We start from the raw sequence: 91,347 nt of genomic DNA, 5'->3' as shown, positions 1-91,347 counted from the left end.
TACCCTGTGCTTACAAACGAGGACGGTAAAATAATCCTTGGAGGAAGAAGATGGAGCTTCGCTATTTATTGCGCCTGGCTAAGAGAACTCCTAGTCCTTTCTTGCTAATTTCATCCCTTAGCCCCTTTAGACCCTTTTCGCCTAGAAGAGTTAGGATACCCTCCCAGTCTAGTAGTGAAATAATCAGCATTACAGCGATGAATAGAACAATAGAGACTAGAAGCTCGTACCAGAACATCCCACCAGTCATGTGCGCCACTATGCGTCCGCTGTAAGCAGTCACTATACTTATGAGTATTTTCCCAGCGGTTATTCCGATGAAGAACTTAAGTGGACTGTAGCCCATCAGTCCTAGCGGGATCACTATTGCATCGTCGGGACTCGGAGTAGCGGCAAATAAGAAGACTGCCAGCATACCCCAGTTCCCAAGCATCTTAGAAAGTTTGTTGTATCTCTCACGGGTATCTTCTGAAAGCACTACGCGTGAAGCCCCCCTGCTCACTAGATAGACTATCAGCTTTCCAACGCCCCCGCCCACACCACTGATAATCCCGACTAGTAGGGGATTCGAGCCGGGTATCAGGGCTGCATAGAGGTACACAGCAACTAAATACGGTATGGGTATGAATGGGATGAAATTCCCAAGTATCGAAACTACAAATATTCCAAGATAGCCTCCGACCCCGCTAGCTATATTTAACAGCCAGTCAATTACAGGGTGCACAGAGAAGAAATCACTACGCACTTATAGGTTTTACCACAGCTTGCTCGATTAAGCTTCTTCTCTATACCATGGAAAAGTTAAACAGGGTGTTGACTCAAAGCTTTTTAGCGGTTAACCCCTCAAGTATTACGCTATTGGGCGTAGGAGAAATATGCTGGATACCGGTGAACTATTAAAGAGGCTAGGACTTGAGTTTTACGCATATGTTGAGGGAGGAATAGAGCCGGAGAAGGCAGAGGTAACGTTTCGAGAAATCCTCAAGGCTTCTCCCAGTAGCCCTCGCCTCGACTATCTCCTCGATAAGAGACTGTACAAGCATCAGTACATGGCGTACCAGGAGCTCGTAGGAGGGAAAAACATCGTGTTGAAGTCAGGAACCGGGAGCGGTAAGACAGAGGCCTGGTGGCTTTACGCTGCCACGCATCACAAGAAGGTTTTGGCAGTTTATCCGACCCTTGCTCTATCATATGACCAGCTGTCAAGGCTGTCAGAGTACTGCCGGGCTCTCGGGCTTAAGATATCCCAAGTTGACTCCACTTCACGGTCTAAGAGGGAGGGGAAGAGTTACCCCCAGGTTAAGAGCGAGATACGGGCCTCAGATATAGTTGTAACTAACCCTGCTTTCCTTCTTATGGATATAAAGAGGGTGGCGTCGAAGCCTTCAAGCTCACTCCTATTAGGCTTTCTGAATGAGTTAAATCTCCTTGTTCTCGATGAGGTTGATTTCTATAGCCCGCGTGAACTCTCACTCTTACTGGCATTAGTCAGGATAATCGCTTCGCTACGAGAGGGGATACAGGTAGCTGTGTTGACCGCGACTCTCTCAAACCCTGAGGATATGTGCTCCGTTCTCAGGGAGTATACAGGTCGCGAATGCAGCATTGTGGATGGAACGGCCTTTAGGCGTGAAGACAGATATTATATCGTTCTCGGAAGGAACTTAAAGGATTACTGGAACAACCTACGAGACTACAAGAGCTTGTTGATACAGTCGGGTAACAAAGAAATCATTGAAGCAATGGAAGACTATGAGAAGTTCAGAAGGAACATCTATAAGGTTTTGGACGCACTCCAGACCTACGGCGTTGAAACACACCCTCCGCGCGTCGACCCAGTGGATATCATTAAGCATTATATAGATGACGAGTACGTGACCTTAGTCTTTACACGCAGCATCAACCGTGCCGAGGAGTTATATCGCAAGCTGAGAGAGCTCCTCCCTGACGAGAAAAAAGAGCTGGTTGCTTCCCACCACCATCTCGTAAGCAAGGAGAAGAGACAGAATATTGAAGACCTCACTAGACAAGGGAAAATCAAAGTAATCATTTCACCTAGAACTCTCACGCAGGGTATAGACATAGGTTTGATCGCGAGGGTTGTCCATGTAGGTCTCCCAGATGACGTAAGAGAGTTTCGCCAGAGGAATGGGAGGAAGGGCAGACGAGAAACAATACCTTATACTGAGACAGTTATTTTCCCTGGCTCAAGATGGGATAGAGAGCTATTGAGTCGAGGCGTAGATGTCTTGAGAGAGTGGATTGACAGCCCACCGGAGATCACCCTTGTAAACCCTGATAATAGGTATGGCTTCCTATTCTACTCGCTTTTCAAGGTAAAAAGTGGTCAAAGGCTGAACCAAAGTGAGGCTGAATTTCTAGAAAAACTTGGACTCTACCTTAAAGGGCAGTTAACAAAGAAGGGTGAACGCACATGGTACAACATCAATTTTTACGAGTTTGCTCCTCCCTACGGTATTAAACGTGTATACGTCGACGAAGAGAGCGAGAAATTCCTGGAGGATATATCTTTCTCAGACCTAGTCGAGAAGTTCCAAGTTGGTTGTATAGACTACTCTTCCGACGGCGTGGTAACGTCTATTCAAAAGGGTGGAGAAGCCGGAAGAGCTGTCCGAAAAGTCGTCGTGCAGCCACTTAGCGAGAATATCCTCTACAGATTCGAACCCTTCACCTATGCAATAGAAGAGTATAAGAAAATAAAGGCTAAGTGGGGTGAAAGGGCTAGCCTCTTCTACGATTATTTGAGAGGGAGGCTCCTCAGCGAAGCTATAAGCAACGTGATACCGCCCACAAGCGGTTTTGGAATGTACCACAAGTATCCGTGGAAAACGGTGTGGATAGTAGAGCGGGAGCACGGGAGGCCCGTCGAGACAGAGGCTGGGACGATAATAGTGAAAGATAGGAGGGTTGTCGAGATACCAGCCCTTACAGCCGGTAAGTATCAGGACTACACTTATGGCCGGTTAATCGAGCTAGACCATGGTGAGGATCTTCGGCGGATAAGGCTGGGGCTAGCATTCCTTATGGTTTTCCTTCGAGAGAAGTACAGGCTTCCCCTTTTTACTTTCTCCTATTCGCTTTCAAGCCTAGGAGGCAGGAAAACACTCGTCTTGTGGGAGGAGGAGTGTGCAGGACTAGTCGAGAAAATGGATTGGGGCGAGATATATCGCGAGCTAGAGCTATTCACTCCTAGCCAGCTAAGCGAGGTTCTCTTGCTAGCTAGGGACGAGGAGGCACATATAGAATGGATTGGACTTGGTGGTCGGTGGAACGTAGCGAAGGAGCTTGCAAAAAAGGTTGTCGGGTACATATTGCTCTCTGACAAGATCGCTATATCTCTGAAGGGCAAGGAGTTATACGTGCCGAAGCCTGGAAAGCACCTTAAGCTAGCATCCTTGGATTTGCTCCTTGTCCCACTCGACGAGAAGGGTGACATCGTATACGGCTATCTAGCCTTCTTCAACGGTGAAGAGGTTATAGTTGAGAAGATAACGAAAGAGTTTTACACGGTGCAAGGTGAGGGAGAGGTGGTGCGAAGACTGCAGGATTCATTGAACAACGGCTTCAAAATACTGGTGTTCGATATTGAGAGGCTCAGGGAGGAAATGCACATGCTCGGATTGACATACCACGCTGCGCTTCTAAGCGGTCTAATACAGATGAAACTGGTCAAGGATACAAGGAAAACTGCAGAGCAGTACCTGGGTGTAGAGGTTACGGGTCTCGAGCATGTGATAAGCAACCTTCCAGAAAACGTCAAGGCGAAGCTTGGCATAAACAGCTCGGTTAGTCTAGCTGACGTTGAGAGAGAACTAGCTAACAGTAGAAACTGGCTGGGTAAGAGGCTTTACAGGGATCACTCTAGAGGCACCCGCTTCCTAGATGATGCTTCCAAAGCCTTAGCCGATTCCTATGTGAGAACTATCTACCTCCTTGGACTTATCTTGGAGGAGGAAAAGAGGAGCACAGAGAACATGGAGCAGAATAACTAAGTATTAAAACGAGACTCTTATCTTGTCTTTGTGCATGTATGACTGGTCGTAAAACCAAAATCATTGCAACCATCGGTCCGTCATCCTGGTCAGAGGATATCCTAAAAAGGCTATTTCTAGAGGGAGTTGAGGGGTTCCGTTTCAATTTTTCGCATGCGGATTACGAGGTATTTCGGGGTATAGCGGCGAAACTTAGAAGTCTTGAGACCCCGCAGAGACCCGTAACGCTGATAGCGGATCTTCAGGGACCCGTCGTTCGACTTGGAGGCTTCGACCCGATCCAGGTTCATCCGGGAGACAAGGTCACTTTTGTACAGGGAGAGAGATCCTCAGAAGGAATCCCTATCCCTCTCAGGACACTATTCGAATTAGCCTCACAAGGGGATGTCCTATACGTTGAAGGTGGCAGGCTTGCTTTCCAGGTGCTTTTTAATGACGGTGAAAAGATTCAGGCAGAATCTCTACTTGAGGGTGAGTTGAAGCCCAAGAAGACCATTACCATTAAAGGCAAGGAGTATCCACTCCCATCATTAACGGAGAAAGACGTCGGTGACGTCAAGTTTGCTGTGGAAAACGGGTTCGACGCCATAGCCTTAAGCTTCGTACGTCACGAGGGAGACATAAGGAGGTTACGAGAATTATTATACGATCTAAAAGCGGAGGACGTGAAAATAATCGCGAAGATAGAAACTAGGAGTTCAGTTGAAAACCTAGAGCCCATTCTCGAGCATAGCGATATGGTCTTAGTCGCGCGGGGCGACCTTGCAAACTTCTACAACTTAGAAGAAATATATCGGGTACAGGAAGATATCCTGCGGAAAGCCCGACTTAAGGGAAAACCAAGCATTGTGGCAACCCAGTTACTCGAGTCTATGATAAACAACCCTGTTCCCACACGCTCGGAGGTGGTGGACGTGATAACAGCGGTGAAGATGGATGCAGATGCCTTGATGCTCGCCGGGGAAACGGCAGCGGGCAAGTACCCTGTCGTGGCAGTGTCCTGGCTTAAGAGGATTATCGTGGAGGCGGAAAAACTCGAAAAAGGACAGTTAGCAGACTATGAGCCTCAAGACCACTTTGAAGCTATAGCTAAGGGAGTGGCTCTGCTCTCCAATATCATTGGAGGCAAAATCCTCGCTTTTTCAGAGAGAGGTAACACGGCTAGAAGACTGGCAAAGTTCAGGCCCTCCGCTGAGATGATAGTCTACACAAACTGGCCTCCCACTGCAAGATATATCAACTTATTAAAGGGTGTGAGAGCTGTATACGAGCCCTCCCTAAACAAGCACTCGCCATCTCTTTTCTCAGAGTTACTCGACAAAGCCGTGAAGATGGGGTTCGTATCCGTAGGCGATATAGTAGTCTTCACGGCTGGGCGTAGAAGAGGGTCAACGGACCTAATCAGCGTGGAACGCGTGCAAGTCTAGAGAACGATTAGTCACAGATAGATGGGTGTTTGCCCTCCCTAAGAGCCCTCGCCTCGTCTTCTTCAAGTTCGTGTAGGATGTAGTGAATCTCTTCCTGGGATATAACCACCTTGCCGTTTTCAACGGGATAGGCGTATGGCAGGTAAACTTCGAAGTGTCTTTTCTTGAGAGTTAAGCCCACCTGTACCGGAATTGAATTTAAGGGTCTCCCAAGCGATACCATTCTAGCCATATATATCGCTCCGTCTATTGTAAACTGACCGCTACCTATGTTCCTGAACAGTACCCCACCACCCGCTCTTTCCGAAATCTCCTTTCTTGTACGTCCCCGTGGGGGATGATCCCCCATAATGCCTCCTACGACTATGATGGTATTCGAAGAGAAGTCAGTGGGTCTAAGCTCTTCTGTTCCTGAAGGATCAAGTATGATAATATTAAAGTCCCTCTTTAGCTCTTCAAGCTTGTCTAAGAAACTCTGGCTCTCAACACGTGAGGCAATGGAGAAAAGCTTCTCCCTCTCACACTCCTTCTTTACGTTAAAGACCCATAGGCTCTCGCGCCCAACTATCTTGGACGCGTGTGAAAGCTCTATGAACATCCACTTGCTTATGAATGGCTCTACAACCTCAACCGTAAAGATGGGGGGACGCATACACCATCAGCGGGGTTCGACTCTTCACTAGTCCGCCCTTACAAGGCTCGTCATCTGGAGCATTCATATTATTTCAAGCTCTGTTATAAAGTATTTTTTATTCAGTGAGGGAAGCTTTACTGAGAGCCAGGCCTTGACCTCGGCCCCAAGATGCTTCTCCATAACGACTAGAGCTCTTTTCCCGCCAAGGGAGTCCTCGCTGATCGTTACCGTGACTGGGAGCCTCGAGATTTCTTTCTCAATACCCTTCTTATAGAGAGAATACGGGAAGTTAAAGTAGACGTTTTTCTCGTCCTCGACAATAAGTATTTCCTCCTCCATCAGGGGCCAGTTAGGTAGATTCTCCATATTCCCCAGGGTATACCTATTCCAACTGACCATATTTAAAAAACGTTTAAGAAAAACGGCCAATACCCTATTATTTGTGGGCACTCAAACAGTTGAGGCAGATGTAGCAGAGGCTCGTCTTAGGGCAGTAGAAGAGGCGTTAAAACTCGTCAAGGACGGGATGCTGATAGGGCTTGGCAGCGGCACAACGCTCAGGCTTTTTATCGAGAAGCTTGCCGAGAAGGTTAGAAGAGAAAGGCTCGAGATATACTTCGTTGCAACCTCTTACGACACGAGTTTAACGGCGTCGAAGCTGGGATTAACAGAGAGGCCTTTGCTAGACGAGTCACCCGAGATAGCATTCGACGGGGCGGACTACGTGTTCCCTGATAAATGGGTGGTGAAGGGTCTTGGAGGCGCTCTTTTCCGGGAAAAGATAGTGGACTACTTCTCCAGGGAGTACATAATCATAGCAGACTGGAAAAAGCTAAGAGAAAGGCCTACAGGTGTCTCAATACCCGTTGAAGCCCACCCCTTCGCCGCCCAAAAAGTGGTATCGGCTCTAAAGTCCATGCCAGGCGTCATCCAGGCCTCCATCAGGATCTCAGGTAGTGGGAAGCTGGGACCAATAATCACTGACAACGGCAACTTCATAATCGACGCGGTGTTCCGGGAGGTTGAAAACCCGGAAACATTGGAAAAAGAGCTGATGACGATTCCCGGAGTAGTTTCAAACGGGGTATTCGCGCTCAAGAGACCCTCAAAGGTGTTAATAGGATATCCCGAAAAAGTTTCCGTAATCGTATAATTGTATACATGTCTGGAATTTGGGGAAAGAAATCTTTCACGTTTTCTCCTGTAGTTTGATTGGAATTTTTTGTTCAGGCCACTTCCACTCCTTCTTGTCCCGATCGAGCATTTCCCAGAGTCTAGGAACATCGGTGTATAGATCTAGCTTCATGTAGGATATGCCATATGGTGCCTCAACGTTATATGTCTGCGGTATCTCTAAGAACAGGGGATGATAACCGCAGAGGGGCTGCCCCATGTATAAAGCTTGCTTTTCACCAATAAGTGACATTCCGAGAAGTGGTAGTAGGGCAAGTGCTCTTGCTACTCTTTCAGCATCTGATCCTTTTAGATAATACATTATAAAGGGTATGTCATCGGAGCTGGCAAATTTGAAGAATGTAGTATAACGCCACCCTGGCTGGAAGTGTGCCCTGTAGTGATAGCTGAGCACCTGTTTTGATGGCGATTCGACTCCTCTTATTTTAGAGAAAATATCTGAGGGTCTAGTAAAGGGACCATATAAGAGTTTCCCCCATAATAGTATAAGGTCGTATTCATCGGGCAAGCTTAGGGGCTTCGCTCTTGTCCTGGGTGGCACGTATTCAGCTGATCTATCTACGAGTTTCTCAAAATCTTTAGGCGTAACAGCTTCAAGTTCAGGATTAGGAAGCCATGCAATATACTCTTTACTAGTGAACCATTCAGAAACATCAACTTCTTCCCTTAAGGTTTCCATGTATTTGTCGACAAGTCGCTTTGGAATATAACTCATTATAAGCGTGCCAGATCCTTGCTCTGAAATTAGGGTTCTTAGACCTGTGGTTCCGGGAGGGACGTGTCTAGGTACCCTCCCTTCTTGATCTAGTACTATAACTCGTGTAAGACCCCAAAAACTATCATCAGTTATAACTCTAAATCGTCCTTGTGTGGATAATTCTTTTAGTAAGCGTCTTACAGCGGTGTGCGATACTCCAGCGTTCCTGGCTAATTCGCGGAGGGTTCTAGAGTGTGGTAGAGCATAGAGTATTTTTTTAACGTCAATTCTACTCCTCATAGAACGTTCAAAAATCAAAAGAAAAACAATAATTTAAACTTTAGCCAGATACATTTGGAGTCGGATAAGGATCCCTTTTCGGATCCGCAAGCCCGATTGCCGCATTCACCAAGAGTATGAGCAGTGGTATGAGTATGGCTGGATTCTTTAGCTGTTCTAGGACCAGTCTAATTTTGGTGTTCATGTTGGTCGTGATATATTGGCGTAGGGTGTACTATAATTGTTTTTATTTTGGAATTTTATAAAAGGATTTTGTATTCCAATATCAAAAATTTATCTAGATGTAGTTTTATCGTTTACGCATGGGAGATGGTCTTAAAATTGATATTTAAATACAATTTTTTTGATACGATTTATGATATTTTCTCATATGGTAGGAGATCATTCTATTTTTACTTTGGAACTTGGATATTTATATAATTGGTGGAGTGTCAATAAGGGAAATTGTTTCCATGTGCTATGTGAAATACGTTGGGTTCCTGGTTTCCTTGGAGGGGTTGTGGGGTAAGGAGGGTGTAGATAGACTTAAAAATTGGGAGGTTATTTGGCTTCGGATTGTATATGCCAGTTGAATACGATGAGGAGCTTGTCGGAGAGCTCACAAAGATGTTTGCGCAGTTGAGGAATCCTGTGACGATAAGGTACTTTAGGGATCCTGAAGCAGAGTGTATGTATTGTGAGGATACGGAGCAGATCCTGGAGCTTATCACTAAGACGTCAGGCGGGAAAGTTAGAATTGTTAAGCATACGAGCATGGATCCTGAGGCTAAGAAGTATAACATCCCGATGTTCCCGGCTATCCTGATTCATGGCGTTGACGAGTGGAATGTTCGGTATTTTGGGATTCCAGCAGGCTATGAGTTTGGCGCCTTTGTAGAGGATATTATTGATGCTTCCACTGGGCAACCCGAGGTTGACCCGAAGCTAGCAGAGCTTCTCAACAAATATGTTACGCAGCCTACGCGTATTATGATCTTTGTAACTCCAACCTGCCCCTATTGTCCGTTGGCCGTGAGGGCTTCTCATAGGTTTGCCATGATAAACAAGAATATCTACGGCGATATGATTGAGGCGCTGGAGTTCAGCGAGCTTGCAGACCAGTACGGTGTCTACGCGGTGCCAAAAAATGTAATACAAGTAAACGGCGTGGACAGGGTTGAATTCGAGGGAGCTGCCCCGGATCACTACTTTGTCGCAAAGATACTTGAGGCTTACCAGGTGGAGCTGCCTGCAGAGCTACGTGAGGCTATAGTTGGGATCACGACAGAAGAATCTGTTGTGGATGTAGAAGAACACGAGCACCACCATCACCACCACCATCATGAGCATCATCATGAGCACTACTAGATTTATCGAGAGCATAAAACCTTGAGACATTCTTCTCCTTCTTTTATTCTAAGAATTCACGGTTCAGTATTGGAATCGATGAGGAGGAAATAGATATGCTAAGATAAACTTTCTCTGGAGAGACGGGTCTAAAGAGGAGGTAAGGTTTTTATTCTCTTCCCAGTTGAAGATACGATTTTATGAGTAGTGGACTCCCTAAAGTCTACGACTTCAAGGCTGTCGAGAGTAAATGGCAGAGGTATTGGGAGGAGAAAGGGATCTATAAGTTCAACCGTGAGGATAGAACTAGGCCCACATATAGCATCGATACGCCTCCCCCCTACCCAAGCGGGGAGCTTCACGTTGGTAACGCGTTGAACTTCTCTTACATCGATTTTGTGGCCAGATACAAGAGGAAACAAGGGTACAACGTCTTCTTTCCGCAAGGGTGGGATTGTCATGGTCTGCCCACGGAGGTTCGTGTCGAGAGGATCACAGGTAAGAGGAAGAGCGAGTTTGAGCCTCAGGAGTTCATAGCTTTGTGCAAGAAGTATACCCTGGAATGGATCGACTCGATGCGTCGAGCCCTGAAGGGCCTGGGAATGAGTATCGATTGGTCGACGGAGTATATGACCATGGATCCCGACTATTGGAGGAGGACGCAGCTGAGCTTTGTGGAGATGTATAAGAAGGGATTGATCTATAGGGGAGAACACCCTGTTATATGGTGTCCCCGCTGTGAGACCGCGATAGCTGAAGCGGAGGTAGAGTATGTTGAGACTAATAGGCCTCTCTATTATTTCAAGTTCAAGGTCAAGGAGAGCGGGGAGGATCTAGTAATCGCCTCCACGCGTCCAGAGCTCCTGGCCTCCTGCGTTGCGGTTGCTGTAAATCCAAAGGATCAACGCTATGAGAAGATTGTAGGACTTCACGCTATCGTACCCATATATGAACGTGAGGTTCCCATAATAGCAGATGACGCTGTTGATCCCAGCTTTGGGACAGGTGCAGTCATGGTGTGTACCTATGGAGACAAGACAGATGTCAAGTGGCAGGTCAAGTATTCGCTTCCAGTAATTATCTCTATTACCGATAACGGGAGGATGAATGAGAATGCCGGTCCTCTAAAGGGGCTCACAATTGAGGAGGCACGTAAAAAAATCGTTGAACTATTGAAAGAGAAGAATCTCCTCGTAAAGGTCGAAAACACCCGCTCAACGGTCGGGACGTGCTGGCGTTGCCATACTCCCGTGGAGATTATTCCGAAGAAACAATGGTTTGTAAAGTCCACCGCGTTAAACAGCGCAGTACTCGAGGAGGCAAAAAGAATCCAGTGGGTGCCCCCCTACATGTATAAAAGGCTTGAATCATGGGTCTTAAGCCTTGACTGGGACTGGGTGATTTCACGTCAAAGGTTGTTTGCAACCCCGATACCAGTTTACTACTGCAAGGATTGTGGTTATGAGATGGTGGTCGAGCCGGAACACCTACCGATAGACCCCAGGTTTGACAAGCCCCCCGTGGAAAAGTGTCCGAGATGCGGTTCTAGAAATATTGTTGGGGAAAAGGACGTCATGGACACGTGGATGGACTCCAGCATAACTGCAGCTGTTCACGCTGGTTGGCCTGATAAATTCGATCTTCGCTTATTTCCTTCGGATCTTCAGCCAAACGGTTACGATATCATAAGAACATGGGACTATTATCTCCTATTGAGGGGAATTGCATTATTCGGGAAACCTCAGTTCAAGACTGCCCTCATTAACGGTATGGTTAGAGGAACGGACGGTAGAATGATGCATAAGAGTTACGGTAACTACGTTGCGGTCAGTGATGTTCTCGAAAAGTACGGCGCCGACAGCTTTAGGCTTTGGGTTGCTATGGCCGCTTCAACTGGGCAGGATGTAAGATTCTCCTGGGAAGGAGTAGACTATGCGCATCGCTTTCTCGTCAAGCTGTGGAACGCTTCAAGGTTGCTCTACAATTACCTAACGAATTATATGCTTCAAGCCGAAGACATGGCGTTTACGAGAAGCGTTGACCACTGGATGCTCGGGGAAGCAGCTAAAATGGTAGAAACTGCCAGGGAGGCTCTTGAAAACTTTGATTTCCAAAAGGCTTCCCAAGTTGTTGTCGAGACGATGTGGCATGAGTTCTGCGATCATTACCTCGAAGCGATTAAATACAGGTTATCAAGGGGTGATAGGGGAGCTTTGTATACCTCCTACATTGTCCTCCTTTCGGCATTAAACATACTCTCTGTTTTCGCACCTCACATAAGCGAGGAGATATTTGACGTCCTATTTAGATCCAAGGAGGGTCATGCTAGTATAACTACCGCTCCATGGCCCGAGAAGCCGATCTTCGACGAGAAAAAATCCCAGATAGGTGCCATGATTATAGCCACTATCGCGGAAGCTAGGAGGGCAAAACACGATGCTCGTATATCCCTGGGAGCCCCGATGAAATCCATTCACGTCCACTCTGAAAAACACTTTGAAATCCTTGGCGAATTTATAGAGGATTTGAAGGGTACCCTTAAGGCCGAGAATGTCATATTACACCGTGACAACTCGGGGAGCCGCAAGGTCCCTGAGTTCCCAGATATTTCAATAGACATAGAGCCCTGACTTAGCGAGGAATAAATTAATCTGTCCCAGCCTTCTCTTAACACATATGCTGGATACACCCAGGTATCTGGGCAAACTACCTCATCTCTCGGTAGGTGTACGACTTCCCGAAGTGTTTCTCGAGGGAATAATGAGTGGGTTCAAGACCGGCAACAGCGCAGGAGGGGTAATGCTTTCTTACCATCGGGAAACAGCGCCCGAATATGTTATAAATGCTCCTCCAGGGGACTTCGAGCTGACAAGGGGTCATACAGGTACAAGTATAAGGCACTACATAGAAGCCTCCGTAGCGAAAGCTAAGGAAAAAGGCGTTGTCGTGGAAGTAGAGGCAGACCATGTGTCGGTTTCTGTCTCGAGCGAGGCGGTGAAGAGGATCTCAGGTGGTGGCACGCACAGAGTGCTTAGCGAGGAAGAGGTGAGGAGTGCTCTAAAATACATTGAGGACGAGATCAGGGAGGCTGTGTCGACGAGAAACATTTACTTTTATACTATAGACACTTGTGACCTCATCGATTACTCGTCAGAGAAGATCGCTGTGGATGAGCTACGAACAGTGTTCAAGGACCTCTATCCAGCCAGCCTAATAGAGCGTTACAAGGACATAAACGTGGTGGTCAATGGAGCTAGGATAAGGTTTGACGAGGAAAAAGTGATGCGTTTATCGCTAAAACTTATGAGGAGCATCGATGTTTCAGAGAGGATTTACAGGATAATAAAGGAAATGACTCCCTGGCCCTTTGGTATCGAAATAGCTTTTGACGAGACCCCGGTTACGACTGACCCCCATGAGTTATTTTTCGTGCTAAACGAGTTGAGGACGAGAGGCATACCTGTAGACTTTATAGCCCCTAACGTCGGGTTTCAAAAAAGAGAGGACTTTACAGGAGACCTTGAGACATTACACTCGCGTGTCAAGACACTTCACGAGGTAGCTTCCTTTTTTGGATCCCTACTCTCTTTCCATAGCGGTAGCGGGAGCTCACCCTACTCTATGAAGGGAAAAGGAGTTCACGACATAATAAGGAGGGCTGCAGGAGGGCTATTCAAGTACAAGATATCAGGCGTATACTTCGAGCTTCTAATGCAGTTGATGTCAAGGAGCGATATTCCAAGCGTTAGACGCCTTTACGAAGAGATATATGACGCGGTAATAGAGCTTCTGGAGGATCAGGTTAAGAGGAAGGGCGAGCTGTACGACGAGGTTCTGGTGAAAAGGCTGGAGGAACATCGTAAAAAGAGCTTGAACGGATATGTAAGAGATTCTGAAAGCCCCGTGTTCCGTTACTACTCGTTTTTAGCTTTAAACATTAGGAGGAATGGAGAGAGATATCTTAGGAATGCCATCGTAGAATTATATTTAGAGGATAAGGGGTTCAGAGAACAGGTAGACAGAGAAATCTCAGCTCTCACGGTAGCCTTTCTTGACAGCTTGGGTTTTCGCGGCAATGTGAGATTACTCCGTTGAATATATAAAATACCCACTAAAGAATTGATACTTATGAGGGGGAAAAGCAGGGATTGCTCTTCATTATGTGAGGAACTAGTAGAGGAGTGTCAACGTAAATGTGACAAAGAGGTATCTGAGTGTATGGAGGATTGCGCAGGCCTGGAGGATGAGAGCTGTTTAGAGGTGTGTGAAGAAACTTGTGAAAGAATGAGTAAGGCTTGCATTGATTTTTGCAAGAATGTTGAGAATAAGTGTCAGGAGCTTTGTGAAGAAGTAGAGGAGTAAATTCTGAAAAAGCTCAGTAGCGACGGCCCCAGTCACGATATAACTCCAATCGGGTTCAAGTCATCATAGCGTCTTGAATACTCGCGTAAACCTATTAAACTTGCCGTGGGATTATGTTAGGCTAAGCCTCTTATCTTAGCAAAATATACCTGTCCAGCTGATATACCGCCATCCCCGGGTGGGAGCTTTCGGGGGAGAAAAACCCTGTCGGATCCGAAGACGTGTTTAACCCCTTTGAGGATCACTGAGTTTACAGCTGCTCCACCTGAGACGTATATCTCCCTAGCACCATTCTCGTGAGCGATCTCAGCAAGGGACCTGCCTATCTCGAATTGGATTGTGTAAGCTATATCTCTTGTAGCAGCATTGTTGAAGCGCCCGTTCAGCATGTAGTCGTAGAAGAAGGACTTCGTGTAGACTTCTCCGCCACCATGCTCAAGGCGATAGTCTAGCTTGCTGCCGCCCCAGCTGAACTCCTCAAGTGTTATGGCAGGCTCACCTTCATAGGTTCTCTCCCATGAGACTCCTAGTAGAGCAGAGACAGCATCCAGGAAACGACCGGCGCTTGAACACTTTATACTTGCTCCAGCCTGGTTAAAGGCTATTTTTAGCTCTTGTATGCCCCCGGGTACCCTTTTGTCTAGGTGGTTATAAGATGCAAGTCTCAAAAACTCTTGGAGATCTACATGTTCTGCTAAGACTCCAGCTATTATCCTGGCAGGATATAGTGTTGATCTATCTCCACCGGGTAAGGGGATGTATTCTAGTCTCCCCAGTCGCTCGTAGCTCCCGTCCTCCGAGATATAGATCACCTCGCCACCCCATATCATTCCATCGTCTCCGTAGCCTACTCCATCGATAGCTATTCCAAAGCCTTCTCGAGTACCTCTTTCCAGCAGCGCGGCGGCTATGTGTGCTACATGGTGCTGAACCTCATATAACTCTGCGCCTGCCTCTGCAACCAGTTGATCCGCGAGTTTCCTATTGAGGAAATAGGGATGCTTGTCCACTACAACTAGGGATTCTGGCAAGCGAATCGAGTACGTCTCTACTAGAAATTTAAGGGATTCATGCAAGAAGTTTAGTGTTTCCATATTCTCAAGATCACCTATGTGCTGTGTGGGGATAATGTATCGCTCTAATCCCAACGCGCCTGTATTGTTGAGCATCGCTCCCAAGCCTATTACGGGTCTCCTGTATTCATTCGGTGCTCTTATCCACCTGGGCGCAAACCCTCTAGATCTTCTTAGAAACAAAGGCTCTCCGTCGCTTAGTCTTATAACGCTGTCGTCAACCCTGTTTACAATCTCACGGTTATGTAGAAGGAAGTAGTCTGCAACGTTTTTTAACTTGAGTAATGCCTCCTCATTATCCTTTATTATGGGCTCCCCGCTCTCATTGCCACTCGTCATAACTGCAAACTTGTCCACGGTGGCTTCGAGAAGTAGATAGTGGAGAGGAGTATAAGCAAGCATGACACCGACTGTCTTCAACCCTGGAGAGACTTGGTCAGAGACTTCGCGTGTCTTCGGAAGAATCACTATTGGACGCGCGGGGCTCAGCAGTAATTTTTCAGCAGCTTCGTCTACTACAGCTATTCTCCTGGCAACGCTTGTGTCCCTTGCCATTACAGCGAAAGGTTTCCTACCCCTTTTCTTGCGACTCCTTAGCTTCAAGAGTACTTCGTCATCCGTGGCTTTGACTGCCAGATGAAAGCCTCCGATCCCCTTGACGGCTACGATATAGCCTTCATCAACAAGCTTCGCTGCCTCAACCAAGGGGTCGCTGACCCGTAAGGGTGCTCCCTCACGATCCACGAGATAGATTTGCGGGCCACATGTAGGGCACGAGATTCCCTGGATGTGGAAGCGCCTAGTGTTTCCAGGGTCTGTATATTCCTCGCGACACTTATAGCATAGTGGAAAAGAGCTCATAGAGGTGTTTTCACGATCATAGGGAATCCTCTTTATAATTGTGAAACGAGGACCGCACCAGGCACAGCTGTGGAACGGGTACCGGTACCAGCGTGAAGAAGGGTCGAGTATCTCACGTCTGCAATCATCGCACATCCCGAGATCAGGGGGAATCATGGATATCTTTGTAAGCACCTTGCCGCTCTTCCTGATCTCAAAGCTAGGATATCCTCTAGGTACAACCTCCTCTACTTGTATCTCTTCTATTTCAGCCGAGGGGGGTGTCTCACGGCGTAATACTTCGGGGAATTTCTCTACTAGGACGGGGTCACCTTCAACCCATATCTCTACCTCGGACCCGCCCAGGTTCACTACATAGCCCCTTAAGCCTAACTTTGTTGCTATCCTGTACACGTGGGGGCGGAAGCCAACCCCTTGGACTATTCCCGAGACATGGAGTCTAATGGCCTTGAGGCTCATTTCTTCAGTAAAGCATTTACATTGGAATAAAAATAATATTGTCAATGTTCGAACACGAGTACGCCTATAAAGTTGCGGTAATGCTGTCCAGCAAGCCACGCTTCACTGGAACTCCAGGAGAGGAGGAAGCTAGACGGCTCATCGTCTCAGAGCTTGAGAAGAGTGGTTATTCCCCTAAGATGGAGGAGTTCTCGACAAAGGTATACGAGGTGAATAATGTCGACTTGAGGGTTAGAGAACCTTTCAACGAGGAGATCCCTGCTAGTCCTCTTGGTTTTAGCGGGGAAACGAGCGGTGTGGAGGCAGATTTACACTATATAGAGAACTCTGATAGAGTGCTCATCCCGGGAAGCGGTAACTGGATTGGGCTTGCCGTTGGAAGACCCCCAGCAGAACAGTGGAAGTTCCTGGCTAAAAGAGCCTCAGGACTAATAATAGCGGAGGGGACGCCCTACAGAAGCCTTAGCCACGTAGCTGTCCCGTGGGAGTGGAGGGAAAAATTCGGAAGCCTCCCCGCTGTGTACGTGAGTTATTGGAATGCAGTACGCCTGCTCAAGGCTAAGAAAGTCCACCTTGTGCTGGAGCAAGAATATAGAGACGTTAACAGCTATAATATTATAGCCGAGAAAAGCGGTTCAAAGTACCCAGAAGACGTTATACTCGTCACGGCACACTATGATAGTGTTAAAAACGTCCCCGGAGCGACAGACAACGCCGGTGGCACCGCGCTAGTGGTCGCACTCGCCTCCGCCCTCAGCAAGCTTGACCTCAAAAGAACTATTAGATTTGTTCTGTTCTCTGGTGAAGAACTCGGCCTCAGAGGATCCCTAGCTTACGTAGAGAAACACAAGGACGAGTTAAAAAACATCTCCCTTGTAGTTAACTTGGATGTCCATGGAGGCGTTCTAGGCTCCTCTGCTTCAATTGTGAGTGGCTCGAAATCGCTTCGAAACTATGTGGAGGCTAAGGCAAAGGAGATCGGGGTAAACTTGTCAGTCTCAGAGGATGTTATGAGTAGCGACAGTACATCTTTCGTATGGAAGGGAGTGCCCGCAGTGAACTTCTTTAGATCGAGCGGTAGCGGAGCTGACATACATACCGAGAAGGATTCATTAGAACATCTACATCCAATAGCGTTTCAGCTGATCGGCCATCTCGTCTTCAAATTTATCGTGGACATCGCAAACTCCGAGGATCTACCCTACGAGAAAGAGGTGCCTGAAGAAATAAAGAAGAAGGCAGACGAGTATTTCAAGAAGAGGCTTGCTCTTGTGGATTAGAAGCTGACCTTTTTACGCCTGCACGCCAATAGCGCCTCAGACCACCTCTAAGGCTGTATGCATCTACTCCCATTTTTCTTAAGAGAAAAGCAGCTTCCCGGCTTAACCCTCCTTCATCACAAACAACAACGTATTTCTTCTCTTTACCTAGGCTGGTTACGTAGTCTTCGAGAGACCATATGTCTACGTTGATGCTTCCCGGGATTCTTCCAGACCTATACTTCTCTGGAGGTCTAACGTCGAGAACAACAGCATTACTAGGTATTTCGTCCACCTCTAACTCTTGGAAGTTAGTGCCGCAGCCCGCGTCAATAGGAGACGAGCTATGTAGGTCTATTATCTCGACATTATCCAATGACTTTTCAAGAACACTTACGTCGATCTTTGCCTCTTCTTCAAGGACTTCGTCTAGCCTAGCATGTGTTGTGGGATGGAAAGAGTAAACACCGCATATCTCTTTGACTTGGCTAGAGGCCTCATATGTCCCTATCTTGCGAGCCAACTCAACTATCTCGTCTTTGTCGTATGCTATTACGGGTCGTAGGACGATAAGGTCGGATGACTTATCTATCACGTTGAGATTAGCCAGAGTCTGAGAAGAAACCTGTCCAAGATTCTCGCCAGTTACTATCCCCTCAGCACCAGTCTTCAGGGCGATTCTGTTGGCGACTCTATACATAAGCCTCTTCAGGACAACCCCTATTAGCTCGGGCTTCACCTTTTGTTTAAGTTCGTGGACCACAGTTGTAAAGTCGACAATGTATAGTTTCGGATCATATCCATAGCACCAATTGTCAGCCAGCGTCTTAACAACCCGCAATACATAACATTTCGAGACCGGTCCCCCTAGGTTAAGATAGAGAAAATCCACTTCAGCACCCCTCTTAAGCATCAACCAGGATGCTACAATCGAGTCAAAGCCTCCGGATACCAGGGATATTACCCTGCCCTCGCTTCCTACAGGTAATCCACCCCAAGCCTCGATAATTTCAGTGAAGAAATAGGCTTTGTTACCTCGAACCTCGACGTATGCTGTGACCTCAGGGTTCTCAAGGTCTACTTTTGAAGCATATTTGAGTAACCTCTCGCCGAGAAGCCTGTTGACATCTATCGAGCTAAACGTATGGGACCCTACGCGTCTTGTCCTTACGGCGAATCTCTTTCCTAGTACTTTCTCCTTGAAGTACTCCTCAGCAGTCGCAATTAAGTCTTCTAGGTCCTTGAACTCATACTCCACAGCTGGGGAAAGGGACTTTATTCCGAATACTCTCCTCAAAACGTCTATAGATTCATAGGGCCCATAGATATAAAAACGCCCGAACTTCTTCCTTAACTCCGCCTCAATACCCGCACGTCTCAGAGCATCCATTATGTTGCGCTTCAATAAGTTTTCAAAGTGTTTTCGCGTAGCAAGCCCTTTTATGGTCAGCTCACCCAGACGTATCAGGACAACTTTCTTGAGAGACATAGAAATATACCCCCTCTAGGAGTAACAATTTGTGCCCGAAATAGTTTTAGGTCTATGGGACTTCATAGGGTTGGTCATCGGAACCATTGCTTTGATTGTCGCGATAGTAATAATCGCCATAGAATACCATCACTGGCGGTTGAGACGTGAATTAAGAAAAGTGATAGTCAAGGCTTCCAAGTTACAGTGAAATGAGAATTAGGGCTATAAGAACGAGGAGCGCCGCAATCCCCTTTTTCAACGTGATCTCTTCGCCGAGAATTAACGCCGCTAATATGACGATAAAGAGAATACTGGACCTGTCCACAACTGCGACATTGACGGCTTTACCGTATTGTAACGCTACAAAGTAGAGCAACCATGAGAGAGCTCCTGCTACACCACTCAAAATTATAAATAATATCTCTCTCGACGTAAGGCTTGATATAAGCGCCTTATCCCTAATGACAAGCATAAGGGAAACGGTAAATATCATCATCACGATGGATCTGAGGCCTGTAGCGACGACAGGATCTACTCTGGACAACCCCATCTTGGCTAAAATCGTTGCTAGGGCAGCGAAAAATGCGTCGAGAAGTGCATAAATAAACCATGTGAGGTCGCTCATAGCTTAAAATGGAGATAATTCCGATATTTATTTGTTCCTAAAAAATAGGTTATTCAGATATTAGGATTCCTGAACCAGTTAGGAAAGTTAAAGATAAAATCATGTGAATCCTGGATAGTCTTGTGTCCATGCAGGACTACAAGTATGAAATTCCAGTGAAAAAGCTAGAAACGGCTATGAGTGTTGACAAGGAACTCGTAGAGCAGTTAAGCAAGGCTTTGTCAAAGAAGATGATAAGTCAAATGAAAAAGGAGGCCGTAGACTGCCCTGTATTGAATAAAACAGTGGCTTTTCTACAATGCTATGGATGTAAAAACTTTGTCAGAAGAGTTCGAGGCATAGTCTATTGTAGGGGTAACCCTTTATAAGCGTGCACGGGTTACACGCGTGAGCACAAGCAAATCTTTTGAGGATTTTTTAAAAGAGCTTCGCCCCCTAGGAAGAGACTCCTTAATTGAACTTCTGGACGATGTCACCACTATACTGAAGAGTGAAGAACAGTTGATCAAGATAGAAGCTCCAAGAATTCTGTTTGTGGGAGACACTCATGGAGACGTAGAGTCGAGTATTAAAGCCCTTAAAAGCGATGCAAGCGTGAAGGTATTCCTAGGCGACTATGTTGATAGAGGTAAATTCCAAATCGAAAACATAGAACTATTACTCTTGGCAAAGAGAGAGTATCCCGACAAAGTGTTCCTACTGAGAGGAAATCACGAGTCAAGAGAGATGAACGAGGTTTACGGCTTCCTAAGAGAAATGCTAAACTATTACGATTACGAGGTGTACGAACTCATGCTTAAAGTCTTCTCGAACATGAGCGTTGCAGCCACCGTAAACAACGAGATCTTCGCTGTTCACGGCGGTATTGCAAAGGGGCTGTATAGTGCTAATCAGATCGAGAATCTACCCAAGAGTGAGCATAATATCGACGACGAGATCATTTTTCAGATGCTCTGGAATGACCCAAGCGAAGAAGTTGAGGACTTTGCACCGAGTCCCAGGGGGTGGGGGATATACCTTTATGGAAGAAAGCCTGTTGAGAGCTTCCTAGAGGAAAGTGGTCTAAAGTTCATAGTGAGAGCACATGAACCCTTCCCAGAAGGATACAAGATTTTCTTTGATGGTAAATTGATCAGTATATTTAGTTGTCGTTTCTATCCTATAGAAAATCCTAGGGCACTGCTTGTTGAGAACAAGAAGAGGGAAATCCAAGACCTAGTATGAGTGATGATTGAAAATAGCTTGGAGTCAATAAGTGACTCTTAGCTTAAACTCGGCCTTCTTGCCAGGGTTCCAGTTGCTAACGGGTCTGTAGTAGCCTACTATCCTACTCCAGTGTTCTAATTCGGCGCTTCCGCAGTAAGGACAGCTGTCAACGTATCCTGTAACGCTTCTGCCACACTTCTTGCAAACTGTGATTGTTGGTGTTATACTGAAGTAGACTACTTTGGTGTTAGTTACTATTCGATAGATGAGGTTCTTTAAGGCCTTGGGATCTGGCTGCTCGTGGAGGAATAAATGCATCATGACTCCGCCGGTAAACTCTTTTTGAACCTCTCCCTCCCATATCGCTCTTTGGTATATTGGAACGTCAGCATAGTAGGGTACTATACTGTTGCTGTAGAAGGGACTTATACCGTCTGACGGTATTAGGAGCTCGCCTTTCTCATAGTCATCCTTGAACATCTCAATGTCAGCTTTAGCAAGTTTATAGCCTGTACTCTCTCCTGGAACCTCCTCGACATTGTAGAGATAACCATCACTTTCCTCGAATTCTTCTGCGAGCTTCCTTATCATTGAGACCATTTTCTTCTCTATCATAATGGCTTCCTCCATCTCCCTTGTAGAGCTTTCAAACCAGAGCTTCGGATTCCTCATGAAGTTAGCAGCGGCCTCGGGAAGACCTATAACTCCTATTGTGTTGAAGTGATGTCTCAAGTGTCCAAGGTATAACTTTGTCAGCGGCATAAGGCCCGCCTTCATAGTATCCTCATATCTTTTGCGCCACGCTAGCAGGACTTTTCGTGCACTTTCGCTGAGAGAAATTAATAATTCCTCGAATACGGTCCACTCTCCCTTGCTAAGGTGGGCAAGTCTAGGCAGGTTAAGGGTTACGACGCCTATACTTCCCGTTGCGTCTGGTAAGGCCCATATTCCGTAAGTTCTAGAGCTTTCCCTTGACTTAAGGAATTTTTCCAATGCTTCCTCCTGGCTCGCCTTGTCTAGCCTTAAGGTAAGGGAGCCGTTACCCTTTGAGACAACATGGTTCACGTCAATTGTTAGACGACAGCACATCGCGTAGAGGGCTTCAACGTTGCTTGAGTAGCCGTTAAGCAGGTATGCCGATCCCTTCTTTGCAAGAGTCTCAAATATTAAATCAGTGAGCCCGTCCCACCTTCGGTTATTCCAGTCAAAATTCTTTGTAAGCATCAACGTCGGTATCGGGAAAGTAAATGGCTGTCCAATCGCGTCCCCTTCAGCGTACAACTGGAAGAGCGCCTTGTCGACCTTTATTGCTTCGTCTATATAATCTCCTAGGCTTCCACTCTTAATTCCCCCGATTATAGCCTCGCCCTCAAGCATATCCTTGCTTGTGTCCAAAACTAGTGTAATGTTTGTGAAAGGTGACTGGTAACCTGCACGTGCAGGATAGTTAAGTTCAAAAAGCATCCCCTGCAATATTTGTTTGATCCGTGTAAACTCAAGCGAATCCGCCTCAACAAAGGGTGCTACGTACAAGTCGAATGCACTTACAGCTTGGGCTCCGGTCCACTCCTGAGCCCCCATGAAGAAGAAATTAGTGAGGTGTGCCACGGCGGTGTCGAAATGTTTGGCGGGAGCCGAGACGATGGTGGGCGTCTTTAAACCAAGCTGTAATATTTTCTTAAAGCTCCAGCCAGCACAGTAGGGAATCCACAAGCTGTCAGGAAGCTTGTGAATGTGTAAATCTCCCCTATAATGCTGCTCGACGGCGACAGGAGGAATATATTTTTTAAGTACTTCTGGGGTCTCTACGAGCTTCTCGAAGAGATAGTTGCGAAAGTTACTATAGCTTACGTTGTGATTAGCATTCTCATGCTTCTCCCAATCCAGGTCTGAAAGATACTTTCTCTCAAGTCTAATTATTTCATCTTCATGTCTTAAAACGACTGGAGTAACCATGTGAGTCTAGAAGACCATGTCTCTTTGGATAATAATAAACGATAAGGGGTATAGATTGAAAGTTAATGTTTTTGGTTTTATCGCATCTTCTATTTTTAAATTAAATATAATACAAAAATATAAAGATAAAAGGAATTCACGCATATAGATTCATCTCAGTTTTACTATTTTTGAAGTAAATTCCATTGTCATGTGTAAGTTTTTCGTATAGGTTATTTATTTCTAGTGTGACACTGAGGTGACAGAGATAAAAGGTATGACTGACAGATAAAGTTTATAACTTCCCTATGTTTCGGTAAGAGATAATTTAAACAAGAAAAATCAAAGCTAATACTGGAGCTTATATTTTTCCTAGAATGAGTATAGCCAGTAGAAGTCCGTACACAGCAATACCTTCAGCTAGACCTCCCATGATGAGCATCCATGTCGTCAACTCGGGTTTTTCAGCCGCTGCTGCAAAGCCAGCAGTTGCAACAGCCCTTAACGCTATACTAGATGCCACGGTGGATCCGACAACAGCGATTGCTCCAGCTAGCAGGGCTATGGCATCAGCCATTTGTAACGTCTTTGCGGGGGCTTCTTGAGCTGGTTCTATGCTCTTTGAGACCTTAGTAACTGTTGAAGCAAAGACGCTAAGAGATACTGCGAGTATAACAATGTTAATCGCTAATAGTATTAACATCGCCTTTCTTACGTTCATAACAGGATTCCTCATACTAGACCATCTATAAAAATATTATTCGCTTACAGCCTGTGACAAATAACCAATTGGTTTAAACTCAATGCCCTCACCTTTAAAGAACTTTGTCGAGAACTCATAATACGTTAGCCTTAAGGCCTGGATACCCACAGCTAAAGCCTCGATGCCTAAAACCAGGAAGTTTGCTACCAAGTAGCTTGCCAGGCCACCAACCATTAAAGCCATGTTTTCGGCCAATATGCTGAAAGCCTCATGGGCCATCGCAAAAGCCGCTAGTCGTATAAATGACAGAGAGTTCGCTGGAAATGCTATTATCATCTCGATAACTTCCGAAAGAGCGTGCATGAGTTTCTCTTTATGGTGTGAAGTTATAGTCTCGTATATTCCGAATGAGAGAACAACTATTAATGATAAGACTACTAGACTTAGGAGTAACGTTACATCCGGGGAAGCGAGTGCGGAGAAGTTAAAGTTGTTCAATGCGAGCTTGTACGCTATGGCTACACCCGAAGAATAGAACAAGATGCCCATGCCACCCATTCCACTGAAAATCGCGCCTAGCGTGTCTCCGAAGCGCAGTAGATTCAAGACGTTGAGCACCATCGCCAGCAGTAATTGTAAAACGCCGAACCATAGCGCTACCGCTATTATCTCATATACACCGTGAATCGGGCTTAGAATAGGCGTTGCAAGAGGCTTCAAGAAAAACATGAATCCATACATGGCTCCAAATATCATGCTTGAGATACCTGCGAGGGTTGCTAATGCCCCGAGAGTGCCTGCCCCTTCACGGCTTATACCTAGTAGCGGATATTTGGTTTTCAGCATGAATAATCCGAAAATCATTAGGAGTAGTCCTTGTCCAACATCTCCGAACATCATGCCGTACATTATCGTGAAGAGTCCTGTGAAGATGATGGTTGGGTCGATTTCCCAATAACTGGGAGTCCCGCGCATCGAGGTAAGCCTGTAGAGGTATTTCTTTAGCCCTTTGTTCTCGATGTACGAAGGGGCTTTTTCACTTCTCTTGACTTCGTCGAACTTTAGATACAAGAGCCTTGGAACCCTACTTGAAAGTTCTCGTCTAAGAGACTCTTGATATCTTACTGGTATGTATCCTTCAACATATGTTATCCTTCTTGTCCTAAATACTCTTATCTCGCTGAGAAGTGGCTGTGCCCTGTGCATAGCTTCAAGGACCGTCTCATAGGAGAGATACTCACCTATCTTCTGCAGTATGTCTCTTAAGAGCATTTTTTGAGTAGCGAGCTTTGATAGTATTACCTCAGAGGGAAGCTCGAGAATGTTGTTTATTTCTTCTTGTGCATGTTTAATATCCTCCACAACACTATCTATACTTGTGAGTAAGTTTCTCAAAAAAGTGAAACGATCTTCTGTGGGCAGAGGTTTGGGCTGGACATGCTCGAATGCTTTCTCGTGAAGCTCTACGAGATTTAGGAATTCATCATCACCCAGCACCTCAGCTACCTTTCGCAAATCAACTTTAAAATAAATTAAAGTTGTCTTAAGAATCCTTGCTATAAGAGAATTCTTTACCGCCTGCTTCTTCTTACTAAGCTCCTGGAGAAGTGATTCAAGATCTGTTTTATCACATCTCGTTACAAATACGAGTGCATTATATTTTGATCTAAGAACTTCTGGAAAAGTCTCCTCTAGGGTCTCAGGAATTGATAAAATACAGCCATAGCCCCATCCAACACTACCCTTCTGGACCTCAGCAGCACCATAAAGTCTAAGCGTTTCAGTTTCACAGAGCTCTTTAAGACTTTCATCCCCATAAGAAACAACGATTTTATTATTAATGCAGAAATCGCTAGTACCTTTTGTCAAAGCTTCTTTAAGGATGCTCAGGCTACCTACGTATTTGTTGAGAAGTACTATGCTGTTCGAAATTGATTGATAATCTCTACTGAATGGAGGTAGTCGTGCCAGCTTCTCAATTCTCTCTTTAGTAAAGACTTTTTCTTCTAGAACAGATTGTACAAGTTCACAGTACTCTTTCGCTACTTTCAAGCGAGGTAAAACTTTTCCGTTTTCCTTGCACTCCTTGTAGGCTAGTTGAAGAGAGGCATAAGTATACAGGATGTCAGCTAAAGCTTCCTTATTCTTTCTAAGCTCTTTTAAAGCCCTATAAGCATTACCTATTACTTCTAGCCTAGAAGCTTTTTCAAACTCGAAGGCATCACGAAGAACATTTGCAACCTCCACTAGTAGATGATGCAACTCCTCACGGAGCTCATACTCCTCCTCGTTAATCCTCTTTAAGACAATTTCAGGTTTGTCGTAAAACCACGAGGGCAGCTCTAAAGGTCTAGAGTATGTTTTCTTTAACTCCTCTACTTTTTCTTTAAGGTCTCTCTTGTATATGAGAAGAAGGGCGTGCTCATATTCGGATATCCTTCCTCGGCGAACGATTGCTCCTATAGAGAGAAATGAGGATATCGCGTCGTGTAAATTCTCGTCAGTAACAATAATTAAATCAGTAACTAACCCTAGTTTCTCCTTGCCCATATCTTCAGGGGAGACGCCTACTTCATACAGCCTGTCAACAATTTTCCTTAGTTTCAAAAGCTGTTTATAATACTCGACCTTCTCCTCGATTTGCTTAAGGAGAATATCGTCTGGTCTCAAAACTTTTCTAGCGACGTCTAGCGCCTCATTCACATCGAGTGTCTGGGGAGATATTTTTCCTTCTAAAACGTCGACGAGCATAGGGGGGAGTACGCTTCTAGCCTCCATCGTGCTTTCAAGGTGGACAACACCTACAGATGTAAGAGCGTCTAGGAGGTTTACCTCGTATTCTGATGGAACAGCTACCCTGAATTTGTTGAGAGGTTCAGGCGTAATCAAATTGATCCCGGTGATTAGAATCTAGGTTGCAAATATAAATAATTGTGTGTATTTCTAACTCCCAAAAACCTTTTTATATAATTCTTTATATAATTCAATTTTTATATTTTCCGCCAAGAAAGCTCTCGATATATCTTTCTAAAGAGTTTTTGCTTTTCAGAAATTCGCCGTATTTATACAAGGCCCATAATGCCTTAACCGCCCTTTCGGGTGTAGGATATGCTGGAATCCCGTTCTTGTCGAACTCTTTGCGCTCGAGGATCGCCGCCTCGCTCCAACCGGTATCTACGGCTACAACGGGTTTAGAATACTCTTTTGTTAGCCTTGAGAGTTCTTTGGCAAGTTCTACTGGGTCAGGTATTCCAGGAACTTGGTGTAAAGCTAGAATAGCTACCATGTCGACCTCTGAGCTCTCCAGTAATATCCTAGTGGCTTCTACGAACATTTCGCTAGAAGCCGAGCCTGTTAGGTCAACAGGATTAGATATTTGGGCAAACTCCGGTATTATACCATTCTTTTTCAATTCCTCGAGCTTTAAACGCGCCTCTAGCTTGAGCTCCGGAACCTGTAATCCAAGCATCTCTGCCATGTCTGTTGCCATAACGCCGGCTCCGCCGCCGTCAGTTACTATACCTACTCTTGGACCCCTGGGAGGGGGTTGGCTTGCAAATACCTTGGCGAAGTCAAAAAGCTCTTCTATGTCCTGGGCGCGTATAACGCCACTGCGCCTGAAGGCGGCCTCATAAATCTCATCTGATCCTGCAAGTGATGCTGTATGAGACGCGGCTGCCCTCTTACCGGCCTGGGTTCTCCCCGCCTTCATAGCGACTATTGGTTTCTTTAGTGAAACTTTTTCAGCTGTATCTACGAATTCTCTCCCCCTTTTGATGCTTTCAACATAGAGTAGAATAACCCTGGTCTTATCATCTTCGCCTAACTCTCTAATTAACTCAACCTCGTCTATGTCTGCCTTGTTTCCTATGCTGAAAAAGTATGACAAACCTATTCCTTCGCCGTGCATATAGTCTAATGCTGCCGTGCCGACTGCACCACTCTGCGAGATTAGGGCTACGTGGCCACGCGTGGGTCTAGGCGCGCTAAGTATCTCTCTACCATCCTTTAGTTTCTTAGTGTATGGGAGGAAAATCGTGTCTAGGCCGCTCCACGGGGAATATATGCCAACACAGTTTGGCCCTAGAATTCTGACTCCCTTGCTCCTGGCCTCCCTGACGAGTTCTTCTTCTAAATCCACACGGCCTATCTCACTGAAACCAGAGGAAATAATTACGGCCGCTTTCACTCCTTGTTCGCCTAGCTCTCGAACAACAGCCGGAACTATCTTCGCTGGAACAACTATGATTGCAAGATCTGCCCCGCTGGGAACATCCTTTATGCTTTTATACACCTTATGTCCGAGGATTGAGTCAGCATTGGGATTAACCGGATAAATGGGTACGCGTAGAACCCCTTTTTCATAGTTTTCTAGAAGAATTTTGAATATCACGTGTCCAGGCTTGTCTTCCTCCCTAGAAGCGCCGACGAGTATTATTCCACTCGGCTCAAAGAACGGCTTAAGTTCATTGGGCAAATCCGACTCACCATGTTGAATTTCAAGACGACTAAATATTATTTATTATCGGTGTTGCTTATATCAACATAGTATTCTCAACAGGAGTTGAAACGGTCGATAAAAAGACTACACAAGAATTAGGTTTCTGAGAATAACTTCTTCTGGAAACCCTAGCTCTTTTCCAATGATGATTTTCTCCAGGTTTCTCGCCTCCAGGAAAGCGAGCGCATTATAGTAGTAGACGAAACCGATACTAACGGGGAACCTCAGGCTGATTTTTACCTCAATATCCTTTAAGAGGCTCATCTCAACGTTTTGCATAAGCTCTGTTGTCTTTAGGTTTTTCCAATCATCTGGAATGCCTGGTATTCTTACACGGAATCTTAGAGAACTTGCTAACTTGAAAATAATACTTGAATCGATTACCCGGGACCATACCAATATCTTTTTCTCAAGCTCTTCCCTTATTAAGTTCTGCAAAGCCTCTTTGGAGTCATTCGAGACTTTTAGCTCTTCGACTTTTCTTAGCAGATAGTTGTAATATAAGAGATCCAGCAAAAGCTCTCTTTCAGATTCTAGCGGCGTAGTGAAGTTGGGCGAAGAGGGAGCCTGGTAAACTGTCCTTGAGAGAGCCTCCCACAGCATGCCCTCCGTCTTAATTGTTGAGAGCTTGGCTGGGCCTAAATGACGCCCATAAGGATAGTAGATTACTGGACGCTGGGCTCCTAGAATGTAACGTAAATGTATCTTTATGTTTTCGACTTCAAGCTTGTCGAGTAAGGCTAGGACGAATCCAGATATCTCGGGGCCCGCTTTAGAGATGGTCTCGAGACGTGACACATATACCCTATAGATTTTTTCAAGTTTGGCATCAAGGGCATCTGTGTCGAGAATCGAAGAGTAGTCTTTGAAATCCGACAGTTTTTTCTCGCCTTTAAGAATGTCCTCGTAGTCTCCCCTTGACAGAAGTCTCGATTTGAGCCCGTGTGCCCTAACAGCCGCATAGGTCTCCATTTACACACCCCCTAGGAGTTTTACACGGACGAAGTCTTCTAACTCCTCCTCGACAACTCTCTCCTCAATCCTCCTGAGAACATCTGTTAAAGCCGGTATTAGGTTTTTCTCAAGACTGTTGACAACCCTATTTATGTATAAGAGTTGTTCACTGATCTTCTCAACTGCCACTTCCTTATTAGCGACATCTATCATTGTCTTAACAGCGTTCCATAGCTGTTCGATTGTCTCCTTGTAGTCCGGGTCGGTTATCTGTGAAAAATCGGGATCGTGTACAATCCTAGCCTGGGGGACGGGTATGCCTTGATAACTCACGATTATGCTTGTAATTTTGGGAGGCTTTACTAATGAGGATACCGACCTGAATTCGAACTCTCCACGAGCTACACGCATTAAAGCGGCTCTTCGCGCTGCCTGGATAAATTCCTGCTCTGCTTTCGGCCTCTTTTGAAGCTCATCCATTATGCTTAATAATTCTTTGGCTAGCTGGTCGCGCCGCATCTGCAGGACGTCTTTCCCCCTCTTTACGAGCTCGAGTCTTCTTCGCAGGAGCTGTAAAGTTCCTCTTGAGGCTGGCAGAAAGGCCAGCTCGCTTAACACCATAGCTCTCAGCTCCTGTATGCTGGATGGTACTTTTCGATTAGTTTCCTTGGAATCCTTACGAGCTCCTCTTCAGGAAGGACCGCGAGAACCTTCCATCCCCTGTCAAGGGTTTCCTCTACGCTCCTGTTCTCGTGAAACGCCTGGCTCACAAAGTTATTCTCGAACTCCTCGGCAAACTTGAGGAACCTTCGCATTCGATCGCTGAGTCCCATTTCTCCAATAATTCTCGCCAGATCCCTGGCTCTGACGCCTCGGGAATATGCGTCGTATAACTGGTCGGCAAGGTACCTGTGATCCTCTCTAGTTTTTCCAGCACCTATACCCGCTTTCATGAGCCTGCTGAGGCTTGGGAGGACGTTAACAGGTGGATATATGCCTTGGGCATATAACTCCTGGCTGAGAAAGATCTGACCTTCAGTAATATATCCCGTAAGGTCCGGTATCGGATGCCTGAGGTCTCCACCGGGCATGGTGAGGATGGGAAAGAGCGTAATACTCCCCTTCTTGCCCTTTATTATACCTGCCCTCTCATAGAGGGTTGCAAGGTCACTGTACATGTATCCAGGATATCCCATTCTACCCGGGATTTCGCCCCTCGCAGAGCTTACCTCGCGCAGGGCTTCACAATAGTTAGTCATGTCAGACATTATGACGAGTACATGCATGTCCAGGTCGAATGCAAGGTACTCGGCCACGGTCAGCGCGATTCTCGGGGTCATAAGCCGCTCAACAGCTGGATCGTCGGCAAGGTTAAGAACAGCTACAAGTCTTTCTATAGCTCCAGTCTCGCGGAATTGTTCCATAAAGAACTCTGCTTCTGTCTTCCTGAGGCCTAAACCAGCGAAGACTACGGCAAACTTTTCCCCCTCACCTCGGACTGTTGCTTGCCTTGCAACCTGTGCTGCCAGGAGGTTATGAGGTAGTCCTGAGACGCTAAATATGGGTAATTTTTGTCCTCTAACTATGCTGAAGAGGCCGTCGATCACGGAGACGCCTGTCTGGATGAAGTCGTGAGGGTACTCCCTGGCAACAGGGTTTATTGGTTCGCCTGTGATGTCGCGAAGCTCGCCCGTTATGACTGGAGGTAGGCCGTCTATCGGCTCGAAGCGCCCGTTAAAGATTCTACCTAGAATGTCTTCAGAGACTCTTATCTTAAATGTTGACCCTGTAAACTTCACGAGGGTATCCGTTTCGAGTCCCTCTCGGTCGCCTAAGACCTGGACTACAGCACTTCCTATGCTTGTCTCGAGGACTCTGCCGAATCTCTCCCTTTTGTCTTTCCCATATATTTTTACTACCTCGTCGTACGCGGCGTCTTCTACACCATCAAGTATCAATAGGCTTCCGCGGATCTCCTTTACTCCGCGGTATATCTTCCCGGGGTATCGTTCTAAAATGCTACTGATTACTTCATCAGGCACTCCCCACCACCCCACCAACAGGTATGGAAACTTGAACCCCATGCCTCTCAGCTATCTCGTCTAGTTTCTGCATAATTCGGTTGTAGAGCTCTTTAACGGCTTCTAGTCCGCGCTCGTCCTCTTTTACTCTCATCATCTCATATACCTCAGGCAGCTTAGTGATTTCTTCTATTGAGACCCTCTTCTTTACTAGCTCGTAGGCCTTGTCGAAGAAGTCTATCATCATCTTTAACATCCAGTACTGTTTCTCAGGCTTGCAGAAAACGTCTTCACCGGTTAAAGCTGTCTGCCTTAGGAAACCCTCCTTAATTATCTCGGAGGTTAAGAGAATTAAGCGTTGGTCGTCAGGGAGAGCTCCCTCACCCACAACAGAGGCTATGGCTTCGATCTCGCTAGCAACAGTCATTAGTCGAAGGGCTCTTCTCCTATATTGAGGAAACTCAGGTGAGACGTTCTTGACCCACCATCTCTCAACGATGTCGGCATACTGGCTGAAACTTCTAAGCCAGTTTATAGCTGGGAAGTGTCTCCTGTATGCTAGATCCGTATCGAGCGCCCACATTACGCCAACAAATCTCAAGGTGTGTATGGTGACTGGCTCATTGTAGTCTCCTCCCGGCGGTGACACAGCACCTAAAACAGTAACAGAGCCTGTTCTCTCTGGTGTCCCTAAAGGCTTAACACGACCACCTCTCTCATAGAACTCGGCGATCTTGTCTGGAAGATAAGCCGGATACCCCCTCTCAACCGGGAGCTCGCCTAGCCTCCCAGCTATCTCCCGCAGGGCTTCGGCCCATCGGCTGGTGGAGTCTGCGATGAGCGTTACATCGTATCCCTGATCTCTATAGTATTCAGCTATGGTTATTCCCATGTATATGGAGGCCTCCCTAGCCGAAACCGGCATGTTTGAAGTATTGGCGATCACTATGCTCCTATCAATAATTGGTCGACCCGACTTAGGGTCTATAAGCTCAGGGAACTCCATCAACATTTCCGCTATCTCGTTACCTCGCTCCCCACAACCTATGTATATCACTATTTGTGAGTCGCTGTGCATAGCCACCTTATGTAGTGTTACAGTTTTCCCTGTCCCGAAACCGCCGGGAATTGCGCCGGCGCCACCTTTAGCTATGGGAAAGAACGTGTCGATGACCCTTTGACCTATTAGAAGGGGGACCTCGCTGGATAATCTCTCCTTATAGGGCCTAGCCTGCCTAACAGGCCATTCCTGCCTCATATATACGGCAGCTTCTCTCCCGTCTAGCTCTATTGTAGCAATAGGATCCTCAATGGTATAATCACCTTCTGGCACTATTTCCTTGATGCGTCCTTTCATACCTGGTGGTATCATAATTCTGTGCTCAACAAGGGGGGTTTCCTGTACTACGCCAATGATGTCTCCGGCTTCTACGCGGGTGCCCTTGCTCACCCTTGGTGTAAAGTGCCATTTCTTGTTCCTAGGCAGAGGGTTAACCTTTACACCTCTTTTAACGAATGGCCCCACGAGTTCTCGTATATCCTCTAAGGGCCTCTGGACGCCGTCAAAGACGCTTGCCATAAGTCCTGGTCCCAGCTCAGCCACCAGGAGTTTGCCTGTTCCTATAATCGGCTCCTTTGGTCGGAGCCCGCTTGTATCCTCGTAAACTTGGGCTGCGAAGTAGTCTGGACCTATTCGCACAACCTCCCCTAATAGGCCTTCTTGTCCAACGTATACAACTTCGCCAAGCTTGACGTCGCTTATTCCCTTGCCTATAACCACAGGGCCAGAGATTCTGGCTATATAGCCCCTACGATCACTCATAGCGATTTACCTGCCCTTGAGACTTGTAAATAAGACACATTAATTTTTTTCCACACCTAGATGTGGTCGAGATCACGGCATTCAGTAACGGCAATTGTAAAATATGGTTTTAGAGCCAGTTACAATGAAGACAATGATACTTAAAGAGGTAGTCACTGTCGCCTTAATTGCGCTTGCGGTCACTAGCATACCTCTCGAGTACAACAAAACACGCTACGTAATTGTAGCTCAGATGATAATTCAGGGAAACGGCGTTGTGGACAAAGATGTTTTTGCTAGAGCCTTTCGCATCGCACCCGACATCCCTGGCTGGCAGGAATTAAAAAATGCCACCTTGCTAATCAATTCGAGGACAACTGCGTTTTCCATGGTGAAAGACGAGGACGGAAACAAGTTTGCGTATCCTGGCCCACTATCATTCGCGGGAAAGGTGAACATAACGCTTGTACAAACAGTTGAGGTAATACGTCCGCCATTTCGTAAGGTGGCTGAGATGCCCTCTGACGTCGAGGGGTATCCCGCTAACATAACTGAACTTTCCAAATCCCAATTTTGGGCATGCAAAGCACAGAACGCAAACTTTACAAGTCTACTAAGCATAGGACGGGAAATAAAAGCCGCCTCAACCAATATTCGAGAGTATGTTTCAAGATCAGCCGATTGGGTTTATAGAAACATCAAATATACCGCGAACACTTTAGGTGGTGTTCAATGCCCCGGGGTGACTTTGTCGCGGAGAGAAGGGGCCTGCGCAGATATCCATGCATTGCTCACTGCACTGCTTAGGATTGGTGGGGTTGATGCTTACTTGGCTTATGCCTATGTTTTTATCCCTGAGAGGAACATAACCCAAAACATCGATAAGTGGACCTATACCCTCTACGCCGTAGAGCCGCACGTTTTTACCATGATAAACTCCTCAGGCTACGTCTTCCCGATCGATTTAACTGCTAACACTGCACCAGTTTTTCCCGACTTCACTAGGGGCTCTGCAGTGAACCAGCTCGACAATATAATAGTCATGGGGTGGATTAAGAAGTCCACTCCAGACACTTTCCTAGCGATCTTCGCGCCTAACGGCGCATCGAGGGTTAGCTATACTGTAAAGATTAGAGAGGATACTCAAGGCCCTCCTAGCATGTGGTTAGTAGTGATCGCAATACTAGTCTCAGCAGCTCTGATAATACACAAGGAGAAGTCTACTTGAGGGGGGCACCGCAGAAGGGACATATTAGGTGAAGGTCGCCGTAAGGCAGTTCACGCCCGCAGTGGGGACAAACCTTAACTCCCTGCCTGGATGGCTGAATAGGTTGAGTCTCAATGCTAGGTTGTCGCGCTTGAACAGGCTTCTGTAAAGGCTGCTGCGGTCTTGCATAAGCTGATACTCGAGCTTCCCCCCTAGCTTGTTGCGGCTGTTGTAACAACATGTCTGAGGCGCTTTGTAAAACGGCTGGCTGCTGCGGGACACGTCGTTGCGGGGCCTGCTGGGGGACACCCGGGTGTACGGGCTTTAGGGGGCTCTGAACGCGTGAAGGCTGGGGTTGAGGTTGAGCCTGTTGTAGAGTCGGTATCGGCTGCTCTGTCCTCTGAGTAAGAAGCCCTGCTAATTTCATGTAAAGCTTATAGTTGTAGGCCTCCTGAAGATAATAGTTCATCAAAAGTAGTCCAAGACCGGCAAGAACAACTGCCATGATTGAATACATATGATCATAGCCGGGCGCCAGAAAATAAGCAATAATGAATAGCAGGGGAGACAGTATTAACGTAAGTCCTATTATAAGAGCCTTCATCCTCTTTCTCCGAAACTCTTCATTTACAGGATCCACTGGAGCTTCCCGTGAAGACACCCTTCTAGGTTTAGACCGACTCACACACTTCACGCTGCACAGCTAACTATTTAAGATTGCGGATGAGGCTTGTTTAGAGTAGGCACACCGGGAAAGGAGTAGTTGCCTCTCCTACGCCTGTGTGGTCTGCTGAGCCGCTACGAGTTTTCTTATTATGGCTTTCTCGCCCTCTATCTCTATGTCTGCCATCGCGCTTTCACTAATAGTTTTGACGAGGTCCTCGTCCTCCAAGAGCAACCTTGGAGATGAGAGCTTAACTTCGAGGCCCAGCGTCTCGGCCAGCTCTTGAAGCGTGTAAGTAATATCTCGAACCTTGCTTTTCACATCTACAACACTGTCCAATGCGGTGAGAAGATATTTCTGGATCTGTAAGAGAGCTTTCCTATGCTTGTCTGGAAGATCCTCGCTTTCGAGGAGATCCTCGACAACCTCTAATGCTTTGATAACCTGACTACGCATACATCTATACGTATGGCGTTGAAGTAAAAATCCAGGTTAAACTTGGCAAATCTTAGCTTCAATTCTATTACAAACGTATTACAAGATTACTTAAGAGAGAGAACGTAAAGTATCCTGTTCAAAGGATGGGGATGAGACGAAGGGATACACCGTGATTTTAACCTTTCTAGTGGTTTCTCGCTTCTGAGAAGCGCGGGATACTCCAGCTTTACCAGTGCGCTAACCAGGTTTTCTGCACCGGAAGCTTGTGCCGCTTCTCGATCGGCGGCGAATTCTATCCTCCATAGAAGGCGGGAGACAACATACATGTATGCGAGCAAGTACACTGCGATTACTGGAAACAATACATAAAATGACGTAATAAGGTAAGTTCTCACAATGTACTCTAGGCTGAGTAGCGAAAAAACCTTTAATATGTGCCTGTTCTTGAGGTGGGCTAGCTCGTGAGCCAGAACCGCCTCGACCTCCCTTTGGCTCAAATCCAATAACAAGCCCACAGTCAAATATATCCTCGCAAGCTTTGGGATTAAACCCAAAGCGTAAGCGTTCCTTCGAGAAGAGGGCACAATACACAAATCAGCTTTCACCCCAACTTTTTTACACACGGATTGCAGAATATCAGCAAGGCTTATCTCTTCAACAGTTACCCTCTCATAACTTAACCCTATGTCATCCAACAATCTCTTTATTCTCTCTTCGTCTAGAACTCTTCTTTCCCGTGAAAGAATGTGTTTCACTATAGCTAAGAGTGTTACATCCTCGCTTGATAGTCCGTTAAGCTGCACTCGAACAAGGAAGAGAGTTTTAGAGTCCCGAGGAACCCTTATACAGCTTGACCCACGATAGACAAGTGGAAGTATTGACAGGAAAACGAGCAAGGCCATTATTGTCACAAGCGAGGCTAGCAAAGGTGTCGCAATCCCATATAGGCTGAAGAGAATGGGGAGAGCGACGGATGCAATGATAAGAAAGACGGGGACTAGATTTTGTGTTGCCTGGAAAAACCATGAGCCAAGTCCCATTTCAGGGTACGCTTCAATCTGCTTACCATCCGATAATACAAGTATAACCTCAGGGTTATCGCGACACTCCAAGAGAAAATGATCCAGTATTGTCTTCCTAAATATCTTTAGAGCTTTTTCGCTCTCCGAACAGGCCCTTATCACGCCCCCAGTGTATTCTAGAGTAATATCGAAGCCTTCAAGTGTAAAGCTTATGACACCACCATTACTTTCACTGGGACTAAATCCAAACCCTTGAAGCTTAGCGAGAAAATCTGATTTTGAAAAACCAGGAGATAAACAAACAAGCGGTAAAAAGAATAAACTACACTTTTTCTTGGGATGACCGCTCATCTTATCCTCCGAGCGTTCAGCCGATCTCTATTTCGGCCACTTCCTCTTCCTTCCTAGGCCTGAAGAACAGCGCCGAAGTCACCGCCGCTGCAGCAGAGACAGCTGCTACTTCCATGGCTGTAACAGGCCCTACGAAGGGTATATCGAAGAGTATGCCAGTGTTTATGTCGACATTCTTGTCACCGTCGAGTGTGACTTTCATCGATGATGTTATCCTCTTGTACTGTGCCGTGACGGTGTACACTCCTACTGGCATCTGGTTGAAGACCACGCTTCCGGAAGAGTCGCTCTCCAAGGTTTGTGTATAGTTGCCGTTAGTTATAGTGACTGAGGCTCCGGCGATAGGGTTGCCCAGTGCGTTTTTCACGTTTACAGTCAACCTGTATACCTTGCACTCTATGTTGAAGTCAGTGTCTATCAGTGTTCCAAGAGTCAGTGCAGCAATAGTTGAACCCTTGAAGTTAGCCCTGATACTGTAAACTCCTGGTGTATAGACGTTAATTGACGCTACACCGTCAACCCCGCTTACCACCTGGGCGGTCTGTGGGCCTTCCACAGAGACTTGGACACCTGGTACGGGGTTACCTTTAGGATCAGTGAATATCATCTTTACCGGCTTCCATGATATCTCGACAAAGTAGTCTCCCTCCTCTATACTATCCCCGTTCTTTACCTGTATTGATGCTTCAGTCTTTTCAATCACGGCACTGCGCCAAGTCCCAAGCCAGTTGGATGTGAAGCTCTCGACTCCCTCGATCTTCTGGCCTCCAGGTAGTGTTATCGATTGAATGGTAGCGATTGTTGGTACCTGTACTACCAAGTACGCACTATAAGCATCAGCCACGTCTTTCTTGTTTATGGTGGCTACAAGCCCTTTGGGCGTCCATGTTCCTATTTGTCTGTAATAGATCGGTATCACGATGGCTTGGATATCATGTCCCTCGTTATTGGAGATGACGGCTGAGTTACCGTAAACGAGGAAGGCCTTTATCCAGTAGTTCATCAGTAAGGGTGGTATTAAGAGAGATGCTCCCCTTATTTCGAATTCTTCACTCCTCTCGAATGCCTTGTCAACTAGAGCGCCTGTTACGCGAGCGTCACTTGAAAGGGGACCTGGAGTGACTGAGTATAAGACGATAATGAAGCCCAGGGTGTTCCAGCCTGCCTTGCTCTTCAACATGTAGTTTTTAGAAGTCTTGGCCGGAATAGTGACCTCCATGTATCGATCCTCAATTACGAGAAAGCTGTTTGGCAGCTTGTAGTCGTCCCCCACATTAAAAGCTATTTTGTACTTCCCGAAGCCTATCGTCGTAGCATCAAATTCTACGTGCTTAGGATCTACCTTGAAGGCCCCAGCGGGAAGCTTGTCCTGCATACTAAGGCTTGTGAGCTCATTCCCTTTCGGGTCAGTCACGGATTTGACGGCATAGGGCGCGTAATTGTCAATGGTGACTTTTACGACTACCTGGAGCCCAGTATCCTTGAACTCGCTCGTATCGATAGTTAAGTTGTCTTGTAGAGGAACCCAACTGCTCCTCTTGAAGACTGTTACCAGCTTAGCCTTCACCGTACCGTTGTAGCCATTACTACCTAAAGTTATCTCTCCAGAAAACGAGGTGACAGACGTCAAAACATCCATGTTTTTACTTATCTTATCATATTCGATCGGGATCACTTGAGCTGGAGTTTTTCCTTCGAACACTACGGTAAAAGATTCGAGCGTGAATCCCGGGGGAGCGGCATAACTGGAGAGCTTTATTATGCTCTTGCTTCCAAAGTCAAGCTCGACGTTCTCCTCGGTTCTGAGCAAATAGTCTACACGCGCATAAAACACGGGTGTAGTCTCTGCTGCAAGTATCATAGCAGCTACACTGCTTAGCAAGATTACGAGCAATACGGATACTATCAACCTTCTCATGTACGTCAAATATTCAAACATGAAACAGACAAAATTATGCTTCAAATACAAATGTGAAAAAGACGGATATAGTATCTTTGTACTACGCTAAGCCTACTCTTCTTCTATCCATGATCCCAGGAGCTTTAAGAGGCTTAGAAGAAGAGGAGAAAAGCCCGACTATCCAAAGTTATCGAGATACATGTTAATGCTTAAAGAAGAGTTTGCATGTGCACACAACGGTAAAAGCGCATCTAAGCATCTCACAACAAGCCAAACATAAATTTTAAATGAGTCAGCTTAAATAAAGGAGTTGAGCCGGGGTAGCTCAGCCAGGTGGAGCGCCCGGCTGTTAACCGGGCGGTCCCGGGTTCGAAACATAGCCTATGAGGCTATGCGGGAATCCCGGCCCCGGCGCTTTTTACAGTGTATAGAAAGTAAAGGTAGGGTCTCTTCATGGTTCTTTGTTTTCGGGTATTTTTTCCTTTTCTTAAAAAATAGAAAAACATTAAATAGTTAAAAAGATAAAAATAAAGAATAGGTGTCATCTACATTGCCAAGGATTATTAACGAGAGGAATCTGACGCTCGCTGAGTTACGGGAAATCCTAGAGAAAGAGGAAAGGGTTAGAGAGCTTACAAACCTCGAGCGATACACTCTGGAGTATGCTAGAAGGTTTTCTAAGGAAAATGACCCCCAGCGAGCAAGGGCTAAAGTTGAGGAGCTTATAAAAACCTTTGACATACCAGAGGATATTGCGGTTCAACTCGTTAATCTGAAACCCCAAGATCCGGGAGAGATCAGACTCGTATTTTTACCATTGAGTAAAGTCTTTTCAGAAGAGGACTATAAACGCATCTTGGAGATCGTTAACTCTGAGTAACTTTTCACAAGCTTCTCTTGGGGTTGTCACATGTTTAGGCATGATTTCAGAAGAACCCTCAGGACTCCTGAGAGCTCCCTAATCGTATTAGACGTTCTGCCATATGGGGATCCTATAAGAAGGATACCTTATCCTCTCGTCCAGGGGATAGGCGAGGAGAAACTTTTACTGATGGAGCTCAGAGTGGATGAAAAGATAATACCCCAGGTGAAAGTAGGGGAGAAAATGGATCTTGCGGCAGGCGTAGAGGCCGGCCTTATACATTCTGTTAGAATTATAAGACATGAAGACCTGACAGGGAACGCTAAGTCTATCTTAAGAGACATCGTGTCGAATATTGTCCTAGAGAGGGAGAAAAAATTCGTAGAATTCTTTAATAAAGCGCAACCACTGTCTAAAAAGGCCCATGAGCTCGAACTCCTAAAAGGGATAGGTAAGAAGACGCTCTGGAAAATTCTCGAGGAACGGAGTAAAAAGCCTTTTGAGTCATTTGAAGATCTTGAGAGGCGAACGGGCATCAAGCCCGTAGAGCTCCTTGTGGATCGGATCTTGGAGGAGTTGAGCGAGCCCCAGGTACGCTACCTTTTCGTTAATCCACCTTTCGGCCCTTCTTCGCGTCCTTCACCCCCCTACGAGGGGCGCAGAGATACGCACTTTAGGCATGGTTTTTAAGATGCCTGAAAGCCTAGTTGTAGGTCAAAATGATCGTGGAGGTTGCCAAGGAAATACTCGAAAATGGATACGTGCTTTGCGATTCGTGCCTCGGTAGGCTTTTCGGCTTAAGAGGTTATGGTCTAAGCAATGCTGAACGCGGGAAGGCTATAAAGACCGTTCTTTTTCTAGAAGCATATAAGAGCTCTCCCCGAGAACTTAACTTGAAACTTTTGAGGAGTCTTAGCGCTGGGGGGTTTGAGCCTGCGAGAATTATTCTTTCAAGTTTAGAGGGACAAACTACCGTCCGTGAGAAGTGTCACGTTTGTGGAGGTATAACCGAAAGATACGAGGATATAGCCGCTCAGGCTGCTAGGGAGGCTTTAAGCTACGAGTTTAAGACCTTCCAGTTTGGAGTTAGACTGCCACTTGAAACTCTTAAGAGGGAAGAAGAGTTGTGGCGCAGATATAAGCTCAGTGACGCAGAGTCACTCAAAAATGAAGTGACTCGTGAAGTAGGGAAAATTTTTTCAAGAATCACTGGAAAAGAATACGATCCAGAGAAGCCTGATTTACTCATAATACTTGATTTAGAGGGGGACAATATTGAGATGATCCCTCAACCGGTCTTTGTATGTGGAAGATATAGAAAACTCGTCAGGGGGCTACCTCAGAACCCTTGGCCCTACTCAGACGACAGAATAAAATACAAGACCTCTATAGAAGAACTTATCGCACAGCCAGCTATAGAGCTTTTCCAAGCAACGGGTGCAAGATTCCATGCAGGGGGAAGAGAAGATATAGATGTTAGGACACTTGGTAAAGGCAGGCCTTTCGTTCTAGAGCTAAGGCGTCCTAGGAAACGTAGTGTAAACCTGGAAGAACTCGAGCGTCTAATTAATACTCGCGCGGGTGGATTAATTGAAGTTGAAGGCCTTGCTTACTGCGAGCGTAGAAGTATCAAAACGCTTAAGAGTCTAGCGGAAATAGCCAGGAAAACATATCGAGCCCTTGTTACTTTCTCGTCACCAATATCGGATGAGGACATAGAAAAAATAAACAGTAGTTTTAATGGCGTGACAGTTGAACAGAAAACTCCTACTAGAGTCCTACACCGGAGGGCCGACAAGCTGAGGCGTAAAGTTGTATACAGGGTTGAGGCCTCCAGAGTCTCCGACCGAGAAATCGAACTTCTAATTGATGCCCAAGGAGGATTCTATATCAAGGAATTTATTCATGGAGACGGGGGCCGTACTAACCCCAGCATAGCCGGAATTCTCGGGAAGAGCGTAGAGAAGATAGAACTAGACGTTATAAATATCGACTAGAGGAAGAAATGGCTATCGAGAACAGACAATTGAAGGCTAAGAGCCTGCTTGTTTAAATGGGATAATGTGTTCAGATGTTGTTATGATTTTCTTGATCTTGTTCCCAACTCGGATCTCGATAACGTAAGCCCTTCCTCTGCGCTCTATTATCTTCCCCACCTTTCCTTGATATCTACGATGTGGCGCTGTTTCTATGAACGTTGGGTTGACATCAATAACAACAGTATCACCTATATTGTACTCTTGCATTAGCCTGCTTAACCCTCTATATCCTCGTAACCTGGGGGTTATCCTAAAGATCTTTCTTCCGCGGCTTCTATAGCCATGGGAGTGCCTCATCTAACAGTACACCGCGTTGAATGTCTCTGGAGGTAATTTAAATGTTTCTTTTCATAGTGTGCCCGACAGAAGTATTTTTCTATATTTTCGGAGGAGTAGGAACATAGATGCTACACTAGGATAAGGTTTTAAATGAGAGAAGTGCGGGGGCCGGGATTCGAACCCGGGCAGGCCGACGCCAGCGGAGCTCTTATCTCTGTGATCCTAAGTCCGCCCCCTTTGTCCTAGCTCGGGCACCCCCGCCAGTGTTGATAAGTTAGTAAAAGGGTAAAATATTTTTCTAGGCTATAGACCGTGAGGAGCATAATAATTTTCACTACAAATCCAGAGCACTTTTCTATGAGGCCCCAGGCAGGCCGAAGCCATTCCCACCCTCTATAATCTCGGGGGAGACCCCTAGTATGTCCTCCCCACCTCCCAGTCCTCGAGGAGGCCTTAAATCCCGCTTTGAAGTTCTTCTAGCCTACCTGAGCATCACATCCATGCCGTCGAATGCCTTCCTGTAGTCTGGCATGACGTCAGCCTAGGACCTCACCAAGAAGAAAAAGACAACATCATCAGGAGCCAGAGAATACCCCTAAAGAAGGGTAACCGGGAGCCGGCCCCGGGTGCGCACGCGGCGGTGACGGTCACTTACACTCCTTCGATCTGTCGTATATATTCCTCTTCGTCTGTAGTTGTTATTTCTTGCCTGAGGCTGAGCTGTGTCTCTATCATCTTTTTGCGCTTTATTTGACGCGTAACATACCCTGCTATTTGGTTTCGAAGCTTTTTTGATGGCGTATCTATAAGCTCGGATACCTTTTCCTTGTTAAACTGGAAATCTGTCGTGAAATAGTCTCCAAACTTTTCCGCAAGCATCTTCGAGGTCCTCTTGACGAGCTTTGTCCGTACATTACCCATTCTATCTCCCTGGTCTTTCGCTGACATCCACTCTTAAAAATTTTTGCACTTGCTTGCTTATGCAATGTTCCAATTGGAACTAGGGCTTCATAAAACCTCTTTCGTTCAACAACAGAGGAAAAAATTTTTAATATATGTTTGAAATAAAACAGAAGGATAAAATTATGCCTGTAAAGAAAAAAGAATACGAGATCCCCCTAGCCCCTATTGACAGGATACTTCACAGACAGGGAGCTGAGAGGGTTAGCGAGGACGCAGTAATCCTACTGAGGAATTTTCTCGAGAAAATTGCTCAGGAAATCGCACGCGAAGCGGTTGACGCATCTAAACATGCGGAGAGAAAAACAGTGAGTGAGGAAGACATCAAATTCGCCATCAATAGGCTTCAAAGGATTATATGTACACAGTTAAACCTTTAATGAAATTGCGCGCGTCAATGCCTGGACGTTAGGGTATACCTCCTCTTTACCCTCAAGCCTTATTATAATCTTGTCGAGGGTAAAGGCTTCAAGAATGTCCCAGGGCTTTTTCGTGCCAAACGCCTTGGCCCAGGACACAGCATTCCCACTCTGGTCTACAGCGCGAAACATTTTGTCTATTCTGAGCCTGTAGTTTGTCTCCCGGAAAAAGAAGTCTATAACTGCGTTCTTAGCTCTGGCCCACTCAAGTAAAGCCTCAAGCTGCTTAACATTTAACATAACTTGGCAAATTCTTATTTGTGGGCTTCAACTAAAAATCTAACGTCCAACTCCTATTAGAAGCGAAGCTTCAGGTAAACCTTTTCACCAATATCAATTTTATCGCCAAGGATTTTCGAGGGTATTACGACTTGCAACCCGCCCGCCGAGGCATAGATTTTTCCCTGTGCCTCTTGTTTAAGATATGTTTCGGCTGACATGACTATTTGCCAGTAAGATAGGTCTCCAGGCTCCCTAGAGAGCTCGACCTCAACTTCACTTCCCACTCTGGGGTCAGCTCCTACTTCCTGTAGTAGTTTGTCAGGTATTTCTACGTCTAGTGTTTCTCCCTCGATCTCTATCTGGACACGCTTAACATTAGCGTAGGACACGATGCCCATGCTTGTGATTGTTCCCTTCATTTTTCTCTCTCCGCTACACACTTAGCGTGAATTATAATAAGTTTTATGTTTCCTAAGAACGCGTGGTTTGGAACGAGGTATTTGAGATTGAAGAGATCGATATCTTTGGGCGACGGGGGAAACTTTATACCAGGCGGGGCGTTGTTGAGACGCCCACTCTGACACCTGTGATTAATCCAAGCAGGCAGATTATTTCCGCGAAGAGAATAAAAGAGATAGGCTTTCCCATGCTCATCACCAACTCTTACATCATAAAGAGGAACTACGGCGACCTGGCTAAGGAACTAACAGTTCACGGTATCCTGGGTGTGGACGGCCCAGTTTACACTGACTCAGGAGCTTACCAGCTTCTAGTCTATGGGAAGGTTGAGGTAAGCCCACTCGAAATCTTCACATATCAAATAGAGATCGGATCAGATGTCGGGGTCATATTAGACATCCCAACAAGGCGTGAAACCCCCTTCCAACAGGCTCGTGCGGAGGTTGAGGAGACTCTCAAGCGGTTACGCGAAGCCGCCCAGGTAGATAGAAAAGGCATGCTGCTTGTCGCTCCAATTCAAGGCGGTGTTCACACAAGCCTTGTCGCGTATTCTGCTCGACAGGCTTCCCAGATACCAGCAGATCTTTATGCCGTAGGGGGGCCGACACAGTTTATGGAGGAGTATGATTACGAGGAGGTCGTTAGGCTTGTAATGACCGCAAGACTAAATCTACCGTGGGGTGCACCATTACATTTATTCGGAGCTGGGCACCCGTTGATCTTACCTCTCGCCGTAGCCATGGGTGTAGACGTCTTTGATTCCGCATCTTACGCACTATATGCTAGAAACAATAGGATAATAACTTCCAGGGGGACATTGAGGCTGCAAGACGTTGAAGAGCTACCCTGTTCTTGCCCTGTTTGCTCCAAGTATACCGCACGCGAGCTGCGAGAGCTTCCATCACAAGAACGCGTGGAGCTGATAGCTCTCCACAACCTTTACGTTATTTGGGAAGAGATAAAACGGATAAAACAAGCAATACATGAGGGCAGGCTCTGGGAGCTAGTGGAGGAAAAGGCCCGGGCCCACCCCGCGCTTACAAACGCTTTTAGGGAGTTTTTAAGGTACTCCGAGTTCTTTGCTAAAATTCATCCTTCTACGAGGTCCAATCCAAGGGGGATATTCTTCCTTGGAGCTCCTAGCAGATATAGGCCAGAGGTAGTTAGACATGTCAATAGGCTCAAGACTAGGTATAAGAGTAGAAGCGACATTCTCATCTTATTTGAAGAAACCCCGCAAAAACCCTTTACGCGGTTTGGACTAATAAAGGAGTTTCTTACCAATGCTATGAGCATTCTTAGTGAGTATGATGTAGCTGTCATTTCGCCAGCATTTTCCATAATACCTGTAGAGCTCGACGGCTTCTATCCCTTGTCTCAATACGAGGCGAGCAGGCTCGTGTTCGAAGAGGCAAAGGATGAAATCCTTGCGGACGTGGTTTGGTTTATCTTAAACAAGGCTTACCGGGGGGTTGTTCTCGCATATTATTCTCTTCCAAGCAAATTCGTGAGAAAAATGGGGAACAAGTTAAGAGACGAGGGGGTCATTTTTATGGAGGTAAGCCTTCCCAGCTATGAAAAAGCTTTGAGTGAACATGAGAGAACTTCAAAGAAGATACTAGATGCAGTGGCCATCCTTAAAGGGATGATTACACGTGATAGACAGGAGGCTCTCTCTCCTTAACCATCTCTCTCATTTTCCTCTCAACTTCCTCTAACTCTCTCTCAAGCATTGTGCCCTCCTCGATCAACTCATCAACCGTTACGCTATAGCCATAAATCTCGTTGAACATCCGTAGAGCCTCGGCGGCTGCCTTGGGATCAGGTCTGTCCGGGGCTGCGTATGGCAGTATCGCTACTGCCGGTACACCCTCAGCTTCAAACACTGAAAGAAGAATTGCTAGGGGGCCAACCACCCCTAAGCCCTCCTCGATGAGTTTAAGCTTACCGGTTTCGAATAATTCCCTCCGCTCGTTATAGAACGCCGTGGTCGGTGCTAAGCGAATCTTGTCATCCTCCTTAAAACGATGGTCGAGTCCTCCAAATAGTATAGCCTCTCGCACTCCAACCTCGAGTGCGAACTCTGCTAGGCTCAAAGTGACTATGGAGGCATCCTTTTGACTTAGCGGGACGTTCGGCAAGAAATACAGGGTGTCACCGGTAAGGTAGAACTCGTAGGGAGTCTTGACCCCCTTCTTTATCGATACAAATGGCTGCATGTAGGGTGAAAAAACGTATCCTACTCTCTCCGCATTGGTTTTTTCGACTAGGTGCCTCACTGATATCCATCCAACGTGGCCTATTCCGTGAAACCCAGCTACGAGATAGTGAGGTTGAACATCCCTGTTTAAGAGTATTTTAATCCTTCCCTTTTCAACGACCCTCATAATAGACCCATAACATTAGGCATTACGAGTAAATAAACTTGTGTTCAAACGGTAGCGAAAAACTAAAAAGGCTCGTAGAGTAGGGAGATAGGGTATAGGTCATGGGAATATACCACGGTAATGACTTGAGAAAGATAAGCGGAGGGCTTAAAAGTAGGCATGTAAAGGTTAAGAGAAAATACCTTACCGGTCGATACCCACTTAACCCTACGGTCGGCAATAGGACTGAAGTTAAAGTAATCCGTGCTCGCGGAGGAAACTATAAGGTTAGAGTGAAAGTTGCAGCAGAGGCTAACGTATATATTCCAAGCCAAAAGAAGACTATTCGCGTAAAAATTTTGAAGGTTCTGGACAATCCCTCCAACAGGAACCTTGCTAGGAGGGGAGTTATAACTCGGGGAGCAGTTATTCAAACGGAAGCCGGTAAAGCCGTTGTGACCTCGCGTCCAGGACAGGATGGCGTTGTGAATGCTGTTCTTGTGGAGTCTTCATGAAGAAAAGAGAAGGCAAGATAATCTGGACCGTATACTTTGATTCTCTAAAACCCCGGGATAAGGGGCGCCGCGTCCCTAAAGTTTTATCTGTCGAAAAGCCTCGCGTAGATGAACTGGTGTTAGCAGCTAAAAACGCCGGCTATACTGACGTCTTAATAGAGAGCGATAAAAAATTCCCGGCTTTCTGGTATGAGAGCGAGGGAAGAATTATCGTGAGGACGGCAGACCGGAAAAGTGTTGTTTTAAAAAAGATAGCTGTCGAGTTGGTTAAGCTAAGGAGGGAGCCTAAGAAGAAATAGCCTCAGTTATCTTTTTACGCACAACCTCTGCGACTATTTTTCCGTCGATTTTACCCCTAACCTTCTCCATGACTATTCCCATGATTGGGCTAAAAGCCTTTTCCTTTTTCTCCATTATCAACTGCTTCCTCTCAGATATAATCTCATCCACCAAACGCTCAAGCTCCTGCAATGTTAGACCTCGTAGAGACAGCTTCTCAATCACGTCCTCCACACTAGACTCAGGGTTCTCGGCTAGTGCTCTTAAGACTTCCGGTATTGCCTCCTTCGCTAGCTTGTTCTCGGCAACCGCCTTTAAAACCCTCTTTATGTGCTCCTCTTCTAACACTTCGACGTTAACTCCCTCTCGTCTCAGGCTTTTCAAAGTATTCGTGAGCAGGGTAGCAGCTATAACTGGCTGTACGCCCGTCTCCTGTACTAGCTCTTCAAAGAAGAAAAGGTACTCTGAGCTGAAAAGCTGCTGGGCCAACACGTCTGAGAGACCATAGTGTTTCTTTAATCTCTTTAAGGTTTCCTCAGGTGGCTCCGGAAGCTCTCCTTTAAGTTTTTCTATCAACTGTGACGATATTACGATAGGTCTAATATCTGTTTCCGGGTACATCCTTGCTTTACCAGGCCTAGGCCGCATAAACCGTGTGGTTCCGTCAGTGTTTGCCGCCCTCGTCTCCTCTGGTACTCCGGAGAAAGCTTCCAATACTCTCTTGTAAACAGCTTCAAGTGCTTTCAAGGCTTTTTCTCTCTCGTCAAATACCAGCACGAAGGCATCGTTTTCTCCTAGACTGAGAACCTCCGAGAGGATTTTAACTTCCTCCTCCGAGATGCCATAACCCGGAAGCTCGTCGCTGTGAAATATCCCTCCAACCCTCGCCCAGTAGCGAGCCCTGTCAGCCAACTCCGTACCAAACCTTCTACCCGGCTGTATCTCCTTTCCAAGGATGCCCTTGAACCCCTTGAGCTTCAAGGCCAGGGCAACACCGCCCTTTTCCAGGGCACTTCTCGCCACCTTAGACTTTGTTTTTTCAAAGTACTTGGAGACGTCGACGGGCTCGAAAAGGATGTCCGTTACAGAGAGCCCACGGGCGACAAGCTCGTCTCTTATTTCGAGGAGTTTTACCTGTCTTTTAACCTCGTTTTCAACAACAAGCGGGATTAAATCTAGGTACTGTACTCCCTTAACCTCAACCCTTGCACCCCCCTCAACAGATATGTTAAGATCCTGCCTTATAGTCCCCAGCCCCCTCTTTACTTTCCCCAGAGATCTTAAGAGAAGCCCGATATAGTGGGCCACTTCACGAGCCTCCTCAGGGGACTCGATGACCGGACCGGTTGCCACCTCAATTAGGGGTATTCCTAGCCTGTCAAGCCGGTAAATTACTGTCTGCTGGTCTTTTCTTTCATCGATCTTCCTAGCCGCATCCTCCTCTAAGCATATTGTTTCAATTGGTATCTCTTTGCCCTTCACGTTTATCGAGCCGCCAACAGCCACAAGCATTGTTCGCTGAAACCCCGTGGTGTTAGACCCGTCTATCACTATTTTCCTCATCACGTGGATTTCATCAATAATTCTCGCGTTGACTAGTAGAGCGAACTTAAGCGCAATAGTCAATGCTTCCATGTTTGTAGGGTGGGGCGGCTCCTCGTCCATTTCCACTAAACAAACGCTGTCATTGTAGCCCTCATAGAGGAATTGGAGCCCTTTCTCGAATTCAAACAAGGCAGCAGGGTCTATCTCGCCGATCTCGCTTCGCGCCAGCCTCAACCTCCGCAGGAAAGTGAAGTCTGGGGGATCCTTTCTGATTTTCGTGGGACAGGAACAGAACAGTTTTGACTGGGTGTCTAGCATCTGGTGTATCTCTATGCCGCACTTTATCTTCCTTGACAGTGTCGTCATTGCCACCACCAGGCTCCAGGGTAAAACTTGTACTCGTTCCTCTCAGAGGTTTCGAAGGCTATGTTCTTTTTGAATAACTTGACGGCCTCTTCGACCTCGGTAGTTTGGCCGAAAACCCAGCTTAGCTTAACGTATGATGTCTCAGGAAGCATGTTTCCAGCTGGTAAAACTCCAGCTCTAAGTAGCTCTACTCCTGTACGATAAACGTTCATGTTGATAGACCCCCAAAGGCATTGCGAAGCCATTACAACAACCATCCCATCTTTAACGAGCCCTCCCAAAACGCTAATCAACTTACTGTTAACATGCCCCAATCCCGTGCCTTCTATTACTAGACCATGATACCCCTTATCTCGGTAGAATTCAAAGATCGATGGATCCATTCCAGGGTAGAACTTTACTAAAGCCACTTTCTCGCTAAATTCAGGGTATACTTCTAGATCATTGCTCTTCTGTTTGTACTCTTTTGTTAACAGGCTGAGTTTCTTAGAATATGGATCTACAGATGCAAGTGGCAACTCATTAATGCTTATGAATGCGTCTCTCCTGCTCGTATGCATCTTCCTAGCACGCACACCCCTGTGAACGAGAAGCTTGTCATCGTTAACACTCCCATGCATTACTATAACCGATTCGGCAAATGGGGCATCGACAGCAGTGATTGTGGCTCCGATTACGTTTAGCGATGCGTCGCTGGAAGGCCTGTCGGATGATCTCTGGGCTCCTGTGAAGACAATGGGACCCGGTGCCTTCTGAACAGCGAACGCAATCGCGGAGGCCGAGTAGTGCATAGTATCGGTGCCGTGGGCTACCACTACTCCTGCAGGAGCATTTTGCTCGAACACCTGTTTTATCTTTCTGGCTATCTGGCTCCATTGTGATGGTGTCATATCCTCACTGAAGATGTTGAAAATTGTCTCGCTCTCAATTAGTGCAATCTCCTCAAGTTCAGGTATCATCGAGTACAGCTCTTCAGCTGTGAAATACGGATAAACCGCGCCCGTCGCGTAATCTACCCTTGAAGCTATCGTCCCGCCCGTACCTATAAAGTGAACTTTTGCCTTCGCGAGAGTTTTTCTCGTAGATTCCAAGATCTGCTCCTGCTTGACATGAGCCTCTTCTTCGAGCCTGATTTCCTTGATCCTATCCACAAGAATACCTACGTTGTAACCGTTCTCAAGCTTAAGAACAAGTGCGTCTCGTTCCCCGGTCGAAGGCCTGGGTAAAATAATACCTCTTAGGTTGATCCCATCTTTTAATTGCACCGAGACGAGGTCAAAGACTTTAACACCATTACTCTCTAACAACTCCCTTACACGCGGACTGTATCCAGAGTCCTCCATGGTTAACGTTTTCCAAAGTCTATGTGAATTTTTAAGTTTAACACAGTTTACTTCCATTCTGCCAAAGCCTGAATCAAGAGAAAATATAATCGAAAAGAAACTGTTTCCGCAGATCAACATTAGAGAAAAGCTTATATTATTGAATAAAAGAGGGAATCCGGGAATAATTTATGCCTTCACACGGTAGTTTAACGAAAGCAGGAAAAGTAAGAAATGCTACTCCCAAAATACCTCCAAAGCCCAGAAAAAACCTCATCCCGCGAAGGAGGAACCTTCGAAACTTTAAGCGAAGGATACTCGCCGCACAGTCAAGCACATCGTCTTAAGATCTCGTTTACCAGGATTGACAGAGCCTCCTCAATACTTTTGCCATTTTTAACAGCTGAGTAGACAATTTCCGCGGCCACCTCACAACTTATACAGTTTTTCAGCCAAGCGAAGCCAAGAAGCGATTCTACGCTCTCTCCGGGCTCAACATGGTAAGGTAGGCGCATAGAAGACAAGCCTGATAGATGATAAACCTTGTTTAAAAGCTTGCCGGGTACTTTAACCCCTTTTATTTTCCCCGTGGCCAGCGTGAGTGCAGCTGAAACTACAAAGTTTACCAAAGCATCTCCAAGCCTGGCCAGATCCTTATTTGAAAGTATAGAAATTAAGTCGTCCCTTTCCGTAAGGACTCCCGCAATGCTTCCAACTTGTTTTTAAGTGAGGATGTTGCTTCACGCAGAGCCTCTATAGGGGATAGTGTTCCATCTGTTTGGATCAGTAGATGGGCAAAGGGTAAAAGAGGGTGATCAATCTTATACGATGCTGTAACATGGGGATTCTTGTTTAGTTCATCTACGAGCATGTTTAGTATTGTATGCCCCTCGCCCCTGATTTTGACTTCCATGGAGTTTTTCGAGATATTTTCAACTTCCACAATAACCTCTTCAGAAGACATATCATGTCCTCCTACTCTCGCCGACTATATAAAAATAGATTTTGTGAGTCCTGCCGCCCTCTTCAACAGTCACTACCTCCACAGGCTTCCAGCCCGTTATTTCAAAGTCGTGTGAGACTATCCTCGTGTCCGGCTTAAGCTCTCTTTCTAGTTTCGGTCTGAGACGTTCATTTACTGAAGTTAACAAATAGAGGAAAACAACATCGGCTGGAGGAAACTTTATATCGTAGAAGCTTCCGTGTATCAGTAAAACCTTATCCGATACTCCCTCGTCCACTATCCTTCTCATAGCGGTCTCGAGTAAATCCTTCCTAATCTCAATACCCACACCTCTAGCCCCGAAGTACTTGGATGCTATTACGAGAGACCTGCCATCACCGCACCCTGGGTCAAGAACAAGCTCGCCCGGCTTCAAGTCAGCTATTTGGAACGCCTTTTTGATAACTTCGGGCGGGCTAGGCACATATGGAACACTTATACTCATAACTCCCTCTTTGATTAACTATGATTAAAAGTTTATCAGGGGTATGCTTCGTGAAACGAGTTGCTGAATCACCTGGGTAAATAAGAAAAATTTATTTTTACATTTGTATTAATAGACTTATGGATTCAGGAACCCTTACTGAAAAACAATTTGAACTATTAAATTATTTCTTCAAAAAAAGTCAACCAATCCGTGTCTATACAGTCACTGAAACCCAAAGCTCTATAGCTAAAAACTTGGGCATTACTAGACAGGCACTAAACATGCATCTCAAGAAGCTACGCGAGCATGGTCTTATACGCACGGGAAGAGGTTTTATTGATCTAACAGAGAAAGCAGTCCAAATGATCTCAGGGCAAAGCGGCACAGCTTTGATCATGCTAAAACTTGAGCCTCAAAAACGACTTCACATATATTCTATACTTAGAGAAATGCCGCTTGAAAAAGTGTACAGAGTGACCGGAGAATATGATGTTGTGATACATGTTTCACAAAGCCTTCTTGACCAGGTCTTGAACAAGATAAATACACTTGAAGGGGTACGCGAGACAAAAACATATATCGTGATCGAGACCTTAAAATGAGAATTTCTCACTCTAGAAGAGCATAAATATCGTAGAGAGAGGCCCTTCCCTTCTTGTAATTTCTTAATGTTTGCACTATTTCTTCGCGAGACTTTTTTACCCCTAGTTTCTCGTAGAGTATCCTTGCAAGCCGTGAGTTCTCATTAAGCAGAAAGCCAAGGAATTGAGGAATATTGGATGCAAACTTGTTTTCCGAGGATGACTCGAAATCGATAATCACAGGCGTACCGTCTCTCTGGATGAGTATGTGATCTTTAAACCTCGAAAGCTCATTATGTGCTACACCTATCCTGTCAAGAGTCCAGAGTTGGCTGAGGATAAGGCTAAAAGTGAGGCGTATTTCTGTCGCACTGCTTTTCAGTATCCATTCATCTAGGGGGACGCCCTCAACAAATTTCCAAACCAGGAAGTTTCTGGAAGCTGCTATGAGCCTGGGACCTACATTTAAAGCATTGATCTTATGAAGTATTCTTGCTTCGCGTAGAAGAGTGGCGCGTGATGCATCTAGTCTTCGTATTTTCACGGCAACACTCGTTCCTCCAATGAATTCAGCCCTGACAACTATACCTACGGTTCCCTTTCCTAGAACTCTCTTTCCTAGAACCTCGACTCCACCTTCTTCGATAAACCGCTTGATGCCTAGCATTCTGAACTCTGTAACCCTCCTAAAAAGCTCCTCGGAGTAGGGTACAGGATACGTTATAATTTGTGCCCACTCACGTATTTCTTCAAGCAGTAGATCCAAATCTCGCTCCCCGCTAAGACTCCTTTTATCTCGCGGTATTCATCCTCCGCAATCTTCCAGTAGGATTCCTCTCCTCTCATAATCTCCCATTCAAAGCCCTTGTATACTTTCAGCGCGTTCATGATCACTTCCTCGGCCTTCCTTATTTTTCGTTCCGAGATAACAACCCATCTGTCGCCGTCTATGAAGGGTGCCGGTGTATGAGAAGCCCATTTTCTCAGAAAGTTTTTAGAGTTAGTATGCCATACGGGGGGACCAATCTTCTTTTCAAGAGGAGGCAGAACAGATGTTTCGAGCTGGAAGACGAGAAAGAAATCCCTTCTTGCATGAACCATAAGCCCTCTGAGAACATTGAACCCGTTTCTCTCTAGTGTGTTACGCGTTGAGTCAAGAATTCTTCTAAGCTTGCCGGCTAGCGCGTCCTCGGATAGGGGTGGATGAGATAATAGGCGGAGAATAATTATGTTCTCGTCCAACATATAGTCGGGAACCTCTCTCTTACCCTCTAGCATGCAGCACAAAATCTCAGGATTTTCCACGAAGATTTTAGAGAAAGCAATGAATTTCGAGAGCTGCTCAAGACCGACAGCGGCAGCCGCGTTACGCCTTAAATCAACGGGATCTAGAACTATTAGGGGTGCTGTACCTATCAGGCTCCGGGGAGCATCATGGGGGATAAGTACCTTCCAGGGTATCCACCTCGACGCGGCTTCCAAAAGTGGGACGAGCCCATCATAGGCTATCACCAGTACTTCGGATAAGTAGCCTGAGAATCCTCTGACCTCCAACTCGGCACCGTAAATTCCAAGTCTTTTAAGCAAGACTTTCAATACGCGTATCTCTTTTTTGAGCCATGGTTTCCTAAGAAGGGATGAGGTTATGTAGGATGTGTGGAAGGGGGTTCTATCCACAGCCGTCCTCATTTCCCTAATGTCTTCTATCTTATATGCCGGGACTATTTCTACTTCAACCCTGTTAAACCCGATGACATAGTAAGGGTGAGAGGCAAAACGTGTTTCAATAGAAGCTCCCAGCTTCACAGCAACCTTGCCGCTTATCAGTTCTGTCATCTTCCTCATTTGTTCGAAGTCGAAGCTCTTATCGAACAGCAGGAAAACATCTACATCAGTGTCCTCGGGCAGCCATGTGTCTCTAGCAAAAGACCCTTGTACGGAGACCTCTCGGATCACTCCTCGAAGCCCTAGCTCTTCGATAACTTCATTGATTTTCGAGATAACCTCTCTGGTTATTTTCTCGATATTCTCGCGTTGTTCAGGTGTGGGTTCATATAGATACGAGTAGTCATTGACACACTCCAGGTTTACTTCAAGCGATTTGTCAGCCATACCTCTCATTTATTTGCATTTAATTCATGTTTGAGACAGTGGGTAGACTGCAAGGTCTGTGTAAATGGGACCCCTAGGAGTTAAAGTACTCTTTATTAGATGGAATTGGTGAACCTCCTGTTCACCGAAATGCGTTGACCCGTTACTCTCTAGTATTTTTCTGACCTCGCTGTTTATTGGTGCCTTCACACGAGCTATCGTCAAGTGTGGGGTGAATTCCTCTGACTCGAACCTTATGCGGGATAAGGCTACGGCTTGCTGTACAGCCCTCGCGAGGGCGGATAGCTCGTCAGCTCCTTTCTTGACACCGACCCATATGACCCTAGGGTTGCGTATGTTCGGGAAGGCACCTAAACCCTCAAACTCGATCGTGAAGGGGGAGGCCTTAACCTCTTGAAGATTTCGTTGTATGAGGAGAACTTTCTCGTGGGGGATTTCACCTATAAATTGTAGAGTAATATGCATGTTCTCCAGCTCAACCATTTTCGCTTTTATACCAGCTCTCTCTAGGTCTTCCTGTACTCTCTTTATCTCTTCTAGCACTTGACTGTTGGTTATCTTAACGGCTACAAAGACCCTTAGGACTCTCTCATTGGTCACTTTCCAACCACCTTTTTAGTAGAGGACAAGAGAGGAAGTCTACCTCGCCACTGGCACATCTTGCGAGGTTTGGGCAATAGAAACAGGGTATCTCGTCGAGAAAGGCTGGTAACTCTATCTCCTTCCTGGCCCTATGTGCGGCTCTCACAATGTAAGTTTTCCTGCCGCGTTGGATTACCTGTTCTCTTTCGATCAATCCTTGTTCCTCCAGCCGTTTGATGATTTTAAGGCCTTTCCTGCTGTCAAGGCCAAGCTTCTTCCACAACTCTTTTTGAAGGATCCCAGAGTCTCCCTCATTCACAATAGTCTCTAGAACTTTCTTGAGAAGAAGGTCGAACTGCACTGACGACTCTTCTAGCTTCTCGATGTTCTCCTCGGCTAGGGAGATCTTTGACCGCGAGGACATTAGAGCGATCGCCTAAATGATCTTTATGAAAAACATGAATTTATTGCTTGTTATATCCCCCTAAGCTTTGTAGAGCAATGTTTAATGCATATCTTCTAGTCTATCTCATTTGAGGATCATGAAGCTGCTCGTATACATAATTGGCCCGGCAGGCTCCGGAAAGTCGACCTTCACGGCAAGTTTTCGAGACTGGCTTCAGAGCCACAATGTACCTACAGCCACCGTCAACCTAGATCCAGCTGTTGAGAACCTCGATTATGTACCAGACGTCGATGTACGTGAATACGTGTTTGTACGGGATGTTCTGGAAGAATATGGGCTTGGCCCTAACGGCGCCATAATAGCGGCTACCGATTTATCACTGGAGCATTTACCTAAAATTAGTAAAAGCATTGACGAGGAGGCTGAGGGGTATGTGCTTATAGATACACCGGGACAAATGGAGGTGTTCACTTTTAGGCAGAGCGGAGGCATAATGGTCAACACATTGTGCTCGAAGGATAGGGCCTGCGCTGTCGCCTTCCTGCTTGACGCGTCACTATCAATTGACCCTTATAACCTCGTATCACAAATATTCCTAGCGGCATCAGCTTTCTACAGGTTTAAACTCCCACTCATAGTGCTATTGAACAAGATGGACTTGCTGTCCGACAGCGAGAAGGAGAAGATCTTGAACTGGCTGGCACATCCAGAGACATTGGAGTTTGAGATATCTAAGGTTCCCAGAGACTATGACGCTCATTTCACGGGAAGTGTTGTTAGGGTTTTAACAGAGTTCCTGTCCATAATACCCGTGGTTATGGTGTCGGCAAAGAAGAGCGAGAACTTTGAAGAAGTCTACTTCTACCTTCAACAGATCTATATGGGTGGAGAAGATTTCGAAACACCTCAAAGTGAGTGATTGAGATTGAATATGAAAGCCCAGACAAATACATGATTAAAAATTAAAAAGTTTCATTAGAATTCAAGGCTATAAGAACTCCAGAATTTTGTCGATGGTTGGGTTAGAAGTTATGTATCTACCTACAACATAAATGTCGGCCTTGAACGTTTGCTCGATCTCGCGTTTTAGTTGAGGCGTGATTCCCCCGGCAACCGCTATTGAAAGCTCGGGTAGTGCTTTTTTAAGAGCCCCAGCCACGTCGGCGACCTCTCCGAAGAACTCTTCCACGCTTATCCCTCTTTCTTCATCTATCCCTCTGTGAAATTCGAAAACCAGGTTCTCGGTGGGAAAATTAATCTCGTGTACAATTTCTAGTATTCTCTTAGACCTTGCTCTCAGATCAGAGACTCCAAGGAAGTCAATTACGACCCCCCTACCGTAGTCCTTCCCCGTGATCAACACGGACCTGATTGTCGAGAATGGTGCCGCTGCTAAAACAGAAACGCTGTCCGCGGAAAAAGAGTATGCTAGTTCCGCCTCAAGTCGACCGACATCGGCCGTCTTTAAGTCTGCCATAAGCTTTGTTTTCGGAGATGCTAGCTTCATCCTCGACAAAATACTCATACCGTACATCTTTATCAGTGGGGTTCCAGCCTCAAGGATGATCCTCTTACAATCTAAAAGACCCTGGTTGCATGCTGTATCTACTAATCCAGCTATCCCTAGAGCCTGTTTTTCATCAGTGACGTCAACCGCTATCTGTAACTTGGTTGTTGAGCTCACAAAATAGGAATTATCTGTGGAAATTAACGTTTTTGTTAGGGATTACTTTTTTGAAGCTCTTTTCCAAGCATGTTAAACTCGACAAGCAGCTTGAATTCGTCCAACGTTAGAGACTCTCCCCTCTGGTATTTTTCGTAGGCCTCTAGAGCCTTGCCGTAAAGCAACTTTTTCCTCTCTTCCAGATGCTGTGACAACTCCTTTGCCTTTAAGAGGACTGATACTCTCTCAAGCTCTTCACGTAAAGTTTTCTCCTCTTGTAGTAATGAGATAAGCTCTTGATGATATGCATTGGCCTTTTCGCGAATGGAATCCCTTTGTTGTCTAAGCTCCTGGATTTTCTTGAAGAGCTCGCTCCTCTGTGTTTTCAGCTTCTGAACCTCCTCTTTAGCTTTAAGGTATTCATCTACAACCTGTTTTAATTCCTGGGACAACTTTGAAATTTTATCTTTAAGCTGGGGGATCTTCTGCCTGGTTTCCTCGAGGCGCGATCTTAACTCATTGAGGTGTTTAACGTTAACGTAAATAGACTCGAGGCTTCTAATCTTGTTAATTAGGATCTTCTCGACCTCGGGCGGCAGAGTCATAGTCTGGTACTGCCATTCAAGCTGCTCAATTCGGCTTCTCAGCTCTTCTTCATCGTAAGTTCTAGAGCCTAGAAAGCTTCGTAGCGACTTGTACTCGGCATTTAATCTTTTCAGGTCTTCCCTGCTCTTGTTAAGCTCTTCGATAAGCTTACGCCTCTCATCACGGATGGCCACAAGCTTATCGTAAAGCTCTTTTTTCCTTGCAATTAGTTGCGTCGCTTGATCCCGCATTTGGAATAATTGTTCGCGTAGGGATTTTATCTCAGCGGATAGTTTTTTCACCTCCGAGTTTGATAGATCTCGGTTGCTACGCAGCTCAGAAATTCGCTCATTCAACTCTTGCAGTTTTTTGCGCAACTCAATGAACTGTTGTCTTAAAGTCTGAATGTCCTCGTTAACTATAGCCATATGGTCACCATATGAAATTGCGGTTTGTGGCGCTTTACGAGCATTTTTGCACAACTTAATTCCCAATATAAACTTTACATTTAAAAACTTTTACTTATTCATTGGAGCAATCTTATATCTTTAGAACAATATCCGTGGAGTTTGTAATTTCTTTAATAATCCTTCTCACCGTTAAAGGCGAGACCTCCGCAATATTAGCTATTACATCCTGGTTAAGCCTGATCCCGGTTACACGCAAGAAAAAGTAGACAGTTGCGGCTGCCAAACCGTTAGGCTTAGTTCCCTGAAGATACTTTGAAAACTCTTCCGAGGCCTTGAGCAGTAGGTTTTGAGGGATTCTGTGAAAAAACGTTAGAACCTTACCTTTCTCCGGCGAGCTCTTTAACTCTTGTTCTATTCGACTAGTTATCTCTGGCAAATAGTGCCCAGGCTTCCTAGGAGTTGAGGGCTTCGGCGAATCAATATAGCCTTCTCTTACGAGAAACCTATAAAACCTGTAAATCCTCGTAATGTCCGACTCGGATATTTTCTCAAGCGTTTCTCTAGTGACCTTAACGTTTGGGTATTTTTTCGAGACAACATATAGGAGCGTTGCTATCACAAGCTTATGGCTTCTACCCTTCAAAACCCTTCCCTCTTGTAGTTTTTGAAAAAGCTTCCGGACCTCTTCTATCACATACTCCGGCACATTATACGTGCGCTGAACGCTCGAGAGATACATATCATACCTAACAACTCTAGCCTCATCCTGCTTCAGTAACCTCCGTCCTAGGGGATATTTTTTAATGAGTGATTTAGGCGTAGTGTCAGGGTTCCGCGACATTTTCTCGCTGTGAACTTTCATCCTGTACTCGTCCTTCGACCTTGGGATAAATGGCTCCCAGACTGGACCGTAAATATATCCACAATCAGGGCATATATATTCCCCAGAATCAGGGTTAAAGACAGGCGGCTTGGTTGATCCACAAGAGGGACACTTAACGTCGACCACCGCCTCCCCCCTTCCTAACCTTCCTTGCGCCTCGGGGCGTCCCCTTCCAATAAAGAATCTTCCCTATAAATGCCTCAGGCTTCCATCGACTCTCATCAACCTTGACCAAGACATAGGGAGAATTCACCGGACCTATAATATCGTATATATATCCTATCTGCGCCATTTTCTCGTCAAAGACACGCTCCCCTATCTCCGGAACCTCCTGCGCCTCAACCAGGAGATTCTTAGCACGAGTATAAAGTCTAACTTTCCCTAGAGGCCTCATGAAAACTTCTCCTAAGTAAAGAGCATTCACTACTTTAAGATTTTCGCCGAAGGACTACAGGCTCTCCAAATATACAGGAATACCCGCCCAATCACTTTTACAACGTTACATGGATCAAAGCATGTCTTTGTCTCTTAATGAAATATAATTAAAGAGAAGTAAGCATTCCCTAGAGATCATTTACGTAACTTTAAACTCGGGAGAGGTTTATATTTGAGACCAAAACAAATCTAAAGTGGTAGATATGTCTGTACTGTATCTATTTCCATCGCCCTTCGCCCTCTACTTACTCAATGAGAACGCGGAGCCAATTAAATATTATCAGATGTACCAAGCCCCCGATTTGGCCTCTATTGCAAACTACTTATACGAACTAGAACAAGGGAGGCTATCTGAAAACGCTCTCAAGTTCATCATGGAATCAACGAAAACTGGTGATACGATAATAGTCGAAGACGAAGATCTTGGACGGTTTCTCTCCTCGAATTTACGGAATATTAAGGTGGAGCACTCCCCCAACAACACTGTTTTCGCGAGAGCACGAGAAAAAATTGTTGTTCTCGTCGAGAAAACGCTAGGAATAAAGGAGGACGAGTACTACAAGATTCTACGCGATGCAGCCCTACATCTTGCTAGGCTAAAAGTAAAAGAGGTAGCCGAAAAGAGAGACCTATTCATAGCCCAGGCCATTAACGCCCTCGACGATGTAAACAAGACGATAAACCTCTTCGCGTCGAGAGTAAGAGAATGGTATAGCTTACACTTCCCCGAGTTAGATTCATTGGTTGAGGAACACGAGGACTACTTCAAAATAGTCAGTAATGCTGGCTTTAGAGAAAAAATTACCAAGGAATCACTAGTCAAGCTTGGTATTAAGGAAGAACTTGCAAATAAGATCGTCGACGCGGCAAGCAAAAGCATGGGCGCGGATCTCACCGAATTCGACCTTGAGGCCATCAGGCTGATCTCAGATACTGGTCTTCGCCTCTACATCGTAAGACGAAGCCTTGAAAAGTATATTGACGAGGCAATGTACGAGGTTGCTCCAAACGTAAGGGGACTCGTAGGCTCGCTACTGGGTGCCAGGCTCATCGCACTTGCTGGTGGGCTAGAAAAACTAGCCAAACTGCCTGCCAGCACGATACAGGTTCTAGGCGCAGAGAAGGCGCTTTTCAGGGCACTCAGATACGGCGCCAAGCCTCCAAAGCACGGCGTGATATTCCAGCACCCCTTAATTCACAAATCGCCCCGATGGCAAAGAGGAAAAATCGCAAGAGCACTAGCTGCGAAGCTGGCGATAGCAGCACGTATTGATGCATTCTCAGGCGAGTATCGAGCCGATGAGCTTCGAGAAGATTTAGAGAAGAGAGTCGATGAGATAAAGAAACTTTACGAGAAACCTCCCTTAAAGAAGGAGAGCGAGAAGCCTAGAAGGGTTAAAAAGGGTAAAAAACATTGGAAAGGTGATAGGAGATGATTAGAGCTATAAGTGTTCAGGAACATACGAGTTTCCCGGCTGTCTACGTCGTGTCTTTCGAGGACGGAAGTGAAAGATTGGCAACGGTAAACCTGGCACCAGGGATAAAGGTTTATGGGGAACAGTTAATTGTCCTAGAGGGAAAAGAGTATAGGATATGGAATCCATACAGGAGCAAGCTAGCGGGTGCCATATCAAAGGGACTGAAAATCAATCCCATTCGGCCAGGTACAAAGGTTCTCTACCTAGGAGTCGCCTCGGGAACCACCCCCAGTCATGTCTCCGATATTGTAGGCCCGAAAGGTATCCTCTATGGCGTCGAGTTCGCCCCCCGCGTCATGAGAGAATTTATCGAGAAAGTAGCCAATCACAGGATGAATGTGATCCCTCTACTAGCTGATGCAAGGTTCCCCTCAAAGTACGCGCACATAGTTGAGTCAGTAGACGTCATCTACGCGGACATAGCGCAGCCATTCCAGAGTAAGTACGTGGCAGACAATGCTGACATGTTTTTGAAAAAGGGCGGATGGATAATGATGGCGATCAAGGCCATGAGCATCGACGTAACTAAAGCTCCATCCGAGACATACAAGAAAGAAATGGAGCATCTTGAACAGCGCGGGTATAAAGTGCAGGAGTCGCTACACCTAGAACCTTACGACGAGGCCCATGCATTCATAGTGGCTCAGAAAGAATAGCCTACAGAAAGCGTCATTTTCCACCACCATAATAACTCTGCTCATGTGATCATTTTGAATATTGAACTACAAAAGAAAAAAATGGTACTAGCTTACCGTGAGCCTAAAGACCTCTTCGAAAGAGCCGTTGAGGCTTGCAAGAGACGACCACCTCCGCCCCGGGTGGAAAAACTCGAGAGAATGAGACTCGACGCTCAACGATGCATAGAAAGATCTTTTAAAGTTGTAGACACACGTCTCAGGGCAATAGTAGAGACCAGTCCCTATCTCGACGACCTTCACCCACTCTTCCGTGATCTTCTACTTCTGAGTGTGGATCCCAATGAGTATAAGAAATGTGCAGCAAAGCTTGCCTCTGCCAGAAAAATCATTAGGAAAATCTACTCTGAGTCAAAAAGGAGGATAAAATCCTCCGCAAGTCAAGCCGAGGCAGTCAAGGCGAGACGGGCGTTCTTTGGACGAACACTATCTGTCTTGAAAAGCTTGGAAAACTGTTTCTCCACAGTAAGAAACGTCCAGGAAGCCTTCCTAAAGCTCCCAGAGATCGACACTGAGATCCCATCAGTAGTGATAGCGGGAGCACCCAACGTTGGAAAATCAACCCTCCTGAGGGCACTCACGAATGCCAAGCCAAAGGTCAGCCCGTACCCGTTTACCACGAAAGAATTACAAGTCGGCATTCTTGACCTCAAATGGTCCAGGGTTCAACTATTAGATACCCCTGGTTTACTGGACACGCCTCTCGAAGAGAAGAACAGGATAGAGCTCCAGGCTGTACTCGCAATCCGACACATATCCAAGCTCATACTGTTCGTAGTGGATCCTACGGAGATGTGTGGATTCCCACTAGAATATCAGAGGGCTGTTTACACAGGCATAGCAGGAAACTTTCCCCATATCAGACAAATAATAGTCCTAAACAAGATAGATGCTGCTAACGATGAACATCTTACTAGATTTAGGCAAGTCTTCCAAAACCTGGAGTTTATCGGTATATCCGCCGAGAAAAAGCAGAACCTAGAGAAACTAATCGAGGCTATCGAGGAAGCAATTGAGGAAAAGACTAGAAAGGTTTAACCGGAGAAATTGCTCCGCAAGCCATGCATTTGATCTGCATGATCTTCTTCTCCTTTACGAGGAGTGTGTCTGGGCTTTCGCATATGGGGCACTTTACATACTCGTTGAAGAACCTCTCCAAGAGCTTGTTCAGAAGCTGTGGAGAGACCTCACCCTGAATAACAGCTACCCCCTCATCGTATACGCCTGGAAGAGCTACTTCTTTAAGAAGAAATCTAAGCAAGACGTGAGGATCCCTGTTGAGAGTTTCCGCGACTTCCTTAAAGTTTATAATATAGACCCTTTTACCCGTAATGTTTACCTCGAACCTCGGCAATACAAATCTCTCTCCCGTTGATTTTGACCTGCGCCGGGGCAGTAGTTTATACGCTCTTTCAAGCAGTTCATCATACGAGGCGAAGTCACCTTCCATACTAGTCATTATCCCCACTCTCTCAAGGATAGCAACATATTAAGCTTTTCCGGCTACCACTCAGCTTACAATGTACAACGTTAAGTATGAGGTCAGGCAGGCGGTGTTATCTCAACAATCTCCTCGACATAACCCGAGTTGACAAGCTCCTTGGCAAGCCTTTTGGGAAGATAAGCTATGTCACCCTTATTGAATGGCCCCAGACTCAAGTCATGGTCGATTATGCGTGGATACGCCTTCAAGAAGAAGACAAGGGTTTTCCCCTCCTGTTTCACTTCGCTAACTATTGGAGGAGATCTAGAGCCTTCACCCCCAGGCTTCTGGGTGGAGCTCGTTTCACCCGTCTTTGGGGCATTGTCTTTCACGTCCTGACTAGGCTCCAGGGATTTCAAGGCGTCGATGATTTCAAGGAGGATTTTCTTTTCTAGTATTGGCAATGTTTCCACGTCGAGCTTAGAGGGATCTGTGACGAGCATCATAAGCTCCTTGGAAAGCCTCAGGATCAACATGACCTTTAGAGTATTTGATATGCTTCTCGCTAAAACCCTCTCACCTCTAAGCTTGTTGAGCTCATTAACTGTCCTTTCATAGAAATCTTTCTCAAGTCTTTCCAAATTCCTGTTCAATAGCTCGCTTATGAATTTAGCGAAGATGTTAGAGTAATCCATTGGTATTCCCTTGAGGTTCTCTAGACGTCCCCTCTTTTTCGGCGTTGAACATGCCGATAAGTGTTTTTATCTCCTCTAGAGTCTTTTCATCCAGCCCCAAATTTTCAGCGGTGTTAGCCGGGAGGGTTTCCATTGTTTCCCGGAGTTCATAAGGAAAAACCACCCAGTCCTCTACGATTTTAACGTAGTAATCCGGGAAGGGGTTAGCCCAGGGCTTGACATACGGGGCAGCACTCCTAACAATTCTGGGTTTAAGACTCTCGACATAGGCCAGGACAGCTTTCAAGGTTTCACCCGTGTCGACAATGTCGTCGACTATCAGTACACTCCTACCCTTAATTGTACTCTCATCTATATCTGCTGAGATTACGGGTTTGTCCCGAGTGGTTCCGACACCCTTGTAAAAGGAGACCGGAAGGTTTACGAGCTCTTTAACTTGCAGGAGATCTGAGAGAATCCGTCCGACGACTAATCCTCCCCTCACAACAACGATAAGTCTTTCAGGGATAAAGCCGCTTGAAATAATTCTCTTAGCCAACTCTAAGGTGTCACTGAATAGTTCGCTCCATGAGATCGTTGTAATTTTAGGGGATCCACCAACCATATATCTAATAGTTTAAACGGCAAATTAGCTTTATCGCCTCTTAAGGGGTTAAACCTCCCCCTCATCTAATCCTTGGATCGGCTCGTGTCCAGCCTCACGCCCGTATACTTCCTCTAGCACGAGAAGGGCAGCGTTCGGCGGTATTAGACCTATCTCCGTGATTATCCCTGTTATGTAACTTGATGGCGTGACGTCAAAAGAGGGGTTAAGTATTTTTAACTTGGGATGCTTGTCTAGAAACTCTTGAGATGCTACTTCTGTTGGAGCCCTCTCTTCTATAACTACTGGCTCGCCCCAGACCGTGTAGGGGCTGAACTTGTAGGTCTCAGTTGCCACATAGAAGTCAGTCCTCCTTTCGTGAGCTATCAAAGCTATAAGGCTCGTGCCAATCTTGTTGACAACTGCACCGTTAGCTGTCACAGTATCAGCACCCACTATGACCTTGTCAATTCTACGAATAATGCTTCTAATGCTTGAGTCCGGTATTAGAGTTATATCCGCCCCAGCATCGAGAAGCATCCTGGCAGTGATATGTCCCTGATACAAGGGACGGGTCTCCGTGGCAAACACCTTAATGTTTTTTCCCTCACGAATCGCACGCCGGATGATAGAGGCAACAGCCTCGCTGTTACAATGCGTAAGAATGTTATCTCCGTCCTGTACCAACCTGCTCCCGATCTCGGCTATTCTCTCGAGAGCATCCTCCGAATATTTTATGAATGCTGAGGCACGTTCTAAAAGCATTCTCCTCGCCTCCTGCACGCTTTTCAAATCCCGAGCCTTAAAGAAGGGATTCACCACAAAGCTTACCGCGTTCGGAAGCGAGACAGCCGTGGGACGAGTCTTTACAAGATACTCAGCAACGAACCCGATGTACCTCCTAAAGTCTTCCAAGTCGTCCCCAGAATATTTCTCCACGGCCATGCTGAGAGCCCGAGCCGCGGCTCTCGCAATCCTCCCAGCGCCCCGTATCCTCATATCCTTTATGTCACGCGCTATCTCGACAACCTCCTCAGGGAGAGCTCGCTCCATCATCTGTCAACCCGTGCCAATTCCATGAGAGTCTCTTCAAGAAGAGGAGGTTTAGGAGGCCACCCGTAAAGGTCGCGAACAGTCATTATAGCGAAGGATGGCGCTACAAGGCCCTTCTCAGTTATGATCGCGTCTATATACTCGGGTGGTGTGACGTCAAATAGAGGGGCCCTTATCTTTACCTTATCCAACCCTTTCTTTAGCAACATTTCCCGCATTTCACTGGTATCAGCTTCAGGTATCTCCACGAGTTCGCCGACAAGTGTTTCAGGGCTAAACTTCAAAGTTGACGTCACCACGAACACTCTGACTCGAGCCTCGTGGGCTGCGAGCGCAATCTGACTGGAGCCCACCTTTGTAACATTCGCTCCATTAGCGGTGACGCTCTCAGAAGAAAGAAAAACCTTGTCAACATTTTTCATTACAAACCTGACCGCCGAGTCAACGATTAGAGTAACGTCTAAGCCCAGTGAGACAAGCTCTGAAGCCATTCTGAATCCCTCGCTACCGGGCCGCGACTCGGTTACAACCACCTTTAAATCTTTCCCCTTTTTAACCGCGTTTTCAAGGGTTCTCTTCACGAAAATACTGTAAGAAGTTGTAAGCAGGGTGTCACCCGACTCGATTCTCTTCTCGGCTATCGCGGCGGAAGATTCAACAGAGTCATGAATACGCCCCTTTAACTCTTCCACCTTCCTTCTGGAAAGCTCCAATATCTCCTCAATGCTGCTTTCCTTGTTCTTCAGTATTACTTGTGCAAGTTCCCGTGTAGCGTTCACTAGCAAAGCAGACGTGGGACGCGATTTCACAACTTTAAGTGCAAAATTAGCAAAACTGCTGAGCTTTTTCTCGGACTCAAGAACGTCAACCATCTTATTCAAGGCGAAGATAACCACCTCGGAAGAACTATGAATTCGTCCCGACCTTATGCTTTCAATAACCTCCGAGTAATCGATCTTACTCATCACCCATCACCCTTTTTAAGCCGGCGGCTAAAGCCGGAGCTACACTAACGCGGGCAAATGGGTTAGGAACGCTGTTCGTGGATATAATATCTTGTACACCGGAGGCAAATATCTTTGACTCCGCACCGCTCACGAAAAGACCGTGCGTACAGGCAACAAGTATTTCGCCCGCTCCCATAGCTTTAATATTCGAGGCTGTCTCTGCAATGGTAGAGCCAGTACTAATAATGTCGTCAACTATAACTACTCTGCCTTTATACGGGAGACCTCCTCTGACCTCGACGTCCTCATCACCCCTTCTCTCTTTCCTTAGAACTATGTACGGCGCGTTAACCTTTTCTGAAAAAACCCTAGCCCACTGTTCAGCCTCTTCATCAGGACCGACGACCAGGGAAAAATCACTATATCTTTGGGAGAGATAACTTGCGAGTTCGTTCATGGCAGTCACATTGACCGCTTTGATGTGAAAGACCTGCTCCATACTCTTAAACCTGTGAAGGTGCATATCTACCGTAACAATGCCTGAAACCCCAAGCCCCTCCAGCATTTCTGCCACGATCCTCAGGCTCTCGGCTTCCCCGGGATTGAACTCCTCATCCTGCCGCGCATAAGGGAAGTACGGCAGGGCCAGTACAACTTCACGAGCCCCCTTCTTGAGAAGAGTCTTCACCGTCAGGACACTCTCAACCAAGGCTGAGTTAGGCCTTCTCCCAGCACACTCGACGAGGACAACTCTTTTCCCACTAACACCTAACGGAACCCTTACATAGAGCTCTCCGTCGGGAAACTCACGGGTAATCACTGGCTGAAACTCTACTCCCAGTATTCTCGAGACCTCGAGTCCGATGGCTGTACATGTAGAACCGCCTAACACTATCAACTCATTCATGATTTTTCAGGATAAAGGCACACTAACTTCTTATTAGGCTTTCCTACTGCGCAGGGCGGCTTAGACTTCATCCCTCCAACTGTCAGCTATACGTGAAGCCTTCCTTAGAGTCCCAGTGGTTTTCATCACATATATGCTCGAGGAACGATCCAACGTTAAGGAAGCTCTAAAGATTTTCAAGCCCTCGCGTCTAACCCTTATAACGGAAATCCCACGGTCATTACGGTAGACAACCTTCGGGAGCACTCTAGAGAGACCATCAACGCCGAAGAGTTGGAGTATAAGACTGGTTACTAGTCCCTCGATCTCTTCTGGAGACTTTGAACTATCCTTGACACGGACCACGACGTATCTGTGCTTGACGTCCCTCATACCAGGGCAACAGTAATTAAGCCGTAGATTCAGCTCCTAAAATATTTTTCACCTGGAAGAGATCTACTAAGGATACTTAGAGTAGCAGGGAATGAAACACTTACAGCGTCTGGTTTACACGATGGTTTAAATAATCGAAAAAATGGGTAAGAGATATTGTTAGAACCGTTTAGGAAAAGAAATAAATTCCTTCAAGATATAATTCAAAACATGGCTTCAAAAACAGCATCTCTCCTGCCACTGTATAAGGAATTATACCTCCGCTCACTTACAGGAAGACTCGTAGGAGAACATCTCTTCGATGGGCTCAAGAGGGTAGCCGTTCTAACGTATCCCGACAGAATATGCGCCGCCATGGCCGCATCCGCACTAACATCCTTCACATATGTTACGGGATATAGAGATGGAATAGGCGCAGTTTTTACCTACGAGAAGGAGAGAATTGAGGAGATAGCAAAGGAGATAGTCGAGGAAAAATTCGAGGCAGTATATATCTCATACGGTGGAGAGCAGAAGCTAAGCACGGTCAATGAAGCCACCATAGAGACCCTTAAAGCCCTAGCAAAGGCGAGATTCAAGGGAGTACTAGCTATTCACGTGCGGGTATGGCTGGCGACAAAACAACTATCCACTGTACTGTCACACGAAGATCTTAAAAAATACTTGGAGCAGTTGCCTGAGATCAGGGTCTTCACAGCAGACATACCAAACAAGAAATTCCTGTTCCACAGAGTGAAGCTTTCAGAGGGCAAAACGAGCTTAGCCACCTACAGGGAGTGTCTACTAACAGATGAACATGTAGACCTCCTTAAAGGCTCGATACCTCCTCCAGAATAACCCGGCAACCTAATCGAGTATCCTTTCAAAATTATTTCTCTTTTTCTCTTATTAACCTATTACAAGCAGTCGGCGTGTTAAGCTTTATCAGCTTTTACGCGTACACCCTCTACGGGTCTTATCCCAAGTATCCTTTCCCTGTTCTCATGCAATCTTTTCTCGATAAGCGTTGAGGCTGACTTGACCAGAACTGAGTAATCGGCTCCCAGTGTAAGCTCGGCGAAAGAGAACAGAGCCCTCGGATCAATACTTCCATCCCCTCCACTAGATACGAGTACTGGCAACTTCTTCGCTATAACCTTTTGCAGCGAGGTGCGGGCGTGCATAATCTTCTTGGAAAAGATTAATGGGTCCGCGTCCCACATGTATGAAAAGGGGACCTCTACCAGCTTCTCGTATTCGGCTATGTAAAGGATATCACCACGGAACAGCCTTGGAGAGACACCTGGGACTAACGTTAGAATGTCAATCCTCCTGTCACGACTCGCAAAGGCTATAGATTCACGAGTTAATCCCTCAATAGATGCTAAGTCGCATAACCTTCTAGCCCTAGCTAGGAAACTCTTAGCCTTTCCCTGACCCGAGACCTTAAGGTGACATCTCAAGTATAATTTGTGATTATCCTCTTGGAGAATATCTAGAACCCTGCGAGCGGCTCTAAGTTTCTCAAATGCCTCTCGTATATCGCTGGAATCCTCGATTATATAGACAATAGCACAGCCGGCGTAGCCGAGTCTTGACGCTCTCGTGTAGAGACCTTTAAGTTCGTACGGGTCTAGGTTTCCGACGAGGCCGCAGAAAACGTCGTAGAAACGTTTCCGTTTCATGATAAAACTCCTAGCTCCTTGAAAACTGATTCAAAGTCGCCACGCTTGCGTAGATGGGGCTTAAACTTTATAACGCATTTAATCACTTCATCCCCCTCGCTGAGTTTCAGATTCCCGTAGTACGCCTCCTGTTTATCGAAACGCAGGTAGAGACGCCCCCTGGCAAATCTTTTCTCAAAATCATCTAATATGCTTTTGATGTCCCCCTTTGGGAGATGGGAGAGTATATAGAGCGTTATCTCGTCAACTTGGGACTCTGGGAAATTTAGGCTAAGGAAGACTATAGGGTTCCCATAGTAACCATAACTGATGCTTTTCTTTACATCAACATATTCTAGGTTCCTGAGGTCAGGAGGAAGAAGGTTTTTCACGGCTTGAAGGACTCTTTCCTCTTCCTCTGTAGCGTGGATAAAACTAGAGATCTCGACGGATGTTGCTAACCTTGTCTTTTTCATTTTGAGTCTTTCTCCTCGCCTCCAGGAGACCCCTCGAGGTTTGCTTTCTGTAGGATCTTTAATAGCTTTTCACGGGTGATCCTGTAGTCCTTCTTCACGCTGAACCCGGATATCCACCTCCTCTCGGGGTCGTTCTTTACAGCAGGATGGTTAGGGTCAGCCATGACTACCTCATACCATTTGTAGACTCCGTCTTCACCAACCCAGTATGAGCCAAGGACTACTAGATTTGGGAACTTCCTAGCTGCTTTTTCTTCAGCTATCCATTGCAGGCTCTTGTGAGGACTGTAGCCCTCGACGCCCATTCTCTTCGGCCTCCTGCCACTGCTTGGACGTGGCCTGTTCAAGCCGCCCTTTCTGACACGAACCCTGGCAACGACATAGCCCTGTTTAGCCTTGTAGCCTAAGGCTCGTGCACGGTTTATCCTTGTAGGCTTCTCGATCCTAACCACGGTGGGCTCTCTTCGCCAGAATATGAATCTTTCCTTCATGAGCTTTCCGTGATCCCCCTTGAGGGGTCTCTTCCAGATTTCAGCGAGGTATTTCTGATAGCCCATGAGATTCTCCCACGTCAAGATTACCCCTCCATACATAAAGTTTTCTTTTTCAGATAGAGCTCCACGCGTCCAGAATCGTTTTCAGGTCTGCGCGTGTCCTGAAGCCTTTGTCGTCAAAGTGGGTGTGAGAGGAGGGGTAACCAAGAGAATTCAGCCGGGTTATCAGATCATCAGGAGATACTTCGTGCGGGAGCTGGAATCGGGAGGCTATACTCTCGGTAGTGAAGTAGAAGCTCTCGTGGTGTAGCTCCTCGACGACTCTTTTGGCGAGTCTAGCCCCCTTCTTACACAGCCCTAGGGCGGTCACCCGGGACGTATAATGGTCTAACACTTTATTAGCGGCCTCATCGCCCCATAAGCTTCCCAGCCATAAGGGGCCTCCCAATACGGCTACGCCGCTAGGTGCCAGCTTGCCAGGCAGTCCATAAAGCTCCCGTAGAATGATCTTGTGGCGCTCCAGCGTTTCAGGGTTGTAGAGTATGAGACCCGTGTTTTCCTCGAGAAAACTACTTTTGGAGCTCTTTTCAATTATGACGCAGACTCTAATATGATGATCAAGATAATATGTATAGAAGGGCCTTATACGCCTTCCTAGCTTAGCCGCTTCACGGGCGATAAAATAAAGAAGGATTCTAGCCGCCAGTTCACGTGAAAACTCCGACTTGAAGCTTAGAGAGAAGTATTTCCTGACACAGGCTGCAGGGTATTTTCCCAAAAGAGGTGGAAGGTCCGTTGCCGTGACGCAGAGCAGTCCTTTGTGCCTCAAAGCCCTTATCGCTGGATGGACATAAGGGGCCGGAGTCCCGAAGGGGTCGACGTCCACAATATCCGCCCTGAGAGAGGCTAGCAAGATGTGCGCCTCCTTATTCTCAACCGATGCTACATCCCGCAACCCGTTCAAATCGACATTCTGTCTTGCAAGGTCTACCGCCCTGGGATTCACGTCGTTCAAAATAACCCTTGAGATGCCCTCGACCTCGAGCGCATACCGTATCCCCCTCACGCCTGTCGCACTCATCACGTCGATAACCGTCAGGTTGCTTCTCCCGGTTAGCTGTGCGTAAGCCGCGACAACCGACGTTGAAATATCTCTTGAGCAACGCATCCTAGGATTGTAGAAAACCGGGGCCCAGGCAGGGTCAACAAATCCAGAGGCATCGGCATACTCGCTTAGATCGCAATGTCGTAGTACGGCTTTCCCCTCGCAAGTCTCCCGTATCCTGCAAAAGTCGGTCATGAAGTCAGCCTTACTGGAAGTGAACTTGCTGGCCTTCTCTCTTGAAGATGTTAAGGATGGCATCTCTGACTTTGCGTGGGTCCTTGCTCTTAACTACAACGAGGTTCTCCTCATCCCCTACCTCGTCAAGCGTGTTAGCTATGACGACAAGGGGGGTGTGAGTGTGCTCGGAGACCTTGCTAGCTATCATGATGTCTTTACTCGAGGACTCCTCTTTTATAGCTATCTTGACGTTTATCTTCTCGCGTGCGAACTTCACACCCGCGTCGAAGGGCACCTTGGAGAATACATAGTTCTTGAAGCCATAGGATCTAAGCTCTATGAAGACGGAGCGAAGTATAGCATCCCTGGGTTCAGAGTCTGGGGCCTTTATTTTCTCGTTGAAGATTTCCTTCAACGACTCTGTCGAGACCTCCTCGAAAATAACATCCCCGAAAAGCTTTTCTAGCTTCCAAGCGACGTCCAGGCTAACGTCACTCTCTCCCTCCTCGTAGTTAACTATAGCCTTGTTAGAGACACCTATCCTCCAGGCCAGCTCTCCCCTGCTCAACCCCATTTTTTCCCGAAGCTCCTTGAGCTTTTTACCCCTCACTTTGACGTATACGCCGCCGTGAGAGAAGTAGATGAGAGGTGCCCTGCCTCCAGTAAATAGATGCTTGAAAGTCTCGTGGCTCACCACCGGGATGTTGTGGCGAGAATATACAATGCTCTCCTCCAGCTTTTCCCCTGAAATCTTATTGGAGAGTATAATGGGAAGCGCGTCCAGGAAATCAGCTATAGTTTTAAGGGTGTTCGCTGTCCCCGGCGTTATCTTAGATGCGTCGTCAGACTCCTTTGCGAGAACCACATTCTTCTCAGCTACTAGTATATAGTCTATGCAATATTCACTTTCAGGGAGTTTCACATAGAGCGGTGAAGCATGCCTGGGCTTCTCCTCAGTCATATCTGGAGCCACGATACCCCGCTCTCTTAATTAGAAGACCTAATGGAAACTTATAAACTTATGTACGGGAGGTTCTCAATAGACACAAGGCTTATAGCCTAGCATATTTTGTTTTTAAGCGGTGTAACTGATGGGAGAGGCAGAGTTCCTCCCTGGTACTACAGTGGGTATTAGGGTTGCTGATGGTGTTGTGCTTGCAGCTGAGAAGAGGGTCTCCTATGGTCTATACCTGATGAGCAAGTCGGGTAAGAAGGTCTACAGGATACTTGACCGAATGGGCATAGCTAGTGCGGGACTTATGGCGGATATGCAGACACTGGCGAGAATCGTTGAGGCTGAAATGCGTTTGTACGCGTTGGACGCTGGGATTTCGCCTAGTGTATGGACAACGGCTAAACTGCTCTCTTATGTTCTCTATGAAAGGAGACTTTTCCCCTACTTCGCGGAGATAGTTGTCGGAGGGATAGACGAGGGTGGCTCTCATCTATACTCGCTCGACCCTATAGGAGCTATTATTGAAGATGACTATGTTGCGCTGGGAACGGGAACCCAGCTGGCGATAAGTATCATCGAGGACGCATATAACTCCTCTTTAAGCATTGAGGAGGCGGAAAAGCTGGCCGTGAAGGCAGTAGAAGCCGCCATGAAACGAGACGCGGCTAGCGGGGATGGTATAGACGTTCTAACCATATCAAAGGAGGGTGCTCGAGAGAAAAATCTTACCTGGCCTCTCCCCCGCTGAGACAAGATATGCATCCCGCACATTATCTTTTTTAAACAGCTCCCGATAGATAGTCTTGAAGATGGTCGTGTCTGAGGAAGTCTTTTGGCTTCTCGACGTTAGCTATGATGTGGTTAACGGGGTACCGGAGGTTAGATTGTGGGGTATTAGCGAGGCTGGCGAGAGGATAGTTGTCATCGACAAGAGTTTCCGCCCGTATTTCTACGTGCTGCCGGCCGGCGAGAAAATAACCGATGAGCTGCTGAGGTCTCTCCAAACGAGTCTTTCCAAGATAAAAGTGTTATCTTTAGAGAGAGTAGAAAAGAAGTACTTCGGTAAACCGGTCGAGGTCGTCAAGATAACCTTGTCGGATCCTCGAAGTGTTCCAGAAGCGCGTGAAGCCGCTGCGAAAGCCAAGGGTGTAAAGGAGGTTCTAGAGGCTGACATCAGGTTCTACATGAGGTACATGGTTGACAATGATGTCAGGCCCAGCGCCTGGCACAGTGTAAAGGTGAAGGAGGCTGAGAAACCACGTGTATGGCGGGTAGACCGTGTATTCGAGGCTGTGACGCCTCCGGAGCCCGTAGAGGAACAGAGACTTCCTGGTCTAAAGGTGTATGCCTTCGACATAGAATGCTATAACAAGTTTGGAGAACCGGATCCCGAGAGAGACAACATTGTCTTGATAAGTAGGGCGACGAGGAATGGCATAGAGACATTCGAAGCAGAGGACAAGAATGATTCTAGGCTGATTAGAGAGTTCGTAGATGATCTCTTAGAGGAGGATCCGGACGTAATCGTCGGGTATAATAGCAATAGGTTTGACTGGCCGTATATTCTGACGCGCGCCCGTAAAAACGGGGTAAAGCTGGATATAGCTAGAAGTACTGGCGAGCCTGCCCAAAGCGTTTACGGACACTACAGCATAGTTGGGCGTGCTAACATGGACCTCTACGACTACGCCAGCGAAATCCCTGAGGTCAAGATGAAGACCTTGGAGAATATTGTCGATTATCTCGGGCTGGTAAAGAAAGAGGAGAGGACGCTAATAGACCCGATGCTAGTCTATCAGTATTGGGATAACCCGTCCCAGCGTGACGTTCTAAGGCGCTATAATAGGGATGATGCGTTAAGCACATACAGGCTTGCCGAGGCTGTTTTACCTTTTGCCATCCAACTTTCAAGCCTTGTAGGGCTACCATTGGACCAGGTCTTTGCGGCTTCAGTCGGTAACCGCGTGGAGTGGCACCTTATCCGCAAAGCATATTCTTTTAATGAACTGGTGCCGAACAGTAAGGAGAGGCCCCTTGAAACCTACGCTGGCGCTATTGTCCTTAAGCCTGAGCCCGGCATACACGAGAACATAGCTGTTTTGGACTTCTCATCTATGTACCCTAATATAATGATCAAGTACAACGTGTCGCCTGATACCTATGTTCCTCCAGACCTCGAGGTTGATCCAGAAGAAGTTAATATAGCACCGGGAGTCGGTCACAGGTTCAGGAAGAGTCCAAAGGGGTTTTACTCAAAGGTACTGGAAGATCTACTAGAGGCAAGGCGAAAGATCAGGGAACAGATGAAGAAGCTCGACCCTGACAGCGATACCTTCAGACTGCTTGACGAGAGACAAAAGGCCATAAAGGTTGTCACTAACGCTACCTATGGGTATAGCGGTTGGAGCGTTGCAAGGTGGTATATGAGGGAGGTTGCAGAGTCCACGACGGCCTGGGGTAGAGAGCTTATAAAGACCACCCTGTCACGCGCTAAGGGTCTCGGCCTCCACGTGATCTACGGTGACACGGACTCTCTTTTCCTGGAAAATGATCCCAAGAAGGTTCAGGAACTCGTTGACTATGTGGAGAAAAACCTCGGCTTTGAGATAAAGGTAGATAAGGTCTATGTCAAAGTATTCTTCACAGAGGCGAAGAAGAGGTATTGTGGGCTTTTACAGGATGGTAGGATAGATGTTGTCGGGCTTGAAGCGGTTAGGGGTGACTGGGCAGAGATATCCAAGGAGATTCAAGAAAAGGTCATAGAGATCGTCCTGAAGGAAGGAGATCCCTGGAAGGCTGTGGACTATGTGAGAAAGGTCATTGCAGACTTGGAGGCAAACAAGATTCCCGCACAGAAGCTAATCATATGGAAGACGCTTTCTAAAAGCCTTGACGAATACGAGGTAGACGCGCCACACGTAAGGGCTGCCAAGATTATGGCCAGTCAGGGTTGGCGGGTGGGCAAGGGGTCTAAGATAGGCTATATCGTGGTTAAGGGCGGGGAGAAAGTCTCTGAGAAGGCTCTTCCCTTCTTCATGCTGAAATCGCTCAGCGATGTTGACACAGAATACTATACTAAACGCCAGATTATACCTGCAGCTTTACGCATCCTGGAATATTTCGGCATAAAGGAGGAACACTTCTATAAGGGTAAGAAACAGTCCTCTCTATTCGACTTTGCCTAGATGCTATAGGAGATAGAATAGGAGTATGTAGACGTTGGTTGTCAAGTCGTAGACAGTGTCGGAGATATCTTCAAGCATCTCGGCGACGCTTAGGAGTAGGAGGGAAGTACTACTTGAGACGTTCGAGTCTAGGATGCTGAAGATCGTGGATCTATAAATTGAATCTATCTTGTTTTCAAGCTCCGATATCTGCTTGATAGAATCTAGGGCCTGTGCGGGGTTTGACTGTAGTTTATTGAGAAGTTCATCCATGGTCTGTAGCATTCTTCCTAGTTCTTCACTCATGTTTATGAGCCCGTCCTTGATGTTGGCGGGGACAACCCAGTTGCGCTGTATTAGAAAGCTTAGCCTGTTCGTGATGCCGCTTAGCCTGTCTATGATTGCCATTATTCTAGAGCCTATTCTGACCCACTCCTCCTTGTGCTCAAGCATCCGCGAGATTTTGGAGAGATAGGAGAGGTACTCTGTTTGAAGATCCTTGGTCTCGTTCTTCATCCTCTGGGCGTTTTCCAAGAGTTTCTTCTGCTCCTCGCGTTGAGTATCGTCTTCGATGGTCTTCAAGACCCGGGCTATGTCGTTGAGTATTGCCTGTGCGAGGGTAAGCTCCTTGCGTAGGATGGCTATTAGTTTAGCGTCGGCTATTGAGACGCTAGACACTCGTGCTCACCTCTCTAGCTCTTACAGTTGCTATTGTGTTATCAGCCACCCCCAGAGTTTTAAGCTCGTCGGTGTTGCACCAAACCTCGTTGGGAGGTACCTTGTCGAATGTTTGGCTCGAGAAGTGTAGTTTTTTCTTGCCGGCTATCACGACTTCAATCTCGGAGGTTATCCCGAGCTCGGCCATTGTTGAAGGATTCATGTAAGCCTTGCCCTCCGGCACCTCATCTTTTCTACGAATCCTTAATCTCCTCTCCTTCCTCTGCATTCAGACACCGAAGCTTAAACGTCGAACATTAATATATTTTATTTGCGTGAAGCTTATGACTTAGAGGATGCTGGCACGCCTAACCCGTAGAGGCTTGACTGTGTCAGGATATACAGCGTAGATAATTCCCCGTCTAGCTTTAAACCTTGTTCTTGATATTGTATCAGCTTGGAAACCTATCTTGAGAAGATCCTGGGGGTACGGGTTATGAATCAAGATGAGTTGTGAGTTTCTCACGACTCGCTCTGAAAGGTCGTCAAGCCTCTGCGAGACAGCTATGACTTGTTCGCCGAACTTCCTGACTTCCAGGAAGAGCCTCTCACCTATGGAGGGGGGATCCCACCTGGCCCTGTAAGGAATTATATTCCATGCCTCCTCGATCAACGTGGCGTGAAGTATCCTTCCTGTGATTCCTCTAGCGAACACTGAAAAGTCATAGAGGTGTTTTAAAATGACCAGGGCTAGTAACCCTCTGTACTTTAATGGGAGCGTGCTTAGATCGACGATGACGTTGTCTTCAAAAAGGAAATAGGGGGCTTCGTCACCGTTCAAAACCATGCCCATAACGCCCTCGTTTAGTAGAGATAGCCTGCGGAGCAGGGCTGCCTTGACTTCAAACTCCTTGTAGTCTCGTGAAGGTTGATCCTCCACGGCTTCTATGAGATACGAGAGCTTTAAGCCATCTTTGCCTCTCTCTTTAAGGCTTTTAACTAGAAAATACCATTGAGGTTCAGTCAACTGGAAGACCTGAGACAAGAGGTCGACCACAAACTCCACGTCGATCTTGTCGTGGCCGGCGAGGATATTCATCGACAGGTTCTCCCCGGGAACATATCTCTTCAGACCCTTGTATTCACCGTGCCAATCAAGTATCAAAACACTTACCCCTTTCTTTACGTACTCCTCGACAAGAACCTTAGCGGTATTCGTCTTACCTGACCCGGTTGGACCTATGATAAGTATGTGGCTGTCAGGTATCTTCAGCTTGCCGAAGAACCTATTTGATAGGTTCACGCTCAACTGCCTAGAAAGCATCACCATTTTAAATTAGCGAAGCTTAAATCGTTGCGAGACATGTTAGACACGTAATGGCTGAAGAACGCGCAGCCGGCGTTGATGGACACCTGCGGGTGCTACCATCAGAGATTAGGGCAGAGAACATTGTAAAGATCGGGGCCGCTGTATCGTTGAATCTAAGTTTTAAAGATGTAACTCTGCGTGCAAGGAAAATAAGCACAATTGGAGTAGTAAAGAGTCTTTACAAGGGGAGATCGTTTCAAGACTACACTCTCAGCTTTGAAGAGCATGAAGTGATTGTTCGTGTCTGGCCAGATAAAATACCGGTGGAGACGATGGGTTGGCTTGTCGAGGGTACGCCCGTGCTGGTATATGGGATGATAAGGGAGTTCAACGGTGTCATCTATGTCTCGGCAACTCTCATTAAAAAAGTCCCTGAGACCTATTTCGAGGTATTTAAAAGACAATTAGTCGTTGACCGCGAATTGATTTTGAGAAGTATAACTCCCACGAAAACATAATAAGCAATTCTCCGATTTGAATAAATGGTAAAAGCGGATGCCCTCTAAACGAAAAAAGGAGGAAAAACAGCCTAGTGGTGTAGACCTCACAGCATTCCTAACACCAGGGTCAGAGGAGAAGAAAACTGTAGAGGGGGAAAAGAGGGAGGAGCCCGGTATAGGGGCTCTACTGACAGAGGAGGTTGAAGAGTTAATACTTGAACGTTTGAAGCCGGAGGGCGGGGGGCTTACGCGCAGCCAACTCTACGAGTGGAGTAAGAAAAAGGGGATTAAGCCCGCTGTTTTCTACAAGGCCCTTACATCGCTTATCGAGAAAGGTGTAGTCGTCAGAAAATTTGACCCTAGCAAGGAAGAATATGTTTTCCAACTCTCAGGAAGCCCTTAAACCTTGGTAAACTTCCTTTTGAGCTCTCTGTACTCCTCCTGAGGAACCTTCATGGCCTCCCTCTTACCGTCATCCGTCAGGTTTACCTCGTATCCAGTCATTGAAACATAGCCTTTATCCTTCAACCCTCTTAGAGCCTCCGCGAATCCAGCAACGACGCGTGCAAAGTTCGGGTTCTTGCGGGGGAGAAACTCCTCAGTGATAAACTCTGCTAGATACTCCTCAGGGGTGTTGCTGCTAGCCTGGAAGTATATTTTCCCGCCATACTCATAGTAGATATATGCAAGCACGAACCTTTCGACTCCCGTAAGGCTCACGAAATCACCACTGAACCCTTCCATTGATGCCGTTATAAGCGTTTTGCAACCAGGATTAGGAGTAGGCTGAGGATTCATTCACGCTATCCCCAAGTGACCAGAAGTGCATATGAGGTGCGGCCGCCGGGATTTGAACCCGGGTTCTCCGCGCCTACAGGGCTCTGCGGCTTGGGAGGCCGCCATCCTACCAGACTAGACTACGGCCGCACCACACGTATTAGTAAGGGTTTCACTCAAAAATTTTTTGCCACACACGAGGCACTAGGAAATCGATGAACGGGAGACCGGCTAGTAGGATATAGTGCCGGGGCCGGGATTCGAACCCGGGAAGACCGGATAGCTCATCCCGGTTGATTATGAGTCCGGCGCCCTAGACCAGGCTAGGCGACCCCGGCTTGAAAAATAAACTACAGAAAGAAAATATATCCGTTACGCTGCTCCTCTAGAAGGAAACACGGGAAGCGTATATCTTCTGGCGCATCTCATCTATGAACGTCTCTACTCCTCTGATGCGTGGCAATCTAGACATGACGTCGCGTTCAGTAAGTATACCTATAGGCCTCTGACCCACAGCCACCATGAGGGCCCCTACATTGTGGTTCTTCATCTTTAGTATGGCTTTTCCCACGTCCTCTTCAGGATCGACTGTTAACACAGGCCTGCTTGCAATATAGGATAGGGGCACGCCGTAAACAGCCTCCACTCTCCCAGAGCTCAATGAGTTCAGAGACTCCTCTGATGCTAGGAAGCCTATCATGTCCTTAACAGTGACGATCCCCTCCAGAGCACCACCCGAGATCAATGGGAGTCGACGAACCCTGCGCTCAGACATAACCTTCATTCCCGCAGCAAGAGTATCACTGGGCGACAAACTGACAAAATTACTCGTCATGATCTCCTTGACTTTAACATGGGTTTCAATATCCGCGAAAAGAGAGATCAGATGACGCTCCGAGATAAGCCCCCGCAACTTTCCATCCCTGTCAATAACGGCCAAAGCCCCAACCCCCTTCTCCAGCATCGTCTCAACAACCTCCCTTAAATCAGAGTCGACATAGACGAAAGGAGGCTTATAACTCAGTTCTCGGGCCTTCGTCGCTCGGAGAGCCTTCAACACATCACCGCCGAAAAGCCCCCCTACAACCGTCTCGAACCTTTTACCACCTAAAAAGTCAATAAGATCCCTCACAGAGACCATGCCGACAAGCCGACCATTACCGTCCACCAGAGGACAATGCCTTACACGCTTCGAGGCCATTCCTAGGAACACGTCCATTAGTGAAGCCTCAACATCAAGATACAGGGCGGGAGGGTATCGACCAATATGAATCTCGCTAACTCTCATCGTCATATACGTAGAAGGGGAGGTTAAAATTTGTTATCCAACTAAAAATGAATTAACAGTTGACGAATAAAAACATCAAAAGAATGAAGAAAATGAATTCGCGCCGCGCAGGAGATTTGTGCTCAGGCTTACACCAGTAGACAGCCTCGGGCTATTGGGAGTGGCCGGCTCGCACCTCGGAAACCCTCGGTGCCTACACCGCCACCCCATCAACCCCGTCTTCTACGGGTGCCCTCGTCCCGGCCACAAGCCTCGTCGCCGAGGCCCAATGGCCGGGAATGGCCGCCTCGTCTCGGGGTGGGTTTCCCGCTTAGATGCCTTCAGCGGTTACCCCTTGCGGCGTGGCTGCCCGGCAGTGCCCTACCGGACAACCGGTAAACTAGAGGCCACGGCCCGCCGTTCCTCTCGTACTGAGCGGACCATCCCCTCAGGCGGCCAACGGTCCCGGCAGGTAGAGTCCGACCTGTCTCGCGACGGTCTAAACCCATCTCACGTTCCCCTTTAATGGGCGAGCAGCCCCACTCTTGGCCCCTGCTGCAGGGCCAAGCTGGGAAGAGACGACGTCTGGGTACCAAACCGCGGGGTCGATGTGAACTCTCGCCCGCGACGAGCCGGTTATTCCCGGGGTAACTTTTCTGTCATGCCCGGCCCCCACCGAAGGGGGCACGAGCGTTCGCTAGGCCCCGGTTTCCCGCCTGCGCCCCATGCGTTTAAGGGCGCAGTCAGCCCGGCTTTTGGCCTTGCCCTCTACGGCGGAGTTCTGACCCGCCTGAGCCGAGCTTTGGGCACCCCTGATACCTTTTCAGGGGTGTGCCGCCCCAGCCGAACAGCCCACCTGGCGCTGTCCCCCAGGATCGCCCCAGGGTTAGGGATACAGCCACGAGTGAGCGGTGTTTCATGATCGCATCCACCAGCCCCGGAGGACTGGTTTCATCGCTCCCGCCTACGCTCCGCACCCGCAGCCGTATCCCAACGCCAGGCTGCTGTGAAGCTCCACGGGGTCTTCTCGCCCCACCGGGACTCCCAGGACTCTGCACCTGGTTGCGGGTTCAGCGGGTCCCGGGCTGGGACAGTGGGGACCTCGTTGATCCATTCATGCGCGCCGGAACTTACCCGGCAAGGCATTTGGCTACCTTAAGAGAGTCAGAGTTACTCCCGGCCTTCAGCGGCGCTTCGCCCGGTTGTACCCGGGTTTCACGTACCGCCAGTGGCCAGGATTCAGCCCCCGTACTCACCCTTTCGGGCTCGCGGGGACCTATGTTTTTATTAAACAGTCGGGTCCCCCTTGTCACTGCGACCTGCGGTCCCAGGGGTAGGCCCCAAGACCGCAGGCACCCCTTATCCCGAAGTTACGGGGCTAATTTGCCGAGTTCCCTAGCCCGGGTTACCCCGCCACGCCTTGGGCTTCTCACCCAGGGGCACCTGTGTCGGTTCTCGGTACGGTCGTGGGGGATCCTTCCCCACTCCCTTTTCACTGGCCCCGGGAGTCGGGGGAACCCGCCTAACGGCGGGCCCATCACGCCTTCACCCGTTTCTCGCCATGACGGCACTCCACGGGCTTCAGCGCTTGGATAGGGCGGTGGCCCTACTCCCCCTATCCCGCGGCGTCAGGAGTGGGGCCTTGCGTTGCCGCGAAGCGTACCCCCACGGCAGGGGAATATTAACCCCTTTCCCTTTCGGCGGCACCGGTTAAGGGCCGCCTTAGGACCGGCTAACCCTCAGCCGACGACCGTTGCTGAGGAACCCTTGCCCTTTCGGCGGAGGGGATTCTCACCCCTCTTGCGCTCTTACTACCGCCGGGATTTTCGTTCCGAGCGGATCCATCGGACCTCACGGCCCGACTTCTAGTCCACCCGGACGCCCCCCTACCGGATCACCCCACAGTGTGGGGTGCCCCGGGGTCTCGGCGGCCGGCTTAGTCCCGCTAATCTTCGGGGCCCCCCGCCTCGGCGGGTAAGCTGTTACGCACTTCTTAGCCGATGGCTGCTTCTAAGCCTACGGCCCCGCTGTCTAAGGCGGGGGACACCCTTCTGGCTTGACACTTTAGCCGGCACTTAGGGGCCTTAACCCCGGTCTGGGTTGTTCCCCTCTCGGCCTGGCGGCTTATCCGCCAGAACCCGTCTCCGCCCATCTACGGTGCCAATCGGTTCGGGGTTCGAAAGGGAGCCGGGGCCTTTCGGCCCCTAAACCCCCAATCGGTGCCCTACCCGATTGGCCACCTCCGGGCGGGCCGGGCTGGGACCCGCTTTGGGGGGAACCAGCTATCACCGAGCTTGATTGGTCTTTTGCCCCTAGGCCGAGGTCATGGGAACGAATTGCACGTCAGAACCCCTTCGGGCCTCCACCCGGCTTTCGCCGGGCTTCACCCTGCCCCGGCCTAGATCGCTCGGTTTCTGGTCTCACGGCTGTGACTCCGGGCCCTTTCAGACCCCGCCCCACACCGGTCTGGCGACCGGCTACGGGCTTGTCGGTTTCCCTGCGCCTTCGGGGCTTGACCCCCTTAGGCTCGCCACAGCCGTGAACTCCCCGGCCCGTGTTTCTAGACGTAAGGCGTGACCCCGGTCCCCTCCCCTCGTACTACCCGGTCGCCCGGGGTTCCTTTAGGGAGGATCGACCCTTTCGGGCCACGCCACCTGTAACCGTCCGGTTTCAGGCTCTTTTCACCCCCCTTCCGGGGTGCTTTTCAGCTTTCCCTCACGGTACTAAGTTCGCTATCGGTCTCGGGACGTATTTAGCCTTGGAGGTCGGTGCCCCCCAGCTTCCCACAGCAAAACCAAGCCGTGGTACTCAGGGACACCCGCCATCTCCCCCCTCGGGTTTCGCCTACGGGGCTGTCACCCTCTGCGGCGGGGCCTTCCAGCCCACTTCGGCTACCCGAGGCCGGGAGGACGCGGGGCCCTACAACACCACATCCGCCCAGGCTTATCGCCTAGGAGTTCGGTTTGGGCTCTCCCCCTTTCGGTCGCCCCTACTCAGGGGATCCCTGTTGGTTTCTTCTCCTCCCCCTACTAAGATGTTTCCGTTGGGGGGGTTCCCGCTCGGTACTCCCCGAGAGGGTTTCCCGAGCGTTACGGGCTATTCGCCCGTAACAGGAGGTCCCATTCGGCGATCCTCGGATCAAAGCCTGCATGCGGCTACCCGAGGCGTATCGCCGCTTGCCACGGCCTTCCTCGGCGCCCGAGCCTAGCCATCCACCGGACGGCTTCGAGCTGTCTACTGGTGTAAGCCTGATCTGCACACTCCTGCGCGGCGCTCATCATCCCCCATGGCGTCGCATGGGGGCTTGCGCCCTTCACCCAGGAGGCCTGGCCTCCGGGGTTGCATCCATTATGAGTAGGCGTGAGGCGCGGTGCGCAGGCTTTCCGACCGGATCAAAAAGGAGGTGATCCGGCCGCAGGTTCCCCTACGGCCACCTTGTTACGACTTCTCCCCCCTTGGGAGGCCCAGATTCGACCTCCCACCTTTCGGCGAGAGGCCTCACCTGGGCCTCCCTCGGGTGGAGCGACGGGCGGTGTGTGCAAGGAGCAGGGACGTATTCACCGCGCGTTGGTGACACGCGGTTACTAGGGATTCCACGTTCACGAGGGCGAGTTGCAGCCCTCGATTCCTACTGAGGCGGGGTTTACGGGATTTCCTTCCCCTTTCGGGGTCGGAGCCCGCTGTCCCCGCCATTGCAGCTCGCGTGTAGCCCGGGGGTTTCGGGGCATACTGACCTGCCGTAGCCCCCACCTTCCTCCGGCTTATCGCCGGCAGTCCCCCTAGAGTGCCCCAGCCCCGAAAGGCTGGGTTGCAACTAGGGGCGGGGGTCTCGCTCGTTCCCTGACTTAACAGGACACCTCACGGCACGAGCCGGCGACGGCCATGCACCTCCTCTCAGCTCGTCTGGCAAGGTCGTTAGCCTGGCCTTCATCCTGCTGTCGCCCCCGGTGAGGTTTCCGGCGTTGACTCCAATTAAACCGCAAGCTTCACCCCTTGTGGTGCTCCCCCGCCAATTCCTTTAAGTTTCAGCCTTGCGGCCGTACTCCCCAGGCGGCGGGCTTAACGGCTTCCCTACGACACTGGGCGGGCTCGAGGCCCACCCAACACCTAGCCCGCATCGTTTACAGCTGGGACTACGGGGGTATCTAATCCCCTTTGCTCCCCCAGCTTTCGTCCCTCACCGTCGGGCGCGTTCCAGCCGGGCGCCTTCGCCACTGGTGGTCCTCCTGGGATTATAGGATTTCGCCCCTACCCCAGGAGTACCCCCGGCCTCTCCCGCCCCCTAGCCCGACAGTATCCCCCCGCTCCCACGGTTGAGCCGTGGGCTTTAAAGGGGGACTTGCCGGGCCGGCTACGGACGCTTTAGGCCCAATAATCGTCCCGACCACTCGCGGGGCTGGTATTACCGCGGCGGCTGACACCAGGCTTGCCCCCCGCTTATTCGCCCGGCTTTTTAGACCGGGCAAAAGCCACCCTCATCGGGTGGCACTCAGGGTGGCTCCGTCACGGTTTCCCGCATTGCGGAAGTTTCGCCCCTGGTGCGCCCCGTAGGGCCTGGGCCCTTGTCTCAGTGCCCATCTCGGGGCTCCCGCTCTCACGGCCCCCACCCGTTATCGGCTTGGCGGGCCGTTACCCCGCCAACTACCTGATGGGGCGCAGCCCCATCCTCGGGCGGCTGCAACGGGCATGGCGTTGCAGCCTTTTCGGCGCGGACCCATTCCAGGAGTCTGCGCCTATGGGGGATTAGCCCCAGTTTCCCGGGGTTATCCCCCTCCCGAGGGTAGGTTAGCCACGTGCTACTGAGCCGTCCGCCGGAGCCGGCCGTAGCCCCGGCTCCTAGACTTCCATGGGTTAGCCCCACCCTGATAGCAGTCGGGTCCGGCAGGATCAACCGGAGTCTGGCCGCGAGCGGGCGGAGCACCATTTATGAGCCTGCGCACCGCGCCTCACTTTCTTTTCCCCGAGAGTGCAGGAGCACGTTCTTGTGCCCCAGTTTTCTCGGGGAAGCACTGTGTTGCCGTGGACGGAGGCCGCCTTTTCATTGGGGGAGGTTGCCTCCCCCGTGATCCAGGCGAGCCGCCGGGGTCCACGGCAGCATTTTAGTGTTGTATATCAGACCTTTATATACTTTACTTTAAGGAATATTCCTATTATTGCGTGTTTCAGACCCGTCCCACGCGGTCGGCGGCAAAGTTTTTTATGATCGAGGGTTGATGAGGTACAGGGTGTAATGTTGTGGGCCTCAGAGAGACCTTCGAAGACTGGGTTAAAGTGTTGAAGCTTGCTACTAAGCCGACGAAAGAGGAGTACATGCTTACACTCAAAACAGTCCTGCTTGGCTTGGGGCTTCTGGGGAGCATAGGCTTTGCGTTCCAGCTTGTAGGAAGCATGCTCGAGTTTGCAAGCTTCACGGCTATCCCCCGCGAGTACATGGTTGTGGGGGGTGTGCTCGTAGCCCTGGTTCTCGTACTCGTCACAATGTACCTTAGGGGTAGAAGCAAGCTTTAGGGTGTATGCAAGTGGGGGAGAAGAGCTCGAAGGGCACGCGTTTCTATGCCTTCCGCGTCACTGTGGGCCAGGAGTACAACGTGGCCCAGCTGTTGTATAACCGTGCGAAAGGCGGTGGCTACAGGGTATACTCTATCGTCGTCGTGCCGGGGGTTAGGGGCCTCGTGTTTATAGAGTGTGATGCCCTGTACGAGGCCCAGAGGCTCGTAATGGGGATGAAGCATGTACGAGGAGCTGTCAGAGGGGCTATAAGCTATCAGGAGATGGAGGCCTTGATCAAGCCGAAGCCCATAGTCGAAAGCGTGAAAGTCGGGGACATCATAGAGATTATAAGGGGCCCGTTTGCGGGGATGAGGGGTAAGATAGTCAGCGTCGACCCCACCAGGAACGAGGTCAAGGTGGAGTTAGCCGAGGCCGTCTACGTGTTGCCTGTAACCATCAGCGCTGAGGACATAAAGGTGGTCCAGAAGGCTGAGGCGCAGTCCTGATGTCTAATACTGGGGGAGGAAGACCCGAGCTAGATTTGAGGCTTTTCCTGAAAGAGCTCTCATCGAGGAAAAGGCTTGTATCGCCTTCTTCGATGCTAAAGCTAGAGTTCCAGGTCGCCAGGTTTATTCAGGAGGCTCAGCCTAGTCCCATCCTGGTCAACTCCGAGAAAGGACCTATAGTCTCGAATCTGCTTGCCTCACGGGAGGCCCTGTATTTGGCTTTAAACGTGTCTAGCGACGCTGAGGCTTATTTGCAGATGTCTAGGGCCCTGGCATCTCCGAGGAAGATCGAGCTACTGGAAACCCCCTCGATGGCCTCGCTGGGAGATGACCTTTACAAACTACCCATCCCAAAGTTCTTCGAGCTCGACGGGGGCCACTACATAACGGCTGGAATCTTTGTGGCCAAGGAGTGCGACGGAAACGCTATCAATGCTAGTATTCATAGGGCTATGCTGCTCGACGAGAACCACTTAGCCGTCAGACTTGTCCCTAGACACCTCTACCACATGTTTACGAAAGCCGAGAAGAAGAGGTGCCCATTAAGGGCCGCCATACTTATAGGCGCTCCCCCAATCTTCTACCTGACCGCCGCATCAAGTCCCCCCTACGGGGTATACGAGGCCGAAGTGGCGAACAGCCTGGCAGGGGGTAGTCTAGCCGCCACAGTAGACCTACTCGAAGGAGTCCCCCTACCGGTTCCAAGCGAATACGTGATCCTAGGAGAGTTCCTCCTTGATAGGAGGGCTAAGGAAGGGCCCTTCGTGGATATACTAGGCACGTATGATGAGGTGCGTGAGGAGCCTGTCTTCAAAGTACACGAGATTCTTGCACGTCCAAGCCCATTGTTTTACTCGATTCTGCCCTCAGGAGAAGAACACATATTACTTATGGGGTTCCCGCGGGAGGTAACCATATGGGAGTCTGTCAGTAAGGTTGTCCCTAGAGTCCATAGGGTCAGACTCCCGGTTTCCGGGGGCGGGTGGCTTTACGCGGTTGTCAGCATCGACAAAAACGTGGACGGGGATGCTAAAAACGCTATCTTGGCCGCCTTCGCAGCACACCCCTCGCTCAAGCTAGTCGTAGTAGTTGACGGCGACGTGAATCCCGACAACCCCCGAGAAGTCGAATGGGCTATAGCTACAAGGATGCAGCCGGACGAAGACGTAATAATATTGAGGGGGGTTAGGGGGAGTAGCCTAGACCCCTCAGCTGACCAGAAGAGCCTCATGACATCAAAGATGGGAATCGATGCTACACGTCCCTTAGGCAAGCCGGACTGGATGTTCAAGCGTGCCAGGATACCAGAATAGGATCAGGAAAGCTAGAGACGTGACACTATTACTGGGGAGACCGCAGCACATTTTTTCTTCAGCAACTCGACAATCCACAACCCGAAGACGTCAGCGTGCACACGTCCAACCCCCTTTATTCTCTCAATGTTAATCCTGAAGAGGGGCCCAGCCTCTTCAACGCATACTGAGAAATCCTCGCCCCAAAGCCACCCGTCACGCTTCCTTAACCCGATTTTCAAATACCAACACTCGCCACTCCTCTCAATCCTCTTCACGCGTACCTCAACCCTGGAGAGACCTTGGGGTGTCTCGATTTGAATGCTCTGGGTAAAGTCCTTCAGACTGCTCAAGGTCTCCGTAATGTCTACTCCACTGCAGCCATCAACCTCGATGACTGTTTTTTTAACCAAGAGCACCAGCTAAGTATAACATGAACACCGTGATGAAGAAAAGGTTTACGCGATCCTTGAGGGCTTTCAGCCCTAGGACAGATGACGTACTCGTCGCCGTGACACTGGAGAATCTCCAGTCACTCCTATTGCTAGACCTTCTTCTCGACATAGAGAAGGAGTACAACGTGAGGATCCACCATCTACATATCGGTGAGTCGATCCCGCGCGAGATAGAGGAAAGAGTGTCACGATCCCCGATTATAGCTTCCACTAGACTAATACGGTTGAAGCCTAAAAACTACACAGACGTAAAACTCAACGTTGTCTCAAACCTTGGCCAATATCCAAGTGACAGCTTGTACGTGCTCCCCTTCACGGCAGACGACCTGGCATGCTACTTCCTTGAAGAGCTCCTTAAAGCAAATCTAACAGGACTAGCACTGGAGGCTGAAGCCCGTACAGCCTACCCCCTGTACACGACTACCAATAGCGAGGTTGGCCAGGTGTATAGGGGTACCAGTCTTCGCGCCGCTACTATTAGGGACTGCGATCTTCTCCAAGCTCTCGCCGGTAGAGTAGCTCTACAGGCTTTCGGAAACTTTTACGTGGAAGCCTATGTTAAAAGAAGAGGTGGAGCAAGAGTCAACGTAGAAGGCGAGTTCCAGGGTCGCCTCGGAGCAGCGGGAGGAAACGAGGATGAATAATTTTGAGAAAATAGGTCACGGAACTTCAAATTCTCTGCCTCCAGTGCGGATTAAGCAGGTAGAGCAGAACAGCCTTCGAGGTGTGGAGCCTGTTCTCAGCCTCGTCAAACACAACGCTTTGAGGACTCTCTATCACATCGTCTGTTATCTCCTCCCCCCTGTGTGCCGGGAGACAATGCATGACTATGTAGTCGTCCCTGCCAACCCTCTTTAAGAGCTCCGCATTAACTTGATACCTCGGCAAAAATGTTTTAATTCTCTCCTCACGCTCCTTCTCTTGGCCCATGCTCACGAAAACATCCGTATAAATCACGTCGACATCCCTTACCGCCTCGAAGGGATCCTCGTATACCTCAATCCTCCTGTAAATCTCTTCCCCAAGCACCCCCGGGTCAGGCCCGTACTGCCTCGGAGCGGCTACCCTGACCTTAGCCCCGAGCTTAACGCCTGCTATCGCAAGCGAGTTGAAAACGTTGTCGCGGCCGTCGCCTACAAAGGCTATCTTTACACCTTCAATTCTGCCCTTCTTCTCCATGATCGTCATGTAGTCCGCTAGGGCTTGCAGAGGATGGTACTGGTCGCTTAAAAGATTAATAACCGGCACGCTCGAGAATTTGGCTAGCTCAACGAGGTCAGAGTGCCGGAAAACTCTAGCCGCGAGAGCGTGGTGGTAGCGTGACAGCACCCTACCTAGATCCTTAACAGGCTCCCCCCTGGATAGCTGTAGCTCCTGGGCAGAATAGGAGATTGGGAACGCGCCTAGCTCCTCGATAGCCACCGTGAACGAGGCTCTTGTTCTCGTAGACGGTTTCTCGAAAATCATAGCGATGTTAAGGCCTGTAAGGTATGGCAGAACTGTCTTCCCGTGCTGTCTTAGCCTCTTCAAGAGTATTGCGTCATCTATGAGAAGCCTTATCTCCTCAGGGGTATAGTCCCTAAGCGTAAGAAAGTCGCGTTTGTGCACATTTAATCTTCCTCTACAATAATAAATTTTTAACTGTCTAAAAGCCGGCCGCTAGAAGGATAGAAGTGAGTCTATAAAGCTCTTGTAATCGAAAGGCTCTAGGTCTTCGAGACGCTGCCCTGTACCCACGTACAGCACAGGCCTCCCAGTCACGTAGACTAGCGAGACAACAACTCCACCCTTCACGTCCGCGTCAAACTTCGATACTATGCTTCCATCTATTCCCACCTCCGAGTGGAAAGAGCGGGCCATCTCAACCGCGTCATTACCTGTCAACGCGTCCCCAACGAATATTTTGAAGTCTGGCTCCACCACCCTTATGATCTTCTTCATCTCATCCATTAGGTTTTTCTTTGTATGCATCCTCCCAGCGGTATCTATCATGACCACGTTGTAACCTCCCCTTCTAGCCCTCTCAACAGCCTCATACGCGACGGCTGCCGGGTCGGCACCATACCCCATGCTGAAGACGCCGGCACCGGCGAGGCTAGCTATCTGTGAAACCTGCTCTATCGCACCGGCTCTGAAAGTATCGGCTGCGGCTATCAATACCCTTAGCCCCTTCTTCGAGAATCGATAGGAGAGCTTTCCAATAGTGGTTGTCTTCCCGTGGCCGTTTGGGCCTAAAAAGATGACCTTGAAAACTCCTTTTTGCCTGGCCTGCTCCATGGCTAACTTCTCAAGGTCTATCCAGCCTGCCCTCTCAAAAACCTCTTGAAGAGTTGCACGAAGCTCGGATTCTAGAAACTCTTTTACGCTCCTCCCCCTTTGAATCCTCTGACCCACGACCTTACTCCTAAGATCCCCTATTATCCCCTCAGCCACCTCTACCGCTACATCGCTCTGCACCAGCTCTATGAAAAGCTTTGAAGCTGCCTCGTCAAACCTCTCAGGCGTGAGCTCTTTGAAGGCCAGCGTGTCAACGAACTCTCTAAAAATCTTGGAGAGCTTTCTAGCGGACATCAATTCTACCTTAGTGAAGCCTGTAGCTGCTGTAGCCTTCCAAGGACATTGTTTAGCTCGTCTACTCTTCTCTCGATGATTTTTTGCAGCTCGCCCCTCCTCTGCTCAAGAAACTGCAGCGTCTCGTTTAAATCCTTCTCAACGAGGATGTTGGAGCCGATGGCAACAAGGAACTTTTCCTGTCTATTGATCAAAGCCTTCGCGTAGACTCCCGACGAGATGGGTATAAGTATCTCTTTTGACTCTCCCAGGGAGCTTATGTTCTTTAGAGTTATTACAGTAGCGTCGACCTCCTGCAACAGGTTTTGCGCCAGTGTGATCTCTTTTTGTAGCTCCTCGGCCAACTGGCTCAGCACGGTGTATTCTTGGGCTATTCTCTCCCTCGACTGCTGTGACGACATCAAGGGCTTGAACAAAAGCCTAGAATAAATATTCTTTGGCAGATCAAAACTTAGGCGTACAAGACAACCCTATCCGTAGCCGCTAGCGCCTTCACATAGACGTCTTCGACGTCGTCAGGGCTTACTTCCCTTATACCCGTGATCTTGACGTGGTTACGGGTAACCTTGTGGCGACTCCCCAACAGGCTGTAGAGTTTCTCCAATACGTCTTTTTCTCCCAACCCCCTGAGATATATTCGGAACTTGCGACGCTCGCCAAGCCGAAGCTTCATCTCCCCTGTAACCTCGAAAGTGCGTACGGCCATTGTTTACCGCCTACCCATGGCTTGGCATAATGGATAGAAAAACCTTTTGCTGGAAAGACGTGGAAGTAATAACAATCGGTAAGAGCGGACCACCGCCGACCGCGTGGGGCGGCTTCCGGGTTACCATTCCAGGGGGTTATTCTCTGGATCCTGGTGCTCGTATCCTGCCTTTTTTCTCGGCAAGTGATATGACTCCTTGATGCGTCGGTACAAAGGCTTCGTTTTTAGCCGGCGCTGAGACGTTGCATCCTGTCTTGTGGTCAATGTCCAAGCATGCATTGATGCCCGCGTTTATCTCTAGGCCGAAGTTCTTGCACGCGCATCGCCACCCTCAGGGCTTACGCGAGCATCGTCCCAGGCCAAAGGAAGGCACTTAACGGCATCGATGCAATGCTCAGGGAGCTGGAAGAACTCCAAAGCAGGATCGAAGGCCTTCTCGAGGAATAGGAAGCATAGAAGACATGCTAGAACCCCCAAAAATATAGAGAGTGGACCGGCCGGGATTCGAACCCGGGACCTCCGCCGT

Annotated in this window: 95 protein-coding genes, 4 tRNA genes and 2 rRNA genes; 34 read left to right on the top strand and 67 right to left on the bottom strand. The window is 47.8% G+C overall.

The annotated features are described in order from the left end of the window. Positions 1 to 61 precede the first annotated feature (61 nt). Positions 62 to 745, bottom strand: a complete 684-nt coding sequence (locus ACP5KC_RS01170; protein ID WP_424740323.1) for a VTT domain-containing protein — start codon at positions 743 to 745, stop codon at positions 62 to 64. Positions 746 to 875: 130 nt separating this feature from the next. Here ACP5KC_RS01170 and ACP5KC_RS01165 point away from each other — a divergent pair, with 130 nt between their 5' ends. Together ACP5KC_RS01165 and pyk are read left to right on the top strand one after the other, a co-directional pair. Further along, positions 876 to 4,013, top strand: coding sequence for a DEAD/DEAH box helicase (locus ACP5KC_RS01165; protein WP_428286741.1), 3,138 nt, complete (start codon positions 876 to 878; stop codon positions 4,011 to 4,013). A gap of 38 nt (positions 4,014 to 4,051) precedes the next feature. Further along, positions 4,052 to 5,440, top strand: a complete 1,389-nt coding sequence (gene pyk, locus ACP5KC_RS01160) for a pyruvate kinase (RefSeq protein ID WP_273433029.1) — start codon at positions 4,052 to 4,054, stop codon at positions 5,438 to 5,440. Positions 5,441 to 5,447: 7 nt separating this feature from the next. Here pyk and ACP5KC_RS01155 read toward each other — a convergent pair whose 3' ends face one another. Further along, complete coding sequence (locus tag ACP5KC_RS01155; protein ID WP_424740320.1) at positions 5,448 to 6,092, bottom strand: hypothetical protein; 645 nt, start codon at positions 6,090 to 6,092, stop codon at positions 5,448 to 5,450. Between the two features lie 63 nt (positions 6,093 to 6,155). Next, entirely contained in the window at positions 6,156 to 6,440 is a 285-nt protein-coding gene (locus ACP5KC_RS01150; protein ID WP_052884805.1) for a hypothetical protein, read from the bottom strand. Between the two features lie 76 nt (positions 6,441 to 6,516). Here ACP5KC_RS01150 and rpiA point away from each other — a divergent pair, with 76 nt between their 5' ends. Then, positions 6,517 to 7,227, top strand: a complete 711-nt coding sequence (gene rpiA / locus ACP5KC_RS01145) for a ribose 5-phosphate isomerase A (protein ID WP_424738238.1) — start codon at positions 6,517 to 6,519, stop codon at positions 7,225 to 7,227. 36 nt (positions 7,228 to 7,263) lie between these two features. Here the strand turns inward: rpiA and ACP5KC_RS01140 are convergent, their stop codons facing one another. After that, positions 7,264 to 8,265: a hypothetical protein gene (locus ACP5KC_RS01140; RefSeq protein ID WP_428286740.1), complete on the bottom strand. Its 1,002-nt coding sequence runs from the start codon at positions 8,263 to 8,265 to the stop codon at positions 7,264 to 7,266. 40 nt (positions 8,266 to 8,305) lie between these two features. Continuing rightward, entirely contained in the window at positions 8,306 to 8,449 is a 144-nt protein-coding gene (locus ACP5KC_RS01135; RefSeq protein WP_428286739.1) for a hypothetical protein, read from the bottom strand. A 377-nt stretch (positions 8,450 to 8,826) separates the two neighbouring features. On the opposite strand from ACP5KC_RS01135, the gene pdo reads away from it, so the two are divergent. The 3 genes from pdo (at position 8,827) to ACP5KC_RS01120 (ending at position 13,686) form a co-directional block, all read left to right on the top strand. Then, entirely contained in the window at positions 8,827 to 9,612 is a 786-nt protein-coding gene (gene pdo, locus ACP5KC_RS01130; RefSeq protein WP_052884802.1) for a protein disulfide oxidoreductase, read from the top strand. 179 nt (positions 9,613 to 9,791) lie between these two features. Beyond that, positions 9,792 to 12,221 (top strand): valine--tRNA ligase, encoded by a 2,430-nt coding sequence (locus tag ACP5KC_RS01125; RefSeq protein ID WP_052884801.1) that lies wholly within the window; start codon positions 9,792 to 9,794, stop codon positions 12,219 to 12,221. A gap of 46 nt (positions 12,222 to 12,267) precedes the next feature. Further along, a complete protein-coding gene (locus ACP5KC_RS01120) occupies positions 12,268 to 13,686 on the top strand; it encodes a tagaturonate epimerase family protein (protein WP_428286738.1) in 1,419 nt (472 codons plus the stop codon). Positions 13,687 to 13,845: 159 nt separating this feature from the next. Here ACP5KC_RS01120 and ACP5KC_RS01115 read toward each other — a convergent pair whose 3' ends face one another. Both ACP5KC_RS01115 and hypF read right to left on the bottom strand, forming a co-directional pair. Beyond that, positions 13,846 to 13,989: a hypothetical protein gene (locus tag ACP5KC_RS01115; protein ID WP_424738248.1), complete on the bottom strand. Its 144-nt coding sequence runs from the start codon at positions 13,987 to 13,989 to the stop codon at positions 13,846 to 13,848. Positions 13,990 to 14,069: 80 nt separating this feature from the next. Next, positions 14,070 to 16,346 (bottom strand): carbamoyltransferase HypF, encoded by a 2,277-nt coding sequence (gene hypF / locus ACP5KC_RS01110; RefSeq protein WP_052884798.1) that lies wholly within the window; start codon positions 16,344 to 16,346, stop codon positions 14,070 to 14,072. Positions 16,347 to 16,390: 44 nt separating this feature from the next. On the opposite strand from hypF, the gene ACP5KC_RS01105 reads away from it, so the two are divergent. Further along, the gene (locus ACP5KC_RS01105; protein ID WP_273433020.1) at positions 16,391 to 17,626 is read left to right on the top strand and encodes a M28 family metallopeptidase; all 1,236 of its coding nucleotides are present in this window, start codon (positions 16,391 to 16,393) and stop codon (positions 17,624 to 17,626) included. Here the strand turns inward: ACP5KC_RS01105 and thiI are convergent. After that, the gene (gene thiI, locus ACP5KC_RS01100) at positions 17,598 to 19,094 is read right to left on the bottom strand and encodes a tRNA uracil 4-sulfurtransferase ThiI (RefSeq protein ID WP_428286737.1); all 1,497 of its coding nucleotides are present in this window, start codon (positions 19,092 to 19,094) and stop codon (positions 17,598 to 17,600) included. The two genes, ACP5KC_RS01105 and thiI, sit on opposite strands and share 29 nt — an antisense overlap. A gap of 31 nt (positions 19,095 to 19,125) precedes the next feature. Here thiI and ACP5KC_RS01095 point away from each other — a divergent pair, with 31 nt between their 5' ends. Continuing rightward, positions 19,126 to 19,284 carry a hypothetical protein gene (locus tag ACP5KC_RS01095; RefSeq protein ID WP_191118575.1) on the top strand — a complete coding sequence of 53 codons (159 nt, stop codon included), beginning with the start codon at positions 19,126 to 19,128 and terminating at the stop codon, positions 19,282 to 19,284. Here ACP5KC_RS01095 and ACP5KC_RS01090 read toward each other — a convergent pair. Then, positions 19,276 to 19,701 carry an EamA family transporter gene (locus ACP5KC_RS01090; protein WP_052884793.1) on the bottom strand — a complete coding sequence of 142 codons (426 nt, stop codon included), beginning with the start codon at positions 19,699 to 19,701 and terminating at the stop codon, positions 19,276 to 19,278. The two genes, ACP5KC_RS01095 and ACP5KC_RS01090, sit on opposite strands and share 9 nt — an antisense overlap. Before the next feature lie 128 nt (positions 19,702 to 19,829). Between ACP5KC_RS01090 and ACP5KC_RS01085 the strand changes: the two genes are divergently transcribed. Both ACP5KC_RS01085 and ACP5KC_RS01080 read left to right on the top strand, forming a co-directional pair. Beyond that, positions 19,830 to 20,069, top strand: coding sequence for a hypothetical protein (locus ACP5KC_RS01085; RefSeq protein ID WP_052884792.1), 240 nt, complete (start codon positions 19,830 to 19,832; stop codon positions 20,067 to 20,069). Positions 20,070 to 20,088: 19 nt separating this feature from the next. Next, on the top strand, positions 20,089 to 20,925 hold the full coding sequence (locus ACP5KC_RS01080) for a metallophosphoesterase (protein WP_424740308.1): 837 nt from the start codon (positions 20,089 to 20,091) through the stop codon (positions 20,923 to 20,925). A gap of 24 nt (positions 20,926 to 20,949) precedes the next feature. Here the strand turns inward: ACP5KC_RS01080 and ACP5KC_RS01075 are convergent, their stop codons facing one another. The 8 genes from ACP5KC_RS01075 to ACP5KC_RS01040 all read right to left on the bottom strand — a co-directional run bounded on the left by ACP5KC_RS01075 (position 20,950) and on the right by ACP5KC_RS01040 (position 32,843). Continuing rightward, a complete protein-coding gene (locus ACP5KC_RS01075; RefSeq protein ID WP_273433015.1) occupies positions 20,950 to 22,863 on the bottom strand; it encodes an anaerobic ribonucleoside triphosphate reductase in 1,914 nt (637 codons plus the stop codon). A gap of 340 nt (positions 22,864 to 23,203) precedes the next feature. Then, positions 23,204 to 23,563: an ATP synthase subunit C gene (locus tag ACP5KC_RS01070; protein WP_428286736.1), complete on the bottom strand. Its 360-nt coding sequence runs from the start codon at positions 23,561 to 23,563 to the stop codon at positions 23,204 to 23,206. 36 nt (positions 23,564 to 23,599) lie between these two features. Then, positions 23,600 to 26,434, bottom strand: coding sequence for a V-type ATPase 116kDa subunit family protein (locus ACP5KC_RS01065; protein ID WP_428286735.1), 2,835 nt, complete (start codon positions 26,432 to 26,434; stop codon positions 23,600 to 23,602). Between the two features lie 94 nt (positions 26,435 to 26,528). Beyond that, on the bottom strand, positions 26,529 to 28,022 hold the full coding sequence (locus ACP5KC_RS01060) for an acetate--CoA ligase family protein (protein WP_052884787.1): 1,494 nt from the start codon (positions 28,020 to 28,022) through the stop codon (positions 26,529 to 26,531). Between the two features lie 108 nt (positions 28,023 to 28,130). Continuing rightward, a complete protein-coding gene (locus ACP5KC_RS01055; protein WP_273433547.1) occupies positions 28,131 to 29,018 on the bottom strand; it encodes a V-type ATPase subunit in 888 nt (295 codons plus the stop codon). Continuing rightward, complete coding sequence (locus ACP5KC_RS01050; protein WP_052884785.1) at positions 29,019 to 29,621, bottom strand: V-type ATP synthase subunit D; 603 nt, start codon at positions 29,619 to 29,621, stop codon at positions 29,019 to 29,021. It abuts the gene before it with no gap. Between the two features lie 5 nt (positions 29,622 to 29,626). Further along, positions 29,627 to 31,042 (bottom strand): V-type ATP synthase subunit B, encoded by a 1,416-nt coding sequence (locus ACP5KC_RS01045; RefSeq protein WP_236944879.1) that lies wholly within the window; start codon positions 31,040 to 31,042, stop codon positions 29,627 to 29,629. After that, positions 31,035 to 32,843 carry a V-type ATP synthase subunit A gene (locus ACP5KC_RS01040; RefSeq protein ID WP_052884784.1) on the bottom strand — a complete coding sequence of 603 codons (1,809 nt, stop codon included), beginning with the start codon at positions 32,841 to 32,843 and terminating at the stop codon, positions 31,035 to 31,037. Before ACP5KC_RS01040 ends, ACP5KC_RS01045 begins: the two co-directional genes overlap by 8 nt. A 124-nt stretch (positions 32,844 to 32,967) precedes the next feature. Between ACP5KC_RS01040 and ACP5KC_RS01035 the strand changes: the two genes are divergently transcribed. Continuing rightward, entirely contained in the window at positions 32,968 to 34,050 is a 1,083-nt protein-coding gene (locus tag ACP5KC_RS01035; protein ID WP_273433550.1) for a transglutaminase-like domain-containing protein, read from the top strand. On the opposite strand, the gene ACP5KC_RS01030 is transcribed toward ACP5KC_RS01035, so the two are convergent. From ACP5KC_RS01030 to ACP5KC_RS01015, 4 genes are all read right to left on the bottom strand, one after another. After that, on the bottom strand, positions 34,043 to 34,714 hold the full coding sequence (locus tag ACP5KC_RS01030) for a hypothetical protein (protein ID WP_428286734.1): 672 nt from the start codon (positions 34,712 to 34,714) through the stop codon (positions 34,043 to 34,045). The two genes, ACP5KC_RS01035 and ACP5KC_RS01030, sit on opposite strands and share 8 nt — an antisense overlap. An 87-nt stretch (positions 34,715 to 34,801) precedes the next feature. Next, positions 34,802 to 35,149, bottom strand: coding sequence for a hypothetical protein (locus ACP5KC_RS01025; RefSeq protein WP_052884781.1), 348 nt, complete (start codon positions 35,147 to 35,149; stop codon positions 34,802 to 34,804). Positions 35,150 to 35,235: 86 nt separating this feature from the next. After that, positions 35,236 to 36,504 (bottom strand): M48 family metallopeptidase, encoded by a 1,269-nt coding sequence (locus ACP5KC_RS01020; RefSeq protein WP_424740298.1) that lies wholly within the window; start codon positions 36,502 to 36,504, stop codon positions 35,236 to 35,238. A gap of 16 nt (positions 36,505 to 36,520) precedes the next feature. Beyond that, positions 36,521 to 38,443, bottom strand: coding sequence for a carboxypeptidase-like regulatory domain-containing protein (locus ACP5KC_RS01015; RefSeq protein ID WP_428286733.1), 1,923 nt, complete (start codon positions 38,441 to 38,443; stop codon positions 36,521 to 36,523). A 275-nt stretch (positions 38,444 to 38,718) separates the two neighbouring features. Between ACP5KC_RS01015 and ACP5KC_RS01010 the strand changes: the two genes are divergently transcribed. The 4 genes from ACP5KC_RS01010 to ACP5KC_RS00995 all read left to right on the top strand — a co-directional run bounded on the left by ACP5KC_RS01010 (position 38,719) and on the right by ACP5KC_RS00995 (position 41,263). Continuing rightward, positions 38,719 to 38,818, top strand: a tRNA-Asn gene (locus ACP5KC_RS01010). A 124-nt stretch (positions 38,819 to 38,942) separates the two neighbouring features. Next, positions 38,943 to 39,284, top strand: coding sequence for an RNA polymerase Rpb4 family protein (locus ACP5KC_RS01005; RefSeq protein WP_052884778.1), 342 nt, complete (start codon positions 38,943 to 38,945; stop codon positions 39,282 to 39,284). 30 nt (positions 39,285 to 39,314) lie between these two features. After that, positions 39,315 to 39,956, top strand: coding sequence for a DUF655 domain-containing protein (locus tag ACP5KC_RS01000; protein WP_052884777.1), 642 nt, complete (start codon positions 39,315 to 39,317; stop codon positions 39,954 to 39,956). A gap of 29 nt (positions 39,957 to 39,985) precedes the next feature. Beyond that, positions 39,986 to 41,263 carry a tRNA pseudouridine(54/55) synthase Pus10 gene (locus ACP5KC_RS00995; RefSeq protein ID WP_273434126.1) on the top strand — a complete coding sequence of 426 codons (1,278 nt, stop codon included), beginning with the start codon at positions 39,986 to 39,988 and terminating at the stop codon, positions 41,261 to 41,263. A gap of 36 nt (positions 41,264 to 41,299) precedes the next feature. Here ACP5KC_RS00995 and ACP5KC_RS00990 read toward each other — a convergent pair whose 3' ends face one another. The 3 genes from ACP5KC_RS00990 to ACP5KC_RS00980 form a co-directional block, all read right to left on the bottom strand. Next, the gene (locus ACP5KC_RS00990; RefSeq protein WP_052884775.1) at positions 41,300 to 41,602 is read right to left on the bottom strand and encodes a 50S ribosomal protein L21e; all 303 of its coding nucleotides are present in this window, start codon (positions 41,600 to 41,602) and stop codon (positions 41,300 to 41,302) included. 142 nt (positions 41,603 to 41,744) lie between these two features. Further along, a tRNA-Leu gene (locus ACP5KC_RS00985) sits at positions 41,745 to 41,845 on the bottom strand. A gap of 390 nt (positions 41,846 to 42,235) precedes the next feature. Then, complete coding sequence (locus tag ACP5KC_RS00980; protein WP_191118569.1) at positions 42,236 to 42,505, bottom strand: 30S ribosomal protein S17e; 270 nt, start codon at positions 42,503 to 42,505, stop codon at positions 42,236 to 42,238. A 134-nt stretch (positions 42,506 to 42,639) separates the two neighbouring features. On the opposite strand from ACP5KC_RS00980, the gene ACP5KC_RS00975 reads away from it, so the two are divergent. Beyond that, positions 42,640 to 42,924 (top strand): histone family protein, encoded by a 285-nt coding sequence (locus ACP5KC_RS00975; RefSeq protein WP_273434130.1) that lies wholly within the window; start codon positions 42,640 to 42,642, stop codon positions 42,922 to 42,924. Here ACP5KC_RS00975 and ACP5KC_RS00970 read toward each other — a convergent pair. Beyond that, positions 42,913 to 43,203, bottom strand: coding sequence for a hypothetical protein (locus ACP5KC_RS00970; protein ID WP_052884774.1), 291 nt, complete (start codon positions 43,201 to 43,203; stop codon positions 42,913 to 42,915). The two genes, ACP5KC_RS00975 and ACP5KC_RS00970, sit on opposite strands and share 12 nt — an antisense overlap. A 56-nt stretch (positions 43,204 to 43,259) precedes the next feature. Further along, positions 43,260 to 43,604, bottom strand: coding sequence for a hypothetical protein (locus ACP5KC_RS00965; protein WP_191118567.1), 345 nt, complete (start codon positions 43,602 to 43,604; stop codon positions 43,260 to 43,262). Between the two features lie 62 nt (positions 43,605 to 43,666). Here ACP5KC_RS00965 and tgtA point away from each other — a divergent pair, with 62 nt between their 5' ends. After that, positions 43,667 to 45,328 (top strand): tRNA guanosine(15) transglycosylase TgtA, encoded by a 1,662-nt coding sequence (tgtA, locus tag ACP5KC_RS00960; RefSeq protein ID WP_273434133.1) that lies wholly within the window; start codon positions 43,667 to 43,669, stop codon positions 45,326 to 45,328. Here tgtA and ACP5KC_RS00955 read toward each other — a convergent pair. Further along, on the bottom strand, positions 45,294 to 46,031 hold the full coding sequence (locus tag ACP5KC_RS00955; RefSeq protein ID WP_052884771.1) for a proteasome assembly chaperone family protein: 738 nt from the start codon (positions 46,029 to 46,031) through the stop codon (positions 45,294 to 45,296). The two genes, tgtA and ACP5KC_RS00955, sit on opposite strands and share 35 nt — an antisense overlap. A 101-nt stretch (positions 46,032 to 46,132) precedes the next feature. On the opposite strand from ACP5KC_RS00955, the gene ACP5KC_RS00950 reads away from it, so the two are divergent. Together ACP5KC_RS00950 and ACP5KC_RS00945 are read left to right on the top strand one after the other, a co-directional pair. Next, positions 46,133 to 46,525, top strand: coding sequence for a 30S ribosomal protein S8e (locus ACP5KC_RS00950; RefSeq protein WP_052884770.1), 393 nt, complete (start codon positions 46,133 to 46,135; stop codon positions 46,523 to 46,525). Next, positions 46,522 to 46,824, top strand: a complete 303-nt coding sequence (locus tag ACP5KC_RS00945; RefSeq protein ID WP_052884769.1) for a signal recognition particle subunit SRP19/SEC65 family protein — start codon at positions 46,522 to 46,524, stop codon at positions 46,822 to 46,824. The genes ACP5KC_RS00950 and ACP5KC_RS00945 overlap by 4 nt, the downstream gene beginning before the upstream one ends. Here the strand turns inward: ACP5KC_RS00945 and gatE are convergent. Next, positions 46,811 to 48,715 carry a Glu-tRNA(Gln) amidotransferase subunit GatE gene (gatE, locus tag ACP5KC_RS00940; protein ID WP_273434137.1) on the bottom strand — a complete coding sequence of 635 codons (1,905 nt, stop codon included), beginning with the start codon at positions 48,713 to 48,715 and terminating at the stop codon, positions 46,811 to 46,813. The two genes, ACP5KC_RS00945 and gatE, sit on opposite strands and share 14 nt — an antisense overlap. Further along, positions 48,712 to 50,058, bottom strand: coding sequence for a Glu-tRNA(Gln) amidotransferase subunit GatD (gene gatD / locus ACP5KC_RS00935; RefSeq protein ID WP_273434139.1), 1,347 nt, complete (start codon positions 50,056 to 50,058; stop codon positions 48,712 to 48,714). Before gatD ends, gatE begins: the two co-directional genes overlap by 4 nt. A 170-nt stretch (positions 50,059 to 50,228) precedes the next feature. Here gatD and ACP5KC_RS00930 point away from each other — a divergent pair, with 170 nt between their 5' ends. Further along, entirely contained in the window at positions 50,229 to 50,384 is a 156-nt protein-coding gene (locus ACP5KC_RS00930; RefSeq protein ID WP_191118566.1) for a 30S ribosomal protein S30e, read from the top strand. Here the strand turns inward: ACP5KC_RS00930 and ACP5KC_RS00925 are convergent. The 3 genes from ACP5KC_RS00925 to ACP5KC_RS00915 are packed head-to-tail and all read right to left on the bottom strand — an operon-like array spanning position 50,367 to position 51,485. Then, positions 50,367 to 50,666 (bottom strand): ribonuclease III family protein, encoded by a 300-nt coding sequence (locus ACP5KC_RS00925; protein WP_052884767.1) that lies wholly within the window; start codon positions 50,664 to 50,666, stop codon positions 50,367 to 50,369. The two genes, ACP5KC_RS00930 and ACP5KC_RS00925, sit on opposite strands and share 18 nt — an antisense overlap. Before the next feature lie 44 nt (positions 50,667 to 50,710). Next, positions 50,711 to 51,001 (bottom strand): RpoL/Rpb11 RNA polymerase subunit family protein, encoded by a 291-nt coding sequence (locus tag ACP5KC_RS00920; protein WP_052884766.1) that lies wholly within the window; start codon positions 50,999 to 51,001, stop codon positions 50,711 to 50,713. A gap of 1 nt (position 51,002) precedes the next feature. After that, complete coding sequence (locus tag ACP5KC_RS00915) at positions 51,003 to 51,485, bottom strand: SAM-dependent methyltransferase (protein WP_052884765.1); 483 nt, start codon at positions 51,483 to 51,485, stop codon at positions 51,003 to 51,005. Positions 51,486 to 51,604: 119 nt separating this feature from the next. On the opposite strand from ACP5KC_RS00915, the gene ACP5KC_RS00910 reads away from it, so the two are divergent. Further along, positions 51,605 to 52,069 carry an Lrp/AsnC family transcriptional regulator gene (locus ACP5KC_RS00910; protein WP_428286732.1) on the top strand — a complete coding sequence of 155 codons (465 nt, stop codon included), beginning with the start codon at positions 51,605 to 51,607 and terminating at the stop codon, positions 52,067 to 52,069. A gap of 7 nt (positions 52,070 to 52,076) precedes the next feature. On the opposite strand, the gene ACP5KC_RS00905 is transcribed toward ACP5KC_RS00910, so the two are convergent. From ACP5KC_RS00905 to ACP5KC_RS00890, 4 genes are read right to left on the bottom strand one after another with little or no spacing between them, the layout of a single operon-like run. Then, positions 52,077 to 52,814 carry a hypothetical protein gene (locus ACP5KC_RS00905; RefSeq protein ID WP_428286731.1) on the bottom strand — a complete coding sequence of 246 codons (738 nt, stop codon included), beginning with the start codon at positions 52,812 to 52,814 and terminating at the stop codon, positions 52,077 to 52,079. Continuing rightward, complete coding sequence (gene cca, locus ACP5KC_RS00900) at positions 52,769 to 54,160, bottom strand: CCA tRNA nucleotidyltransferase (protein WP_273434143.1); 1,392 nt, start codon at positions 54,158 to 54,160, stop codon at positions 52,769 to 52,771. The genes ACP5KC_RS00905 and cca overlap by 46 nt, the downstream gene beginning before the upstream one ends. 24 nt (positions 54,161 to 54,184) lie before the next feature. Then, positions 54,185 to 54,760, bottom strand: coding sequence for an RNA 2',3'-cyclic phosphodiesterase (gene thpR, locus ACP5KC_RS00895; protein WP_052884761.1), 576 nt, complete (start codon positions 54,758 to 54,760; stop codon positions 54,185 to 54,187). Then, complete coding sequence (locus ACP5KC_RS00890) at positions 54,750 to 55,166, bottom strand: winged helix DNA-binding protein (RefSeq protein WP_052884760.1); 417 nt, start codon at positions 55,164 to 55,166, stop codon at positions 54,750 to 54,752. Before ACP5KC_RS00890 ends, thpR begins: the two co-directional genes overlap by 11 nt. Positions 55,167 to 55,284: 118 nt before the next feature. Here ACP5KC_RS00890 and ACP5KC_RS00885 point away from each other — a divergent pair, with 118 nt between their 5' ends. Then, on the top strand, positions 55,285 to 56,067 hold the full coding sequence (locus ACP5KC_RS00885) for an ATP/GTP-binding protein (protein WP_273434146.1): 783 nt from the start codon (positions 55,285 to 55,287) through the stop codon (positions 56,065 to 56,067). Positions 56,068 to 56,136: 69 nt separating this feature from the next. On the opposite strand, the gene ACP5KC_RS00880 is transcribed toward ACP5KC_RS00885, so the two are convergent. From ACP5KC_RS00880 to ACP5KC_RS00865, 4 genes are all read right to left on the bottom strand, one after another. Then, entirely contained in the window at positions 56,137 to 56,832 is a 696-nt protein-coding gene (locus tag ACP5KC_RS00880; protein WP_273434148.1) for an orotidine 5'-phosphate decarboxylase / HUMPS family protein, read from the bottom strand. Positions 56,833 to 56,867: 35 nt separating this feature from the next. Then, entirely contained in the window at positions 56,868 to 57,824 is a 957-nt protein-coding gene (locus tag ACP5KC_RS00875; protein ID WP_052884757.1) for a coiled-coil protein, read from the bottom strand. Between the two features lie 112 nt (positions 57,825 to 57,936). Next, a complete protein-coding gene (locus ACP5KC_RS00870) occupies positions 57,937 to 58,815 on the bottom strand; it encodes a TFIIB-type zinc ribbon-containing protein (RefSeq protein WP_424740609.1) in 879 nt (292 codons plus the stop codon). Continuing rightward, the gene (locus ACP5KC_RS00865) at positions 58,802 to 59,083 is read right to left on the bottom strand and encodes an H/ACA ribonucleoprotein complex subunit GAR1 (RefSeq protein ID WP_191118563.1); all 282 of its coding nucleotides are present in this window, start codon (positions 59,081 to 59,083) and stop codon (positions 58,802 to 58,804) included. The genes ACP5KC_RS00870 and ACP5KC_RS00865 overlap by 14 nt, the downstream gene beginning before the upstream one ends. A gap of 244 nt (positions 59,084 to 59,327) precedes the next feature. Here ACP5KC_RS00865 and ACP5KC_RS00860 point away from each other — a divergent pair, with 244 nt between their 5' ends. The 3 genes from ACP5KC_RS00860 to ACP5KC_RS00850 all read left to right on the top strand — a co-directional run bounded on the left by ACP5KC_RS00860 (position 59,328) and on the right by ACP5KC_RS00850 (position 62,335). Further along, a complete protein-coding gene (locus ACP5KC_RS00860; RefSeq protein WP_273434151.1) occupies positions 59,328 to 60,560 on the top strand; it encodes a C/D box methylation guide ribonucleoprotein complex aNOP56 subunit in 1,233 nt (410 codons plus the stop codon). Then, positions 60,557 to 61,258: a fibrillarin-like rRNA/tRNA 2'-O-methyltransferase gene (locus ACP5KC_RS00855; protein ID WP_052884753.1), complete on the top strand. Its 702-nt coding sequence runs from the start codon at positions 60,557 to 60,559 to the stop codon at positions 61,256 to 61,258. The genes ACP5KC_RS00860 and ACP5KC_RS00855 overlap by 4 nt, the downstream gene beginning before the upstream one ends. Positions 61,259 to 61,339: 81 nt before the next feature. Next, entirely contained in the window at positions 61,340 to 62,335 is a 996-nt protein-coding gene (locus ACP5KC_RS00850) for an NOG1 family protein (protein ID WP_191118562.1), read from the top strand. Here ACP5KC_RS00850 and ACP5KC_RS00845 read toward each other — a convergent pair. From ACP5KC_RS00845 to ACP5KC_RS00815, 7 genes are all read right to left on the bottom strand, one after another. Further along, complete coding sequence (locus ACP5KC_RS00845) at positions 62,322 to 62,756, bottom strand: translation initiation factor IF-2 subunit beta (RefSeq protein WP_191118561.1); 435 nt, start codon at positions 62,754 to 62,756, stop codon at positions 62,322 to 62,324. The genes ACP5KC_RS00850 and ACP5KC_RS00845 overlap by 14 nt on opposite strands. Positions 62,757 to 62,839: 83 nt before the next feature. Then, positions 62,840 to 63,415 carry a hypothetical protein gene (locus ACP5KC_RS00840; protein WP_424738187.1) on the bottom strand — a complete coding sequence of 192 codons (576 nt, stop codon included), beginning with the start codon at positions 63,413 to 63,415 and terminating at the stop codon, positions 62,840 to 62,842. Next, on the bottom strand, positions 63,402 to 64,019 hold the full coding sequence (locus tag ACP5KC_RS00835) for a phosphoribosyltransferase family protein (RefSeq protein WP_273434156.1): 618 nt from the start codon (positions 64,017 to 64,019) through the stop codon (positions 63,402 to 63,404). Before ACP5KC_RS00835 ends, ACP5KC_RS00840 begins: the two co-directional genes overlap by 14 nt. 48 nt (positions 64,020 to 64,067) lie before the next feature. Continuing rightward, positions 64,068 to 65,051, bottom strand: a complete 984-nt coding sequence (locus tag ACP5KC_RS00830) for a ribose 1,5-bisphosphate isomerase (protein WP_052884748.1) — start codon at positions 65,049 to 65,051, stop codon at positions 64,068 to 64,070. Then, on the bottom strand, positions 65,051 to 66,016 hold the full coding sequence (locus tag ACP5KC_RS00825; RefSeq protein WP_052884747.1) for a translation initiation factor eIF-2B: 966 nt from the start codon (positions 66,014 to 66,016) through the stop codon (positions 65,051 to 65,053). The genes ACP5KC_RS00830 and ACP5KC_RS00825 overlap by 1 nt, the downstream gene beginning before the upstream one ends. Next, positions 66,009 to 66,905: a ribose-phosphate diphosphokinase gene (gene prs, locus ACP5KC_RS00820; protein ID WP_273434162.1), complete on the bottom strand. Its 897-nt coding sequence runs from the start codon at positions 66,903 to 66,905 to the stop codon at positions 66,009 to 66,011. Before prs ends, ACP5KC_RS00825 begins: the two co-directional genes overlap by 8 nt. A 60-nt stretch (positions 66,906 to 66,965) precedes the next feature. Beyond that, entirely contained in the window at positions 66,966 to 67,277 is a 312-nt protein-coding gene (locus ACP5KC_RS00815) for an Rpp14/Pop5 family protein (protein ID WP_052884745.1), read from the bottom strand. 210 nt (positions 67,278 to 67,487) lie between these two features. Here ACP5KC_RS00815 and ACP5KC_RS00810 point away from each other — a divergent pair, with 210 nt between their 5' ends. Then, positions 67,488 to 68,114, top strand: a complete 627-nt coding sequence (locus tag ACP5KC_RS00810) for a hypothetical protein (protein ID WP_273434165.1) — start codon at positions 67,488 to 67,490, stop codon at positions 68,112 to 68,114. A gap of 77 nt (positions 68,115 to 68,191) precedes the next feature. Here ACP5KC_RS00810 and ACP5KC_RS00805 read toward each other — a convergent pair whose 3' ends face one another. From ACP5KC_RS00805 to ACP5KC_RS00785, 5 genes are read right to left on the bottom strand one after another with little or no spacing between them, the layout of a single operon-like run. Beyond that, positions 68,192 to 68,941 carry a hypothetical protein gene (locus ACP5KC_RS00805; protein ID WP_428286730.1) on the bottom strand — a complete coding sequence of 250 codons (750 nt, stop codon included), beginning with the start codon at positions 68,939 to 68,941 and terminating at the stop codon, positions 68,192 to 68,194. Next, positions 68,938 to 69,396 (bottom strand): RNA-binding domain-containing protein, encoded by a 459-nt coding sequence (locus tag ACP5KC_RS00800; RefSeq protein ID WP_052884742.1) that lies wholly within the window; start codon positions 69,394 to 69,396, stop codon positions 68,938 to 68,940. Before ACP5KC_RS00800 ends, ACP5KC_RS00805 begins: the two co-directional genes overlap by 4 nt. Then, positions 69,393 to 69,953 (bottom strand): 50S ribosomal protein L15e, encoded by a 561-nt coding sequence (locus ACP5KC_RS00795; RefSeq protein ID WP_424738227.1) that lies wholly within the window; start codon positions 69,951 to 69,953, stop codon positions 69,393 to 69,395. The genes ACP5KC_RS00800 and ACP5KC_RS00795 overlap by 4 nt, the downstream gene beginning before the upstream one ends. A 49-nt stretch (positions 69,954 to 70,002) precedes the next feature. Next, positions 70,003 to 71,253, bottom strand: a complete 1,251-nt coding sequence (locus ACP5KC_RS00790) for a hypothetical protein (RefSeq protein ID WP_191118560.1) — start codon at positions 71,251 to 71,253, stop codon at positions 70,003 to 70,005. Next, positions 71,201 to 72,133 carry a helix-turn-helix domain-containing protein gene (locus ACP5KC_RS00785; protein ID WP_052884740.1) on the bottom strand — a complete coding sequence of 311 codons (933 nt, stop codon included), beginning with the start codon at positions 72,131 to 72,133 and terminating at the stop codon, positions 71,201 to 71,203. The genes ACP5KC_RS00790 and ACP5KC_RS00785 overlap by 53 nt, the downstream gene beginning before the upstream one ends. 130 nt (positions 72,134 to 72,263) lie before the next feature. On the opposite strand from ACP5KC_RS00785, the gene psmB reads away from it, so the two are divergent. Together psmB and ACP5KC_RS00775 are read left to right on the top strand one after the other, a co-directional pair. Beyond that, positions 72,264 to 72,875 (top strand): archaeal proteasome endopeptidase complex subunit beta, encoded by a 612-nt coding sequence (psmB, locus tag ACP5KC_RS00780; RefSeq protein ID WP_273434171.1) that lies wholly within the window; start codon positions 72,264 to 72,266, stop codon positions 72,873 to 72,875. A 67-nt stretch (positions 72,876 to 72,942) separates the two neighbouring features. After that, positions 72,943 to 75,312 carry a DNA polymerase II gene (locus ACP5KC_RS00775; RefSeq protein ID WP_273434173.1) on the top strand — a complete coding sequence of 790 codons (2,370 nt, stop codon included), beginning with the start codon at positions 72,943 to 72,945 and terminating at the stop codon, positions 75,310 to 75,312. 3 nt (positions 75,313 to 75,315) lie between these two features. Here ACP5KC_RS00775 and ACP5KC_RS00770 read toward each other — a convergent pair whose 3' ends face one another. The 3 genes from ACP5KC_RS00770 to ACP5KC_RS00760 are packed head-to-tail and all read right to left on the bottom strand — an operon-like array spanning position 75,316 to position 77,272. After that, positions 75,316 to 75,969 (bottom strand): DUF47 family protein, encoded by a 654-nt coding sequence (locus ACP5KC_RS00770; RefSeq protein WP_052884737.1) that lies wholly within the window; start codon positions 75,967 to 75,969, stop codon positions 75,316 to 75,318. Further along, positions 75,962 to 76,237: a hypothetical protein gene (locus ACP5KC_RS00765; protein ID WP_273434177.1), complete on the bottom strand. Its 276-nt coding sequence runs from the start codon at positions 76,235 to 76,237 to the stop codon at positions 75,962 to 75,964. Before ACP5KC_RS00765 ends, ACP5KC_RS00770 begins: the two co-directional genes overlap by 8 nt. 60 nt (positions 76,238 to 76,297) lie before the next feature. Beyond that, positions 76,298 to 77,272 (bottom strand): ATP-binding protein, encoded by a 975-nt coding sequence (locus tag ACP5KC_RS00760; protein WP_424738164.1) that lies wholly within the window; start codon positions 77,270 to 77,272, stop codon positions 76,298 to 76,300. 53 nt (positions 77,273 to 77,325) lie between these two features. On the opposite strand from ACP5KC_RS00760, the gene ACP5KC_RS00755 reads away from it, so the two are divergent. After that, on the top strand, positions 77,326 to 77,775 hold the full coding sequence (locus ACP5KC_RS00755; protein WP_428286729.1) for a hypothetical protein: 450 nt from the start codon (positions 77,326 to 77,328) through the stop codon (positions 77,773 to 77,775). Positions 77,776 to 77,812: 37 nt separating this feature from the next. After that, the gene (locus ACP5KC_RS00750) at positions 77,813 to 78,160 is read left to right on the top strand and encodes a hypothetical protein (protein WP_052884733.1); all 348 of its coding nucleotides are present in this window, start codon (positions 77,813 to 77,815) and stop codon (positions 78,158 to 78,160) included. Here the strand turns inward: ACP5KC_RS00750 and ACP5KC_RS00745 are convergent. The 6 genes from ACP5KC_RS00745 to ACP5KC_RS00720 all read right to left on the bottom strand — a co-directional run bounded on the left by ACP5KC_RS00745 (position 78,157) and on the right by ACP5KC_RS00720 (position 84,699). After that, a complete protein-coding gene (locus ACP5KC_RS00745; RefSeq protein ID WP_428286728.1) occupies positions 78,157 to 78,477 on the bottom strand; it encodes a hypothetical protein in 321 nt (106 codons plus the stop codon). The two genes, ACP5KC_RS00750 and ACP5KC_RS00745, sit on opposite strands and share 4 nt — an antisense overlap. Before the next feature lie 115 nt (positions 78,478 to 78,592). Then, positions 78,593 to 78,684 (bottom strand) — tRNA-Gly (locus ACP5KC_RS00740). Positions 78,685 to 78,779: 95 nt separating this feature from the next. Continuing rightward, positions 78,780 to 78,872 (bottom strand) — tRNA-Met (locus ACP5KC_RS00735). A gap of 47 nt (positions 78,873 to 78,919) precedes the next feature. Continuing rightward, positions 78,920 to 79,822, bottom strand: coding sequence for a CBS domain-containing protein (locus tag ACP5KC_RS00730; RefSeq protein ID WP_052884731.1), 903 nt, complete (start codon positions 79,820 to 79,822; stop codon positions 78,920 to 78,922). A 134-nt stretch (positions 79,823 to 79,956) separates the two neighbouring features. Further along, positions 79,957 to 83,041, bottom strand: a 23S ribosomal RNA gene (locus ACP5KC_RS00725). Between the two features lie 158 nt (positions 83,042 to 83,199). Continuing rightward, a 16S ribosomal RNA gene (locus ACP5KC_RS00720) occupies positions 83,200 to 84,699 on the bottom strand. The 16S and 23S rRNA genes sit together here, the layout of an rRNA operon. A 337-nt stretch (positions 84,700 to 85,036) precedes the next feature. Between ACP5KC_RS00720 and ACP5KC_RS00715 the strand changes: the two genes are divergently transcribed. Genes ACP5KC_RS00715 through ACP5KC_RS00705 form a run of 3 tightly spaced genes read left to right on the top strand, consistent with a single transcriptional unit; the run spans position 85,037 to position 87,110 of the window. Then, on the top strand, positions 85,037 to 85,309 hold the full coding sequence (locus ACP5KC_RS00715) for a protein translocase SEC61 complex subunit gamma (protein ID WP_273433749.1): 273 nt from the start codon (positions 85,037 to 85,039) through the stop codon (positions 85,307 to 85,309). Between the two features lie 11 nt (positions 85,310 to 85,320). Then, positions 85,321 to 85,797, top strand: coding sequence for a transcription elongation factor Spt5 (locus tag ACP5KC_RS00710; protein ID WP_052884729.1), 477 nt, complete (start codon positions 85,321 to 85,323; stop codon positions 85,795 to 85,797). After that, on the top strand, positions 85,797 to 87,110 hold the full coding sequence (locus ACP5KC_RS00705; protein WP_273433746.1) for a UbiD family decarboxylase: 1,314 nt from the start codon (positions 85,797 to 85,799) through the stop codon (positions 87,108 to 87,110). The genes ACP5KC_RS00710 and ACP5KC_RS00705 overlap by 1 nt, the downstream gene beginning before the upstream one ends. Positions 87,111 to 87,121: 11 nt before the next feature. On the opposite strand, the gene ACP5KC_RS00700 is transcribed toward ACP5KC_RS00705, so the two are convergent. Further along, positions 87,122 to 87,502 carry a hypothetical protein gene (locus tag ACP5KC_RS00700; RefSeq protein WP_428286727.1) on the bottom strand — a complete coding sequence of 127 codons (381 nt, stop codon included), beginning with the start codon at positions 87,500 to 87,502 and terminating at the stop codon, positions 87,122 to 87,124. Between the two features lie 20 nt (positions 87,503 to 87,522). Between ACP5KC_RS00700 and ACP5KC_RS00695 the strand changes: the two genes are divergently transcribed. Beyond that, a complete protein-coding gene (locus ACP5KC_RS00695; protein WP_052884724.1) occupies positions 87,523 to 88,188 on the top strand; it encodes a hypothetical protein in 666 nt (221 codons plus the stop codon). A gap of 25 nt (positions 88,189 to 88,213) precedes the next feature. Here the strand turns inward: ACP5KC_RS00695 and argF are convergent, their stop codons facing one another. The 5 genes from argF to ACP5KC_RS00670 form a co-directional block, all read right to left on the bottom strand. Further along, positions 88,214 to 89,152, bottom strand: coding sequence for an ornithine carbamoyltransferase (gene argF / locus ACP5KC_RS00690; protein WP_236944877.1), 939 nt, complete (start codon positions 89,150 to 89,152; stop codon positions 88,214 to 88,216). 51 nt (positions 89,153 to 89,203) lie between these two features. After that, positions 89,204 to 90,115 (bottom strand): signal recognition particle-docking protein FtsY, encoded by a 912-nt coding sequence (ftsY, locus tag ACP5KC_RS00685; RefSeq protein WP_273433741.1) that lies wholly within the window; start codon positions 90,113 to 90,115, stop codon positions 89,204 to 89,206. 5 nt (positions 90,116 to 90,120) lie between these two features. Then, the gene (gene pfdA / locus ACP5KC_RS00680; RefSeq protein WP_052884721.1) at positions 90,121 to 90,516 is read right to left on the bottom strand and encodes a prefoldin subunit alpha; all 396 of its coding nucleotides are present in this window, start codon (positions 90,514 to 90,516) and stop codon (positions 90,121 to 90,123) included. A 50-nt stretch (positions 90,517 to 90,566) separates the two neighbouring features. Then, positions 90,567 to 90,821: a 50S ribosomal protein L18Ae gene (gene rpl18a, locus ACP5KC_RS00675; protein ID WP_052884720.1), complete on the bottom strand. Its 255-nt coding sequence runs from the start codon at positions 90,819 to 90,821 to the stop codon at positions 90,567 to 90,569. A gap of 297 nt (positions 90,822 to 91,118) precedes the next feature. After that, the coding region (locus ACP5KC_RS00670; RefSeq protein WP_428286726.1) for a hypothetical protein at positions 91,119 to 91,347 on the bottom strand (229 nt) is incomplete at its 5' end.

The organism is Infirmifilum sp., from assembly GCF_049970975.1.
GTDB lineage: Archaea > Thermoproteota > Thermoprotei > Thermofilales > Thermofilaceae > Thermofilum > Thermofilum uzonense.
Note: the sequence above shows the minus strand (reverse complement) of the source record. Positions and strands in the feature narration are given on the sequence as shown.

Excerpts from the sequence above, each read along its gene's own strand:
- ACP5KC_RS01165 (WP_428286741.1), top strand. The coding sequence starts at position 876 with ATGCTGGATACCGGTGAACTATTAAAGAGGCTAGGACTTGAGTTTTAC.
- pyk (WP_273433029.1), top strand. The coding sequence starts at position 4,052 with ATGACTGGTCGTAAAACCAAAATCATTGCAACCATCGGTCCGTCATCC.
- ACP5KC_RS01155 (WP_424740320.1), bottom strand. The coding sequence starts at position 6,092 with ATGCGTCCCCCCATCTTTACGGTTGAGGTTGTAGAGCCATTCATAAGC.
- ACP5KC_RS01150 (WP_052884805.1), bottom strand. The coding sequence starts at position 6,440 with ATGGAGAATCTACCTAACTGGCCCCTGATGGAGGAGGAAATACTTATT.
- ACP5KC_RS01140 (WP_428286740.1), bottom strand. The coding sequence starts at position 8,265 with ATGAGGAGTAGAATTGACGTTAAAAAAATACTCTATGCTCTACCACAC.
- ACP5KC_RS01135 (WP_428286739.1), bottom strand. The coding sequence starts at position 8,449 with ATGAACACCAAAATTAGACTGGTCCTAGAACAGCTAAAGAATCCAGCC.
- pdo (WP_052884802.1), top strand. The coding sequence starts at position 8,827 with ATGCCAGTTGAATACGATGAGGAGCTTGTCGGAGAGCTCACAAAGATG.
- ACP5KC_RS01125 (WP_052884801.1), top strand. The coding sequence starts at position 9,792 with ATGAGTAGTGGACTCCCTAAAGTCTACGACTTCAAGGCTGTCGAGAGT.
- ACP5KC_RS01120 (WP_428286738.1), top strand. The coding sequence starts at position 12,268 with ATGCTGGATACACCCAGGTATCTGGGCAAACTACCTCATCTCTCGGTA.
- hypF (WP_052884798.1), bottom strand. The coding sequence starts at position 16,346 with ATGAGCCTCAAGGCCATTAGACTCCATGTCTCGGGAATAGTCCAAGGG.
- ACP5KC_RS01105 (WP_273433020.1), top strand. The coding sequence starts at position 16,391 with ATGTTCGAACACGAGTACGCCTATAAAGTTGCGGTAATGCTGTCCAGC.
- thiI (WP_428286737.1), bottom strand. The coding sequence starts at position 19,094 with ATGTCTCTCAAGAAAGTTGTCCTGATACGTCTGGGTGAGCTGACCATA.
- ACP5KC_RS01090 (WP_052884793.1), bottom strand. The coding sequence starts at position 19,701 with ATGAGCGACCTCACATGGTTTATTTATGCACTTCTCGACGCATTTTTC.
- ACP5KC_RS01085 (WP_052884792.1), top strand. The coding sequence starts at position 19,830 with ATGCAGGACTACAAGTATGAAATTCCAGTGAAAAAGCTAGAAACGGCT.
- ACP5KC_RS01075 (WP_273433015.1), bottom strand. The coding sequence starts at position 22,863 with ATGGTTACTCCAGTCGTTTTAAGACATGAAGATGAAATAATTAGACTT.
- ACP5KC_RS01070 (WP_428286736.1), bottom strand. The coding sequence starts at position 23,563 with ATGAACGTAAGAAAGGCGATGTTAATACTATTAGCGATTAACATTGTT.
- ACP5KC_RS01055 (WP_273433547.1), bottom strand. The coding sequence starts at position 29,018 with ATGGAGACCTATGCGGCTGTTAGGGCACACGGGCTCAAATCGAGACTT.
- ACP5KC_RS01050 (WP_052884785.1), bottom strand. The coding sequence starts at position 29,621 with ATGGTGTTAAGCGAGCTGGCCTTTCTGCCAGCCTCAAGAGGAACTTTA.
- ACP5KC_RS01040 (WP_052884784.1), bottom strand. The coding sequence starts at position 32,843 with ATGAGTGATCGTAGGGGCTATATAGCCAGAATCTCTGGCCCTGTGGTT.
- ACP5KC_RS01035 (WP_273433550.1), top strand. The coding sequence starts at position 32,968 with ATGAAGACAATGATACTTAAAGAGGTAGTCACTGTCGCCTTAATTGCG.
- ACP5KC_RS01025 (WP_052884781.1), bottom strand. The coding sequence starts at position 35,149 with ATGCGTAGTCAGGTTATCAAAGCATTAGAGGTTGTCGAGGATCTCCTC.
- ACP5KC_RS01020 (WP_424740298.1), bottom strand. The coding sequence starts at position 36,504 with ATGAGCGGTCATCCCAAGAAAAAGTGTAGTTTATTCTTTTTACCGCTT.
- ACP5KC_RS01015 (WP_428286733.1), bottom strand. The coding sequence starts at position 38,443 with ATGTTTGAATATTTGACGTACATGAGAAGGTTGATAGTATCCGTATTG.
- ACP5KC_RS01000 (WP_052884777.1), top strand. The coding sequence starts at position 39,315 with ATGTTTAGGCATGATTTCAGAAGAACCCTCAGGACTCCTGAGAGCTCC.
- ACP5KC_RS00995 (WP_273434126.1), top strand. The coding sequence starts at position 39,986 with ATGATCGTGGAGGTTGCCAAGGAAATACTCGAAAATGGATACGTGCTT.
- ACP5KC_RS00990 (WP_052884775.1), bottom strand. The coding sequence starts at position 41,602 with ATGAGGCACTCCCATGGCTATAGAAGCCGCGGAAGAAAGATCTTTAGG.
- ACP5KC_RS00980 (WP_191118569.1), bottom strand. The coding sequence starts at position 42,505 with ATGGGTAATGTACGGACAAAGCTCGTCAAGAGGACCTCGAAGATGCTT.
- ACP5KC_RS00975 (WP_273434130.1), top strand. The coding sequence starts at position 42,640 with ATGTTTGAAATAAAACAGAAGGATAAAATTATGCCTGTAAAGAAAAAA.
- ACP5KC_RS00970 (WP_052884774.1), bottom strand. The coding sequence starts at position 43,203 with ATGTTAAATGTTAAGCAGCTTGAGGCTTTACTTGAGTGGGCCAGAGCT.
- ACP5KC_RS00965 (WP_191118567.1), bottom strand. The coding sequence starts at position 43,604 with ATGAAGGGAACAATCACAAGCATGGGCATCGTGTCCTACGCTAATGTT.
- ACP5KC_RS00955 (WP_052884771.1), bottom strand. The coding sequence starts at position 46,031 with ATGAGGGTCGTTGAAAAGGGAAGGATTAAAATACTCTTAAACAGGGAT.
- ACP5KC_RS00950 (WP_052884770.1), top strand. The coding sequence starts at position 46,133 with ATGGGAATATACCACGGTAATGACTTGAGAAAGATAAGCGGAGGGCTT.
- ACP5KC_RS00945 (WP_052884769.1), top strand. The coding sequence starts at position 46,522 with ATGAAGAAAAGAGAAGGCAAGATAATCTGGACCGTATACTTTGATTCT.
- gatE (WP_273434137.1), bottom strand. The coding sequence starts at position 48,715 with ATGACGACACTGTCAAGGAAGATAAAGTGCGGCATAGAGATACACCAG.
- gatD (WP_273434139.1), bottom strand. The coding sequence starts at position 50,058 with ATGGAGGACTCTGGATACAGTCCGCGTGTAAGGGAGTTGTTAGAGAGT.
- ACP5KC_RS00930 (WP_191118566.1), top strand. The coding sequence starts at position 50,229 with ATGCCTTCACACGGTAGTTTAACGAAAGCAGGAAAAGTAAGAAATGCT.
- ACP5KC_RS00920 (WP_052884766.1), bottom strand. The coding sequence starts at position 51,001 with ATGTCTTCTGAAGAGGTTATTGTGGAAGTTGAAAATATCTCGAAAAAC.
- ACP5KC_RS00915 (WP_052884765.1), bottom strand. The coding sequence starts at position 51,485 with ATGAGTATAAGTGTTCCATATGTGCCTAGCCCGCCCGAAGTTATCAAA.
- ACP5KC_RS00910 (WP_428286732.1), top strand. The coding sequence starts at position 51,605 with ATGGATTCAGGAACCCTTACTGAAAAACAATTTGAACTATTAAATTAT.
- cca (WP_273434143.1), bottom strand. The coding sequence starts at position 54,160 with ATGGCTGACAAATCGCTTGAAGTAAACCTGGAGTGTGTCAATGACTAC.
- ACP5KC_RS00890 (WP_052884760.1), bottom strand. The coding sequence starts at position 55,166 with ATGTCCTCGCGGTCAAAGATCTCCCTAGCCGAGGAGAACATCGAGAAG.
- ACP5KC_RS00885 (WP_273434146.1), top strand. The coding sequence starts at position 55,285 with ATGAAGCTGCTCGTATACATAATTGGCCCGGCAGGCTCCGGAAAGTCG.
- ACP5KC_RS00875 (WP_052884757.1), bottom strand. The coding sequence starts at position 57,824 with ATGGCTATAGTTAACGAGGACATTCAGACTTTAAGACAACAGTTCATT.
- ACP5KC_RS00865 (WP_191118563.1), bottom strand. The coding sequence starts at position 59,083 with ATGAGGCCTCTAGGGAAAGTTAGACTTTATACTCGTGCTAAGAATCTC.
- ACP5KC_RS00860 (WP_273434151.1), top strand. The coding sequence starts at position 59,328 with ATGTCTGTACTGTATCTATTTCCATCGCCCTTCGCCCTCTACTTACTC.
- ACP5KC_RS00855 (WP_052884753.1), top strand. The coding sequence starts at position 60,557 with ATGATTAGAGCTATAAGTGTTCAGGAACATACGAGTTTCCCGGCTGTC.
- ACP5KC_RS00850 (WP_191118562.1), top strand. The coding sequence starts at position 61,340 with ATGGTACTAGCTTACCGTGAGCCTAAAGACCTCTTCGAAAGAGCCGTT.
- ACP5KC_RS00845 (WP_191118561.1), bottom strand. The coding sequence starts at position 62,756 with ATGACTAGTATGGAAGGTGACTTCGCCTCGTATGATGAACTGCTTGAA.
- ACP5KC_RS00840 (WP_424738187.1), bottom strand. The coding sequence starts at position 63,415 with ATGGATTACTCTAACATCTTCGCTAAATTCATAAGCGAGCTATTGAAC.
- ACP5KC_RS00835 (WP_273434156.1), bottom strand. The coding sequence starts at position 64,019 with ATGGTTGGTGGATCCCCTAAAATTACAACGATCTCATGGAGCGAACTA.
- ACP5KC_RS00830 (WP_052884748.1), bottom strand. The coding sequence starts at position 65,051 with ATGGAGCGAGCTCTCCCTGAGGAGGTTGTCGAGATAGCGCGTGACATA.
- ACP5KC_RS00825 (WP_052884747.1), bottom strand. The coding sequence starts at position 66,016 with ATGAGTAAGATCGATTACTCGGAGGTTATTGAAAGCATAAGGTCGGGA.
- prs (WP_273434162.1), bottom strand. The coding sequence starts at position 66,905 with ATGAATGAGTTGATAGTGTTAGGCGGTTCTACATGTACAGCCATCGGA.
- ACP5KC_RS00815 (WP_052884745.1), bottom strand. The coding sequence starts at position 67,277 with ATGAGGGACGTCAAGCACAGATACGTCGTGGTCCGTGTCAAGGATAGT.
- ACP5KC_RS00810 (WP_273434165.1), top strand. The coding sequence starts at position 67,488 with ATGGCTTCAAAAACAGCATCTCTCCTGCCACTGTATAAGGAATTATAC.
- ACP5KC_RS00805 (WP_428286730.1), bottom strand. The coding sequence starts at position 68,941 with ATGAAACGGAAACGTTTCTACGACGTTTTCTGCGGCCTCGTCGGAAAC.
- ACP5KC_RS00800 (WP_052884742.1), bottom strand. The coding sequence starts at position 69,396 with ATGAAAAAGACAAGGTTAGCAACATCCGTCGAGATCTCTAGTTTTATC.
- ACP5KC_RS00795 (WP_424738227.1), bottom strand. The coding sequence starts at position 69,953 with ATGGGCTATCAGAAATACCTCGCTGAAATCTGGAAGAGACCCCTCAAG.
- ACP5KC_RS00790 (WP_191118560.1), bottom strand. The coding sequence starts at position 71,253 with ATGCCATCCTTAACATCTTCAAGAGAGAAGGCCAGCAAGTTCACTTCC.
- ACP5KC_RS00785 (WP_052884740.1), bottom strand. The coding sequence starts at position 72,133 with ATGACTGAGGAGAAGCCCAGGCATGCTTCACCGCTCTATGTGAAACTC.
- psmB (WP_273434171.1), top strand. The coding sequence starts at position 72,264 with ATGGGAGAGGCAGAGTTCCTCCCTGGTACTACAGTGGGTATTAGGGTT.
- ACP5KC_RS00765 (WP_273434177.1), bottom strand. The coding sequence starts at position 76,237 with ATGCAGAGGAAGGAGAGGAGATTAAGGATTCGTAGAAAAGATGAGGTG.
- ACP5KC_RS00760 (WP_424738164.1), bottom strand. The coding sequence starts at position 77,272 with ATGCTTTCTAGGCAGTTGAGCGTGAACCTATCAAATAGGTTCTTCGGC.
- ACP5KC_RS00755 (WP_428286729.1), top strand. The coding sequence starts at position 77,326 with ATGGCTGAAGAACGCGCAGCCGGCGTTGATGGACACCTGCGGGTGCTA.
- ACP5KC_RS00750 (WP_052884733.1), top strand. The coding sequence starts at position 77,813 with ATGCCCTCTAAACGAAAAAAGGAGGAAAAACAGCCTAGTGGTGTAGAC.
- ACP5KC_RS00730 (WP_052884731.1), bottom strand. The coding sequence starts at position 79,822 with ATGAGAGTTAGCGAGATTCATATTGGTCGATACCCTCCCGCCCTGTAT.
- ACP5KC_RS00705 (WP_273433746.1), top strand. The coding sequence starts at position 85,797 with ATGTCTAATACTGGGGGAGGAAGACCCGAGCTAGATTTGAGGCTTTTC.
- ACP5KC_RS00695 (WP_052884724.1), top strand. The coding sequence starts at position 87,523 with ATGAACACCGTGATGAAGAAAAGGTTTACGCGATCCTTGAGGGCTTTC.
- ftsY (WP_273433741.1), bottom strand. The coding sequence starts at position 90,115 with ATGTCCGCTAGAAAGCTCTCCAAGATTTTTAGAGAGTTCGTTGACACG.
- pfdA (WP_052884721.1), bottom strand. The coding sequence starts at position 90,516 with ATGTCGTCACAGCAGTCGAGGGAGAGAATAGCCCAAGAATACACCGTG.
- rpl18a (WP_052884720.1), bottom strand. The coding sequence starts at position 90,821 with ATGGCCGTACGCACTTTCGAGGTTACAGGGGAGATGAAGCTTCGGCTT.